This is a genomic window from Nitratidesulfovibrio sp. 1201_IL3209 (genome assembly GCF_036763125.1).
GTDB lineage: Bacteria > Desulfobacterota > Desulfovibrionia > Desulfovibrionales > Desulfovibrionaceae > Cupidesulfovibrio.
The window spans coordinates 1-95,456 of the sequence record NZ_JBAIYT010000013.1; the positions used below are offsets into that span (position 1 = coordinate 1).

Here is a 95,456-nt window from a genome sequence, read left to right on the forward strand (position 1 = left end):
GTGGCATCAATATCGATGCAAAAGCATTCAGCAATTTTTCCGATTTTGTAGCGGCTTAATTTGCTGTTTTTAAACATGATTCTAGCCTATCAGGGCTTGGCCTGATGGTCTAGAGCCATCCTAATTTGGAAAACAGCCCCTGGGAAACGAAACAACGACGCATCCGGCGCACCGCGCCGTTCAGGGACAGCCTTCACGCATGAGCCTTGTCATCGCCACCGCCACCACCCGTGAAATGAAGGCTGTGCTCACCGGCTTCAACGGGCGCGGCCGCGTGGGCTGCGCCCTGCCCGCGCCGGGCGAGGCCTGCCCGTCGCCCGTCAACGGGCGCAACTGTCTGCTGGTGGTCACCGGCGTGGGACCGGTCAACGCGGCCCTGTCCATGGGCCGGGTACTGGGCGCGCACCGTGGCGTGCGCGGCGTGCTGAACCTGGGCGTGGCGGGCACCTTCGACGTGCTGCGCGCCCCCCTGGGCAGCGCCGTGCTTGCCTCGGCGGAAGTCTGGCCCGAATACGGCCTGGCGGGCGACCATGGCGTGGACCCGAGGGGCATCGCCTTTCCCCAGGCCGAAGGCCCGGCGGGGCCGGTGTGGGACCGCATCGACATCGCGCCCGAGGTGCTCTCCGGCCAGTGGCACCTTTCCTTGCCCGCAGGCGCGCGCAGCGGCGTTTCGCTGACCGTGGCCGGGGTTTCCGGCACCCCCGGCCGGGCCGACGCCATGCGCCGCCGCCACGCCCCGCTCATGGAAAACATGGAGGGCTTCGCCCTGGCGCTGGCCTGCCTGCGCCACGGCCTGCCCTTTGCCGAGGCGCGCACCATGTCCAACATCGTGGGTTCGCGCGCGGCGGAGGACTGGGCCCTGGAAGGGGCGCTGGACGCCCTGGGGGTCCTGGCCCGGGAACTTTTCCTTACCGACTGACGAACCCTTTCCGGCGCGCGGACGCCCCAAACTCGCCCGGCCCAGACATTCCATAATCTGGACACGCCCGGCCGCACGCCATACGGACATTCCCATGCTGAAGCTCAAAGCCTACCTGGCCACGGAACTGCCGCGCATCAACAAGACGCTCGACGCCGAGGTGGCCGTGCTGCACCCGCTGGTGCGCCCCGTGGCCGAACACGTGCTGCGCGCGGGCGGCAAGCGGCTGCGCCCCCTGCTGACCCTGCTCACCGCACGCGTGCTGGGGGCGGAGGGCGGCGGCCTTTTCCGCAAGGGCTCCGGCCCCGACCTGTACCCGCTGGCCTGCTCGGTGGAACTGCTGCACTCGGCCACCCTGCTGCACGACGACATCCTGGACGGGGCGGACCTGCGGCGCGGCCTGCCCGCCGCGCACACCCTGTTCGGCCAGACGGAGACCGTGCTGGCCGGGGATGCGCTGCTGGCCCTGGCCAACCGCATCGTGGCCCGCTACGGCGACGCGCGGCTCACCGACACCATCGCCGAGGCCATCGTGCAGACGGCCACCGGCGAAATCGTGGAGATCGCCCACCAGCGCTCCACCGACCACGGGCACGACACCTACATCGAGATCATCACCGGCAAGACCGCGTGGATGCTGCGCGCCTCGTGCGAACTGGGCGCCCTGGCCGCGCAGGCCCCGGACGAGGCCGTGCGGGCCGCCGCGGGCTTCGGCCTGAACCTCGGCATCGCCTTCCAGATCGTGGACGACGCGCTGGACTTCGCCGCCTCGTCCAGAGACACGGGCAAGCCCGTGGGCGGCGACCTGCGCGAGGGCAAGCTGACCCCGCCGCTGATCTACTATCTTGAAACGCTGACGCCGCACGAACGCGACGCGTTCGTGACGCGCTTCCGGCAGGGAACCTTCGACGACGCCACGGTGGCCGCCGTGTCGGCGGACCTGCGGGCGCGCGGCTGCGACGCGAAGACGCGCGAACTGGCCGCCAGCTACTTGGACAAGGCATCGGCCTGCCTTGATGCATTGCCCGATACGCCGGAACGGCGTATCCTGCGGCAAAGCATCGACTACGTCCTCAATCGGGGCACGTAGCCCCGCCACATGGTTCCGGCCGCATCCGCCGACGGGTCCCGACGCAACGCGATGCTCCACGCAACCCCATACCGGAGGGGCGCATGACTGCTCCGCAGGGTCGGCACATGGCCGACGAAGAAGCCATCAACCGCTGCCTGCAACTCACCTTTCCCCCGGTCATGGTGCAACTGGTGCAGGCGCTGGTGGCGCCGTTCCCCGAATTCTCCACCATCGCCCGCATCCTGGCCATGGACCCCATGCTGGCCGCCGCCGTGCTGAACCTGGTCAACTCGCCCTACTACGGGCTGGGCACCAGGGTTTCCGACCTGCAACGCGCCGCCACGGTGCTGGGCACGCGGGAAATCCTCAAGCTGGCCCTGTCGCTGTCGTTCCAGAAGCGGGTGAGCAACGAGCTGAAGCGCCCCCAGCAGGCCATGTACCAGGACTGGCGGCTGGTGGTCTGGTCGTCCATCGCGGCGGAACAGATCGCCCTGCGGGTGCAGCCCGACACGGCCCACCTGGCCTACCTGGCCTCGCTGCTCAAGGACCTGGCCCTGTTCATGCACCTGTGCTCGACCGACGACGATCCGGTGCTGCGCGGCAAGGCCTGCATCACCAGCCTGGAGCGCAACCAGCTGTCGCTGGAAAACACCTGCTGGGGCGTGGACCACGCGGCCCTGGCCCGCAACATCATCCACCGCTGGGGCCTGCCGGAGGTCATCGCAGAGGCCATCGCCAGCCACCACGACCTGGACGGCGTGGCCCACCACCCGCCGCTGACCCAGGCAGTCATCCTGGGCACCCAGTGGGCCGACCTGCTGCACGGCCAGGTCACCCACCCCGCGCTGATCATCCAGTTCGAAATGCTGCTGCGCACCCGCCTTTCGCTGGACGAGCCGGAACTGGAAAACCTGCGCGAGGCCTGCGCCCAGCGCTTCAAGTCCATGCTGGCCCAACTGGCCATCCAAGACCGCCCGGCGGGCACCCGGCTGTACGAACAGTCGCTGGAAACCCTGCAATCCTTCTATTTTCTGGGGGCGGAACTGTCGCACGTGGCGGGCGGCCTGCCCTCGCTGGCGGCCACCCTGGGGCGGCAGTTGCGCTGGTACTGGAACGTGCAGCGCTGGGAAGTGGCCCTGCGCGTGCCCGGCAGCGAGGAATACGTGCTGTTCAGCGCCGACGAGACCACCCCCGTGCCCCGCCAGTCCGGCCCCGGCCCCTTCGCGCGGCTGCCCTGGCAGACCGGGCAGGAACGGGTGCCCCTGTCCGCCTCGGGCACCGACTGGGGCCAGCTGCGCATGGCCAAGGACGCCCTGTCCCCGCCCCGCAAGTCGGCCCTGCTGGTGTACTGCCACTTCATGGCCATGGCGCTGGAAAACTACTACCGCCAGCAGGCCGTGCTGGAGGCCAAGGCCGACACCCTGGACGCCCTGCCCCTGGGCGTGGCCCGGCTGGACCGCGAAGGGCTGCTGGTGGAGGCCAACCGGCGCTTCCTGGACTACGTGGGCCGCGACGGCCTGGCCCCCCGCACGCCGGTGCGCCCCCTGCTGTCCGAATCGCTGGGGCTGGACTTCGGCCCGGAATGGCAGGCCTTCACCGACGAGGGCGGTCCGTCGCTCATCAGCCGCCTGTTCTGCCCCACCGACGCGGCGGGCAAGCGCATGGGCGCGCCGTGCGCCTACATTTCGCTGCACCGGCGGCGCGACGCCTCGCACGACGACGTGCTGCTGCTCATCGAGGACGTGACGGAAATCTCCGACGTGGACGTGCAGAACCTGCGCCAGCGCGACTTTCTGGAGCGGCTGCTGGACTCCATGCAGGAAATCGTGCTCACCGTGGACCGCACGGGCCACGTCTCGTGGGCCTCGCGCCGCTGCGCGGGCCTGCGGGGCAAGAACCTGTTCGCGGCGTCGCGGCCCACGGCCACCTTCACCGACACCTGGGACCCGGCCTACCTGTCCGGCTCGTCCCCGGCGGCCCCGGTGGAGGCGGTGCTGGAACTGGGCGACGGCGGCATGGCCCTGTTCGAACTGGTCTTTTCCGCGCTGGATGCGCGCGAGCACGAAGGGCCGTCCTTCCTGGTGGTGGGGCGCGACCTGACCAGCATCCGCCGCCTGGAGGAAAAGGTGAAGCAGCAGGCCATGTACGATGGCCTGACCGGGCTGTTCAACCATTCGCAGTTCCACATGATCCTGGAGCGCGAGATGGAGCGCAGCCGCCGCACCGGCCGCCAGCTGGGGCTGATCTTCTTCGACCTCGACCGGTTCAAGGCCATCAACGACACCTACGGGCACCAGGCGGGCGATACCGTGCTGCGCCGCGTGGCCGCGGGCATCAGCGCGGTGGTGCGCAAGGGCATGGACTTTCCCTGCCGCTACGGCGGCGACGAGTTCGCCGTGGTGGTCACCGAGGTGTCCACCGAGGTCATGGAAAACCTTGCCCGGCGCATCCGCGAAGGGGTGGTGACCAGTTGCAAGGGGGCCGTGGACCTGAGCATGGGCCTTGCCCTGCTGGCCCCCTCGGACACGGGCGAAAGCCTGGTCCAGCGGGCGGACCGGGCCAGCTACGCCGCCAAGAAGCTGGATGGGGTCAAGGTGCGCTGGGCCGAGTAGGGGCTGTTTCTGAATTGTCTTTTCGTCCGTTGGCTTCGTCAAACTTCGCCTGCCATATCGGTCAAATACGATAAGAGTATATTCCCTCATGGCAGGCTTGTTTTCCTTGCCAACGGACGAAAATCCGAATTCAGAATCCACCCCCTAAGTTACCGACGGCAGCAACGCCTCCAGCGACCGTTTTCAGGCCGTATGCATAGTTTTCATCTATGCATGCGGCCTTCTTTTATTTGAACAGTCCATTTCGCGTAACCTGCCGGGGCTGTTAGCATCCCTTCACACATCACTGCATCCCGTCACCACAAGGAGGGTACATGCGCCGTCTTCACGCAATCCTGTCCATGCTTCTGGTTCTGGGCTTCGCCACCGTCGCCGCCGCCGCGCCGCTGGACGCCTTCGCGCCCCAATCCGGCCTCACCGGCTCCCTGGACATCGCCGGGGGCACCGCGCACATCCCGGTCATGAAGGAAGCCGCCAAGCGCATCATGACCGTGAACCCCGCCCTGCGCATCTCGGTGGCGGGGGGCGGTTCCGGCGTGGGCGTGCAGCAGGTGGGCGAAGGGCTGGTGGCCATCGGCAACACCGGCCGCCCCCTCACCGAGGCGGAAGTGCAGAAGTACGGCCTGGTGTCCTTCCCCTTCGCCATCGACGGCGTGGCCCTGGTGGCCAACCCCGCCAACCCGGTCGCCGGGCTCACCGGCAAGCAGGTGGCCGACATCTTCGCGGGCGTCGTCACCAACTGGAAGGACGTGGGCGGCAAGGACGCCCCCATCACCCTGTACACCCGCGAGGACGGCAGCGGCACCCGCGAGGTGTTCGTGGAAAAGGCCCTGAAGAAGGGTCCGCAGGCCCCCACGGCCAACGTGGTCAACTCCAACGGGGCCATGAAGACCGCCATCGCCCAGGACCCCAACGCCATCGGCTACGTGGGCATCGGCCACCTGGGCGAAACCATCAAGGGGCTGCACTTCGACGGCATGGTGCCCACGCAGGAAAACGCGGCCAGCGGCGCCTACACCGTCACCCGCAAGCTGTACATGAACACCAAGGGCCAGCCGCAGGGCCTGACCAAGGCGTTCATCGACTACGTCTTCAGCCCCGAAGGGCAGGAGATCACCAAGGCCAGCGGCTACATCCCGCTCGCCCGGTAGGACCCGTGGTGCAGGATCCGTCCGGTCCATCCGGCCCATCCGGTCCATTCGGTCCGTCCTACCCATCCGGGCGTGACGCAAACGCGCCCCCGGCGCTGCGTTGCGCCGCCGCCGTCACGGTGCTGGGCATCGCCGCCGTGTTCGGCTTCGTCACCGTGTACGCCCTGCCCGTGCTGCTGAGCGGGCAGGGCCTTGCGGTGCTGTCCTGGCGCTGGCTGCCCGCGGCCGGGCAGTTCGGCATCCTGCCCATGGTCTGCGGCTCGGTGCTGCTCTCGTGCTCGGCCCTGCTGCTGGGCTGGCCGCTGGCCCTCGGCCTGTGCGGCTGGCTGCACGGGCTCGGCCCGGCCCGGCCGGCCCGCGCCCTGCGCCAGCTGGTGCGCGGCATGGCGGCGGTGCCCACGGTGGTCTACGGCTTCGTCTCGGTGTTCCTGCTGGTGCCGCTGGTGCGGCGGGCCGGGCAGGGGTCCGGCCTGTGCTGGCTGTCCGCCGCGCTGGTGCTGGCCCTGCTGGTGCTGCCCACCATGGTGGTGATCATGGACGCCGCCCTGCGGGAGCGAGGCCGGGCGCTGCGGCTCACCGGCGCGGCGCTGGGCCTTTCACCGGCGCAGGTCTTCGCCCACGTCATGCTGCCGGGGGCGCGGCGCTGGCTGGTCACGGCCGGGGTGTTCGGCTTCGGCCGGGCCGTGGGGGACACGCTGATCCCGCTGATGCTGGCGGGCAACGCGCCCGGCGTGCCCGCATCCCCCTTCGACGCGCTGCGCACGCTCACCGCGCACATGGCCCTGGTCATGGCCACCGACGCGGGCAGCACCGCCTATCATTCGCTGTTCGCGGCGGGCGTCCTGCTGCTGGGGGTGAGCGCGGGCGTCAGCCTGGCCGTGCGCCGTCTGCGCCATGCGGACGCCGATTCCGCCCCCGACGCGGAGTGGCAACCATGACCGGGCGCGCCATGCCGCGCGAACGCGCCCTGACCGCACTGGCCTGGCTGGCCGCCCTGCTGGTGGCGGCCGTGGCCGTCATCGGCGGCGGCTACCTGCTGTGGCGCGGCGTGCCCACCCTGGGCCGCGCGCTCTTCTTCGGCGATACGCCGCCCCTGCTGGCCATGGCCGGGATGCGCCCGGTGTGGGACGGCATCTGGCCCGCCTGCGTGGGCAGCCTGTACCTGGTGGGGCTGGCCACCCTGCTGGTGCTGGGGCCGGGCGTGGGCTGCGGCATCTACCTTGCCGAATACGCCGGGCCGCGCACCCGCCGCCACCTGGGGCTGGCCGTGGAACTGCTGGCCGGGGTGCCGTCCATCGTCATGGGGCTGTTCGGGTTCACGCTCATTCTCGTGCTGCGGCGCATGTTCCTGCCGCAGGCCAACACCTGCCTGCTGCTGGCGGCGGGGTGCCTGGCCCTGCTGGTGCTGCCCCCGCTGGTGGTGTCCACCCGCGCCGCGCTGGAATCGCTGCCCCACGGGCTGCGCCTGACCGGGGCGGCCCTTGGCCTCACCCGCAGGCAAACCGTGTTCCGGGTGTTGCTGCCCGAGGCCGGGCGGGGCATCCTGGGCGGGATCATGCTGGCCATGGGCCGCGCGGCCGAGGACACGGCGGTGATCCTGCTCACCGGGGTGGTGGCCAACGCCGGGCTGCCCGCCGGGCTGCTGGCCAAGTTCGAGGCCCTGCCCTTCACCATCTACTACACAGCCGCCCAGTACCAGACCGAGGCCGAACTGGCGCGCGGCTTCGGCGCGGCGCTGGTGCTGCTGGTCCTTTCCGGCTCCATGATGCTGGGGGCCGGGGCGTTGCAGCGGGCGCTGGAAAAGTGCCGCAAGGGAGAGGACGCATGGAGCTGAGCCTGCGCGTGACCGGGTTGCGCGTGTCCTTCCATGGCCGGACGGCGGTGGAAGACGCCTCGCTGGACCTGCCCCGCACCGGGGTCACCGTGCTGCTGGGCCGTTCCGGCTCGGGCAAGACCACCTTCCTGCGCGCCCTGAACCGCCTGAACGAATGCTTTCCCGGCTGCGAGACCTCCGGTTCCATCGTGCTGTACCCGTGCGGCGCGCCCGTCAGCCCCGCCGAACCCGGCACCGGGTGCGACGTGCTGGGTCCCCACGCCCCGCCCCTGACCGAACTGCGCCGCCGGGTGGGCATGGTGTTCCAGACGCCCAACGTGCTGCCCATGAGCATCCGACGCAACCTGTTGCTGCCGCTGGAACTGGTGCGCGGGCGGCTGGACGGCGCCGAGGCGCGCATGCGGGCGGCGCTGGCCGACGTGGGCCTGTGGGACGACGTGCGCCAGCGGCTGGACCGCCCCGCCGCGCAGCTTTCCGGCGGGCAGCAGCAGCGGCTGTGCCTGGCCCGCATGCTGATCCTGGAACCGGACGTGCTGCTGCTGGACGAGCCCACCGCCTCGCTGGACGCGGCCACCACGCAGGATATCGAACGGCTGGTGCGCCGCCTGGCCGCCGCCCGCCCGGTGCTCATGGTGTCGCACAGCCTGGGGCAGGCGGCGCGCATGGCCGACCGGGTGGTGATCTTCGCGGACGGCAGGCCGCAGCGCGAATTCACCCCCGCCGAGCTTGGCGGCGACGCCGGGCGGGAAGCCCTCATGCAGGCGCTGCTGTAGCCTGTTGACCTGCGCCGATAACCCCTGCGGCACGCCCGGCAGGCAGTGCGCCCGGCCAACCCCTGAGCCCGCCGGGTATCCGTGGCGCGCACTCGGCCACGACAGTCTCTCATAAAAACCTCTTCCATTACTGCAAGATATACAACCATACGGCGGCGGCCACAGGTTTCAAGGCCGACGGCGTTGACATTTGCGAAGCGCCTCGGGTAGAGAGTTCTTGTGTTCGTATAAATGTCGACATTTATACTGTTCAAATACTCACAAGGAGATGCAATGACCCTCCTCCGCGCCATCACCACCGCCCAGGCGCCGAAAGCCATCGGGCCGTATTCGCAGGCCATCGCGATTCCGGGGCTGCTCTTCGTTTCGGGGCAACTGCCCCTCGACCCTGCAACCGGCACCATGGTCGAAGGCACGGTGGCCGCTCGCGCACACCGGGTTTTCACCAATCTGCGCGCCGTTGCCGAGGCCGCCGGCTGTACCATGGGCGATGCCATCAAGACCACGGTGTTCCTCACCGACCTTGCGGACTTCCCGGCCGTCAACGCCGTGTACGCCGAATACTTCCCGCAGCCCCATCCGGCCCGCAGCGCCGTTCAGGTCGCGGCGCTCCCTCTCGGCAGCCCGCTGGAAGCCGAAGCCATCTTCGTGCGCAGGGCCTGACCGTACCCACCCTTGCAAACACCCAAAGGAGCAATCATGAACCTCGCAATCCTGCCTCGGCGCGGCTACGTGCAGCACCCTACCCCCATCGAAGCCTGCCCCGCCTTTTCCCATGCCCTCGGCGGCAAGGTGAACATCTTCATCAAACGCGATGACCTGCTGCCTGGGTGCGCGGGCGGCAACAAGACGCGCAAGCTCGACTTTTCCATGGCAGACGCGCTGGAGCAACATGCGGACACCATCATCACCTGCGGCGCTGTGCAATCGAACCACTGCCGCCTGACACTTGCCTGGGCAGTCAAGGAAGGGTTGGACTGCCATCTCGTACTCGAAGAGCGCGTAAGCGGCAGCTACAAGCCCGAAGCTTCGGGAAACAACTTTCTGTTCAACCTGTTGGGCGTCAAAAGCATCACCGTGGTCCCCGGCGGCTCGGACATGTCGGCCGAGATGGAAAAGATAGCCGCAAGGCTGCGCGCCAGCGGACGCACCCCGTACATTATCCCCGGTGGGGCATCCAATCCCATCGGCGCGACGGGCTACGTGGCCTGCGCGCAGGAAATACTGCAACAGCTGTTCGAAACGGGGCTGGCCATCCACCACATGGTGGTGCCAAGCGGCAGCGCGGGCACTCACGCGGGCATCGCCGTCGGCATGGTGGGCAACAACGCGGGCATCCCCGTATCCGGCGTCAACGTCAGCCGCACCAAGACCGACCAGGAACTGCTGGTGCGCAGGCTGGCGCGGGCCACAGCCGCCCATGTCGGCATGAAGGGGGAATTCCCGGACGAGGCCGTGACCTGCTTTGACGGGTACGTCGGGCCGGGCTACTCGCTGCCCACCGATTCCATGGTCGAAGCGGTGAAACTGCTGGCCCGCACCGAAGGGATACTGCTCGACCCCGTGTATTCCGGCAAGGCCATGGCCGGAATGATCGATCTCGTTCGCACGGGCTACTTTGCCGAAGGGTCCAACGTGCTGTTCCTGCACACCGGCGGTTCACCGGCGTTGTACGCCTATCTTGAGACGTTCAGGTGAGTCCGGGGCGTCATGCTGCGGCATGACGCCCAACCCCGGCCGGAATCGCGCAACAGCGCAGCCGGGCAGCCATGACGGCGGGGAACGGCGTACATCGCCTCCGCGACCGTCCTTATCCCCCTGGCGACATGAAAACACGCAGCGGGGCGCATCCCCCGCCGCACGGCATGTCCCTGCGGTTCTCGCAGGGTACTGAACCCGGAATACCAACGAAGGAGCCTGCATCATGGAAAAACGTCTCGAAATGCATGGTGGGATTCTCGGAGGACTGGTTCCGCTCCTTGTTCTCATTGTCGGGCTGGTATGGCTTTCCGTGGCGGAACGCGGAGGCACGAAACCCTTCTGGGCCTGCGCGTGGCTGGCCATAACCGTCGGGCTTTTCTTCGCGCGCAACAAGGAGGAATACTGCAAGTCCATCATGCGCGGCATCGGCGACAAGACCGGCATCGTCATCATCACGGCGTGGCTGTTCGCGGGTGTGTTCGGAACGCTCATGGTCGCCGGCGGGCTTGTCGACGGCCTGTTGTGGCTGGGCATGACCACGGGTGCGCAGGGGGCGGTCTTCACCCTCATGGTCTTCTGCGCGGCCATGCTCTTCTCGCTCGGCACCGGCACAAGCACCGGCACGTGCATCGCGCTCACGCCGGTGCTGTACCCCGCCGGGCACTTCCTGGGCGCGGACCCGAGCATGCTCGGACTCGCCATCCTTTCCGGCGCGGCATTCGGCGACAACCTCGCCCCCATATCGGACACCACCATCGTCTCGGCCTATACTCAGGGGGCAACGATGAAGGATGTCGTCCGCAGCCGCTTCCCGCTGTCTATGTCCGCCGCCATCGTCGCGGGGCTGGTGTTCCTGGTGTTCGGAGGCGGCGGCGAACTGCATCCCCTTCCCGAAATACAGGCCCGCATGGACGCCACCGGCGCGACCATGCTCGTCGCCCTCGTCGTGGTGGTGGCCGCCGCCATGTCCGGCAGGCACATCATCGAATCGCTCATCTACGGCAACGTGGCCGCCGGCGCCATCGGTGTCGCCACGGGGCGCTTCTCCCTCACCGCCCTGTTCAGCATTCCCGCCAAGCGCGGTACATCGACCGGCCTCATCGAGAACGGCATCAACGGCGTGGTGGGCGCCATCATCTTCGCCGTCCTGATACTGGCGGTAACCTCGGTGCTGGTGGAAAGCGGCATCATGAAACGCATCCTGACCGTGGCCGAGACGGCGTTCGTGCGCACCGTCCGGCAGGCGGAGCTTTTCATCATCGGGGTCACGATCCTTGCTTCCATTCCCATTTCCGCCAACGCCCCCGCGGAACTTCTGGTGGGGCCTTCCCTCGTGCGTCCGCTGGGCGAAAAATTCGATCTGGCCCCGGCCCGCCGCGCCAATCTCATGGACTGCGCAGTCTGCACCATCTTCTTCACCCTGCCGTGGCACATTGTGGTGGCGGCATGGTATGCGGCGCTCGTAACCGCCGCCGACGCATACGGCATCAGCGCCCCCCCCATCAGTTCGGCGCTGTACAATCCGTATTCCTGGACGTTGCTCGGCGTGCTGCTGTTCTCTGCGCTGACCGGGTGGAACCGCAAATTCGGCGGCAACGAAGGGCTCGTGGGCGAAACGGTCTAGCCTGCCCCACCTCGCCCCCGAAAAGCATGCCGCGCGCCCCCGAACCGGGCTCGCCATGCACCCTCTCCACTGCGTCCTGTCAGGCATCGCCTCGGGGCCGGGATACTCCCGGCCCCGTTCCGTTCCGCCCACGGCAACCCGTACCCGCCGAACGGGAGAACGCGCCCGATCGAGCACCCACGTCCCCAAAGCCCTGGCTTGACCATCCACTGCGCGGGCTATATCTGCACGGAAAACAACGCGCAGGGGTACACATGCAGGGCTTCACCAAGCAGACATACTGCCATCAGGTAGCCGACTACATTAAGGAACGAATCCTTGCCGGGGAATTCACCCCAGGCGACAAAATCAACGAGGTGCTCCTGGCCGCGCGCCTCTCCATCAGCCGGGCTCCTGTCCGTGAAGCCCTGCAATTACTTGTCCAGGAGGGGCTGGTCATCTCCATCCCGCAGCGCGGCAAGTTCATCACGGCTCTGACGGCAAAAAACATCCGCGACAGCTACTTTACCGGCGGGGTACTGGAAGGGGCCGCCGCAGCCTCCACCATCAGTTCCTTCTCCGACGAAGATTTTTCGGAACTGCGCGCTGTCGTGGACGCCATGGCGGACACCGTCGCCAAGGGCGGCGACATGGACGAACTGTCGAAGCTCGACACCCGGTTCCATGGCGTCATTTTTTCCCGGACCGACAACGATCTGCTGGTGGAACTATCGCGCCGGTCCTGCCAAGGGCTCGGCAAGTTCCTGCTTTTCCGCCATTGGCGCACCACCTTTACCCCGGAGGAAGTGCACCAGCGCCACCGCGTGGTGCTCGACGCCATGCTTTCCCGCGACCCGGCGCGCATCGAACACACCCTGCGCGAGCACTATGCCGAGTCCGGCAGACGCATGGCCCAATGGGGCATCGACCAAGCCGGAAAGGATTAATCCAGGCCGGGCCCACCGTATCTTCACGTATTTGCAAAGCGCGCCGTTTGCCTTTATGGAGAGCCAACCGCCCGCCACCCCCAAACACCCTCAGGAGTCAGTCATGCTTCGGCGCATAGAAGTCGGGCTTCGGCCGCAGGTCACCGATACCGTGGGCCGCAACGTCGCCGCCAAGATCCGGGCCTCGCTGGGCCTGAACGTGGAATCCGTGCGCCTGGTCAGGGTGTTCACCGTGGATGGCCTTTCAGAGGACGCGCTGGCCCGCATGGTGGCCCAGGGCGTGCTGCACGACCCGGTGTTGCAGGACGCCGCGCTGGACCTGCTGCCCGCCCCGCAGGGCGCGGCCCCGGCCCACTGGGTGCTGGAAGTGGGCTTTCGCCCCGGCGTCACCGACAACGAGGGCCGCACCGCGCGCGACACCCTGGCCCTGGTGCTGGGCGCCGACCGCCGGTCCATCGCCGTATACACCTCGGCCCAGTTCCACGTGACCTGCGCGCCGGACGCGCCCCTTTCCCGCGCGGACATGGAACACATCGCCCGCGACCTGCTGGCCAACGAACTCATTCAGCGCTTCATGCTGAAAAGCCGCGACGAATGGGCCGCCGAACCCGGCTTCGCCCCGCAGGCCGCGCAGGTGACCGGGGCATCCAGCGACGAGGTGGCCGTCATCCCGCTGTCCACCATGGACGACGCGGCCATGCTGGCCTTCAGCCGCGAGAATACGCTGGCTTTGAGCCTGGAAGAGCTGCACGCCATCCGCGCCTACTACGCGGACCCGGCCGTGCGCGCGGACCGCGCCGCCATGGGCCTGCCCGCCGACCCCACCGACGCGGAAATCGAAGTGCTGGCCCAGACCTGGTCCGAGCACTGCAAGCACAAGATCTTTTCCGCCCGCATCGACTACGAGAACCGCGAGACCGGCCGCCGCGAGGTGGTGGACAGCCTGTACAAGACGTACATCCAGGGTTCCACCAGGGCCATCCGCCAGCGACTTGGCGAACGCGACTTCTGCCGCTCGGTGTTCAAGGACAACGCCGGGGTCATCGCCTTCAACGACACCCACGACGTGTGCATCAAGGTGGAGACCCATAACAGCCCTTCGGCGCTGGACCCCTACGGCGGCGCGCTGACCGGCATCGTGGGCGTGAACCGCGACCCCATGGGTACCGGCCTTGGCGCGGAACTCTTGTGCAACACCGACGTGTTCTGTTTTGCCTCGCCGTTCCGCGAGGGCGAACTGCCCCCCCGCCTGCTGCACCCGCGCCGGGTCATGGAAGGCGTGCGCGAAGGCGTGGAGCACGGCGGCAACAAGTCGGGCATCCCCACCGTCAACGGCTCCATCGTGTTCGACGAGCGCTACCTCGGCAAGCCGCTGGTGTACTGCGGCACCGTGGGCATGCTGCCCAGGGAAATCCACGGCCGCCCCGGCTGGTACAAGAAGGCCATGCCCGGCGACGTCATCGTCATGGCGGGCGGGCGCATCGGCAAGGACGGCATCCACGGCGCCACCTTCTCGTCCGAAGAACTGCACGAAGGCTCCCCGGCCACCGCCGTGCAGATCGGCGACCCCATCACCCAGCGCAAGATGTACGACTGCATCATGCGCGCCCGCGACATGGGCCTGTACAACGCCATCACCGACAACGGCGCGGGCGGCCTGTCCTCGTCCGTGGGCGAGATGGCCCAGGACACCGGCGGCTGCCGCCTGGACCTTTCGCGCGCCCCGCTGAAGTACGACGGTCTGCGCCCGTGGGAAATCCTGCTGTCCGAGGCCCAGGAACGCATGACCCTGGCCGTGCCGCCGGACAGGCTGGACGCCTTCCTGGCCCTGGCCAGGGAAATGGACGTGGAGATCACCCCGCTGGGCGAATTCACCGAGTCGGGCCGCTTCCACGTGGTCTACGGCGACAGGCAGGTGGCCTGCCTGGACATGGACTTCCTGCATGACGGCGTGCCCCAGATGCGGCTTTCCGCCGTGTGGGAACGCCCGGACTTCGCCCCCGCATGCGAATGCAGGCTGGACCCGGCCCCGGCCGAACAGGGTCCGCTGCTGCACGCCATGCTGGGCCGCCTGAACATTTGCAGCAAGGAATACCTGATCCGCCAGTACGACCACGAGGTGAAGGGCGGCAGCGTGGTGAAGCCCCTCGTCGGCGTGAAACGCGACGGCCCGGCCGACGCCGCCGTGGTGCGGCCCCTGCTGGGCAGCGAGGCGGGCATCGTGCTCTCGCACGGCATCTGCCCCAAGTTCAGCGACTACGACACCTACTGGATGATGGCCAACGCCATCGACGAGGCGGTGCGCAACGCCGTGGCCGTGGGCGGCGACCCCGACCGCATGGCGGGCACCGACAACTTCTGCTGGTGCGACCCGGTGCAGTCGGAAAAGACCCCCGACGGCCACTACAAGCTGGCCCAGCTGGTGCGCGCCAACCAGGCCCTAGCCCACTTCTGCCTTGCCTACGGGGTGCCCTGCGTCTCCGGCAAGGACTCCATGAAGAACGACTACTTCGGCGGCGGGGTGAAGATATCCATCCCGCCCACGGTGTTGTACTCGGTGCTGGGCGTCATGGACGACGTGAACCGGGCCGTCACCTCCGACTTCAAGCAGCCGGGCGACAAGGTGTACCTGCTGGGCGACACCTTCCGCGAACTGGGCGGCAGCGAGATAGCCGACCAGCTGAACACCGTGGGCGCGCAGGCGCCCCAGGTGGACCCCCTGTCGGCCATGGCCCGCTACCGCGCCCTGCACGGGGCCATCAACGCGGGGCTGGTCACCGCCTGCCACGACCTGTCCGACGGCGGCCTGGCCGTGGCCCTGGCCGAAATGGCCGTGGGCGGACGGCTGGGCGCGCGGTGCGACATCGCCGCCGTGCCGACCCCCGCACTGGGGGACCACATGACGGCCGCGGAACTGCTGTACGCCGAATCGGCCAGCCGCCTGCTGGTCACCGTGAAGCCGGAGAACGCCGCCGCATTCGAGGCGCGCTTCGCCGGGTCCGCCTGCGCCTGCATCGGCGAGGTGACGGCGGACGCCGTCCTGACCGTCACCGCGGCGGGCGCGCCGGTGCTGGCCGAGGGCGTGGAAGGCCTGGCCCGCTCGTTCAAGGCCACCTTCGACTGGTAATCTTCCGGAAACACACGCTTCCACCACGGGGCGGGCCGCACGGCCCGCCCCGTTTCCTTTGCCGGGCCGCATCACCGGGCGGCCCCGGCATGATTTGGTGTGGCGCAAGGCGCAAAAGCATGCCAAGATCGCGGCAGGTTCCAACGGCCGCAGCCCGGCCGGAAAGCCGTTCGCGCCCGGAGTCGCCATGCGGCCGCACATGTTCTCCATCCGCGTCACCCTGGTCTGGATCGCCCTGCTGGCGGCCCTGCCCTCGTTCGGCGTCATCCTGTACGATTCCCACCGCCTGGCCACGCAGATGCAGGCCGAGGCGGAAGCCTCGGTCGCCCGCGCGGCCAGCAGCATCGCCGCGTTGCAGGCCCGCGAGGCCGACAACGCCCGCCAGACCCTGACCGTCCTGGCCGCCCTGCCCGACGTGCGGCGGCTGGACCCGGCCGCCTGCGAGGCCGTGTTCCGCGAAATGCTGGCCGAAAACACGGCCCTGCTGAACCTGCTGGCCCTGGACGCCAACGGCGACCTCGTCGCCTCGGGCCGCCGGACCGTGGCCGCCTCCGGCCAGCCGCCGTTCAATCTTGCCGACCGCCTGTATTTCCGCACGGCGGTGCGCGACAAGCGCTTCACCAGCGGCGAATACGTGGTGGCGCGCACCCTGCAGGAGGCCACCTTCCACTTCGCGCTGCCGCTCATGGACGACGGGGGCCGGGTGTACGGCGTGCTGGCCGCGCCCATGCGGCTGGACCACCACGCCGGCCTCTTCGACAAGCTGAGCCTGCCCGCCGGTTCGGTACTCAGCGTGTCCGACCATCGCGGCATCCGCCTGTCCTACCATCCGCGCAACGACGCCAACCCCGTGGGCGGCCCCATCCGGGGGGAAGTCCTGGACTCCCTGCGCTCCATGCCCGACGAAGGGCTGTTCACGCGGAAAGGCGCCGACGGCACGGTCCGGCTGTACGGGTTCACCCGCATGCGCCTGTATCCGGAAGCCGCGCCCTACCTGAACGTGATGGTGGGCATTCCCGAAGAGGCCGTGCTGGCCCCGGTGCGCGCCGCGCGCAACCGCGCCCTGCTGTTGCTGGGCGGGGCCATGACCGTGACCCTGGCCGTGGCCTGGGGGATAGGCGGACGGCTGGTGGCCCGGCCCCTTTCGCGCATCGCCGCCACGGCCGTCCGCATGGGCGAGGGGCAGCTTGGCGCGCGCACCGGCATCGACCACGACAGGGGCGAAATCGGCCAACTGGCCTTCAGCGTGGACACCATGGCCGCCATCCTCACCAGCCGCCTGCGCGAGCGCGAGTCCTTCACCGCCGAACTGCGCGACAACGAGGCCCGCTACCGCGCGGTGTTCGACAACGCCATGGACGCCATCCTGCTGGCCGACGCGGACACCGGCATCATCATGGACGCCAACCGGGCGGCCTTGCAGGTGTTCGGCTATGCCCGCGATGAACTGGTGGGCATGCACCAGCGTCAACTGTATCCGGAGCGGATGCACCGCAGCGGCTTTGGCGGACGCTTCGAAACCCTGAGAAGCCACCCCCTGGAACTGCCCGTGGAAATGCCCATGCGCACCCGTGACGGCCAGGAACGCGACATGCTGGTCAAGGCCCGGGTGCTGCGCGTGGGCGACCGCGACGTGGCCGTGGGCATGTTCCACGACATCACCGAGCGCAGGCAGTCGGAACAGCAACTGCGCGAGGTGGAGGCCCGCTTCCGTTCCATCGTCGAGGGCGCGCCCCTGGGCGTGCTGCTGCTCGCCCTGGACCAGGCCGAACACCTGCGCATCGAGGCGGTGAACCCCACGGCCGACGAGGCGTTGCGCATCACCGCCCGGAGCATGCTGGGGCGGCGGCTGACCGAGGCCCTGCCCGACATCGCCGCCACCAACCTGCCCACCATCTTCGGCTCCATCGCCGTCAAGGGCGGGTCGTTCAGCGTGTCCGCCCATGCCAGCGCCGGGTGGCTGCCCGCCGGATGGTCCTTTGCCGACCTGTGGGTGTTCCGCACCGGCAGCCGCCAGATCGCGGTGATGTTCGCCGACGTCACCCGGCGCACCCGCGCCGAGGACGAACTGCGCCAGGCCAAGGAGGCGGCGGAAAAGGCCAACCGCTCCAAGTCGGAATTCATCGCGGTCATGAGCCACGAGGTGCGCACCCCCATCAACGGGGTCATGGGCATGCTGCAACTCCTGCGCGGCACCCACCTTTCCGGAGAGCAGGAAGACTGCGTGGACACGGCCCTGGGCGCCAGCCGCAACCTGCTGCGCATCCTCGACGACATCCTGGACATCTCGCGCATGGAGGCGGGCGCGCTGCCGCTGGTGGAGGAATCGTTCTCCATGGCCGAGGTGACCGAGCCCATGCGCGCCATGCTGGCCCACCAGGCCAAGGCCAAGGGGCTGGCCTTCGAGACGGAGGCGGACCCGGACCTGCCGCCGGTGCTCACGGGCGATGCCGGGCGCATCCGCCAGGTGCTGGTGAACCTGGTGTCCAATGCCGTCAAATGCACCGAAGCGGGCGGGGTACGGGTGGAGATATACCCGCTGCCGCGCTGCGGACGGGCGGACCGGACGAGCATCCACATGGCGGTCATCGACACGGGCACGGGCCTGCAACCGGAACTGCTGCGCACCCTGTTCGACAGCTACGCCACGGGCGTCGCGGCTGCGGCGCGCCCCACCGGGACGGGCCTAGGCCTGGCCATCGTGCGGCGGCTCACCCTGCTCATGGGCGGCACCATCTGCGTCTCCACCGCCCCCGGCGAGGGTACCGAATTCCACATCACCCTGCCCCTGCGCACCGAAGAGGCGCAGGCCGCGCGTCGGGCCGACGCACGGCAGGCCGCTCCCCCGCCCCCAGCCCGGTCCACCCCCCACGCAGCCCGGACCGGCCAAGGTCCCACGCCATCGGGCGACGGCGCGTCCCGCGCATCCCAAACCGACGGAGCCGCCCCGCGCGTCCTGGTGGTGGACGACGACGAGGTGAACCTGATGACCGCGCAACGGCTGCTGGCACGGCTGGGCTACACGGCCGACCGGGCCATGTCGGGTCGGCAGGCCCTGGAAATGCTGGACCGCACCCGCTACGACGCCGTGCTCATGGACATCCAGATGCCCGACATGGACGGCATGGAGGCCACCCGGCACATCCGCATGCGCGAGGCCGTGACCACCGGCGCCACCCCGCCGTGGGTGCCGGTGGTGGCCCTGACCGCCCACGCCATGCGGGGCGACCGCGAACGGTTTCTGGCGGCGGGCATGAACGACTACCTGGCCAAGCCCATCGAAATCGACCAGTTGGACGCCCGGCTGCGAGCCCAATTGCGAGACCAGCCGCGAGACCAGTCGCGGGTCCGGTTGCGCCCCGCCCCGCCCGACGGCGCCGCCACCGGCTCGGAAACGGGCGGCGGCACGGCCTGATCGGCAAGCCCGGACCGGACGCCCGCCACGTCCGCCCCGCCTGACGTGTCATGTCGCGCCAAGCATGCTCCAACTGTACGCACAACCTGCATTTTTCCCCGCCCCCGCTTGACGCAACCCCTGCCCTTGGGTACAGCGAAAGCAAACAAGAACGGCGTCATACCGGGTCTTGTCGGCACGCTGCGGGGCATGGCCTGAAGTCGGGCACGGCCTGTCCCCATGCCGCGGCGCGGCACCGTCCGCGCGCGGCAACACCGCGCGCCGACCACCCATCGGCACGCCGCCCCGAGGCACCGGGGCGGCTTCCTGCGCGCCTGCGCGCAGGATTGTGGTGACGTTCCACAGAAGCGGGAAGTGGCGCGGGTTCCCTGCGCGCCCGCCCACAGGACAAACCGGGGGGTCGCATGCTGTTCACCCGTTCGCTGGGCGCCAAGGTGCAAATGCTCGTCGTGGGCACCGCGGTCATGGTCTTCGCGGCGTTGTTCCTCGCAAACTCCTACTGGCAACGGGAAACCACCCTCCATCTCATCCACGACTCCTCCGCCCGCACCGCCCAGATCCTGCTCGAGGCCATCAACGACCCCATGTCCAAGGGCAACGACGAAGGCACCGGGGAAAAGTTCAACGCCATCGCCGCGCGCTATCCCACGGTCAGCGTGCACCTTACCGACTTCCGGGGCTCCGTCACCTACTCCACCCGGCACGAGGCCGTGCGCAAGCCCATGAAGGACGTGGTGCGCGACCCGCGCTTCGCCGCGCTGTTCGACGCCGCGCTGCAACAGCAGGTGGACGACGGCCAGTTGCTGGAACTGGGCGGCACCCCCTACTACACCGAGTTCAAGACCATCCCCAACGCGCCGGAATGCCACCACTGCCACGGCGCCAGCCAGCCCATCCTGGGGGCCATGGTCATGCTTCAGGACATCTCGGCCGACGCGGCCCTGCTGCGCACGCGCCAGTGGCAGGGCGGCGCCCTTTCGCTGGCGGGCATGCTGGCGCTTACCGCCGTGCTCTCGCTGTTCATGCGCCGGGCCGTGGTGGGCCGGGTGCGCACCATCGCGCGGGTGAGCAGCGAGATAGAGCGCGGCAACTACGCCGTGTCCTTCACCGACGAATCCCGCGACGAGTTGGGCGTGCTGTCCGCCAACCTGGCGGCCATGGTGTCCACCATCCGCAACCAGCTGGAATACAACAAATCCGTATTGGGCGGCATCATCGTGCCGCTGGCGGTGATGGACAAGGCGGGGCGCATCGAATTCGCCAACCAGCCCATGTGCGCCATCCTGGGTTCCCCGTGCAAGGACCTGATGGGGCTTTCGCTGCGCGAAGTGCTGGAAAAGGGGGGGACCGACTGTTCCCTGCAATGCGACCCGGTGGCCCAGGTGCTGTCCACGGGCACCAGCACCAGCGGCATGCTGCGCTTCGTGCGCCGGGACGGGGTGGCCTTTCCCCTGCATTACGAGGCGTCGCCCCTGCGCGACACCGACGGCAAGGCCGTGGGGGCCATCGCCGTGATGATCGACCTGACCCAGGAGGAGGAGGACAAGGTCCGCATCGAAACCCAGCGCCGCAACCTGCTGGAGGTGGCCGAAGAGGTGACCGGGGTGGCCCGCGCCCTGTCCGACGCGGCCGGCGAGCTTTCCGTGCGCATGGGCGAACTGGCCCGCAACGTGGTGGAATCCACCGACGAGACGGCCCAGGTGGCCACGGCCATGGACGAGATGAACGCCACGGTCATGGAGGTGACCCGCAACGCTTCGGCCACGGCCGAGGCGGCGGACCTGGCCAACCGCGAGGCGCAGCAGGGCGGGGCGGAGATGCAGGCCACCGTGTCCGAGACCCGCCAGGTGGCCGAACGGGCCGCCGGGCTTGCCGCGTCGCTCAACGACCTGGCGGCGCGGGCCGACAACATCGGCCGGGTCATCGACGTGATCAACGAAATCGCCGACCAGACCAACCTGCTGGCGCTGAACGCCGCCATCGAGGCTGCCCGTGCCGGTGACGCCGGGCGCGGCTTCGCCGTCGTCGCCGACGAGGTGCGCAAGCTGGCCGAAAAGACCATGACCGCCACCAAGGAGGTGGAACGCGCCATCGCGGACATCCAGACGGGCACGGCCCAGGCCGTGGGCGAGATGACCCGCACGCGCGGCCAGGTGGAGACCACGGCGGACAAGGCCGAGGGCACCGGCGAGGCGCTGGGGCGCATCGTGCGGCGCGCCGTGAACATCGCCGACATGGTGCGCAACATCGCCACGGCGTCGGAGCAGCAGTCCGCCACCAGCGACGAGATCAACCGCAACGTCACGCGCATCAACGACCTGTCGCGCGACATCGCCGACCGCATCCGCACGGCCGAGGCGTCCATCCACGAGGTGTCCGGCATGGCCCAACGGCTGGGGCAGCTGGTGGAGCGCTTCCGCCAGTAGGACCCTGCCGCCGGGGGGAGGGCGCCCCCGGAATTTCGCGCAATCTTTCCGCCGGTTCGCGGAGAATGATTGAACAGTCCACCGACCTGATGTATAGGTGGCAGTACCGCATGTTCCCTCCGCCCCCGAACGGCCCGGCCCGTCCGGCACGCCCGGAGCGGCACGCCGCGCGGGCGACCGCCGGAACCCTCCGGGACGGCCCGGAACGCCCGGAACCTCCCGGAACGGGGGACGCGCGGAAGCAACGAGACACCCCGGCCCGCCCCCGCCACCGGCGCGGACGCCCGCCGCACGAACATCACACGGCCGCTACAGGCCCAAAAGGTCCTTCAAGGAGGCATCCCGTGCCGAACATGCTCGAAGTCTACAAATGCGTTCACTGTGGCAACATCGTCGAAGTCCTGCACGGCGGCGGCAGCGAACTGGTCTGCTGCGGCGAACCCATGAAGTTCATGAAGGAAGGCACCAGCGACGGGGCCAAGGAAAAGCACGTGCCGGTCATCGAAAAGACCGCCACCGGCTACAAGGTGAAGGTCGGCTCCGTGGCCCACCCCATGGAGGAAACCCACTGGATCGAGTGGATCGAACTCATCGCCGACGGCCGCAGCTACACCAGGTTCCTGAAGCCCGGCGACGCCCCCGAGGCCGAATTCTGTATCCAGGCCACCGAAGTGACCGCCCGCGAATACTGCAACCTGCACGGGCACTGGAAGGCGTAACCCCGCCCCGGACGTCCCGTGCCCGGCGGGCGACCGCCCCTGCCCCAACCGGCGGCGCCAGGCCGCCATGCAACCACCCGACAACGAGGACCGAATCATGAAGAAGTACGTCTGCACCGTCTGCGGCTACGAGTACGATCCCGCCGAAGGCGACCCCGACAACGGCGTGAAGCCCGGCACCGCCTTCGAAGACGTGCCCGCCGACTGGGTGTGCCCCATCTGCGGCGCGCCCAAGTCTGAATTCGAACCCGCCTAGGGGAGTTTCAACTCACGGCCACCGGGGGAGGCCGCGCCGCCACAGGGCGGTGCGCCTCCCCTTTCCGTCCGCGCGGTCCGGGCGATCCGGGCGATCCGCGCCGCACGCCATGCGCCGCCCCCTTGCCCCACCCACGGAATTTACTTACTCCTTTGGACAGCCCTCTTGCGCATGCTCGCCGGCATGCCGCGCCCCCCGCGCACACCCACGCACCCGCATCGCGAGGTAGAACATGCACGCCCTGGAAATAAAGAAGGACATCCACTGGGTCGGCGTCGTCGACCACAACAGCCGCGACTTCCACGGCTATTCGCTGTCGCCGCAGGGTACCACGTACAACGCCTACGTGGTGATGGACGAAAAGGTCACCCTGTTCGACACGGTGAAGCACGAATTCCTGCCCACCATGCTCTGCCGCCTGTCCCAGGTGGTGGAGCCGGAGAAGATCGACTACATCGTCTGCAACCACCTGGAGCCCGACCACGCCGGAGCCCTGGCGGACATGGTGGCCCGCTGCAAGCCCGAGAAGATCTTCTGCTCGCCCATGGGCCTGAAGGCCATGGAAGCCCACTTCGACATCACCGGCTGGCCCGTGCAGGTGGTGAAGACGGGCGACTCCATCAGCCTCGGCAAGCGCACCGTGACCTTCGTGGAAACGCGCATGCTGCACTGGCCCGACAGCATGGTGTCGTACATTCCCCAGGACAAGCTGCTGATCTGCAACGACGCCTTCGGCCAGAACATCGCCAGCACGGAACGCTACGCCGACGAGATAGACCGCTCCGCGCTGCTGCACGCCATGAAGGAGTACTACCACAACATCGTGCTGCCCTTCTCGCCCATCGTGCTGAAGACGCTGGACGCCATCGCCGGGTTGAAGCTGGACATCGACATGCTGGCCCCGGACCACGGGCTGATCTTCCGCGGGTACGACGAGGTGCAGTTCGCCTTCGACACGTACCGCCGCTTTGCCGAGCAGAAGCCGCAGAAGCGCGCCGTCATCGTGTTCGACACCATGTGGCACTCCACCGAAAAGATGGCCCAGGCCATCGCCGACGGGCTGGAGGCGGGCGGCGTGCCCACCCGCATCATGTGGCTGAAGGCCAACCACCACAGCGCGGTGATGACCGAAGTGGCCGACTGCGGCGCGGTGATCGTGGGTTCGCCCACCCACAACAACGGCATCCTGCCCGAAGTGGCCAAGATGCTCACCTACATGAAGGGCCTGCGTCCGCTGAACCGCATCGGCGCGGCGTTCGGCTCGTTCGGCTGGTCCGGCGAATCGGTGAAGGTCATCGGTGAATGGCTGGAATCCATGGGCATGGAACTGCCCGCCGACCCGGTGAAGGTAAAGCACGTGCCCACCCACGACACCTACGAGAAGTGCTTCGAGCTGGGCAAGGCCGTGGCTGCGGCGCTGACCGCCAAGTGCGGCGGGTAGGCGGCGCGCCGGCCGTTTGCCTGCAACGCCCACGGGAATAGAACACACGGGATTCCCGCAGACTGCTGACAAACCCAAATTCTTCCGGGGGAGGGACCCTTTTGGAAAAGGGTCTCCTCCCCCGGACCCCCTCCCCCAAAAACTTTTATTTGTATTCTCCGCGCAGTACGAGAATACAAAACACGGGGTTCCAAGGGGCGACAGCCGCTCTGCGATCGCCATCCGTAATGCTCGAAGACTCGCATAACGGCTGCCGTCCTTGGCCGCCGGAGGCGTCCAAAATCAGACGTTGTCAACACTCTGGGGGAAGGGTCGCGGACCCTTCCCCTTTTCCGTTCGCCCAGCCCGGCGGGTCACGCCCCGTGAAGCCCATCGGGAAGGTGCCGTGTCAGTACCCCGTGCCACGGTCACCAAGACGGAACTTTTCGTGCCTCTGTTGCCCCACCCCGGCCTTTTCGCCACAGTCGGGCCATGGATTTCCTTTCCGCCCTGTTCCCACAGTCCCCCCTGTTCGCGGCGGACACGCTGAGGGTTTCCGTCATCCTGCTCACGCTGAAGGTGGCGGGCATCGCCACGGTGGTGTCCTCGGTGCTCGGAATCCTGACGGCGTGGTGCATCGCCCGCCGCCCCTTTCCCGGCCGCACCTGGGTGGACGCCCTGTGCGCCCTGCCGCTGGTGCTGCCGCCCACGGTCATCGGCTACTACCTCATCCTGCTGGTGGGGCGGCGCGGCCTGCTGGGGCCGTGGCTGGCCGAATTCGGCATCAACCTGATGTTCTCGTGGGAGGGTGCGGTGGTGGCGGCCACGGTGGTGGTCTTTCCGCTCATCTACAAGTCCGCCCGCGCCGCGCTGGAAGCCGTGGACCACAACCTCGAAAACGCGGCCCGCACCCTGGGCGCGTCGGAATGGAAGGTGTTCCTGCGCGTCTCGCTGCCTCTCGCGTGGCGCGGCATCCTGGCCGGGGTCATGCTGGCCTTCGCGCGCGGCATGGGCGAGTTCGGGGCCACGCTGATGATCGCGGGCAACCTGCCCGGCCGCACCCAGACCCTGTCGCTGGCCATCTATTCCGCCTTCCAGGCCGGGGACGACGCGCAGGCGCTGGCGCTGGTCATCGTCACATCGCTGTTGTGCATGGGCGTGCTGATACTGGCGGACAAGCTGGCCACCGGCGGTCTTTCCTTCGGCAGGGGGGCGTGATGATCGACGTCGCCATCACCCATCGCCTGCCCCCGGCCCGTGGGGCCAAGGGCAAGGGCTTCAAGATCGACGTGTCCTTCGCCACCGAAGACCGCACCCTGGTGCTGTTCGGCCATTCCGGCTCGGGCAAGACCCTGACCCTGCAAGCCATCGCCGGGCTGATGCGCCCGCGCGAGGGGCGCATCGTCATCAACGGGGCCACCCTGCTGGACACGGCGGCGGGCATCGACATTCCCGCGCGCGACCGGGGCATCGGCTACGTGTTCCAGGACTACGCCCTGTTCCCGCATCTTTCGGTGCGCAAGAACGTGGAGTTCGGCCTGGGGGCCGGGCGGCGGGCTTCCGTGGCCGGGAATGAAGACAGGGCCATGACCGGCGGCGCGAGCGGCAAACAGCGCGTGGACGAACTGCTGGAACTGTTCGAGATAGACCACGTGGCGCAAAACCTGCCGGGCAACATTTCCGGCGGGCAGCGCCAGCGCACCGCGCTGGCCCGCGCCCTGGCGACGAACCCGCGCGCGTTGCTGCTGGACGAGCCGTTCTCCGCCCTGGACCCGCTGCTGCGGGTGCGCATGCGCAAGGAATTCACCCGGCTGTTCGCTCACTTCGACATTCCGGCCATCATCATCACCCACGACCCGGACGACGTGGACGCCTTTGCCGATACCCTGGTGCTGTACGAGGACGGCCGCATCCGCCACCGCCTGAACTTCCGCGAACTGCGCGCGGAAGGAAAACCGGCGCTAGGGCTGCTGATGACGTTGATGGGATAGCGCAGTGCGTACGAGCGGTTGCCACCAGTCTTTCCCCTCGGGCGCGTTTGCCTCGCGCGCCCGGTTCCCTGCGGGCCTTCGGATCACCGTCCGCCCGTCCGCCCCTCCATGTGAAAGCGCCGCCATCCCCACAAGGACGGCGGCGCTTTCCGCAGGCGGGCGGCGTTGCGCCCCCGGATACGGCATGCGTCGCGCTACTCCACGTTCAGGATCACCGAAAATGCCTTGAACATCACCAGAATGTCGGTGCCCGGCTCCAGGTCCAGCGCCTTCACGCTTTCCACGGTCAGCAGGGCGCACACGGTGGTGCCCTCGGGCAGGTCCACCACCACCTCGGCGGCGATTTCGGAAAGGTTCACCCGCGCCACCTTGCCCGCGTAGCGGTTGCGGGCGCTGGTCTTCAGCCGGTTTTCCTCGCGGGCCAGAATCACCCACGGGGCCTTCACCGTGGCGGTCATCACCTTGCCGGTGTTCACGCCAAGGTTCTGGGCGCTTTCCTCGGTGATCACCGAAACCACCTTCAGGCCGCTGTTGGTGGTCAGTTCCACCTCCACGAGCAGCCCGTCCTTGACGACGGACGTCACCCTGCCGGTGAACGCGTTGCGCGCGCTGGTCTTCATCCTGGTCTCCTTGTTCAGGTAATGATGCACGATACGCCGTACGTCATCATCTGAAAAGCGCAGGTAGTTGGCCGTCTGGTTCATGCTCTGGTGGCCCAGGATGCCCTGCACGATCTTCAGCGGCACGCCGCCGCGCAACAGTTCCACGGCCCGCGAATGCCGGATGACGCGCGGGTTCAGGTATTCCTTGGGGATGGAGCATTCCGCCGCGCGCTCGTAGAACTTGCGGCGCACGTAGCCCTGGTCCATGCGGAAGACGCGCCCGCGCAGGCCGAACATCATGGGATCGTCCAGCACCCGCTGCACCTCGCGCATGACCGGCCCCGGCAGCTGGATTTCGCGCCCGCCGTGGCCGCGCACGATGGCCAGCTGGCGCACCGGGTCGAGGTCGGCGGTGTCGTCCAGGGCCAGCGCCTCGCCAAGGCGCAGTGCGCCGTGGCGCATCATCAGGAAGGCCACCCACAGCCGCCCGCGCGAACGGCGCTGCACCGGCGTGGCGGCCGCGCCGAACCAGGCGTGGAAGGTGGCCGTCAGTTCGTCGAGCTGTTCGGAGGTAAGGTGCTTGACCCCTTCCGGCACCTCGAAGCTCTGGGCCGGGCAGGGAACGTCCTTTGCGCCCTGCGGCGCGGGCGGGGGATACGGCGCTTCGCCCCCGCGCCGGGCGGCCCCGCGCGGGCAGGCGGCGCCGCCACCCGTGCCCGGCGCGCCGGACAATGCGGTGACGATGGAATGCAGCGTTTCCGCGCCAAGGCCATCCGCGCCCGCATGAGAGCCGCCAGACATTCCAGACGGGCCAGACGGGCCAGACGGGCCGCCTTGCAGGCGCGCCTCCAGTTCCCGCTCGATGCAGGCCCGCATCAGTTCCAGTTGTGTCTCGTCCAGTGCGCCGACGATACCGGCCAAAGGAGCATGCATGGTCGATCTGCCTCCGCAGTGTCGTTGCCGCCGCCACCCTGCCGGAAGTTGTGGTCGGTTTTCGCCGGAAAGGAAATACAGTCACGAAAATACCAACCCAGGTGACCGTGTTGCGCACCGTCCGGGCAACGGCTACCCGGAATATGGAAGGAGCTCCGGTCGCACGTGCCTGCCGCGCCGGTGCCCCGACGAGGTCCGGCCCGGAATGCGCACCGGGCCGGCACCCCCGTGCCGCCTTTCTCCCCCCGGAACGCCCAACCGGCAGCCCTCCGGTCCCGTGGTCATTCCGGGCGATTCCGCCCCTTCCGTTCCCCTGCGCCGTGGACATGCTGCCCATGCTCCTCTCTTCCGCCCTTCCCGCCGTGCTCTCCGTCGTGGCGCTGGCCGCTCTGGCGGCCTTGGCCCTGCTGCTGGCCTTCGAAACGGGGCTTGCGCCGCGCGGCAACGTCCACGACGGCGAACTGGGCCTGGCAACGGGACGGGACACGGCCGCGCGCCTGCGCCTGCGCGAACTGTGCGGCGGCCCGCTGGCCCTGATGCTGGCCGGGCTGGGCGTGCCCCTGCTGTGGCCGGAACCGGAGGCCGGGGTGGCCCTGCTGGCCACGGCCGTGGCGCTGCGCCTGCTGCGCGGCCCCGCCGCCGCGCACGCCGCCCCCCGTCCCGCCCCGCATCTGGCAGACAACCCGGAAGCCCCGTGCATTTCCTACGCTCCGGTGGCCCACATGCGCACCCCGTTCACCGACGTGCGCGGCATGCCCATCCAGCCCGTGGGCGCGCGGGGCGTGGCGGGCAGCATCGACGTGCTGCCCGAATACGCCGACGGCCTCGCCGACATCGAAGGCTTCTCGCACCTGCTGGTCATCTACCACCTGCACCAATGCAAGGGCTTCACCCTGCGCGTGAAGCCCTTCCTGGACAACGACGAGCACGGCATCTTCGCCACCCGCTCGCCGCGCAGGCCCAACCCCATCGGCATTTCCGTCCTGCGGCTCACCGGCGTCACCGGCAACCGGCTGCACGTGGAGAACGTGGACATGCTGGACGGCACCCCGGTGCTGGACATCAAGCCGTACGTCCCCGCCTTCGACGTCTGGGACGCCGACAGGACGGGCTGGTTCGCCACCGTGGCGGACAACGCCGTGCAGTGCAGGGCCGATGACCGTTTCGTCCCCGCAGACACCATTCAACCTCAGACAGGAGGCGCCTCATGATTTCCGGTTTCCGTCCGTTCCGCACCGGCCGCAGCGTTCTTGCCGCACTGGCCCTCATGGCGCTGGTGTGCGCCCCCCTCGCCGCCCAGGCCGGCGAAATCACCGTGTCCGCCGCCGCCAGCCTGACCAACGCCTTCACCGACATCAAGGGCATGTTCGAAAAGGCCAACCCCGACAGCAAGGTGCAGACCAACTTCGCCGCCTCCGGCCCGCTGCTGAAACAGATGCAGGAAGGCGCGCCGGTTGACGTGTTCGCCTCCGCCGACCAGGTCACCATGGACAAGGCCGTGGAAAGCAAGCTCATCGACGTGGCCACCCGCGTCGACTTCGTGTCCAACAGCCTGGTGCTCATCGTGCCCTCCGACTCCAAGCTGGCCATCGCGTCCGTGGACGACCTGAAGAAGGCCGACGTGCACCGCATCGCCGTGGGCAACCCCGACTCCGTGCCCGTGGGCCGCTACACCAAGGCCGCGCTGACCGCCGCCGGGTCGTGGGACGCCATTTCCGGCAAGGCCGTGCTGGCCGAAAGCGTGCGCCAGGCCCTGGACTACGTGTCGCGCGGCGAGGCCGAAGCGGGCTTCGTGTACATGACCGACGCCAAGATCGCGGGCGACAAGGTGAAGGTGGTGGCCACCGTCAAGGGCCACGCCCCCATCACCTATCCCATCGCCGTCCTGTCCGGCTCCAAGGACAAGGCCACCGCGGCCGCGTTCATCAAGTTCGTGACCGGTCCCGAAGGCATGGCCGTGCTCGACAAGTACGGCTTCGGCAAGCCGTAGACGTACATCCCGGATGTTCCGGGTTCCCCCAGCCAACGCGAACGGGCGCCGGCCAGATGGCCAGCGCCCGTTGTGCGTTGCCGGTTTCCCGGGCAGTGCGATGCCGCTCGTTGGCGACGCCGCCGCCCGCAAACCGGCCCACGCCGCCAACTTGTCGCCGCCATGCATTTTTTGCTGACAGTTTCTTCGCAACCATGCTAGATTGCGCACAGTCCCTCCGTCAGCGCATGTAAAAATTCTTCCACCATGTTTGCATATTGGCGGAGAAGTGGTAGTAGCAACCATTATCGCTTGATGCACTCACGCTGCCCTGCGTTCGGCGGACGCAGACCGGGCGGCGCGCCAGTTTCACCGTTTAACCTTGCCGGGCTTCCGGGCGGCCACACCGCAGGACCCGCGAAGGGGGAAAGCATGGATGTCGTCATGCTGTCACGGCTGCAGTTCGCGGTGGCCGTCTTCTTCCATTTCATCTTCGTGCCGCTGACACTGGGCCTTTCGGTGCTCATCGCGGTCATGCAGACCATCTACTACCGCACTGGCAACGAAACCTACAAACGCATGGCCAAGTTCTGGGGCAAGCTGTTCCTGATCAACTTCACCCTGGGCGTGGTCACGGGCATCACCCTGGAATTCCAGTTCGGCACCAACTGGTCGCGTTACTCGGAATACGTGGGCGACATCTTCGGTTCGCTGCTGGCCATAGAGGCCACCCTGGCCTTCTTCCTGGAATCCACCTTCCTGGCCGTGTGGGTGTTCGGCTGGGAGCGCGTGTCCAAGAAGATGCACCTGTTCGCCATCTGGGCCGTGGCCTTCGCCTCCAACCTTTCCGGCCTGTGGATCATCCTGGCCAACGGCTGGATGCAGAACCCCGTGGGCTACGTGATCCGCAACAACCGCGCGGAACTGGACAATTTCCTCACCGTGCTCAGCAACCCCTACGCATGGGGCCAGTTCTTCCACAACCTGTTCGCCGCGTGGATGCTGGCGGGCTTCTTCGTGCTGGGCATCTCGGCCTGGCACCTGCTGCGCCGCAACGAAGAGGACTTCTTCAACCGCTCGTTCAAGCTGGCGGCCGGGTTCACCCTGGTGCTGGCCATCCTGGTGGCGGTGCAGGGCCACAACCACGGCAACACCGTGGCGAAGCTGCAACCGGCCAAGCTGGCGGCCATGGAATCGCACTGGGAAACCCAGAAGTCCGCGCCCATGTACCTGCTGGCCGTGCCCGACGAAAGCGCGGAAGGCAACGCCATCCAGGTCTTCGGCATTCCCGGCGTGCTCAGCCTGCTGGCCTTCAACGATCCCTCTGCCGAAGTGAAGGGCCTGAAGGACTTCCCCAAGGAAGACCGCCCGCCCGTGCTGCTGACCTTCCTGAACTTCCGCCTGATGGTGGGCCTTGGCACGCTGTTCCCGCTGCTGGCGGGGGCCGCCTTCCTGTTCCGCAACCGGTTGCAGGACAAGCCGTGGCTGCTGAAAGCGCTGCCGTGGGCCATCCCCCTGCCGTACATCGCCATCATGGCCGGGTGGGCCGTGGCCGAAATCGGCCGCCAGCCGTGGATCGTCTACGGCATGATGCGCACCACCGACGCGGTGTCGCCGGTGCCCGCCTCGTCGGTTGCCGTCTCGCTGCTGGCGTTCGGGGCGGTGTACACGCTGCTGGGCGTGCTCGACATCTACCTGCTTCGCAAGTACGCACGCAAAGGCCCCGCCGCCTAGCCCGCACGACGTGCCGCATGGCCGCATGAACCGCTAACCGAGAGGATCGGAAACATGTTGGAGACAATCTGGTTCGTCCTGTGGGGCCTGTTGTGGGCCATATACTTCGTCCTTGACGGCTTCGACTTCGGCATGGGCACCCTGCTGCCCTTCGCCGCGCGCACCGAGGCCGAGCGCCGCACCATCTACAACGCCGCCGGTCCGTTCTGGGACGGCAACGAGGTGTGGCTGATCACCGCGGGCGGCGTGACCTTCGCCGCGTTCCCCAAGGCGTACGCAGTGATGTTCAGCGCGCTGTACGCGCCGCTGCTGATCCTGCTCTTCGCGCTGATCTTCCGCGCGGTGTCCTTCGAGTTCCGCAACAAGATCGACAGCCCCGGCTGGCGCAAGGTGTGGGACGCGTTCCAGTTCCTGGGCAACTTCCTGCCCGCGCTGCTGTTCGGCGTGGCCTTCGCCAACCTGTTCATGGGCATTCCCGTCGACGGCGACGGCGTGTACCACGGCAACCTGCTGAAGCTGCTGAACCTCTACGGCCTGCTGGGCGGCGTGTTCTTCGTGCTGATGTTCGCCCTGCATGGCGCGCTGTGGATGGGCATCAAGTCCACCGGCGAACTGCACGACCGGGCCGTGGCCCTGGCGCGCGGCATCTGGCCGCTGCTGCTGTGCGCCGCGCTGGCCTTCCTGGCGGCCACCGCCGTGTACACCAACCTGTACGGCAACTACCTGAGGGTGCCGCCGCTGCTGGTGTTCCCCATCCTGGCCGTGGCCTCGCTGCTGACATCCCGGTTCTTCATCGCCTCCAACTCGGTAGGCATGGCCTGGGTGTGCAACGCGGTGTTCATCGTCTGCGTGACCTTCTTCGGGGTGTTCGGCATGTACCCAGCGCTGCTGCCGTCGAGCATGGACCCGGCCTTCAGCGTCACCATCGCCAACGGAGCGTCCAGCCCGCTGACGCTGAAGATCATGCTCACCGTGGTGGTGATCTTCGTGCCCCTCGTGCTGGCGTACCAGGGATGGGTGTACTCCGTGTTCACCCACAAGATCACCGACGAGGATCTGGAAGACGAGCACGCCTACTAGGGGCTGTTTCTAAATTGTCCTTTCGCCCGTTGGCGTCGTCAAACTTCGCCTGCCATGTCGGTCGAATACGATAAGAGTATACTCCCTCATGGCAGGCTTGTTTTCCTTGCCAACGAACGAAAACCCTAAGTTAGAAACAGCCCCTAGGTGGAGTGCGGACGGGTTCCGCGCCGCCGGAAACGGCGACGGAAACGACGACGGAAACGACGACAGAACGACAAACGACAAGGGAGGCCCCATGGGGCCTCCCTTGTGCGTTGCGCGTGCGCGCGGAGCCTAACGGCTGGCAGGATGAAGACGGACGGCCTGCGCCCCGCCCCCGGTGCCCGCCGCGCGCTAGACGCTGATGCTCACCCCGGCGGCGCCGCCAGAGGAACCGGAACCGCCGTTCTCGAGTTCCGCCTTCTGCTTGGTCAGTTCCATCAACTGGCTCTGGAGCATGGTGATTTCCGACATCTTCAGCGCCACCTGCTGCTGCTTCTGTTCGGCGTCCATGCCGCCATCCTGCTGGATATCGGAAAGCTCCTGCTGCTTTGCCCTGATCTGTTCCTGCAACTTCTGGATCTGCTCCTTGAGCGAGGCCAGCTTGTCGTCCGAGTCCGATTTCTCGGTGGACTGCGTGCCGCCCGCGCCGCTGGACTTCATCCCCTCCGCCTTCCGCCGCCCTTCGTCCGAGATGGTCACGGTGTCGCCGCCGCCCTCCCCGTCCCCGGTGGACGCGGTGCGCAGCGTGCCCGTGCGTTCCGTGCCCGCCTGCACTTGCAGGGTGGTGTAGGCGATACCGACCTGGGTTCCGTCCGGTGCTTCGACCATGGGGCCTCCTTCCGCGCGGATGCGCGACCTTCAGTCCACCTATCGGCGCAGCACATGAAGAGTTTACGGCACGGGCCCACATTGCATTGCACCAGAGTGCATATCCATGGGATTTCATTACATATGGACAGGGCGGATTCTCGCGGGCTCCGCGTGCAGGGAGCCCCCGAGGCCTGCCGGTACGCCGGGCTATTCCGTGCGGCACGCACCGGTAAGCGCCCGGTGCACGTTGACCACGAAGTCCTGCACGTTGGTGAGGATGGAGCGCGAGGTCAGCGAGCCCCGGTCGGCCAGCTTGCCCGCCGCGAATTCCGAAATGTCCGCGATGAAGAAATGCACCGGGCGCAGGACGCCCCCCAGCCCGGCCTGATACGAGGGGGTCATGTTGCCGGTGGCGATGGTGTGCAGCGCCGTGGCCAGCGCCACAACGGTGGTGGCGCGGCGCACGTGGGCGCGCATGGCGTCCTGCGCGGCGTACACGTCGGCGATGACTTCCGGCAGGGGGCCGTCGTCGCGGATGGACCCGGCCAGCACGTAGGGCACGGAGCGGGTTTCCAGCGCGTGCATCACCCCGTCGCGCACCAGCCCCGCGTCCACGGCGGCGCGGATGGACCCGCAGCCACGGATGGCGTTGAGGGCGTCGAGATGGTGGTAGTGCCCGCGCGGGGCCTGCCGCTTGTCGTACAGCCCCTGCCCCAGCGCGGTGCCGAACAGGGCCGCCTCCAGGTCGTGCGTGGCAAGGGCGTTGCCCGCCAGCAGGGCGTGCACGTAGCCCGCGTCGATCAGCCCCGCGAAGGCGCGGCGGGCGTCCGCGTCGAACACCACGGCGGGTCCGGCCACCCACACGATGTGGCCGTGGTCCTTGTCGTGGCGCAACACGTCGTACAGGGTGTCGTAATCGAGCGAAAAGGACGTCTCGCGACTGACGCCAGTGCGGAAGGCGAACTTGTCGGAATGGGGGGCGGCGGCGGCTTCGGGAGCAGGACCGACGGAGGCTCGCGGCGTTGCGCCGGATGCGGATGCGCCGGACACGGAAGCCACCTCTGCGGGCACGTTGGCCGGAGTCCATCCGGCCAGAAAGTCCGGCAGCTGGTCCAGCGGCCCGGCGTGCACGTAGATGCCGTCCTCGCCGTTTTCGCCACGGCCCACCGCCACCAGATCGCCCTTTTGCAGCCGCCGGAACTCCACCACCTCCAGCGTCCCGTCCGGGTTCTTGCGGATGACGCAGTCCATGCGCGATTCCGCAAGCAGCACCCAGCGCCCCGGCTCCACCTGCACGAACTCCGGATAGATGGACGTAGCGTGGTAGTTGTCGGGGGCCACGCCGTCGGCGGGGGCCGGGATATACGCACCGCATATGTTCGTCATGCGCTGAACCCCCATGGGTCTCCGGCAGCCTGCCGGTCAGTCTACCTGCACATACAACTCCCCGCCCACGCAGTCGTTGATGACCAGCAGGGGGAAGTCCTTCACGGTAAGTTCACGGATGGCCTCGGGGCCAAGGTCGTCGTAGGCGATGACGGCGGCGGCAGTGATGCACTGCGAGAGCAGCGCGCCCGCGCCGCCGGTGCCGCCAAGGTAGACGGCGGTGTGCTGTTTCAGGGCGTCGCGCACTTCGGTGTTGCGGCATCCTTTGCCGATGGTGGCCTTCAGGCCCAGCGCGTGCAGGCGCGGGGCGTAGCTGTCCATGCGGTAGCTGGTGGTGGGACCGGCGGAGCCGATGGGACGGCCGGGCGGGGCCGGGCTGGGACCCACGTAGTAGATCACCGCGCCGCGCAGGTCGAAGGGCAGGTCTTCGCCCCGGTCCAGCGCCTCGGCCAGGCGGCGGTGGGCCGCGTCGCGCGCGGTGTAGATGGTGCCGGACAGAAAGACCACGTCGCCGCTGCGCAGTTGCGCCACGGCCTCGTCGGTCAGAGGGGTGGTCAGGTGGTGGGTGGCCATGTCTGATTCCTTGTATTTCCGTACATGTCCCGGAGCGGGACCGCAATGGGGCTCTTGAGGGCGGCGGGCATCGGCAGGCCCGCAACAATTGTCGGACAACGGTTCGCGGGCATCCGCACCCGTTGCCGGTGCAACCGCCACGCCGGGGAAATCGGCAACAACGCGTCCGCAACGGTTGCGCAGCTTACCGGCCGCTTGCCGGAAAGCGCCCGCCAACTATCGTACCGTTTGCCCGGCCTACAGTTCGATCTCCCCGTGCCGGGCCGAATGGCACTGCACGTTCACGGCCAGCGGCAGGCTGGCCAGATGGCACGGGGCAAAGGCCAGCTTCACGCCGAGGCAGGTGGTCTTGCCGCCAAGCCCCATGGGACCGATGCCCAGCGCGTTGATGGCGGCCAGCAGTTCCGCTTCCTTGGCGGCCATGTCCGGGTCGGGATGGATGTCCGTCAGCGGGCGCAGCAGCGCCTTCTTGGCAAGGATGGGCGCGTAGTCGAAGGTGCCGCCCACGCCCACGCCGATGATGGTCGGCGGGCAGGGGTTTGGCCCCGCCTCGCGCACGCGCTGCACCACGAAATCCTTGATGCCCTGCCACCCCTGCGCGGGGGCCAGCATGGTCACGCGCGACATGTTCTCGCTGCCGCCGCCCTTGGCCATGAAGGCGATGCGCAGCCTGTCGCCGGGCACCAGGTCCATGTGGATGACCGCCGGGGTGTTGTCGCCCGTGTTCCTACGGGTCATGGGGTCGCAGGCGGACTTGCGCAGGTAGCCTTCGGCGTAGCCGATGCGCACGCCCTCGGTGATGGCCTCGCGCAGGGTCATGCCGTCCACGCGACAGTCCTCGCCCAGTTCCACGAAAAAGACGGCCAGCCCCGTGTCCTGGCACAGCGGCAGGCCGGTGGTGGCCGCAAGGTCGGCGTTTTCCAGCAGTTGCCGGAAAATCTCCCTGGCGACGTCGCTGTCCTCTTCCGCCTGCGCGCGGCTGAAGGCCCACCGCACGTCCTTGGGCAGGTAGCGATTGCACTCCACGCACAGGCGCGCCACTTCCTCCACCACTCGTGTCGCCGGTATGCGGCGCATGTCTGGCTCCTTTGTCCGGGTACGCAAACGCAATCGGGGCGGCCGGTTCCGCAACCGCGACGCCACCCTAGCAAGCGGCGCGGGCCTACGGCAACAGCCGGGAGCCCGTCCGGACCGGCCGTCCGCAACGCAGCACCGCAACCGCACAACAGCGCAAGCCGTTCGCCTCGCAACGCCGTCCGGCGCACAAAGACGGCCGACGCCGCAAGGCAAACCGGGCCGCCCCGCATGCGGAACGGCCCGGCGAAACGGGTGCGGAACTGCCCCCGCCCCTGCCCCGCTACCTCCCGAACGGCAGCAGCCGCTTCAGCACGGTCAGCCCCATCTTGCGGCGCAGGTAGCCCAGCTGGTTCTGCAACGGCAGGTGCTTGGGACAGACATCCTCGCAGGCCAGCAGGCCCATGCAGCCGAAGATGCCCTCGTCCGAGCCGATGATCTCGTAGAAGTCCGCGTCGGTGCGCTGGTCGCGCGGGTCGGCGGCAAAGCGCGCCACGCGGATGAACCCCGCCGGGGCCAGGAAGTCGGGCCGCAGGTTGGCCGTGCCGCAGGCGGCCACGCAGCAGCCGCATTCGATGCACCGGTCCAGTTCGTAGATGGCGTTGGCCACCTCGTTTTCCATGCGCGCTTCCTGCGCGGCAGGGTCGAATTCCGCGCGGGTGTGAATCCACGATTCGGTGCGCTGGTACATGGCCCGGAACCACGTGCCCGTATCCACCGCAAGGTCGCCCACCAGCCTGAACACCGGCAGGGGCAGCAGGGTGATGGCGGCGGGCAGGTCGCGCGTCTTGGTGTGGCAGGCGAGTCCGGGCCGCCCGTTGATGACCATGGCGCACGAGCCGCACACCCCGGCGCGGCAGCAGAAGTCGAACTTCAGCGAGGGGTCCTGTTCCTCGCGCAGGCGGTGCAGGGCGATGAACAGCGTCATGCTGTCCGTCTCGTCCAGGCGGAAGGTGTCCATGCGCGGCACGGACGCCGGGTCCTGCGGGTTGTGGCGGAAGATGTTGAAGGTCAGCGAGCGTTGCATGTGCGTGGTCCCCCTCAGGAAGCTGCCGGAATGATCTTGCCGCCGCCATACCCGCGGTCACCGGGGGGCAGTTCGACATGGGTGGTGGCCGGTTCGTAATCCAGGTGCGGCAGGTCGGCCCCCGGCCGCCACGAGGCCAGCGTGCGGTTCAGCCAGTCGCGGTCGTTGCGCTCCGGGAAGTCCTCGCGGGTGTGCGAGCCCCGGCTTTCGGTGCGCATCAGCGCGCCGTGGCACACGCACAGCGCCAGCCGCACCATGCCCGGCAGGCGGATGGCCAGCGCCAGTTCCGCGTTGGCGCCCACCCCGTCGGAGGCAAGGCCGACGCGTTGCGCCCGCTCGTGCACCTCTTGCAGGGCCTGCACGCCCCAGGCCAGGTCCGCGCCGTTGCGGAACACGTAGGCCGCCCGCTCCAGGATGTCGTACATGGCCTCGCGCACGGCGTAGACGCTCTCCTTGCCGTCGGCCCCGGAGACGATGCGCCCGATGCGCGCCTCGTCCCGCGCCGCCGCCTCGCGCACATGCGCGGTGGAGAAGGAGGTGTCGTACCCTTGCAGGAATTCCGCGATGTTGCGGCCCACGATGCCGCCCGCCACCACGGTTTCCGCCAGCGAGTTGCCGCCCAGCCGGTTGAAGCCGTGCAGGTCCCAGCAGGCCGATTCGCCCGCGCTGAACAGCCCCTTCAGGCCGTAGGCCGCGCCGGTCTTGTCGGTGCGCACCCCGCCCATGGAATAGTGCTGGGTGGGCCGCACGGGGATGAGCTGGTGCAGCGGGTCGATGCCCAGGAAGTTCTGGCAGATCTCGTCCACCTCGCGCAGCTTGGTGCGGATGTGCTTTTCGCCCAGGTGCCGGATGTCCAGCCACAGGTGTTCACCGTAGGGGCTCTGCACGCCCTTGCCGGTGCGCATGTGCTCGATCATGCGGCGCGAGACCACGTCGCGCGAGGCCAGTTCCGCCTTGTCCGGCTCGTAGTCGGGCATGAAGCGGTATTCGTCGCGGTCCAGCAGGGTGCCGCCGTCGCCCCGGCAGCCTTCGGTGACCAGGATGTCGGTGGGCACGGTGCCCGTGGGGTGAAACTGCACGGCCTCCATGTTGCCCAGTTTCGCCACGCCGGTGTCCAGCGCCAGCGACAGGCCCGTTCCCTCGCAGATGATGGCGTTGGTGGAGGCGCGGTAGATGCGCCCGTACCCGCCGGAGGCGATCAGCGTGGCCCGCGCCAGGTAGGCGCGCAGTTCGCCCGTGCGCAGGCAGCGCACGATGGCCCCGTGGCAGGTTTCGCCGTCGTGGATGAGCGAGACGGCCTCGGACCGGTCGTGCACGGTGACGCCCAGTTGCGCGGCGCGGTTGTCCATGGTGTACAGCACCGCGTGGCCCGCCCCGTCGGAGGCGTAGCAGGTGCGCCACTTGGCCGTGCCGCCGAAGGCGCGCGAGTGGATCAGCCCGTGGTTTTCGGCCTTTTCCGTGGCATCGAAGGGCTTGCCGCCCTTCCAGTAGGTGTGCGTGCCCGCGACGACGCGGTTCCACGGCACCCCCCAGTGGGCCAGGCGGCGCATCTCGATGGGGGCCGCCTCCACGAACATGCGGGCCACTTCCTGGTCCGCGCCCCAGTCGGAGCCTTTCACGGTGTCCAGGAAGTGCACGTCGGGGCTGTCCCCGTCGCCCATGACGGCGTTGCCCAGGGCCGCCTGCATGCCGCCCTGCGCGGCCACGGAATGCGAGCGCCGCGCGGGCACCAGCGAAAGACAGACCACGGAAAAGCCCGCGCCCGCCACCTCTATGGCGCAGCGCTCGCCCGCAAGGCCCGCGCCGATGGTCAGAAGATCGGTATGGATGATCTGCATTGGCGTGGGTCTCCTAATCCAGCGGCAGCAGCCGGAAGCGCAGCAGGGTGAGCAGCGACAGGCACAGGAACCCGGCCAGCAGGTACAGGCCGTTGCGGGTGAGGACGGCGCGGTTTTCGCGGGTCACGAGGCCCCACTTGGCCCCGGCGCGCCACGCCCCGATGACCAGGTGCAGCGCCAGCGCGGGCAGCAGCAGCAGGTAGGCCCAGAACCACCCGCCGAACTGCACGCGCACCGCGCTTTTCTGCGCCTGCACCGGCAGGTCGGTGAGGCCGGTCCAGATGTGGATGGTGACCAGGGCGGCCACGATGAACGCGGTGGCCACCTGCGCGATCCAGGCCCAGGTTTCCGGGTGGCGCAGCAGGCGGGCGTGGCGCCAGGCGGTGACGGCCTGCGCGGCCTTGAAGGGAATCTTGCGGGCGGCCACCGTGGCGTGGACGCAGAACACGACGGCGATGAACACGCCGCCCACGGTTTCCAGGTGCAGCGCGTCCATGACGGCCGAAAGCCCGTTCAGGGCCCCCGCGCCGAACAGCACGCTGGACAGGAAGAGCATGTGCATGCAGGCGAACAGCGCCAGCGCCGCCCCCGTGGCCATCTGCACCCAGTCGAGCCAGCCGTCGGCACGGGAGCGCGGCCGGGCCGGGGCGATGCAGTCCGTTTCCATTGAGCCTCCTTGGGAACACGAGACGGTCAGAAGGATGACGGCGGCGGAGCATGGAAAAGATGATGCCGGGCGCGCGGGACAGGCGGACACGCGGCGAAGCGGGCGCGCACCGGCAGGCCGGGAACCCCGTGCAATATCACGGATTGAACACCCAACCATCCAGATTCCATACCTTTTCCTGTCCGACGGACTATGGCCGACACGCCCGTGCATGTCAAATCATGCGCGAGGCATGGAAGCACGGCGCACGGGCACGGGGCGGAAGGGGGCCGGACGGCCTTCTGCGGGATGGATTTCAGGCACGGGATGCATCCATCCTGCGCGCCCCGCCCGGCGGCCCATGCGCTTGCATTTCGCGGCCGCTGCGGATAGGGGGGAAATTTCCCGGCGCCGCCAGGCGGCCATGGCGCATCCGCCGTGGGCCGACCCGGCGGCCAACCCGCCATCCGGCCTGTCGGCGGCTCCACGGCCAGCCGTACGGCCCTGTCCCGGCGGCCATATCGTCCTTGAGGGGGGTCCTCATGCGCGAGATACGCGAAGAACTCATCCGGCTGGCCCGCGAATCGGGCATCCCGGTTCCGCCCGACGCCTCGGTGACCGAGGTGGTGCAGCTGCTGGGCAGCGATGCGCACCTGTCGCCCGACCTGTGCGAAGCCCTGAACCACATCCTCGCCGGGCTCGGCGGGGCTGCTGTTCCGGCCGCCTGCAAATAGCGCGCGCGAAAAGGGCATGCCCGCCTTCGTCATGGCGGGCATGCCCTTTGATTTTCCGCCCGGCTCCGAGCGATCCCGAGCGGTCCCGAGCGGTCCCGAGCGGTGCGTACCGGCATGTGCCGGTGCGGTCCGGCGCGCGCCGTGCCCGGCCCTGCGTCCCGGCCCGCCCGCTACATGTCCACGTCCAGCGCCAGCCCCACCGGGCAATGGTCGGACCCCATGACGTGCATGTCTATCCACGCGTCGCGCACCGCGCCGCGCAGTTCTTCCGACACGAAGAAGTAGTCGATGCGCCAGCCCACGTTCCGCTCGCGGGCGCGGGTCTTGTACGACCACCACGAGTAGGCGTGGGGCGTGTCGCCCTGCACCAGCCGGAAGGTGTCCACGTAGCCCGCCGCCACGAAGCGGTCCATCCATTCCCGCTCGACGGGCAGGAAGCCGGAAACGTCCTCGTTGTCCTTGGGGCGGGCGAGGTCGATGGGCTTGTGCGCGGTGTTGAAGTCGCCGCAGACCACGATGGGCTTGTGGCGGCGCAGGCTTTCGGCATGGTTCAGGAAGGCGTCGTAGAAGCCCAGCTTGTAGTCCAGGCGTTCCTCGCCCTGCCCGCCGTTGGGAAAGTAGATGTTGAAGTAGTGGAAGGCCGGAAATTCCAGGTGGATGCACCGGCCTTCGCCCTGCCATGCGGGGTCGGGCATGTCCAGATGCACGGCCAGCGGTTCGATGCGGCTGAACACGGCGACCCCGGAGTAGCCCTTCTTCATCCGCGAGGCCAGCCACCATGCCTTCCAGCCCTCCGGGTCGCGGTGGGCGGCGGCCACCTGCTCCGGCTCGGCCTTGGTTTCCTGCAAGCCCACGATGTGGCCGTCGCACCCGGCGAACCAGTCCCATTCCGGCTTGCCGCTCAGGGCGCGGATGCCGTTGACGTTCCATGAATACAGCTTGAGCAGCACTGGGCCTCCCTGTGTCCGGATGAACGATGCGGTGCGGGGCTATTCCGGCGCGCCGCCCCGCCCGGACTGTTCGCCCGCGCCGTGGCGCAGGCGCGCGGCGTACTGCATGTCCACGCCCTGGATATGGTCCTCGAACCACGACTTCAGGAAGTGGAACAGCTCCAGCGGCAACATGGGCGGGCGGGCGTCGGCGTCGAGGGCCAGGGTGAATTCGCGCACCCGCGAAAGAAACTTCAGGTGTTCGCCCTGATGGAAGGCCAGCAGTTCCGGCGCCACCTGGCGCACCACCTCTTCCTCCGCCGAAAAGTGGGCGGCGGCGTGGGCCTTCAGGCCGGACAGCACGGCGCGCAGGCGGCTGCCGTCCTCCGGGCAGGCGGCGGCCTCGGCCATGTCGTTCAGCAGTTCGATGATGCGGGCATGCTGGGCGTCCAGTTCAGGCACGCCCACGCTGAACCGGTTCGACCACTCCACGTGACGCATGACGGCTCCTTGGGATGCGGGGCGCGGGGCGCAGGGGCCTTCCCGCGTTCGTCCAGCATACACCCGGCGAGAGCCGCCGCGAAAGGGGGGGCAGTCCCGAAAGCCTATGGGGAAAACACCCCTGCGGGCGGTACAGGCGGGGCCGCGTCCGGGCTAGTGTCCCTTGGGCCGCTCGGCGAACATGCCCGGCACGTCCTCGCCCGGCAGCGGGCGCGAGAACAGGTAGCCCTGGCCGCCCTCGCACGAAAGTTCGGACAGCATGATGCGCTGTTCCTCCTCCTCCACGCCTTCGGCCACCACGTCCAGGCCAAGGCTGTGCGCCAGCGCCACCACGGCCTGCACGATCTTGAAATGCCCCGGCTCGCGGCACATGCGCGCCACGAAGCTCTGGTCCACCTTCAGGGTGTCGATGGGGAACTGTTGCAGGTAGCTGAGCGAGGAATACCCGGTGCCGAAGTCGTCGATGCACAACCGCACGCCGATCTCCTTCAGCCTGCGCAGCACCAGGTTGGCGTAGTCCGGGTTTTCCATCAGCATGGTCTCGGTCACTTCCAGCTTCAGGCATCTGGCGGGCAGGCCGGTCTCGCGCAGCACGGCGCCCACCTGCTCCACCAGGCCCGGCTGCGAGAGCTGCCGCGCCGAAAGGTTCACGTGCATGACCACCCCGCGCATGGACGGCTGCTGCTCGCGCCAGGCGGCCAGGGCGCGGCACGCCTCCGCCAGCACCCAGCGCCCCACCTGGTGGATCTGCCCGGTGGACTCGGAGACGGGGATGAACTCCGACGGCCCCACGATGCCCCGGTCCGGGTGGTTCCAGCGCACCAACGCCTCGAACCCGGTCAGCTTGCGGTCGTGCAGCGACATGATGGGCTGGTAGACCAGGAAGAATTCGTTGTTGTCCAGCGCCCGGTGCAGGTCGATTTCCAGCTGCATCAGGTTCATGGCCTGCTCCAGCATGGAGGGCTGGAACACCGCCATGCCGTCGCCGCCGTGCTCCTTCACGTGGTGCATGGCGATGTTGGCGTTGCGCAACATCTCGTCGGCGTTGCCGCCGCCCCGGTTCACCACCACCCCCACGCTGGCGGAAATGCGGATCTGTCGGCCCGACACCTCCAGCGGCGGTTCCAGCGAGGCGCAGATGCGCCGCACCGTGATCAGGGCTTCGTCTTCGGACCGCACCTCGTCCAGCAGCAGGATGAACTCGTCGCTGCCCAGGCGCGACACGGTGTCGATGGTGCGGGTGTTCTCGGCCAGACGCCGGGCCACCTCGCGCAGCACCTGGTCGCCCGCGGCGTTGCCCATGGAATCGTTGACCACCTTGAAGCGGTCCAGGTCCAGGAAGGCCACGGCGCACACGTTGTCCGCGCCGCGCCGGGCGCGGTGCAGCGAACGGTCGATGCGGTCCAGGCACAGGGCGCGGTTGGGCAGCCCGGTGAGCGGGTCGTGCCAGGCCTGGTGCTTCATCTGGGTGAGCATGATCTTGCGGTCGGTGACGTCGCGCCCGCTGAAGCGCACGCCCATGGGCGCGCCGTCGGCGTCGTGCAGGCGGCGGCTGGAGCAGGCCAGCCAGCGCTCGCGGCCGTCCTGGGTGCGCACGCGCACCTCCACCTCGACCATCTCGGCCCCGGACGCCACCATCTCGCGGTGCTTGCGCCACAGGGGCAGGTCCTCGGGGTGCATGATGCCCTCGATGAACCGGGCGTTGGCGCGGAAGGATTCCATGGAATAGCCGGTGATGCGCTGGCAGGCGGGGGTGACGAACACCACCTTGCCGTCGGCGTCCTCCCAGCCTTCCCAGTCGGCCAGGTGTTCGGCCAGCACGCGGAAGCTCTGCGCGGCGTCGCCCTCCGGCAGGGGGGCCGGGGAATGCGTGAAGGGCACGGCGTGGCGGGCGCGGGAGGGGGAATCGTCGAAGGGCGCGGGGGCCGGGGAAATCCGCGGCGCGGCGTGGGAAGTGGAGTGGCCGTCGGCCACGATGGAAAGGCGCGCCGCGGGCGGGGGAACGTCGGGCAGCGGGCCGTGCTCCGCGCCGGACCCGGTGACCGTCGGGAGACCGGCGCGGGGACCGGCATGGGGCTCGTGCGACGTGGCGCCGGAGCGCCGGGCGTGCGCGTCCTCCGGGCCCGGCTTTTCGCCGTGCCCGGGGGCTGCATCGTGCCACACGCTCTCTGCGGCGTCCTGTCCCTTCTGGTCGCTCACGCGGCATACCCCCTATGCCTTGCCAGCTTGCCGCGCGTGCCACGCGCGTGCGGCCCACCACGCGGGCGGCCGAAGGATGAGTGCTCGTCCGGGCCGCTTCGGCCCGTCACGTGGGCGTAATACAAGCCGCCGGAAATAACAACTCCCGCCGCTGCACGGCGGTGCCTCCACACCCGCCCGTAATATTCAAGTGTTACGGCATGTTCGTGGATTGCCGCAGTTCCCTCGCGGCGGGCCGGGGGATGGCAATCCGGAATTTCCGGACAGTTTTCCGGTATCCGCAACACCATTGCCGCCATGGGCGGGAGAACCAGGCCGGGTTCCCAGGCCGGGGGCGCTGCGCTACACTGCGCGCGGGGCGACCGCGTCCCCATTTCCACCGCCACGAGGACCCGGCATGACGCCAGAACCCGCCCCCGCAACGCCCGGCACGCCGTCCGGAGACATCCCGCCCGGTGACATGTCTTCCGGCGGCATGTCTTCCGGCGACACCATGGCCCGCAACGCCGCCACCGTGGCCGGGGCCACGCTGGCGTCACGGGTGCTGGGCTACGCCCGCGACGCGCTGACCGCGTACATCCTGGGCGCGGGAGCCGGGGCCGATGCCTTCTTCGTGGCCTTCCGCCTGCCCAACCTCATGCGCCGTCTGCTCGGGGAGGGCGCGGTGTCGCTGGCGTTCACCCCCGCCTTCGTCCGCCTGCGCGAGCGCGAGGGCGACGCACGGGCCTTCGCCTTCGGGCGCGGCGTGTTGCTGCGCGCCCTGCCGCCGCTGGTCCTGCTGTGCCTGCTGGGCATGATCCTGGCCCAGCCGCTGGCCCTGCTGCTGGCCCCCGGCTTCGGCGCGCCCGGCAGCAGTCCGCCGGGCGCGCCGCCGGGCGTGGCGGAACGGGCCGCCGGACTGCTGCGCATCTGCCTGCCCTACGGGGTGCTCGCCGCGTGCGCCGCGCTGTGCGCGGGCATGCTGCACGCCCACGGACGCTTCCTGCCGCCCGCGCTGGCCCCGGCGGCGCTCAACCTGGCCGTCATGGCCACCGGCGGGCTGGCCCTGGCCGGGTTCGGCGATGCCGCCACCCTGCTGGCCTGCGGCGTGCTGGCGGGCGGCATGGCCCAGTTGGGCATGCTGCTGCCGCCGCTGCGCCGCCTGGGCCTGCGCTGGCGCGCCCCGCTGCCCGGCCGCGACCCGCAGGCCGGCGACGCGGCCCGCGCCCTGCCCGCCGGGGTGTTCGGGGCATCCGCCCAACAGCTCAACGTGCTGGCCTGCACCCTGCTGGCCTCGTTCCTGTCCGAAGGCAGCGTCACGGCCCTCTACTACGCGGAACGGCTGATGGAATTTCCGCTGGGGGTGTTCGGCGTGGCCGTGGGCGTGGCCGCCCTGCCTGCCCTGTCGAAGGGGCCGGACGGAACCGCAGGAGCCGCACCCCTCCCGCACCCGCACGACGAATTCGGCCGGGTGCTGGGCGACGCGCTGCGCCTTTCCCTGTTCGTCAGCCTGCCCTCGGCCCTGGGCCTTGCCGCCGTGGGCGCGCCGCTGGTGGCCCTGCTGTTCGGCCACGGGGCCTTCGACCGCCAGGCCGTGGACGCCACGGTGGCCGCTCTGCTGGCCTATGCGCCGGGCATTCCCGCCTTTGCCGTGGCCCGGCCGCTGCTGGCCGCCTGCAACGCCCGGCAGGCGGCGGGCGCGCCGGTGGTGGCGGGCCTGGCCTCGGTGCTGGTCACGCTGGGCCTCGGCGCGCTGCTGCTGGGGCCGCTGGGGGTAGCCGGTCCCGCGCTGGCGGCCAGTTGCGGGTCGTGGGTCAACACCGCCTGCCTGGTTCTGGCCCTGCGGCGCGGCGGCACCACGGTGGACCTGCACCCGCGCGCCGCGCTGCTGCACGCGGCACTGGCCTGCGCGGCCTGCCTGCCCGCATGGTGGCTTGCGGGGGCATTCGCGGGCACGGCCTGGGCCGCGCCCGCGCTGCACCCGGCCGCGCGCCTGGCCCTGGGCGTGCCCCTGGCCGCCCTGCTGTACCTGATCCTGTCGCTGTGCTGCCGCAGCCGTGAGGCCATTGCACTGCTGCGCGTTGTGCGGAGAGGGGAAACACGCTAGGCTGGCTAGAACGTGAATTTCGCGTCTTCGCCCCCTGGCGAAGGACGCGCCGGACACGGGAACAGCGCCGCCGCGCCCCGGCGGCCCTCAAGGCACCCGCAAAGGACGCCGCATGCCCGAAAAGGCCCCGCGCCACCTGCTCACCGGCATCCAGACCCGGCTCGGCCTGCTGATCACGCTGGCCACCACCGTCATGCTGCTGGTGTTCATGGCCACGGACTACATCGCCACCAGCCGCAAGATGCACCGCGACATCGAGGAGTTCGCGCGGCGGCAGGCGGTGCGCGTGGCGCGTCAGTTGCAGGTGCCCGCCTGGAACCTGGACGCCGTGTCCATCTCCGCCGTCATCGCGGCGGAAATGGAAGACCAGCGGGTGTACGCGGTGACCCTGTTCGAGCGCGACGGCGCAACCCTGCTCGGCGGCATGCAGCGCGACGGCGACTGGCGCCCCGTGCCGTGGAGCGGCGCCACCAACGGTACCTCTGGGGGCGACTTCATCACCGAGCGCGAAATACTGGCCCACCATGGCGAGGAAATCGGCAGCGTGGTGGTGATGGTCTCGTCGCGCGGCATCGGCGAAGCCCTGTCCGCCATGGTGCGCGAGAACGCCGTGCGCGTCACGGTCGTCGGCCTGACGCTGGTGGTGCTGATCATCCTCATCCTGCGGCGCACGGTGGTGGTGCCCGTGGCCGGGCTGGCCCTGGTGGCCCGCAAGGTGGCCGAAGAACGCAATTACGCCCTGCGCGCCGCCCGGCACGGCCACGACGAGATCGGCCGACTGGTGGACGCCTTCAACTCCATGCTCGAACAGGTGGAACGCCACGAGCGCCAACTGACCGTGCAGCAGGGCGAACTGGAACGCATGGTGCGCGAACGCACCGCCGCGCTGGACACCGCCCAGGCCCGCGTGGAACGGGCCAGCCGCGCCAAGAGCGAATTCCTGGCCGGGGTCACCCACGAACTGCGCACGCCCATGAACGCCGTCATCGGCATGGTGGACATCACCCTCGGCACCGACCTCGCGCCCAAGCAACGGGAATACCTGAACCTGGTCCGTTCCTCGGCCCGTTCGCTGCTGGGCGTGGTCAACGGCGTGCTGGACTTTTCCAAGCTGGAGGCCGGGCGGCTGACCCTGGAATCCATCCCCTTCCGCACCCGCGACCTGCTGGAGGAAGTCACCGACCTGTTCCACGACCGGCTGGCCGTCAAGGACATCGAACTGGTGGTGGACATCGACACCGACGTGCCGCCGGTGCTGGTGGGCGACCCGCTGCGGCTGCGCCAGGTGCTGGTGAACCTGGCCGCCAACGCCTTCAAGTTCACCGAACGGGGCGAGGTGGTCATCCGCGTGGCCCGGAACGACGGGGGGGCCGGGGGCAACGGCGTGGAACTGGCCTTCTCGGTGCGCGACACGGGCATCGGCATCACGGCCGAGGCGCGCGAACGGCTGTTCGAATCCTACAGCCAGGCCGACGCCTCGGTGTCGCGCCGCTTCGGCGGCACGGGCCTGGGGCTGTCCATCGTGCGGGCGCTGGTGCAGCTCATGGGCGGCGACGTGGGCGTGGACAGCGAACCCGGCCGGGGCAGCACCTTCCGCTTCACGGCCCGGTTCGGCCTGCCGCCGGAGCGGGAAGCGCCCGCCCCGCACCATCCGGCGCTGGACGGAAAACTGGCGCTGGTGGCCGAGGCCAACCCCACCTGCGCGCGCGTGCTGGCCCGGCTGCTGGCGCAACTGGGGGTGCGCTGCCAGGTGGCGCCGGACGTGGCCGCCCTGCGCAGGGCGCTGTACCACGGCCCCGACGGCCGGCTTGCCCCTGCCGGGGAAACCGCGCACACGGGGCTGGCAGGACCGGCAGGGCAGCCGGAGCCCGCACCCCACGCCGGGGCCGCCCCGCACGGAGACCAGGACGCCCACCCCGTGCCCGCCGCCTGGGACTTCGTGCTCTGCGGGCTGTACCTGCCGGTGGTCGGCGCCACCAACGAAGGCCTGTCCACCCCGTCCGCATCACCGGAATGCGCCTCCGAGCGCGGCGATATCCCCAGCACCTGCGCGGCCTCCACCATTCTCATGCACCTGCGCGAGGAAGGGGTGTCCGTGCCGCCGCTGCTGGTGGCCGCCGCCATGGGCCGCGAACCGGACGCGGAAACCGCCGCCCGCCTCGGCGTGCTGGCGGTGCTGATCAAGCCGGTGAAACTGGGCGCCCTGCGCGAGGCGGCCCTGCGCGCCGTCTCCCCCGTGGCGGCGAAGCGCGCGGGGGCGGACACGCGGAACGGCGTCCAACCCGCCGCCGGGCAGGCCGCCGCGCCCCGGCCGCCCGACGCGGTTCCCGGCGCCTCCGCCCGCCCCACGGCGCGCGCCGCCGCCACGGTAGCGCACGATCCGGCCCTGCACGGCGCGCGGGTGCTGCTGGTGGACGACAACCCCATCAACCGCGCCGTGGCCGTGGAAATGCTGACCTCGATGGGCATCGCGGTGGAGGCGGCCCCCTCGGGCGAAGCGGCGCTGGCCGCGCTGGCCCGCGACGGCCGGATGCCGGATACGCCGGTCGCCCTCTTCGACGCCGTGCTGCTGGACATCCAGATGCCGGGCATGGACGGCTACCAGACCGCCACGGCCATCCGCGCGCGCAACGCCGGGGACGGCCTGCGGCTGCGGCCCGGCGCGCCGGTCATCGCCTTCACCGCGCGGGTGGAGGGCGAGGACGAAGAGGCCATGCGCCGGGCGGGCATCGTCACCCGGCTGCCCAAGCCCGTGGAACGGGCGGAACTGCTGGCCACCCTGCGCCGGTACCTGCCCCCACGTCTGGTCCCCGCCCCGGCCCCGAACCCGGACGCCGCAGCCCGGACAGTCCCGACGCATGGTCTGCCCCATGGTCCGGCCCACGGCCCAACAGACGAACCCGCCACGGCGGCTCCCCCGCCGCAAGCCGCCAACGGCAAGCCGCAGAGCCACCGCCCCGCGCCGGAAGACCTGCCCGCCGCCCTGCCGGGGCTGGACGTGACCAGCGGGGTGCGCCGCATGAACGGCAAGGCATGGTTGTACCTGCGGGTGCTGGGCAGCTTCGTGGCCGCCTATTCCGGGGCGGGCGAGGAATTGCGCGGGCTGGTGGCGGCCGCCGCGAAACGGGCGGACCCGGCCCGACCGGCTGCGGACGCGGACGCATGGCGCGCCCTGTCGGAACGCGCCCACGCCATGGCGGGCGCGGCGGGCAGCATTTCCGCCGACGAGGTGCACGCGGCGGCCCGCGCCATGGAGCGCTTGGGGCTGCTGCTGGCCGGGGACCTCCCCGACGGGGAGGTCGGACCGGAGGAACGGGAGGTGCTGGCCGCCGCCCCGCACGCGCGGGCAACGGCCGCGACCGGGATGGCGGAACGCTTCGACGCGGCGGTGCGCACCGCCTGCCGCAGCATCCGCACCCTGCTGGAAGCGCACGGCGGGTGACGGACCGGCGCCCTTCCTGGACGATCACCCGGAACCCGCCCCGGCGCGACAAAATTCCTGAAGGAAAACGGCGTATCGCGCCACCAGCCAACGGTTGCCACCCCTGACGGGGTTCCGTTCCGGGGCCGGGAAGGGTATGGTCCGCCCGACATGAGCAGAGGAAATTCCGCCCATCCGCACCGGCAGGTACCGGGCTCTCGTACCCGGACACGCCGCGCCGGGGTCCGGAAAAAGAAAAGCCCCGCTTGCGCGGGGCACGGAATCGATGGGGCGAATGATGGGACTTGAACCCACGGCCACCTGGGCCACAACCAGGTGCTCTGCCAACTGAGCTACATCCGCCGTAAGAGAGAGCGCATATACACCCGGCGCCGGGGCCGGTCAAGAGGCAATCGGCCCATTTCGCCGCCGGAGCCGGTGTTTTCCGGCCCCACGCGGCAGCCGCCGCCCCTTGATTCCGTCTCCGGCCTTGCCCCCGGTCCCCGACCCGTTCCGGACCTCTCCGTGACGGCGCCACGTTTCCCCGGACCCGACCGACGCGCCACCATCGCAATCACCCGCGCGGAACGCATCCGCCGCGACTACCCGCAAAGGATACCCACGACCACATGGACAAACTCGTCATCAACGGCGGCGTGCCCCTGCGCGGCACCATCGCCGTCAGCGGTTCCAAGAACGCCGCCCTGCCCATCCTGATGGCCTCGATCCTGGCCGAGGAACCCGTCACCTACACCAACGTGCCGCGCCTGCGCGACATCTTCACCACCAACAAGCTGCTGGGCATCCTGGGTTGCCCGGCGGAATTCGACGGCCACACCGTCACCGTGACCCCGTGCGACCTGAAGCCGGAAGCCCCCTACGACCTGGTGAAGACCATGCGCGCCTCGGTGCTGTGCCTGGGCCCGCTGCTGGCGCGCCTTGGCGAGGCCCGCGTGGCCCTGCCCGGCGGCTGCGCCATCGGCGCGCGGCCCGTGGACCTGCACCTGACCGCGCTGGAAAAGATGGGCGCCACCTTCGACCTGGATTCCGGGTACATCCAGGGCCGCTGCGCGAAGCTGCGCGGCGCGCACATCCACTTCGACTTTCCCACCGTGGGCGGCACGGAAAACCTGCTCATGGCCGCCACCCTGGCCGAGGGCGAGACGGTGCTGGAAAACGCCGCGCGCGAACCCGAGGTGGTGGACCTGGCCAACTTCCTCATGGCCTGCGGGGCGAAGATCGAGGGGCACGGCTCCAGCATCATCAAGATACAGGGCGTGCCGCGCCTTGGCGGGTGCGAATACCGCATCATGCCCGATCGCATCGAGGCGGGCACCTTCATGGTGGCGGCGGGCATCACCGGCGGCGACCTGCTGCTGACCGACTGCCCCTTCGAGGAGTTGGAGGCGGTCATCGCCAAGCTGCGCGACATGGGGCTGGTCATCGAGCGGCAGGGCGCGCGCGACGTGCGCGTGACCCACAACGGCCACCTGCGCTCCCGCGACGTGACCACCCGGCCCTACCCCGGCTTTCCCACCGACATGCAGGCCCAGGTCATGGCCCTGATGACCATCGCCAGCGGCGCGGGCGTGGTGGAGGAGACCATCTTCGAGAACCGCTTCATGCACGTGCTGGAACTGGTGCGCATGGGCGCGGACATCAAGCTGTCCGGCCACACCGCCGTGGTGCGCGGCGTGCAAAAGCTCACCGGCGCGCCGGTCATGGCGTCGGACCTGCGGGCCAGCGCCTCGCTGGTGCTGGCGGGCCTTGCCGCGCAAGGCGAAACCCACGTCCAGCGCATCTACCATCTGGACCGGGGCTACGAACGCATCGAGGAAAAACTGAACGCCGTGGGCGCGCGCATCACGCGCATGCCCGAATAGCCGGACGCCTTCCGGGCGGGCCCGCCACACGGCGCGGCCCGCCTTTTTTGCACCCGAACTCCCGCGCCACAGGCACCGGCGACCCGCATGCACCAGCCGTCCCCGCAATCCCTGCCCATTCCGCCGCTGCCCCCGCTGCTGTTCCGGCAGGCCTGCCTGCTGGCGGCGCTGGCCGGACTGGCCGCGCTGCCGCCGCACGGCGAACCCGTGTGGGCCGTGACGGCGGCGGTATTGCTGTGGCTGGGCATGGGCGCGCGGGCGCGGGGCCTTGCCCGCGTGGCCGTGTACGCGCTGTGCTTCGGCGCGGGGCTGGGCGCGGCGTGGCTGCGCCAGCCCGGCCCGCCGCCGCAAACGCCCGCCTGGGCCGACACCGGCCGCCCGGTGCGCTTCGGCGGCACGGTGGCCGAGTGCACCCCCACCACCGACGGGCGCATCCGCCTGCTGCTGCGCGACGTGCGGCCGGAAGGCGCACCAGCGGAAGACGGGGGGAACGAGCCCGGACAGGAAGCCGCCGCCCTGCCGGGGCTGCTGGCCCTGTCGTGGCAAAACCCGCCCCTGCGCCCCGCGCCGGGCACCCGCTTGTCCGTCACCGCCGCCGTCTCGCCCATGCGCGGGCTGGCCAACCCCGGCGGCGACGACAGCGCGGCCTTCTGGGCCTCGCGCGACGTGCGCTTCCGGGCCTGGACCACCCACGCCAAGGGCGCGCCCCGCGTGGAAGGCGTACCGTCGGCGGGATGGACGTTCCGCGAAACCCTGCGCACCGCCATGCTGCGGGCCATCGCCCTGCACGGCGGGCCGGGGGACGGTGACGCGGCAGCGCCCGCTCCCGAACCGCCCACCCCGGCGGGGGCCTTCCTGCCCGCGCTGGTGCTGGGCGACCGCTTCCACCTGGACAGCCGCGACCTGGACCTGGTGGCCCGCGCCTCGCTGATCCACGCCATCGCCCTGTCGGGCATGCACCTGTGCGCAGCGGCCGCCCTGGGGGCCGGGGTTGCCCTGCTGGCCGGGCGCATGGCCCCCGGCGTGTACCTGCGCATTCCGCGCCGCAAGCTGGCCCTGGCCTGCTCGCTGCCGCCCGCGCTGGCCTACGTCTGGCTGGGCGGCGCGCCGCCCTCGCTGGTGCGCGCGGCGCTGATGCTGGTGTTCTGGGCGTGGCTGTACTGGCGCGGCAGGCCGCAGGTGCTGCTGGACGGCCTGCTGTGGGCGGTGTGCGCCATCGTGCTGTTCGACCCCGGCGCGGCGGACGACCTGTCGTTGCAGCTTTCCGCCTGCGCGGTGGCGGGCATCGCCCTGGCCCGGCCGCTGGCCGCCCTGCTGCCCCGGCGGCTGCGCGAGATGGGCGGGCTGATCATCCACGAAGAAGACGGGGACGGTTCCGCCGCCACGGCCACGGGGGGCCGCGCTGCCCGGCGCGCCGGGCGCAGGTGGCGTTCCCGTTTCGTCGTGTACGCCACGCGCACCCTGTGGGTGACCCTGTGCATCCAGTTGACCCTGCTGCCCCTTTCCGCACGGGTGTTCGGCACGTCCAGCCCGTGGTTTGCGCTGAACCTGCTGTTCCTGCCGCTCATCGACGGGGTGGCGCTGCCGCTGGGCCTCGCGGGCATGGCCCTGGCCCCGGCCGCGCCGGACCTGGCCGGGTGGCTGCTGTTGGCGGCCCGCTGGCCGTTCGACCTGCTGCTGGTTTCGCTGCGCTGGCTGGATGGCGCGGGCCTGCTGGGCAACCCCCAGTTGCTGCGCCCTCACCCGGCGGCCATGCTGGGCCTGTGGGTGCTGCTGGGCGCGGCGGTTCTGCACGTGTCGGGGCACGCATCAGGCCCCGTATCGGTCGGGACGCGCCGCCGCGCCGCCCTGCTGCTGGCCGCCGGGGCGCTGCTGGTGCTGGGTCCGGCGTGGCCCAGATACGCCGCCGCCACGGATCCGGCCGTGCGGCTGGCCGTGCTGGACGTGGGACAGGGACAGTCCGTGGCGCTGGACTGGGGCGCTGGCCGCATGCTGGTGGACGGCGGGGGCACGGCTTCCCGCTCGTGGGACACGGGCCGCCGCGTGGTGGCCCCGGCGCTTACCGGCAACCGCCCGCCCCGGCTGGACGCGGTGGTCTGGTCCCACCCGGACCGCGACCACCTGCGCGGCCTCCTGTACGTCATCGATACCTTCGCCGTGCGCCAGGTGGCGGGCAACGGCGACGCCGCGCGCGGCGAGGACGGCGCGCGGCTCGCCGCCATCCTGCGCCGCACCGGACACCACGAGGAACGCTGGCATGCCGGGCAGCGCATCCCCCTTGCGGACGGACTGGAACTGGAAGTGCTGCACCCGCCCCTGCCCGAGGCGGCCGGGGCCGCCTTCGACGGCAACGACGCCTCGCTGGTGCTGCGGCTGACGGCACGGGACGGGCACGGCGCGCGGCGCGGCCTGGCTCTGCTCCCCGGCGACGCGGGCGACCCGGCCATCCGCGCGCTGCTGGATTCCGGCGCGGACCTTTCGGCGGAAGTGCTGGTGCTGCCCCACCACGGCGGCAGGCGCAAGCTGCTGCCGCGCCTGCTGGACGCGGTGCGCCCCGCCGTGGCCCTGGCCAGCGCGGGCTACCGCAACCGCTGGGGCTTTCCCGTGGCGGACACCCGCGCCGCGCTGGCGCAGCGGGGCATCCCCTTGCTGGTGACGGCGGAATCGGGCCAGGTGCTGGCCCGGTGGGATTCGATCGTGACGAGCGGCGCGGCGGGGGCGACTGCATGGCCCGGCCCCGCCACCGTCACCACGGCCCGCGACGGGGATGGCGACGACGCGGACGGCGGGCAGTAGCGCCGCGGATCATCCGCCTGTCGCACCCGCCCGCGCCGCACCGGTTACTCCGGCTTCTGGCACCCCTCGCAATACACCGTGGTGCGCCCGGCCACCTTGCCCGTGGCCAGCGCGCGGCCGCAGGCCACACACGGCTGGCCGGCCCGGCCGTACACCCGGAAGCGGTTCTGGAAGGCTCCGGCATCGCCGTGGGCGTCGCGGTAATCGCGGATGGAACTGCCGCACTCGGCGATGGATTCGCGCAGCACGTCCACCAAGTGGCCGTGCAGCACGCGCAGCCGGTCGGGGGACAGGCCGCCCGCCTGCGCGTCGGGCCTGATGCCTGCCCGGAACAGCGATTCGTCGGCGTAGATGTTGCCGATGCCCGCGATGACCGTCTGGTCCAACAGCAACGCCTTGATGCGCCCCCGCCGCCCCCGGAACAAGTCCACGAAGTCGGGCGCGGCGATCTCCAGCGGTTCCGGCCCCAGCGAGCGCCAGAAGTCCCACGTGGCCAGGTCCGCGTCGGACAGGGCGCGCACGTAGCCGAACTTGCGCGCATCGTCGAAGAACAGCCGGTTGCCGTCGTCCAGCCCGAACACCACGCGGGTGTGGGCGTTGGGTGCCACTTCCGGCCCGTGGACGAAGAGCCGCCCGGTCATCTTCAGGTGCACGCCCAGCAGATGCGGCACGCGGTCGCCGCCTGCTCCGCCAGTTCCGGCGGTACCGGCGGTACCGGCCGCCTTTCCCGCCGCGTCGCGGCAGGCCATCAGGCCGACCGCATCGGGCGCCGAACCGGCGCGCTTTCCGCCAGCCGAACCGTCCGGCGGGGCCAAGTCCATCAGCAGCAGCTTGCCGCGCCGCCGCACCCCGGCAATGACGCGCCCCGGAACGCACCGGGCGAACGTTGCCGCGTCGCCCTGCACCGTGCCCTCGTTGCGCACCGAAACCGACACGATGCGCCGCCCCGTCAACTGGGGCCGCAAACCGCAGGCAATGGTCTCCACCTCTGGCAACTCAGGCATGGGCAACTCCACGGAAATGACGTGTGATGAACGAAACATGCCGCATCGGCACACCATAGGCACGCCGACGCGGCATGTCAGCAGGCCCGCGCGGGATGGGGCGGAATTGGCGGAGACGCGGGCGCGAAAACTACCGCTTCAGGCCGGGCACGGTCAGCACCCGTTCGCCATCGGCAGCGCCGGGGCCGCGCACGGTGAAGCGCACGTCCTGCCCGGCGGCCACGGCGGCAGCGCCCGCCTCGTGCAGCACGCGCAGGCTGTCCACCGCGCGGTCGCCCACGCGCAGGATGAGGTCGCCCGGCCGGAACCCGGCGCGCTCGGCCACGGAGCCGGGCTCCACCTGCTCCACGCGCGCGCCGTCCGGCTCCTGCTGCAACAGCAGGCCCAGGCGGGGCCGCGCGGGGCCGCCCGCAGCGGGCATGCCGGGCATGGGACGGGGCGGCTCGGGCTCGGCCCGGCACACCCAGAAGATGTCGGCCTGCGCCGCATCGGGCGGACTGTCCCCCGATCCCGCGGAGGGAGCGACGGGCTTGCCCCCGGCGGCGGCCGCCGGAGACCCGGCATCCGCGTCCGGCGCGATGCGCCACGGCATGGCCAGCAGCACGCGGGCGTCGGGGTCCAGCAGGCGGATGCGCCGGGCGATGCCCCAACCGTATTCCACGTGCCCGCCACCGGCCAGGATGACCACCGGGCCGCCGTGGGCCACGCGCACCCGCACGGCCTCGTGGGCCATGGCCGAATCCCACAGCGACTGCACCAGCAGGAACCGTTCGAGGGCCTCGGCGTCGCTGTCCGAAGCCGGGGTTGGAGCCGGATCAGGGGATTGGGATGGCGCGGCGGGGGATGCGCCAGTGGGGCTGGAGGGTGGGGCCGCCTGCGGCTCTGCGGCGGGCGGGGCCGGACTCGTCTGGCCCGGCTGTCCCTTGTCCTGGGCCGCGCGCCCTACGCGCATGGCCGCGTGTTCGCGAAAGATGGCGGTCAGCGTGGCGCGCTGTTCCGGCGCGGGGGCGATGATGGACAGCGGCAGCCAGACCCGGTCGGCCTCGGGCACGGCGTCCAGCCCGCCCCGGCTCACCTGCCGCACCACGCGCTGCGGCACGTTCAGGCCGTGCACGGGCAGGCGCGCCCAGTCCGCCACGGCGAACACCGGCTTGTACAACTCGAAGTCGTAGCCCCAGGTCTTGCCCCAGTCGAGGGCGGCGGGAAGCTTGGCCAGCGGGGTGGCCCCCCGCGAAAAATCGTCCAGCGCGGGCTGCCCGTCGCGGGACACCATTTCCAGGCCGACGGCCGGGCGCGCGCCCTGTGCCAGCAGGGCGGTGACGAACGCCGCCTGGGCACGGTGGTCGCACGCGCTGGTGTGCGATTCGCCAAGCAGGATGTAGTCGTGGCGCAACGCCTCGCGCGCGGCGTTCGCCGGGTCCATGGCGCGGATTTCCCCGGCCTTGGACACCGTCACCAGCGTGCCGTCGGGCAGGCGGGGCGTTTTCGCCCCCGCCGTGCCGCCCGTGCCGTCCGTGCCACCCGTGCCAGCGGACGGCCGCGCCACGGCGCAGCCGCCCGCGAGCAGCACGGCCAGCAGCACGAGCAGGAGCAGCGGCACGCAGGGCAGGAAGGCTCCCACCCCGCGTCCGCCGGTATTCCGGGTTCCGGCTAGTCCCATACCCGCTTGTCCTCGATGGGACGGATCTGCGGGGGCAGGGTGCCGGGCGCGAGGATCTTCAGTTCCGGGCGCAGCTTGATCTTCTCGCGGAACTGGTGGAGCAGTTCGTCCTCGCGCTTGAAGTTGCTGGCCTCGATGAACAGGGTCATCTCGTCGATGCCGCCGGGGTTGGTGACCTCGATCTGCCAGCGCTTGATTTCCTCGAAGCGCGACATGACCTGCTCCACCTGGTGCGGGTACACGAACATGCCCTTGATGCGCGCGGTGGTGTCCACGCGGCCCACGATGGAGCCCAGGCGCGGGCTGGTGCGGCCGCAGGGGCAGGGCGAACGGTCGATGTACGACAGGTCGCCGGTGGCGAGGCGGATCAGCGGGTAGGTCTTGTTGAAGGCCGTGACCACGATTTCGCCCACCTCGCCGTCCTTCAGCGGAATGCCGGTGTCCGGATGGCAGATTTCCACGTAGCAGCGGTTGGCGATGTGCAGGCCGGTCTTGTGGAAGCATTCGTAGCCGATGCAGCCCACGTCCGCCGTGCCGTAGCCCTGGCGCATGATCAGGTCGAACTTCTTCTCCAGCTGCGCGCGCAGCTTTTCGGAGAATTTTTCGCCGGTGACGAAGCCCACTTCAAGGAACAGGTCCTTGCGCAGGTTCATGCCCTTTTCCTCGGCCTTCTGGGCAAGGTGCAGCAGGTAGCTGGGCGTGCCCACGTAGCCGGACACGCGCAGCTTGGACATGATCTCGAGCTGCGTGGCCGCGTTGCCGGGGCCCGCGGGCACCACGGCGCAGCCAAGGTTGCGCAGGGGTTCCTCGAACATCAGGCCCGCCGGGGCGAGGTGGTAGTTGAAGGTGATCTGGGCCACGTCGCCGGGGCGGAAGCCCACGGAATAGAAGGCCTCGGTGTAGCCCCAGTAGTCGTCGGCGCGGTCTTCGGGGTCGAAGATGGGGCCGGGGGACAGGAACACGCGCTTCAACTCGCCGAGGTCCTTGGTCAGCAGCCCGCCAAGGCGCGGCCCCATGGACTGGAGGAAGATGAGTTCCTTCTTCTTGAGGATGGGAATGTGCTTGAGGTCCGTGAGGGTCTTGAACTTCTCCACGTTGAACTGGGCGCGGTCGAAGCGCTTCTTCACGTCCTCGGAATAGCGGTAGGCGTAGGAAAGCAGGTCTTTCAGCTGGATGAGGTAGTACTGCCTGCGCTCGCTCTCGTCGAGCACCTCGCGGCGGCTGTAGATGCCTTCGGTACGGTCCTTGCGGGTCATGCGGTGGGCTCCTTGGTCTCGTGGCGTGCGGTGCGCGCGGGCCCCCGGAACAGGAGCGCGACGCCCGATGGATTTGCAGAATCGGGCCATAGCCCGCGCACCATGGGTTGGCAAGAGTATTTTTTTATGGTGTTCAATGCCGACATGATACACGATAATTCACATGTTGATGAAAACTGTGAAAAACTCGACGCGCGCGGCGGGAGGAGGAAAAGCCCGCCATTGCCGCAGGTTATCGACGGATGCCCGGCGGGTTGTCGGGGCCCGTCCGCACCATCTGAAAATAATATCTGCAAGTACAGGATAATAACGCTCAATCCGACACCCTTGCAGCGAATGTGACCCCGGTCACGGCGGATGCGGCGGGCCTCGGGTAGCCTGCACTCCTGCCGGTCGCGGCGTTCCGGCCGGTTCCCGTTCCACCCCGGCCCGTCCCGGCCTGCCCTGTTCCGGCCGGTCCCGTTCCCCCATCCCCTTCACCACACCCTTCTGCCCCGCGACGACACCATGGACTACTTCCGCAAGATGTGCGGCTGCGGCCGCGACGGCTGCCGCCCCGGCATGCTGGGCCTGCTGCCGAAACCCGACGTTTCCGAAACCCTGTGGTCGTTCATCGGCGCGCTGTGCGGCATCGGCGTGGTGGCCTGGCTGTGCGACCGGGTGGCCTCGCCGGGCGACGGCTTCGTGCTCATCGGCTCGTTCGGGGCCTCGGCCGTGCTGGCCTACGGCGCGCCGGGCGCGCCCTTTTCACAGCCGCGCAACCTGCTGGGCGGGCACGTGCTGTCCGCGCTGGTGGGGGTGTTCGTGGCGCGCAATCTGGGTGTGGCCGGGCTGCCCGGGGCGGAGGCCATCTCCACCGCCTGGCTGTCCCCGGCCGTGGCCGTGGCCGCCGCCATCGCGCTGATGCACCTCACCGACACCCTGCACCCGCCGGGCGGGGCCACGGCGCTCATCGCCGTCACCGGCAGCCCGCAGATCCAGGCGCTGGGGTACAAGTACGCCGTGGTTCCCGTGGCCGCCGGGGCCGCCGCCCTGCTGGTGGTGGCCCTGCTGGTGAACAACATTCCGCGCGGGCGGCGCTACCCCAGGCACTGGTGGTGACGGCCCGCACGGTTGCCACGGCGGTGCGGACGGACTAGAATCGTCCGGCGCGGTGGCGCGTCGCGGCCTGCCTGTTCCGGCTGACCGAATCCGGTCGTCCGGCCCCATCCCATGGCCCGCGCCTGCCCGCCGCCGCAGGGAACCCCATGGAACACCCCGCCCGTCTCCCGGAAGCCGATTCCCCCGCCCGCGCCCATCCCCTGGCGGGCCGCGTGGCCCTGGTCACCGGCGGCGCGCAGGGCATCGGCCGGGGTATCGTGGAACACCTGCTGGCCTGCGGCATGCGCGTGGCCGCCATGGATGCCGACGCCGAAGCACTGGCCGAACTGGCAGCCGACCACGGCGCACCCTTTCCGGCATACCCGGATGTCCCGGCGTCCTCCCACCCCCTTGTCCTTCCCCTGCTGCCCCTGCACGGCAGCGTGGCCGATCAGGCCGACGCGGACCGCTGCGTGGCCGCCGCCGTCGCCCGCTTCGGCGGGCTGCACCTGCTGGTGAACAACGCGGGCATCGCCAATCCCCATTCCGGACAGGTGGACACCATGGACATGGACCGCTGGCAGCGCGTGCTGGACGTGAACCTGACCGGCCCCATGCGCATGGTGCGCGCCGCCGCGCCCCACCTGCGCGCCGCGCGCGGGGCGGTGGTGAACATCGCCTCCACCCGCGCCGTGCAGTCCGAACCGCACACCGAAGCCTACGCCGCGTCCAAGGGAGGGCTTGTGGCCCTGACGCACGCCCTGGCCGTGAGCCTTGGCCCCGAGGTGCGGGTGAACTGCATCTCGCCGGGCTGGATAGAGGTGCGCCACCTGCGCAAGGCGGCGCAACGCGAAACGCCGGTGCATTCGGATGCCGACCGCGCCCAGCACCCCGTGGGCCGCGTGGGCGTGGCGCGCGACGTGGCCGCGCTGGTGGCCTTTCTGGCCGGGGACGACGCCGGGTTCGTCACCGGGCAGAACTGGCTGGTGGACGGCGGCATGACCCGCCGGATGATCTACGAGGAGTGACGCCGGATGTACGTCGGCCTGCATACCGCAAGCCTGCCGCAGGTACTGGCGGAGGCCCGCCAGCGCATCGTGCTGCACATGGCCCTGTACGCGGAATTCGGGCGCATGCCCGCCCTGGCCGAGGCGCTGCACACCGCCCTGGCCCAGCCCGCCTTCCGGCGGTTGCAGGTGATCACCGTGCCCCTCGCCTCGCGCCGGGGCTGGGTGGACGAATTCCTGCACGCCCTGCGCCCGGACCTGACGGCGGTGCAGATGGAGCACGAGTTCGCCGCCTCGCGCGACTTCATCGTGCGGCTGGCCGCCCGCCACGAAGGGCTGGTGGAGGTGTACGAAACCCACGCCCTGCCCTGCGCGCCGTGCGTCATCGTGGACGACCGCATCCTGTTCGGCCACTACGCGCACAGCCCGGTGCCCATGGAGCAGGGCTTCTGGTTCAGCGTGGCCGCGCCCATGGACGACCTGTTCAAATGGGCCGAGACGGGCGTGCTGCCGCGCGACGCCACACCCAGGCACCGGGCGGCCTTCCGCTTCGCGTGCGACTGCCGCAACGCCATGCGCCAGGCCAAGCGCATGCTGCTGTAGCGGACGGGGCGGAGAAGGCGCGGGCACCGTCCCGCCGGGCAGAAAAATCACCCCCGCGCCAAAAAGTGCTTGCCAAGCCCACCCATTTTGCCTATTCAGGTTCTCCGCGACGCCGAGGTAGCTCAGTTGGTAGAGCAGGGGACTGAAAATCCCCGTGTCGGGAGTTCAATTCTCTCCCTCGGCACCACGTAAAAAACAAAGGGTTGGAACGAAAGTTCCAGCCCTTTTTCGCGTTTTGTCGGCCTAGGTACAACCGATACGCAGCCTTTCCGTACACCACCTGTTGACAGACGGATAAATGAAGGACATTTATCGGACATATGAGGGACAAATGAAGGACATTTCCCCCGAACCCGAAAGCCCCTTCATCCACTACAGCCCGGATATGAAGGCATAACCACGCTCCTCCCAAAAAACCAACCCGGCAGGTGAAGGACATGTCCAGCAAAGGGGAACAGGCACGCAATGAAATACTCCGGTTCCTCAGGGCCACCCGGGGTGAGGTCCGCTTCGCGGACATCGCGGAACGGCTGCGCGGCAGGGTCACGGAAAAGACCGTCCAGCGCCGGCTTGCCGACCTGGTTGCCCAGGGGCTTGTCGCCCGCACAGGTGAACCCAAGCGGTACGCCTACTCGGCCCCCGTGCCGCAAGATCCTCCCGCGTCATCGGACCAGTTCCGGACCGCCACGGTCGACGACGTCGTTCCCCTCTCCGACGCCGCGCACGCCATTCTTGCGCATCTTCGGCTGCCAGGCGAACAGCGGACACCCGTCGGGTACCGGCGGGACTTTCTTGATGCCTACGTTCCCAACGAAACGCCGTACCTGCCGGAAGCAATCCGCAAGCACCTGAACGCCATCGGGACCATACCCGACGAGCCTGGAGAGACGTTCGGCAACACCGTGCTCGCCGACATCCATCAGCGGCTGCTGATCGATCTTTCATGGGCTTCTTCGCGCCTTGAAGGAAACACCTACTCCCTCCTCGACACGCAACGGCTTCTGGACCTCGACGAAATGGCAGAGGGCAAGGATGCGGTCGAGGCCACGATGATCCTCAACCACCGCGACGCAATCCGGTTCCTGATCGAGAACCGGACGCGCCTCGCCGTTGACCGCCACACCCTGCTGAACCTGCACGCCACCCTCTCGCGCGACCTCATGCCCGACCCGGCGGACGAAGGCAGGCTGCGGCGAAAGCTGGTCCGGATCGGGCAGAGCGTGTATGTCCCCCCCTCCTTTCCCCAGGTCATCGAAGAGGTCTTTCGGCAGATCGTGGAAAAGGCCAGGGCCATCGACGACCCCATCGAGCAGTCCTTCTTCCTGCTGGTCCACTTGCCCTATCTGCAACCGTTTACCGACGTGAACAAGCGCACCTCGCGACTGGCCGCGAACATCCCGCTCATGAAGGCGGGCATCGCGCCGCTTTCCTTTCTGGACGTGCCGGAGCGGCTCTACATCCGGGGTGTGCTCGGCGTGTACGAGCTGACCGCCATCGACCTGCTGCGCGACGTCTTCGTCTGGACCTACGAACGATCCTGCGCCCACTATGTGGCCCGCCGCCAGGAACTGCGCATGACGAACAGCAAACGGCTCGCCTACCGCGACGCGTTGACCAGGGCCACGAGGGATGTGGTCCAACGGAAAACCTCCACCGACGATGCAACGATCCTGGTCCTGGCCGGACGCGACATCCCCGAAACCGATGCCGCCGACTTCGTGCGGCTCGTCCGGGAAAATCTGGCCCGGCTGCATGAGGAAACCATCGCGAGATACGGCATCGGCCTTGCCGAGTACCACGCCTGGAAAAGCTCGCAGCCCCCCCGGCAATAAAGAGCCTCACCCCATTGCCCTACGCCGCGCGCCACAGGGGCGCGCCATGGTGACGCTTCCGGCCACGCCTGGATCGCGGCCGTGCCCCCCCCCAGCGCATGCAAAAGCCCCCGTTCCTTCCGGAGCGGGGGCTTCGTCGTCATGCAGCACCGTGGCGGCTGATGCGCCGCTGCGGTGCGGGCCGCGCCGACCGGCGGACAAGGCCGCCGTCCGCGCCGCCGGGTGGATTAATCGATCACGAGCATGACGTTGGAGGCCTTGACCATGGCCTTCACGTCCGAGCCCTTCTTGAGGCCCATGTCTTCCACCGAGCGCTTGGTGATGATGGACACCATCTCGATGCCGGGAGCCACTTCGATGATCACTTCCGAATTGACGGCACCGACGGTGATTTCCTTGACCTTGCCGGGAATCAGGTTGCGGGCGCTGACTTTCATGATGGTTCTCCTTTCATGGCTGTGTTGGATATGCAACTGCCCTGGCGAACGGCTCGCCGCAGGGGAATTCATGCGCACAAGATAACACCTGCCAAGAGTCATGCAAAATAAAATCTTCGTGACTGTTGGTCGTCCTGAAAAACCGTGACTGCTTTCATGTTTCTCGCCGCCCATTCTACATCCGCCGCAGCGTCCTTGAAAGGCTCCCGACATGATTTCGTGGAAATATCATGGATGGCCGTTCAATCCGTAATCCATATGCAACGATTGCCCGCGTTCCGGCGTGAAGGCCGCAGCGGCTATCGTCCCCCCCCTTCCGCGCCCGCTGCCATCAGGGCCCACCGTGTCCCCTCCCGCTCCCCCCGCCCGCCGCACCTCGGCATGCCTCCACAAAATTATTCATTGCACACTGTTGCATGCAAATGTGCTTGGGCCAGCCATTCCTGCGTTGACATGAAATTTCCACTCTGGCATTCGAAGTGGCACATTCCACATTTTTTTATTCGAAACACACATTCAAAATCCGGAGAACGACATGCCGATCCGGCCGCCTTCCGTCGCCGCCCTTTTCCCGCACTGCTGGCTGCGGGCGCTTCTGCTGCCGGTCCTCGCCGTCCTGGTGCTGGCGGGCGGCCTGGCCACCCCCCTCGCCGCATGCGCCGCCGACGCGCCCGCCGACACCCTGCGCTATTCCTGGCCTTCCAACGTGGGCGAACTGAACCCGCACAAGTATTCGCCCAACCAGATGTTCGCGCAGGGCATGGTGTACGAACCGCTGGTCAAGTACGCCAAGGGCGGCGCCATCGAGCCGTGCCTTGCCGAAAGCTGGACCGTGTCGCCCGACGGCAGGGTCTACACCTTCACGCTGCGCAAGGGCGTGACCTTCTCCGACGGCACGCCGTTCGATGCGCAGGCCGTGCGCATGAACTTCGAGACGGTGCTGGCCAACCGCGCCTCGCACGACTGGCTGGAACTGGTGGCCCAGATCGACAGGGTGGAAACGCCCGACGCGCACACCGTGCGCCTGGTGCTCAAGAACGCCTACTACCCCGCGCTGCAGGAACTGGCGCTGATCCGGCCGGTACGCTTCCTGTCGCCCTCGGCGTTCCCCCCGTCGGGCAACACCAACGACAGCATCAGGGCTCCCATCGGCACCGGCCCGTGGAAGCTGGTGGAAACCCGCAAGGGCGAATACGACGTGTTCGAGCGCAACGACGCCTACTGGGGCAAGAAACCCGCCATCAGGCGCATCGTGGTCAGGGTCATTCCGGACCCCAACACCCGGCTGGTGGCGTTGCAGGCGGGCGAACTGGACCTGGTGTTCGGCGGGGGCGGCCACGGCGGCGGCCAGATCAGCCTGGATGCCTTCGACGCCCTGAAGAAGGGCGGCGCGTACGCGGCCTTCCTTTCGCCGCCGCAGGCCAGCCGGGTCATCGCACTGAACAGCAAGAGCGGCCCCACGGCCGACATCGCCGTGCGCAAGGCCATCCTGCACGCCATCGACAAGGACGCCATGGTCAAGGGCATCTTCCTGAGCGCGGAGCAGCGCGCCGACGCCCTGTTCCCGCCCACGGCCCCCTACTGCGACCTGAAGCTGGCCCCCTACGCCCACGACCCAGCCAGGGCGGACGCCCTGCTGGACGAGGCGGGCTGGAAACGCACCGGCCCCAAGGACCCGCGCATGAAGGACGGCAAGCCCCTTTCCGTCGACCTGTGCTTCGTGGGCAACGACGCCCTGCAGAAGGCCATCGCCGAATTCCTGCAATCGGAACTGGCGCGCGTGGGCGTGCGGGCCAACCTGATCGGCGAGGAAGAGGACGCCATCGGCGAGCGCCAGAAGAACGGCGCCTTCGGCATGGTCTTCGGCGACACCTGGGGCGCGCCCTACGACCCGCATTCCTTCGTCAGTTCCATGCGCGTGCCCTCGCACGCCGACTATCAGGCGCAGCTCGGCCTGCCCATGAAGGCCGACATCGACGCCAACATCGGCAAGGTGCTGCTGACCACCGACGAAACCGCGCGCCGGAACCTGTACCGCGACATCCTGACCACCCTGCACGAACAGGCCGTGTACCTGCCGCTGACCTACCAGAGCAGCATGGTGGTGCACACCGCCCGCGTGGACGGGGTGCGCTTCGGGGCCATGGACTCGGAAATCCCCTTCGAGGACATGCGCCTGAAATAAGGGCGAGAAGCGGGAAGGCGGCGCGCGCCGTCTTCCCCTTCCCTGCCTTCCGGTGCAGCACCGGCCTCTTTCCTGTCCCGGCATTTGCCGTTCCGATTCCGCACGCCGGAAGCCCGCACCGGCGTCCCGCGCGCATATCGCTTCACGTCCCAGCCCCGGAAACCACGCATGCCCGCCTACATCCTGAAACGCCTCGCCGCGCTCATTCCCCTGCTGCTCCTGGTGTCGGTGGTGGTCTTCCTGCTGCTGCGCGCCGCCCAGGGCGACCCGGCCATGGCCTACCTGCGCCTGTCGCGCATCCCCCCCACCGACGAGGCCCTGGCCACCGCCCGCCGCATGCTGGAACTGGACCTGCCCCTGTGGGAACAGTACGCCCGCTGGCTGGCCCGCGCCGTCACCGGCGACTTCGGCACCTCCTACGTCACCGGCCGCCCGGTGCTGGGCGAGGTGCTGCACTACCTGCCCGCCACCCTGCAACTGGCCGGGGCCGCCCTGCTGCTCACCCTGGCCGTCAGCATCCCCCTGGGGGTCGGCGCGGCCCTGCACCGCGACCGCCCGCTGGACAACGCGGCTCGCGCCCTGTCCTTCACCGGCGTGTCCCTGCCCAACTTCTGGCTGGGCTTCCTGCTGGTGTGGCTGTTCGCGGTCAGGCTGGGCTGGCTGCCCGCGCTGGGGCGCGGCGGCTTCGAACACCTGGTGCTGCCCGCCGTCACCCTTTCGCTGATGTCCATGGGCATCAACACCCGGCTCATCCGCGCCAGCCTGCTGGAAAACATGCACGCCCGGCACGTCATGTACGCGCGGGCGCGCGGCCTTTCCGAACGCGCCGTGGTCTGGCGGCACATGTTCAAGAACTCGCTGATCCCGGTGCTGACCTCCCTCGGCATGCACGTGGGCGAACTGCTGGGCGGCGCCGTGATCGTGGAGACGGTGTTCGCCTGGCCGGGGGTGGGCCGCTACGCGGTGTCCGCCGTGTACAACCGCGACTACCCCATCCTGCAATGCTTCATGCTGCTGATGACGGCCATCTTCGTGCTGTGCAACCTGGCCGTGGACATCCTGTACGCGTGGGCCGACCCGCGTATCCGCCTGGGGGAGGACCGCGCATGAGCCCCCGCACGAGTCCGGAACTCCTCATGGATGCCGCTCCGGGCGGCACGCTTCTGCGCCAGCTGCTGGCGCGGCCCACGGCCCTGGCCGCGCTGGCCCTGCTGTGCGTCATCCTGTCCATGGCCGTGTTCGCGCCGTTTCTTTCTCCTCGCCATCCTGCCGACGTGGACATCACCCGCAAGTTCGAGGCCCCCAGCCTGGAGGAACCGCTGGGCACCGACCACCTGGGCCGCAGCGTGCTGGCCCGGCTGTGCCACGGCACGCGGGTGTCGCTGGTCGCCGTGGCCGCCATCCTGACCTCCATCGTGGCCGTGGGGCTGACGGCGGGCTGCGTGGCGGGCTACGCGGGCGGCCGGGTGGACGGCCTGCTCATGCGCGCCTGCGACGTGTTCATGACCTTTCCCACGTTCATCCTGGCCCTGTTCCTGGTGGGGCTGCTGGGCTCGGGGCTGACCAACGTGATCATCGCCGTGGCCTGCACCCATTGGGCGTGGTACGCGCGGTTCGCGCGCGGGCTGGTGCTGGGCCTGAAGCAGCGCGAATACGTGCTGGCCGCGCGCGCGGCGGGCACCCGTCCGGCACGGCTGGTGCTGCGCCACATCCTGCCGCCGGTGCTGGCCCAGATGCTGGTCATGGCCGGGCTGGACGTGGGCCACATGCTGCTGCACGTCTCGGGCCTGTCCTTCCTGGGGCTGGGGGTGCGCCCGCCCACGCCGGAATGGGGGGTGATGATCGGCGACGCGCGCGAATACATCGGCACCCACCCGGAACTGCTGCTGTACCCCGGCCTGATGATCTTCGTGACCGTGATGGCCTTCAACCTGCTGGGCGACGCCCTGCGCGACGCGCTGGACCCCGCCGCCGCGCGGGAGACGGACTGCGCGCCGCACGACGCCCATGACGGAGACGGGCTGGACGGCTCCGGGGAATACGCAGACACGGAAGACGGCCCGGCGGACTTCGAGGCAACCGGCGCGGGCGCGCGCCAGGGGGCTGCATGATCGACATGGCATCCCAGGCACCCACCCCTGCGGCCACGCCCGCGCCCACTCCCGCACTGGCCGTGCGCGGGCTGGAACTGCGCCGCGCAGCGGCCCGCCCCGGCGGCCCGGACGGCGCGCAGTCCCCGGCATCTCCTCCCCCGGTTTCCCCCCCTCTGGTCGGTCCGGTGGACCTGACGGTGGAGCGCGGCCAGGTGGTCTGCCTGGTGGGGCCCAGCGGCTGCGGCAAATCGCTGACCTGCATGGCCCTGCTGGACATGCTGCCCGACGGCGTGGTTCGCGCGGCGGGCACCATCCGCGTGGCCGGGCAGGCCGTGGACGGAGCGCCGCCGGACCGGCTACGCCTGCTGCGCGGGCGCGGGGCGGCCTACGTGCTCCAGAACCCGGCCAGTTGCTTCGACCCGGTGTTCACCATCGGCGCGCATTTCCGGGAAACCCTTGCCGCGCATCCACCCGCCGGTTCCAACGGCGGCCCCCGGCCCGACTGGCGCGCGGCCGCGCTGTCCGCCCTGCGCGAGGTGGGCTTTGCCGATGCGCGGGCCATCCTGCGCCACTACCCGTTCCAGATGAGCGGCGGCATGCTCCAGCGGGTGATGATCGCCCTGGCCCTGGTGCTGGACGTGCCCCTGCTCATCGCCGACGAGCCCACCACCGACCTCGACCTGCCCTCGCAGGCCCGCGTGCTGGACCTGCTGGACCAGGTGCGGCGCACCCGCAACATGGCCATCCTGCTGGTGACCCACGACCTCAGCGTGGCGGCCCGCATGGCCGACCGCATGGCCGTCATGCGCCACGGCCGGGTGGTGGAACAGGGGGACGCGCGCGAGGTGTTCGCCGCGCCGCGCCACCCGTACACCCGCGCCCTGCTGGCCGCCCACCACCGACTGTACGGCCCGTGCCCGCAAACCGGACAGGAGGCGGGACCGCCGCGCCTTTCGGCCCCTTCCCCCACCGGAGACCACGCATGAAGGAAAATGCCATGCCCCCCGCCGACAATGCCGCATCCGTGGTTCCCTGCCGCCCCGGCGCAACCGACGGCAACAACGCCCCGCCCCTGCTGGAACTGCGCGGAGTCACCCGCAGCTACCGCACCGGCGGGTGGTTCGCCCCGCGCCGGAAGTTGCAGGTGCTGCGCGGCGTGGACCTGGCCGTGCGGGAAGGCGGCTGCACCGGCGTGGTGGGCCCCAGCGGCGCGGGCAAGAGCACCCTGTGCCGCATCGCCCTGGGGCTGGAGCGTCCCGACGGCGGCGAGGTGCGCTTCATGGGACGGGATGTTCGTGACGGATTCGGCAAGGACCGCCGCCACGTGCAGGTGGTGTTCCAGAACTCGGTGAACGCGGTGAACCCGCGCCTGACCGTGGAGCGCATCATCGCGGAGCCGCTGGAGAACTTCACCACCCTGAACCGCCGCCAGCGCCGCGCCCGCGCCGGAGAACTGCTGGAACAGGTGCACCTTTCCCCGGCCCTGCTGGACCGCCTGCCCCACCGCCTGAGCGGCGGACAGCTGCAACGGGTGTGCATCGCCCGCGCCCTGGCTCCCCGGCCCCGGCTGATCCTGCTGGACGAAGCCCTGAGCAGCCTGGACATGCTGGTGCAGGCCCGCGTGCTGGACCTGCTGGCCGAACTGCGCCGGGCCACGGGCACCGCCTACCTGTTCGTGACCCATGACGTGCGGCTGGTGCCGCTGTTCTGCGACGAGGCCGCCGTGCTTACCGAAGGCCGGGTGGCCCCGGTGGACATGCATGCCGCCGGCCTGGCCTGCGCGCGGCAGGCTCCGCACCAGGCCGCCTTCGATGCCTTGCGAGCGGCCATCCTGCCCGCCATGCCGATGGGCACGCCGGGATAGCCCGCCCCCCGGCCCCTCCGGCGATGCATCGGGCGATGCATCGGGCACGCCTCGCAGGCCGCTTGCTTTTTGGCGCGGCGCGGGGCAAGCCAGTGGCGTGACCACGCCCCCCGCCCACATGCCGCCCGGCGCGGCCCCGCGCTCCCCACGCTCCCCGGATTCGAGCCGTTCCGGCCCGGCCGCACCCGTTCCGGACGGCCCCGACCTGGTCAGCCCCGACTTGGTCATGGGACTGGCCGCCGGGTACCACGCGGGCGACGTGCGGCCGTTCCTCGCGTCCCTGCGGGCCACGGGGTTCACGGGGCGTTGCGTGCTGTTCACCTCGCCCACCACCCGCGACACGGATCGCATGGCCGACATGGGCGCGGACATCCTGCCCTTCGAGCGGCCGCCCGCGCTGGCCCACCTGCCCTGCAACGCCCTGCGCTATTTCCTGTACCTGGACCTGTTGCGGCAGGCCCCCCGGCCGTACGCGCGCGTCCTGATCACCGACGTGCGCGACGTCATCTTCCAGCGCGCCCCGTTCTCCTTCCCGTGGGCCGACGGCCTGAACGTGACCCTGGAGGACGCCCGCATGACCATCGGCGCCTGCCCGTACATGACCCGCTGGGTCACCGGGCATCTGGGCGAGGCGGCGTGGCGGGCGCTGGCCGGACGGCGCATCTCCTGTTCCGGCACCACGGTGGGCGGCCACGCGGCCATGCTGGACTACCTGGAACGGCTGACCGGGTTGCTGCTGCCGTTTTCCCCCGCGCCGCCACCCCCACAGCCCCCACGGTCCCCACAGTCACCCGGCGGTCCGCCCGCGCCCCCCATCGGCATGGCCGGGTACGACCAGGGGGTGCACAACCACCTGCTGCACGGCGGCCACCTGCCCAAGGTCACCGAGCACGACAACGCCGGTCCCATCCTGACCCTGGGCTACAAGGCGACGCCGCCCGCCACCGACGCGCGCGGCGACATCCTGAACGACGCGGGCGTGCCCGCCGTGCTGGTGCACCAGTACGACCGCATGCCCGAGCTGTTTCGGGCCGTGCGCGCCCGCTTTGCCTGAGCGGCCCGGACACCTCTTCCCTACCCCCCGCACGACGCAAGAACGGCGCGCCCCTTCCGGAGCGCGCCGTTCTTGCTTTCCGACAACCGTTACTCGTTTTCCGACACATCATAACTATACGAAATGGGGTTCCAAGGGGCGGCAGCCGCGCTGCGATCGCCATCCGTAAGACTCGCGCTACGCGCTCGTCTAACGGCTGCCGTCCTTGGCCGCCGGAGGCGTCAAAAACAATCAGCCGGTTACAACACGTTCTCTCCGGCCGCCGCCTGCAAGGTGCGCACGCACAACCCCACATACGATCTTGCCGCCGACGGCAGTTGGGCGGCCACCGCCTCGTAGGCCGCCACCAGGTCGGCCACGTCGGCGGCGCGGGTGGCCCGGTCCACGTGGGCCAGTTCCTGCTCGGTGAACTTGCGCTCCATCTTGTAGTGGTTGCCCCAGACGTGCCCCCACGACGCCTCGGACAGCGGCGCGGCGCGCCCGGCGTCCTGGCGGTGCACCACGCGCACCCGGCCGTCGTAGACCACCCGGCCGCCCGCCTTCCAGACCTGGATGTCGTGCTCCAGGTCGTCCACCTGAGAGGGCGAGAAGCGCAGGTCGAAGTCGGGCACGCCCAGCCGTGCGCAGGCCGCCTTGTCCAGCAGGTGGCAGCAGCCCATCACCGAAAGGCACGGACGGCGCTGCCCGTACTGGCCGAAATCCATGACCAGCGGCGCGTTGTTGGTGAACCGGATGAGGTGCTTGCCGGTCTTCTCGAAGTAGCGGGCCACGTACTGCACCGTGGGCAGGCTGCCGGGGTTCACCCCCTGCGGACCCACCACCACGGTGCCGGGCATTTCGTCCATGTCCTGCACGTAGCTGCACAGCCACGTGCGCGGCAGCAGCACGTCGTCGTCCAGGAAGGCGAACAGGTCCTTGTCGCGCATGGAATCGAGGTGCCACAGCCAGTTGCGGGCGGCGGGCGCGCCGATGTTGATGGGCAGCTGGATCAGTTCCACCTGCCGCCCGGCGGCCACCGCGCGCACGCCCGCCTCGAACTCGTCGCGCGGAAAGGCCGTGGAGCCGTTGTTGATGAGCGCCACGTGTGCCCCGCCAATGTCCGAGGCCAGCAGGCTGGCCAGGGTGTCCAGGGTCACCTGCAACTTGTTCCAGGTGTAGAAGCCCACGCCGATGCGCCGCCCCTCCAGCACCGAGGCCGGGGCCTCGGGCCTGCCCATCTGGGCCAGGTGGCGCACCAGGAACAGCAGGGCGGGCTCGGCGTCCAGCGCCTCCATGTACAGGGTGCGGGCCGTGGCAAGATCGTCGGCCGCCTCGGCCATGCGGGCGCGCAGCAGGGTCGTCAGCGGACACGGCAGGGCCTTGGCCAGCAGTTCGTCGCGCAGGGCGGCGTCGCCCGCCGCGTGGGCGGCGTGGGCCAGCACGCCCGCACCCGCCGGGGCCGCCGGAGAGGCGAGGAAATGCGCGATGCCCGCCGCCGTCTGCTCCCACACCCCCATTTCCCACAGACGCATCAGGCAGGCGAACATATCACCCGGCGCGGCGGATTCCCGGCACGCGGCCAGCACCGCGTCCGGGTCGGCGGGCAGGTCCCAGGCCCGGCCGAAGGCCTCGTTGGCGGGCACCTGCGGCAGGCCGTCCAGCACGGCGGCGGACGCCTTCAGCCACGCGGCGTAGGCGGGCGACGGCGCGGCCATGGCGCCCAGTTGCCCCACCAGCCCGCGCAGCCCGCCATCCAGCGGATTCAGCAGCAGGGCCTGACGCAACAACCCGGCGCCGAACAGCACCCGCGCCTTGCGCTGCTGCGCGGGCAGCTTGTCCAACTCGCCCAGCAGTTCGTTGGCCCCGGCCATGGCGTAGCCGGACTGGCTGAGGCCGTGCAGCAGGTGCAGGAACATCCATTTGGCGAGGGGGGCGTCGGTGGCGGGCATGGAACCTCCGGAAGATGTGCGGGCGCGGCCTCGCGCGGCGAGGCGTGCGCTTTCCGTAGCATATCGGCAGGTACGGGCAAAGCATGACATCCCGGCGCGCCCCGGCGTCGGGCGCCGGAAGGTCTGCCCCTTGCGGGCATGCGGAGTATGATGCGGGCCGGACAGAATCAGCCCTAGAAGCCCGGAGGGCACTCATACCCCCGCGCCCTGCGCTGGGCCAGGTCGCCCCCCGGCAGGGACTCGAAGAAATACACGGTCTTGCCCTTGTCCGTGGCCAGGATGCCCTTGCAGTAGGCCCCGCACACGCCGGGGTCGGTGGCGAAGCAGATGTTCTCGTACTCGAACTTCAGGAAATTGGTGGGCCAGGAATTGCAATCGAAGCGGCCCGACATGGGGCAGTCCAGCCGCTTCACCTGCCCGGCCGCCACCACGCCCATGCCCTTGAGGTTGGCGATGTCGTCCAGGGCCATGGCGGAGCGGACGGGCAGGACGAACGTCGCCAGCAGCAGAAGCGCGGCGCAGGCCGCGCGGCACACGGTGCCGGTTTTCCTGCCGTGCGCGGCGTGGCCGCCTCCCTGTCCGGTGCGTCCTTCTCGTGCGTATGGCCCCTGTGCCGCGTGCATCGTTCACCCCGTGCGTTCCGGTTGTTCCTGCGGTACCTGGCCCCACCATATCGTACCGGCAGCCCGCCGCAACCCCCCGCCATCGGTCCGGCATCGTCAGGCATCATCCGATTGACGGCCCGCACCCGCGCGGATAGACGACGACAACGGAGGGCGCGCCATCCTGCCACGGCGGCCACGGAAGCGTCCCGGTGCACGCCCGCGCACCGGGCCTGCCCCCCACTGTCCCGCAGCCAATCACCCGTCCCAACGGAGGATCCGTGCCCGGCATCCGCCCGCCCTGCCTTTCCACCACCGCAGCCATCCGGGGTTCCCTGCCCCTGCTGGCGCTGCTGCTGACCACGGCCCTGCTGCTTTCCGGCTGCGCCAAACCCGCGCCCGTGGCCGATGCCGCGCCCCCCGCGCCTGCGGCCCAGGCTCAGCCTGACACCACAACCCAAGATGCCAAGGATGCCAAGGACGCCAAGGACGCCGAGGACGCCGAAGCGGCCAGAATGCGCGAGACCGCCAGCAAGCCGCACTCGCCCGTAACTCCGGACGACGCCGCGTGCGACCCGCTGACCGGCGTATTGCAAGGCCAGTGCGTGTCCATGAACCAGGAAAAGACGCGCGGCCAGTGCTATTCGCTGCGCCCCGGCGCAACCACCACGAAGAAGGACAAGAAGGGCAAGACCGTGAAGGCCACCGGGCGCTGCCAGCCGCAAAGCCTGATCTACGCCCGCTGCCGCACCGGCATCGACACCTGCCGCCTGGGCGACACCAGCCCGGTGCAGTGGTTCGCCTGCGCCCAGCGCAACGGGGCCACCACCCGCACCCCCACGCCGGGGTCGGTGATGGTGCTGGACGCCAACAAGGGCCGGGGCATGCCCACCGGCCACCCGGTGTACGTGGAGGAAACCTGCCCCAACAAGGACGGCACGTGGACCCTGCGCATCACCCACACCAACTACGACCGCCACTGCCACCTGGACCAGGACGCCAGGGTGCGCTTCAATCCCAGGACCATGCAGGTCGCCTTCCTGACCGGGCCGTGGGGCTGCTGGGCCAAGGATCTGAAGGTCATGGGGTTCATCCTGCGATAACCTCCGCGCATTCCCCGCAACGCGAACGGGCGGGCCTTCCCATGGAAGGACCGCCCATTTTCTTTCAGACGGGGAGCCGGGACGTGCGCCCGGCTATTCCATGGGGGTGTTCTCGACCAAGTTCCAGATGCCGCACGGGCAGGCACCGGCGCAGAAGCCGCAGCCGATGCACTTCTCGGCGTCCACCGCCATCTCGAAGCCGCAGCCGCCCTGCACCTCGCGGCGGCTGATGGCCGCCTGCGGGCAGATGGTCTCGCAGATGCCGCAGTCGCGGCAGGCGCCGCAACTGGCGCAGGCGTCGCCGCACTGGCCGAGGTCCTGGAAGTTGTCGATGCGCGGGTCGAAGTATTCCAGCTTCACGCGGGAATAGTCGATCATGGTGCGGGTGTCGGACACGGGACGCTTGCCCTCGGCCATCTCGACGATGGCCTCGGCGGCCTTGCGGCCCATGCCGATGGCCTGGGTGAGCAGGCCGGGGCGCACCGCGTCGCCGATGGCGAAGACGCGCGCGTCGGTGGTCTGCTGGATGTCGTTGACCACCACGTGGCCGCGCTCCACGGCGATGTCATCGGACAGGTAGTCGAGACCGGGCGCGTCACCGATGGAGAAGATCACCGTTTCGGCGGGCAGCAGTTCGCCGGTGGTCAGCACCAGCCCTTCGGGGGTGATCTCCCTGGTGAAGCAGGGCCAGCGGAAGGTGGCGCCCACGTGTTCCGCCTCTTCCCGTTCCTTGCCGAAGGCCGCCGGGGTCTGGATGTCGATGAGGGTGATGGATTCCGCCCCCAGCCGCGCGGCTTCGGTGGCCACGTCGCAACCCACGTTGCCCGCGCCCACGATGACCACCCGCCTGCCCACGCTGCCGGAGCCGGACTTGGCCGACTTCAGGAATTCCAGGGCGGTGCGGGCCAGTTCCTTGCCGGGCACGGGCAGCATGCGCGGGGTGTTGGCGCCGGTGGCCAGCACTACGAAGTCGTTGTCGGACTTCAACTGGGCGAACTCGTCCTTGCCCAGGCGCTGTTGCAGGTGCACGTGGGGCAGCACTTCGCGGGCGCGCGCCAGTTCCGCGTCCAGCACGTCCTGCGGGATGCGGCTGCCGGGAATGGCCGAGCTGATTTTGCCGCCCAGTTCCTTTTCCATGTCGTACACGGTGGCGGCAACGCCGCGCATGCGCAACTGCCACGCCACGGAGATGCCCGCCGCCCCGCCACCGATGACGGCCACCTTCGTCCCGGTCAGCGGGGGCAGCTTGGGCGCGCGCGACGCCGCGCCCGCCTTGCCGATCTGCGTGATGTCCACGGGCTTCATGCGTTGCAGGCTGCGCGAACAGCCCTGCATGCACAGGTTGGGGCACAGGTAGCCGCACACGGTGGCCGGGAAGGGGGTGTAGGCCAGAGCCACGTCCACGGCCTCGTCGATGAGGCCCTCGCGCACCAGCCGCCAGCGCTCCTGCACCGGCATGCCGGTGGGACAGCTGGACTGGCAGGGGGCCATGTGCTTGGCGTTTTCCCACACCGGCACGAAGCGGCGCAGCTCGCCGGTGGTGATGAGCGGGATGGGGCTGCGGTCAACCGAGGTCAGGTCGCCCACCAGGCCGCCCATGCCCAGTTCCTTCTCCCACACGTTGCGGCGGAAGTCGGAAATGCCCCTTCGCTTCTTGCCCGTCTTCTCGAAGGGGCCGCGCGCGGCGATGCACTGCCAGTCCTCGCGCACCGAAAGCCCGGCCAGCAGGTCCGGCTTGCCGATGGCGGCCAGGAACCCGGCCAGGTTTTCGGTCAGCCACGCCCAGGCGGCGTCGTCGATGGGCGCCTGCCTGGCGTCGGCCTGCGAAAAGCCCTCGTGCGGGCCATGCACGAAGATGCGCCCGCCCACCATGCCCACGCAGGGGCGGTAACCCAGCACGTTGGCGGGGTTCTGCGCGCCCACGCCGCAGACCACGGCGGTGCCGCCCGCCATGAACTCGGCGAAGTAGTCGCCCACGCCCCCGAGCACCCACAGTTCCGGCGCGGAAAAGCGCGGGTTCTGCTTGGTCATGGTCATGCCGCGCGAGCCGATGTTGCCCGCAACAAACACGCGCCCCTGGGCCATGCCGTTGCACGCGCCGTTGCCCGCGTTGCCGTGCACGACGATGTCGGCCCCCGCGTTCAGCCAGCCCACGTCGTCCGACGCGGGGCCGAACACTTCCACCGTGGTGCCGGCGCTGCCCAGCGAACCCAGCCGCTGGCCGGACGACCCGCGCACGGCGACGTGCACGGGTTCCTTCTCCGATATCCACAACCGCCCGCCGATGCCGTGCTGGCCGCAGGCATCCACTTCCACGTGGCGCGCGCCGTCGCGCACCACGCCTTGCAGGCGTTCCTCAAGTATGCGCGATTCGACGCGCTTTCCGTCTTCCATGCCGCTTACGCGGACCACGTCGCTGGGGGACATACCGTCACTCCGCTGCTGTATGGTTGCCTTTCCGGCGTTATCTTCATTCGCCGCGCGCGAAACTCTTGTTCAGTCTCGCCGCGCGGATGTTCACTTCGCCTGGCCCGTGCATCCGACGGGATTGCGTATTCCGGCGGCATCCCCGGACCCGTCGTGCCGTTCCCCGGCATTCGGAGGAATTTTGTTCTCCGGCGAGGAAGGCGGGCCTTTCCCGAGGGGAGCGTACTTCTTTGGTACGTGACCCGAAGGAAAGACCGCCTGACGAAGCCGGAGGGCAAAAGGCCCCGAATGCCCCGCGCTACACGACGTACTGGATGCCGAGGCGATCCGCCGCATCCCTGTTCGCAATGCCCAGCGCGTCGGACATGCCCACGGGCAGCGAGGTGGACCGGCCCAGCGGCGCGAAGATCTTGCGCAGCTCGGTGTCGAAGGCCAGGTAGAAGTCCACCACCCGTTCGGCCACCTGTTCCGGGTCCAGCCTGCGGTACACGCGGGGGTCCTGCGAGGTGATGCCCTTGGGGCAGCGGCCCAGGTTGCAGATGTTGCACCGGTCGATTTCCGAACCCACGCACCCGGCGCCCGCCTGCATCACGTACTTGCCCACCTGCACCATGCTCGCGCCCAGCATGATCAGGGCGGCGGCGTTGTGCGCGAGGTTGCCGTTCTTGCCGATGCCCCCGCCCGCGATGAGCGGCAGCTCGTTCTGGCAGCCCTGCTGCACGAGGTCGTGGTAGCAGTCGCGGATGTTCGAGGCGATGGGATGGCCCATGTGGTTCATGGACACGTTGTAGGCCGCCCCGGTGCCGCCGTCCTCGCCGTCGATGGCCAGGCCCGCCGCGTAGGGGTTGCGCACCAGGTTGTTCAGCACGGCGCGCGCGGTGGTGGTGGCGGATATCTTGGGGTAGACGGGCACGCGGAATCCCCAGGCCATGCTCATGGACTGGATCATCTTGGCCACGGATTCCTCGATGGAATACTGGGTCTGATGGGTGGGAGGGCTGGGCAGGGACACGCCCGGCGGCACCCCGCGGATGGAGGCGATGAGCTTGTTGACCTTGTGCCACATCAGAAGGCCGCCGTCGCCGGGCTTGGCGCCCTGGCCGTACTTGATCTCGATGGCGCAGGGGTCTTCCTTCATCTGGGGGATGGCGTGCAGGATTTCGTCCCACCCGAAGTAGCCCGAGGCGATCTGCAGGATGACGTACTTGAGGAAGCGCGAACGCAGCAGGCGCGGCGGGCAGCCGCCCTCGCCGGTGCACATGCGCACGGGCATGCCCATTTCCTCGTTCAGGTAGGCGACGCCCATCTGCAACCCTTCCCACATGTTGGGGGACAGGGCGCCGAAGGACATGGAGCCGATGACCAGCGGGTAGATTTCGCGCACCGGCGGCACCCAGCCGTTCTCCTGGAAGGCGGCCAGGCCCTGTTCGGGCGGCAGCACGCGGCCCAGCAGGGTGCGCAGCTCGAACTCGTGCCGCCCGGCGTCCAGCGCGGGGTCGGTGAGCATGGAGATGCGGATGAACTTGATCTGGTCCAGCAGGCTGTCCGGGGCGTTGCGGCGGCCGCCGCGCGTGCGGGCGTGGCCCCCCCGGTTGTTGTGGAAGCGCAGCGCGGTGCCCTCGTCCAGCCGCATGGGGCGGATGGCGTTGTTGGGACAGACCATGGTGCACATGGCGCAGCCGATGCAGGCGTAGGCCGCGTCGGTGCGCTGGCGGATGCCGTGGAACACCGCATAGGTGTTCTTCGGCTTCTGCAACAGGCCGGTGGAGGTCTCCACCACGCGCTTCCTGTGCACGGCAAGCTCGATGGCGTTCACCGGGCACACGGAGGTACACCGCCCGCACAGGGTGCAGGTGTCCTTGTTCCACTCCACCTGCCAGGGCAGGTCCTTCACGCTCAGCGTTGACGGGGTAATGCCTGCAGTTGGCTGCATATGGTCACCTCCTGGCATTCCGGACGGACGTAGGCCGTGTCCAGATGCATGGGCTGGAAGTCGAGGGTCTTGTCGCGGTCGGGGATGGCGGCGTCGAGGCCGCACAGCTCGGACGAGAAGGCGTACATGCCGGGCTTGCCGCCCACCACGCCGGGGCGCAGCTTCTTGCGGTCCTGCACCATGAACATGGCGCCGTCCGGCAGGCAGCCGATGACGCAGTTGGGGCCGTCGATGATCATCTTGCGGCACAGCACCTTCAGGCGGGCCAGCATGTCGCGGTCGGGGTGACCGGCCATTTCGGCGTCGGACAGCGGGGTGATGACGTGCTTGTACGCCTCCACCGGCAGGCCCAGCTTGTAGTGCGTGAAGTGCATGATGTGCGTGAACACCTCGGAGTCGGACTGGTAGCCGGTGTAGCCCGGCACCCCGCGCGACTGGAGGTACTCGCGGATGGGGATGAACGCCGTGTTCTCGCCGTTGGTCATGGTGCACACGCCCTCGATGAAGAACGGATGGCACGCGTACAGGTTGATGGCGTAGTTGGTGTTCTGGCGGCCCTGGCAGAGGATGCGGCGGGCGTGCAGGTCGGGCCGGTCAAGGCCCAGGTACTCGCCCACGGTGAGCGGATCGCCCACTTCCTTGAGCATCACCACGCCCGGCCAGAACGAGAAGGCCATCATGTCGCGCTCGGCCTCGCCCTGCTGGCGGATGGCCACGCGGGTCTGCACCAGTTGCGCGGTGCGCTCGGCCCCGGACATGTCCGCCCAGGCTTTCGGCGGCTCGTAGGCGCGGGCCAGGTACACGCCGCGCTTGGGCGTGCCCGTGGGCGGGTTGGACTTGATGATCGACACCGAATGGAACGGACGAAACCCCAGGTCGTCCATGATTCCGTCGAGCCGCTTCAGGCCCTTTTCGGTGAAGATGCCGGAGAGGATGGGATACTCGGGATGTTCCGCGAAGGGTCCCGAAAGACCGGAAAGATAGAGCCCGACCCCGGAACCGTCATGCCCTTCCTTCATCACGTTCAGGGCATTGATGGCCACCATGGGGGAGACGGGCTCCGTCGAGGTCAAGGCGAACAATCGACACATGGACGCGTTCTCCGGATGGCGTGGACTCCGCCCCGGAATGACACGAATGCGCAATCCGCAGCGGGTTCACGTGCGATAGCGGAAAATTCCAAAAACGGCAAGAACGCGCGTTTGCCTGTGGCCATATTGGAATTTTTATTACATATTTGTACTACATATTTTTACAATTTTGAAATAAAATATGATTTAACATACTGTATTCAAACTAATAATTTCCACAATATGCTGTTAAATCCGAGTTTCCCGAACGTGTCCACCAGCCTTGCGCCGAACTCCCGCGCCGCCATGGCGCATGGTGCGCGCCCGTGCGGCATTTTACCTGTAGTTCCCACAAGATAGACCAGCATCGCCCCGCAAACCCCTTGTCCGCCGCGCCTTGCCGACCTTCTGTCCCGCTGTCCGCCGCAGGCGCGGCGCGGCCTCTTCGGCTGTGCGGCGCACCAACATGCCATGTTTTATTCTGATAAAACAGCATGTTACATCATAAATCAGAAAATTGTAAAAGTTCGGACTTCACGACTCCATCTAAAAATCATTGTATCACGGGATGTTGTTTTCCCATATACTGGAACGGGAACCCCTGCCATGCCCGCCGCGAACCACCGGGTGGATGCCGCCGGGCACCGTCGCCAACCGTCCGGATACTCCGCAATCAGGCGGATATCCGTATCCCGGCGGCTCCGTGCGGCGCCCGCGCGGAACGCCATGCCGGTCTTCGCGCCGGGCAGGGGCACGACACACCAACAGGAGGAGGAACCATGCATGCACTGCGGAGCAACTCCACCGGGCGACCATGGCGCATCATGCTCGTGGCCGTGCTGGCGGGCGTTGCCGTCACCGTGGGCGCGGCCCTGGCCATGACTGCCACGGACCAGGCCATGTTCTGCGGCAGTTGCCACTCCATGGCCGAGGCGGCGCTGACCCACAAGCGCTCGCCGCACGCGAAGCTGGCGTGCAACGAATGCCATGCGCCGCACAACCTGCTCGTCAAGCTGCCGTTCAAGGCCAAGGAAGGCACGCGCGACATCTACTCGACAACCCTTGGCACCATCCCCGACCTGATCCACCCCGGCGGCGAGACCAAGGACGTGGTGCAGGCCAACTGTCGGCGCTGCCACGTGGCCACCACCATGACCGTGTCCATGGAAACCAAGAAGTACTGCACCGACTGCCACCGTCACGTGCCCCACACCCCCAAGCTGCCCATCGCCAGAAGGAGTGCCGCCGATGTCTAGCCGTCGCCTTCTCGTCGCGCTGATGGCCATGGCGCTCGCCGTGCTGGCGGGCTGCTCCGAGCCCTCGGAGCCCATGACGCCCACGTACAAGACCAAGCTTTCGGCCGAGGAACTGAAGAATTCCGCCTTCAAGCCGGAATTCCCGCTGCATTACGAGACCTACCTGCGCAACAACGAATCGCAGATCATGACCGAGTACGGCGGCTCCGTGGCCTATAACAAAAATGACAACGTGAATCCCCTGCCCGAAGGGTACAAGCACGCCCAGCCGTACCTGAAGAACCTGTGGCTGGGGTATCCCTTCAGCTACGAATACCGCGCCGCGCGGGGCCACACCTACGCGGTGAAGGACATCCTGCACATCGACCGGCTGAACAACTACAGCGAGAAGGCGGGCCTGCCCTCCACCTGCTGGAACTGCAAGACGCCCAAGATGACGGAGTGGGTGAAGGAAAACGGCGACGCCTTCTGGGCCAAGGACTTCCACGAGTTCCGCCAGAAGCTGGACGTGGACGACCACACCATCGGCTGCGCCAACTGTCACGAGCCGCAGACCATGGAACTGCGCCTGTACAGCGTCCCCCTGCAGGACTACCTGAAGACCCAGAACAAGGAATTCAAGGACCTGCCCCGCAACGAGAAGCGCGCGCTGGTCTGCGGGCAGTGCCACGTGGAATACTACTTCCAGGACAAGGAATTCGGCGCGGCCAAGAAGCCCGTGTTCCCGTGGGCCAACGGCTTCGACCCCGAGGACATGTTCGAGTACTACAAGACCCATGGCAACACGACGACCAAGGGCTTCGAGGGCAACTTCGTGGACTGGGTGCACCCCGTGTCCAAGACCCCCATGCTCAAGGCCCAGCACCCCGAGTACGAGACGTGGATCAACGGCGTGCACGGCGCGGCCGGGGTATCCTGCGCCGACTGCCACATGTCCTACGTCCGGCTTGACGGCAAGAAGAAGATGTCCACCCACCACTGGACGTCGCCGCTGAAGGACCCGGACCTGCGCGCCTGCCGCCAGTGCCACACCGACAAGACCCCCGACTACCTGCGCCAGCGGGTGCTGTTCACCCAGAACAAGGTGTGGGAACAGCTGATGGTGGCCCAGGACATCTCGGTGAAGGCGCACGAGGCCATCCGCATGGCCGACGAATACGCCGGGCCCAAGCCGCCGGACTACGACGAACTGATGATCGAGGCGCGCCAGATGTGCCGCAAGGGCCAGTTCTTCTGGGATCTGATCTCGGCCGAGAACAGCGTGGGCTTCCACAACCCCACCAAGGCCCTGAACACCCTTGCCCAGTCGCAGCAGTACAGCCAGAAGGCCGTGGACGTGGCCATCCGCGCGGCGGCCTTCACCACCGCCAGGGACCTGGACGGCGACATCAAGAAGATCGTGCCGCCCATCCTGAAGCACAGCCGCGAACTGCAGATGGACCCGGCCCACATGGCCACCCACAAGTGGTTCAAGTACATCCCGCTCACCCCCAAGGCCCCGCGCGTGTGGGACGGCCAGAACCGCCTGGTGCCGCCGCCCGCTGCCGCCCCGGCCAGCTAGACCCGCGCGCGGCGTGACGGGCGCCCCGCCGCGCCGCAACCCCGGACCATGACGCAGGGGCCGGACGACATGTCGTCCGGCCCCTGTCCGTTGCGGATGCCTCCCCCGACTGGGGCCGGAAACACATGCCCGCGACTGCGCGGCGGAGGAAGACGGACACCGCCGCACGCGAGAAATGGGCCGGACGATGCACGTCCGGCCCATTTTTCTCGGGCTCTGCCCCTCCGCTCTCCGTTCCGCCGCTGGCGCACGGCTGCCGCAGGGGCGTCACCGGTCGCGGGCGATGAGAATGACCAGCACCGCCAGCGCCACGATCATGAACACCCAGGTCATGGAGAATCCCCCTCGCGGCTCACTTGCGGTGTATCTATACCGCATGATGCCCCCCTGTCACTGCGGGCAAACCCTACCTTCGGCCCCTTGGCGCAAGGTATGCGACCCCTGCGGATTCACGGCCATTGCAGCACCGTCCACTCACCAGCGCCGCACGGCACCTCGCGCACTTCGTGATGGTCCGGCATCCCTTGCGCCACAGATGCAGTCCCGCAGTTGCATCACCCGCACCATCCCCTGATGCGGCATCTCCCGCATACGGCAGTGACTACTCGCATGACGGAAGCCCCCTGCAATGGCCGTGACGCAACATCGGCGCGCGACACGTGCGTGGCGCGCTCTCCGCATGTGCATCTCGTGCCCGGCCCGGAACGGGCCGAAACATGGCGCGGAAGAAGATGGAAGGAAGACGGCAGGCGAAGTTTGACCGCGTTGCGCACGATGTCCGTAGGGCTCGCAAGCTCGCCCAACGGACACGCTTCGCGCCCTTCGGGTCGGACGCCAACGGACGAAAAGACAAGTTAGAAACAGCCCCTAGCGCAGGCGGCGGTACAGGGCCATATAGGCTTCGGCCATGCGCATGTCGGTGTAGTGGGCCACGCTGGCCGTGCCGCCTTTCACCAGCCGGGCGCGCAGGGCGGCGTCGCCGGCGACGCGGTGCATGGCCTCGGCCAGGGCTTCGGCGTCGCCGGGGGGCGCCACCAGCCCGTTCTCGCCGTCGCGCACCAGTTCCAGGTTGGAGGCCAGGCCGGAGCAGATCACCGGCAGCCCGGTGACCCAGCCTTCCTTGATCACGCCGCTGCTGCCTTCGCCGTGCACGGAAGGCACCACCAGGGCGTCGCAGTCGGGCAGCATGCGGCGGCTGTCCTGACGTCCCAGAAAGGCCATGCGCGGCGAGACGCCCAGTTCGTCGGCCCGGTCCAGCAGGGTGCCGAACAGCGGGCCTTCGCCCACCACGCGCACCTCCCACAGGGGCAGAGGCGGTCCGCCCTGCACGCCCCCGGCGTCGCCATCCGCGTGCGCGGCCTCGCGCGCCTGCAACACCGCCAGCGCCTCGATGAGCACCGTGTGCCCCTTCTGCGGGGTGAGCGCGCCCACCATGCCGAACACGAAGCGGCCGTCGCCCCGTTCGCGCCGGGGGTAGTAGCGGGTGGGGTCGATGCCGGAATGGATCACCGTGATGCGCGCCGGGTCCAGCCCGGCCGCCGCCAGCACGCCGCCCGTCTCCGCGCTGACCGCCGCCACCGCGTCGGCCGCCAGATACTTGCGGCGGCTCAGGCCCCGGCCCAGCGGATAGGACACCCGCCGGGTGTGCACCAGTGGCACCCCGGCCCCCCACGTGCCCTTGCACAGCGCGCCCAGGCTGGCCGCGCGGGCGTCGTGGGTGTGCAGCACCACCGCGCCGTGGCCGCGCGCCTCGCGCCGCAGGGCCAGCAGCGCGCGCGGGCTCCACGACCGGCGGCCCGGCAGCCCCAGCACGGGAATATCCGCCGCCGCCGCCTCGCGCGCCAGGGGCGCGCCCGCCGGGCAGGCCACCACCACCGAAAACCCGTCGCTGCGGTGCAGCGCGCGGGCCAGGTAGAACACCTGCAACTGGCCCCCGCGCATCTCGCGCCCAAGGTCCAGCAGAATGATGTGCATGGCGGTGTCGGTGGTCATGGCAACGTGTATTCCAGATATCTCTTGGGTAAAGGCGACCGGGGGAAGGGGTCCCTTTGAAAAGGGTCCCCTTCCCCCGGACCCCCATCCCCCCAAACTTTTCAGTTGGGGGGACAGGAGGCCATACGGGGCCTGTCCGAAATGTTCCGCCCATCACCCGCCCCCGAATAAAACGTTTTGAAGGGAGGATGGGGGGTGTGGGGGGCAGGAGGGAAACTTTTGGAAAAGTTTCCCTCCTGCCCCCCACATGCGTTCATATTCTCAACGAATTCAAAAAGGAATCCCATTCTCCAGCAAATCCGCCTGCAACAACGCCCGCAACCGGCGCGAAACCGGGCCGGGGCGGCCGTCGGCCACGGGGCGGCCTTCGTAGGCCACCACGGCCACGCAGTCGGAGCTGGTTCCCAGCACCAGGATTTCGCGGGCGGCGTGCAGTTCTTCCTCGCGCACCTTGCGGAAGCTGACGGGCAGTTCGCCCCTGGCCAGTTCCACGGCGCGCAGCACGGTGGTGCCCGCAAGGGCGTTGGTGAACTCCGGCACCACCAGGGCGCCCTGCTCGTCCACCAGGGCCACGTTGGCGATGGCGGTTTCCGCCAGGCAGCCTTCCTCGTCGAACGAGAAGGGCACGTCCATGGCGCGCTCGTGCGCCTCGCGGGTCATGAGCACGTTGGGCAGGTAGTTGGCGTTCTTGATGCGCGCCAGGTAGCCCTGCTTGGCGGGGATGGTGCTGCGGAAGGCCGTCAGCCCCTTGTCGAACCATGCCTCGGGCTTGGGGGTGAAATGGTAGGCGGCCACGTACAGGCTGGGTTCCGGGCATTCGGCGGGGTCGATGCCGAAGCCGCCGGGGCCGCGCCCCACCAGCACGCGGATGGAGCCGTCGGCCTCGCCGCCTGCCTGCGCCACCTCGACGATGATCTCGCGCATGCGCTCCCACGGGCACGGCGGGGCCAGGTACAGCCCTGCGGCGGAGCGGCGCATGCGCTCCAGGTGCGCATCCAGCTGGTAGATGCGGCGGTGCAGGTACTTCATGCTCTCGAAGATGCCGTCGCCCCGGTGGGCAAGGTGGTCGTCGAGGGGCATGAGCATCAGGCGCGGGTTGCGGCACACCGCGCCCACGCGGTGCTCGTAGAAGGCGAGGATGCCCGCTTCGCCGGGGCGCTCGCGGGACAGCAGGCGGGCGACGTAGTCGTCGGTGTCAAGCACGGGGATCACGGCGTGATCGCTCCTTTGGCGGTGGGTCGCGATGGATGGCGGTGCGTCCGCGCGCCCGCGGGAATCACCCCCGGCGCCGGGCGGACGTGCGGCCATCCGTCCGGTCTGCAATGCCGGGGACGGATGGCCGTCAGTCTAACATTTCCCTTGGGGACGGGCGAGCCGGTCCAAATCAGGATTTTCGTTCATTGGCGAGGAAAACTTGCCTGCCATGAGGGAGTGCCTCAGCCGTTATGCGAGTCTTCGAGCATTACGGATGAGGACCGCAACGCGACTCTTATTGTATTCGACCGAGCCTCAGCCGTTAGGTGAGCGAAGCGAACCTTACGGCTGAGGACAGCAAAGCCATGGCAGGCAACGTTTGACGACGCCAATGGGCGAAAAGACGATTTGGACTAACGGAGGAACAGTTGCGGGTCGCGGACCTTCAGCAAGTCGCGCTCCACCAGCGCCTCGGCGATCTGCACGGCGTTGAGGGCCGCGCCCTTGCGGATGTTGTCGGAAACGATCCACATGTTCAGGCCGTTGGCGATGGTCTCGTCCTCGCGGATGCGGCCCACGAAGGTCTCGTCCTCGCCCGCCGCGTCGATGGGCATGGGGTACATCTTCTGGGCGGGGTTGTCGTACACCCGCACGCCGGGGGCCTGCGCGAGGACGGCGCGGGCCTCCTTTGCGGAAAGCTTGCGCTCGGTCTCGATGTTCACCGACTCGGAATGGCCGTAAAAGACGGGCACGCGCACGCAGGTGGCGGTGACCTTCACGGAGGGGTCCTCCATGATCTTCACGGTTTCCAGCACCATCTTCATTTCTTCCTTGGTGTAGTCGTTGTCCATGAACACGTCGATCTGCGGCAGGCAGTTGAAGGCGATGCGGTGCGGGTACACGGCAACGTCCGGTTCCTGCATGTTGAACATCTGCCGCACCTGCTTTTCCAGTTCGTCGATGGCCTTCTGCCCGGTGCCGGAAACGGCCTGGTAGGTGGAAACCACCACGCGGGTGATTCTGGCCGCGTCGTGCAGGGGCTTCAGCGCCACCACCATCTGGATGGTCGAGCAGTTGGGGTTGGCGATGATGCCGTTGTGCGCGTCAAGGGCGTGCGCGTTCACCTCGGGCACCACCAGCGGGCAGCGCTCGTCCATGCGCCACGCGCTGGAATTGTCCACCACCACGCACCCGGCCTGCACGGCATGGGGGGCGAACCTCTCGGAGGTCGCGCCGCCGGCAGAGAACAGGGCGATGTCCACGCCCCGGAAGGATTCTTCGGTCAGTTCGCGCACGGTCAGTTCGCCGCCCATGAAGGGCACCTTGTTGCCCGCGGAACGGGCCGAGGCGAAGGGGATGACCTCCGCCGCGGGAAATTCGCGCTGTTCCAGCGTGTTCAGCATTTCACGGCCCACCGCCCCGGTGGCCCCGCACACGGCGACGACAAGTCTTTCCTTGGACATGATTCACTCCTTGCGCTTGGGAACGGACCCGCGTCCGCCTTCCTTCGCCTTCCCTCGACTTCACTAGCCTTCCCTGCCCCGGCGCAGCCCGCGCCGGGGACGCCGCCCATGGCGACCGCCCGCCATGTCGGCAACGGATGCAGCAACCCGCCGCATGGACCCCTTCTCCCACGAAGAAGCCCGGCAACCCCTGCCATCACCCTGCCGGAATGCGTTCACCGTGCCGCGCGCCACCCCTGACGGAATCTGCCCCTGACGGGGCCTGCCGCGCGGCCGGAATTACTTACCATATGCCGACGCGCGGCGGAACGCAATTGACCGCGCGGCGTCGTGCGCGGGGGGCTCCCGGCTAGAAGCGACGGACCAGAAACACCCCCACGGCCACCAACGCCAGCCCGGCAAAACGCACCAGTCCCAGCGGGCGTTCCGGGTAGCCCAGCAGGCCGAAGTGGTCCAGTGCCACCGAGGCCACCATCTGCCCGGCCAGCACCAGCGCGATCATGGCCGTGGCCCCCAGGCGCGGGGCCAGGAAGGTGACCACGGTGACGAAGAACGCGCCCAGCAGGCCGCCCGTCCACTGCCACGCCGACGAGGTGGACACGGAAGGGAAGGGAATGCGCGCGGCCAGCACGTACAGCGCCAGCGCCGCAGTGCCCACCGTGAAGGATATCAGCGAGGCCAGGGCCGGGTGCCGCGCCCAGTCCGCCTGCAACGCCGCGTTGATGCCCGCCTGCGTGGGCAGGGTCGCCCCCGCCAGCAGGGCCAGCATGATCCACACTAGCTGTTCCATACGCCCTCCCTACGGGCAGTCGTTTCCTTGAGATGAGCGCGCCGTTTCGCTTCCCTGGCCCGCCCCGCCGCCCGGAACGGGCCCATCCCGCAGGTCGGCCACCAGCGGCAGGTCCGCCTCCAGAAACGGCAGGCGCATGGCCTCGTCCCAGGTCAGCCACGCGAAGCGGTGCCCTTCCAGCGCGGTGACCGTGCCGGTGAACCCGGTGACGTGGAAGAAATGCAGTTCCACCGACAGGTGCGGATAGTCGTGCCGCACGGTGCGCCAGAAGGCGGCCTGCACCGGGGTCACGCCCAGTTCCTCGCACAGTTCGCGGGCCAGGGCGTCCGCCGGGGCCTCGCCCGGCTCGATCTTGCCGCCGGGAAATTCCCAGAACCCCGCCTGCGGCTTGCCCTGCGGGCGCTCCACGGCCAGGAACCGTTCGCCGTCCCACAGGATGCCCGCCACCACGGCGATGCGCCGGGCGGGGCCCGATGCAGGGGTGGACGCGGGGGTGGACCTTGCGGCGCCCACGTTACGCCCCTTCCACGGTAAGCGCCGCCCGCCGCGTTTCCAGATCGGCGATCACCGCTTCCAGTTCGCTCATCTTCTCGAACAGGTCTTCGCCCTGCCGCTGCAATTCTCCGAAGCGCTTCAGCAGTTCCGTGGCCCGCGCGGAATCGGCGTACACCGCCGGGTCGGCCAGGGTCTGTTCCACTTCGGCCTGCTCGGCCAGGGACGTTTCCAACTGCTTTTCCAGCCTGGCGTAGGCGTCCTGTCTGGGCTTCAGTTCCTTGTACAGGGCGTTGCGCTGCTCGGCCTGTTCGCGCTTGATGCGCTTCATGTCGTCGCGCGAAAGGGACGCCGTCTCGCGCCGGGGTTCGCCCGCGCCGGACGCCAGGCTACCGGTGTCGCCCTGCTGGCGGCGCGCCGCGTCGTATTCCTCGAACCCGCCCTCGTACACCGCCACCCCGGCGGGCGACAGCGCCCAGATCTCGTCGGCCACGCTGGACAGCAGGTGCCGGTCGTGGGCCACCATCAGGATGGTGCCCTCGTAGTTCTGCAACGCCTCCACCAACGCCTCGCGGCTTTCCAGGTCCAGATGGTTGGTGGGTTCGTCCAGCACCAGGAAGTTGCAGCGGGCCAGGAACAGCGCGGCCAGGATCAGGCGGCTCTTCTCGCCGCCGGAAAGCTCGCCCACCACGCGGTCGAAGTAGCTCTGCCCGAGCAGGAACAGCCCGAGCACGCTCATCAGTTCTTCTTCGGTGGTGCGCGGATCGGACAGGCGGCGGATTTCGCCCAGCACCGTGCCCGAGGGGTTCAACGTCTCCAACTGGTGCTGGCTGAAGAAGCCCATGCGCACCAGCGTGCCCATGACCACCGAGCCGCCGCTCTTTTCCAGCCTGCCGCCGATGACCTTGAGCAACGTGGACTTGCCGCACCCGTTGGGTCCGGCCAGCGCGATCTTCTGGCCCCGGTAGATGTTGAAGGTCAGGCTGGGCCACAGGCCCGTGCCGTCCGGAAACGTGTATTCCAGGTCCACCACGCTGAGGATGGTCTTTTCCGCCCGCGCGGGCTCCGGCCACGAAAAATCCAGTTCGCGCCGCTTCTGCTCCGGCCGGTAGTTTTCCAGTTCCTTTTCCAGCTTCTTGGCCATCTTCTGGCGCGAACCCGCCTGCCGCGCCTTGGTGGCCTTGGCCCGGAACCGCCGCACGAAGTCCATCTTGCGGGCGATTTCCTCTTGCAACCGCTGGGCCTCGCGCTCGCGCTGGCCCTCCACCTCTTCCTGCAACGCCACGAACTGGCTGAACGTGCCGCGCCGGTACATGGGCTTGCTGGCCCCCAGGTACAGGACGTGCGTGCCCACCTTGTCCATGAACACCCGGTCGTGCGCCACGAACACCAGCGCGCCCTTGTAGTCCATCAGGAAGGCTTCCAGCCATTCCACGGCTTCCAGGTCCAGGTGGTTGGTGGGCTCGTCCAGCAGCAGCACGTCCGCCCCCGCGGTCAGCACGCGGGCCAGCTTGGCGCGCTCGCGCCAGCCGCCCGACAGCTTGCGGATGGGCAGGCTCCACTTGCGCTCCGCGAAGCCGAGGCCGGACAGCACCGCCCGCGCCCGGTGTTCCGGGTTGTACCCGTACACCTGCTCAAGCTCGGCCTGCTTCGCGCCCAGCCTGCGGATGGCCGCCTCGTCCCCGGCGTGGGTGGCCGCCTCCCATTCCGCCCAGAAGTCATGCCACGCGGGCAGCACGTCCAGCACCCAGTCCAGCAGGGGGCGGTCCAGCACGTCGTCGCCCAGTTCCTGCTGCACGTAGCCCAGCCGGCAGCCCTTGGGCAGCAGCACCTTGCCGCTGTCTGCCGATTCCACGCCCGCGATGATGCGCAGCAAGGTGGACTTGCCGCACCCGTTGGGGCCGCACACGCACAGCCGCACGCCCGACTGCACCTCGAGCGAGAAATCGGACAGGATGTCCTGCCCGTTGTAGGACTTGCCGAGATTCTGGATGGTGAAGTTCATGACGGTTCCGAAGTGAAAATTAAAGGCGGAGAGCGGGGGGGAGGAAGGGGAACTTTCGGGAAAGTTCCCCTTCCTCCCCCCACACCCCCCTCCATCCCTTCAAAGCTTTTCAATTGGGGCGACATGCAGATAGCAACACATGCCACCCTGCGCAAATCACCACTCAACTAAAAAGTTTGGGAGAGGAGCGGCAGCCGTTAGGTGAGCGCTTGCGCGAACCTTACGGATGGCGACAGCAACGCGGGGGTACGGGGGAGGGGCCACCCTTTGCCTCAGCCGTTATGCGAGTCTTCGAGCATTACGGATGAGGACCGCAGCGCGTCAAAGGGTGCCCCTCCCCCGTTATATCCCGATGTTATTCTTCAAACCCGGCGTCGTCACCAGCAGCGGCATCCGCCTCGCCGCGCGCGGCGGCCAGGCGTTCCTGGCGGGCGGCTTCCTGCTTGCGTTCGCGGGTGCCCAGGGTGCGGAACGAGTCCCATTCGGCGGAGCGTTCCTGATGCCGGGCGAAGATGAGGAACCCGGTGTGGGCGATCATGCGGTCTTCGGGGCGCAGGCGATCGGCCACGGGCTTCCAGCGGCGGACCAGGATTTCGCAGACCTCGATGTCGTCGAAGGGGCCGGTTTCCATGCCGTGCAGCAGCTTCGACACCTGGTCCACGGTGGGCACCAGAAAGCCCAGGGCCGCGCCCGGCTTCACGGCGCGGACCACGTGGTGCAGGTAGTCCCACGGGGTGCGCACGTCCAGGAACAGGGCGTCGGCGTCGGTCTGCTCGAAGCCTTCCGCGATGTCGCGGTTGAACTGGGTGACGTTCTGGCCCACGCCCGCCCAGTCGAGGTTGCGGCGGCAGAGCTTGTAGAACTCCTCGCGCGCCTCGTAGGTGCAGACGCGGCCGGTGGGCCCGGAGAACCACGAAAGCGCCACGGTCAGGCTGCCGGAACCGGAGCCCGCCTCGATGATGGTGCGGCCGGGGCCGACGCCAAGGCGCATGCAGATGTAGGCGATATCCTTGGGATAGATGATCTGGGTCTGGCGTTTCACGCCCTTGACCAGGTCGGTGATGGTGGGGCGCTGCACCCGGAAGGGCACGCCCTGCTTCGTGCGGACTTCGGTGCCGAAGTCGACGGCGGCAAGGTCGGCCATGGGCAGCACGCCTTCCTGGCAGTGCAGGTCGTTGCCCTCTTCGACGCGGCGCAGGTAGCGCTTGCCGCGCGGGCTTTGCAGGATGACCAGTTCTCCGTATGCGGGCATGGGGATTCCTCCTGATGGTTCACCGGCAACCGGCCCGCACGCGCGAAGCCGGGCGGCGCGCGCCGTGCGCGCGCCCGGGGCCACGCCCGCCGCCGATGGCAGGCCCGGTCCCGGCCCTATGGAACGAAGGGCCTACCGGGACAGGGGTGCTGTGTCAAGAAGCGGCGACCCGCAAGACCGGGCGAGACAACGGAGAGGCCGTGCAGGTCCGCCCTGCCCAACTCTGCACGGTGCGGCACGGACATCCCCTCGCCGCGTCCGGCATGCGGTACTCCGCGCCGGGCACCATCGGGGCATGCAACATTCCAATGGACGGCCGCTCCGGCGCGTGCTAGTGCGCGTCCCTGCCCCTGCATCATCCGCCGCAGCCCTGCAAAACGGCCAGAGAACCCCACCGGTTTCCCGCCCCCGCTTGCTTTTTTCCTGAAAACCCGTTTTGATGCACCCCACGGTGAAAGGTGCGGCCCGCGCCGCGCCGTGCACGCATCGTTCGCACGCATCTCCTGCACGAGGACGTTCTGGACAGCATGCCCCTTGCCCACGTGTTCGGTCCGGTGGCCTCCGGCCGCCTCGGCCGTTCGCTCGGCCTCGACCTGCTCGGCGGGCGGGTGTGCTCCATGGACTGCCTGTACTGCGAGGTGGGCGCGACGGACGTGCACACCTGCGAGCGGGCCGCGTACGTCCCGGCCCGCGTGCTGCTGGACGAACTGGCCCGCTGGCGCGACGCCGAGGCCGCCAGGCACGGCGTGACGCCGGACGCCATCCGGCTTGACCACGTGACGCTGGGCGGCTCGGGCGAACCCTGCCTGAACAGCGACCTTGCCCGCATCATCGCGGGCTGCCGGGACATCCTGCCCGGCGTGCCCGTGGCGGTGCTGACCAACTCCACCCTGCTCCACCGGGACGACGTGCGCGCCGACCTGGCCGGGGCGGACGTGGTGCTGCCCTCGCTGGATTCGCTGGTCGAGGCGGAATTCCGCGCGCTGAACCGCCCGTGCAAGGGCGTGACCGCGCGCGGCGTGGCCGACGGCCTGCTGGGGTTCGCGCGCGGGTTTGGCGGACGGATCTGCCTGGAGGTGCTGCTTGCGCGCGGCATCAACGACACGGCGGAAAACCTCGCCCTGTTGCGTGACTACGTGCGCGAACTGGCCCCCCACCGGGTGGACGTGACCACCCTGTCGCGGCCGGGCGCAAGCCCGCGCGCCCTGCCCGTGGGCAGGGACGTGCTGGCCCGCTGGAGCGGCGAACTGAACACGGCCGCCGGGTGTGCGCCCACGGCACCGGCGGAACGAGCCCCCACGGCGGCGGAACCGGATGACGGTCCCTGCCGTGCGGCGAATGCAACAGACGCGGATGCCCCCGCGCGCTCTTCCCCTAGGCATCCTTCCGGGGATGCCGCCATGGATACCCCCATGGATATCGGGACGGACGCGGGGAACCTGCAAGAGGCGGTGCTGCGCTCCATAACGCGCAGGCCGCAGACCGCGCCGCAACTGGCGAAGGCCCTGGGGGCCCCGCTGGATGCGGTGCGGCGGACGCTGGCGGAGCTGGCGGCGCGGGGCGCATGCGCACCCGTGGCCGAAACGGCCCTGCCACGCGATACGGACGGCGAAATTTTCCACGCCGGGCGCGCACCCCGCAACGGGTAGCGCCGGGCGGCCGCTGTCGCGGCGACGCAACGGCTTCTCCGCACCCGGAAAGGGACGGACGACGCCACGCTGGGGATGCCCACACGCATCCCGCCGCGCCGGATGCGCACGGGCGAACGCATCGCCCGACGCCGGATGCGCATGACGCATCCGCAACCGCATCCGACGCGTTGCGAACACCGCGCGTAAACCCGCCCGGAAATCCCGCCCGGGAATCCGGTCGGACGCGCCGCAGGCACGGCAACGTGTTGCAAAATTTTTGAATTTTTACACTTTTTTCCGCAGAGGACTGCATGACAACGAAAAAGAGCAAGCTGAGGATGTTCATCAGCGTACTGCCCGGCGAGCAGGTGGAAGTCGCCCTTGCCGAGGAAGGCGCCAAGGAGAACCAGGTCAAGGAATACTACGTGGAGATGGTCCACCAGGCCAAGACCAAGGGCAACATCTACCGCGGCATCATCAACAACGTCGACACCAACCTCCAGGCCGCCTTCGTCAACTACGGGGCCGAAAAGAACGGCTTCCTGCAGATCGACGAGGTGCACCCCGAATATTACAACACCCCGCACGACGCCACCAAGGGCAAGAAGTACCCGCTCATGCAGAAGGTGCTGAAGGCCGGGCAGGAAGTGCTGGTGCAGGTGGTCAAGGAACCCACCGGCAGCAAGGGCGCGTTCCTGACCACCTACCTGTCCATGCCGGGCCGCTTCCTGGTGCTCACCCCCGGGCGCGAGCAGATCGGCGTCTCGCGCAAGGTCGAGGACGACGAGGAACGCGGCCGCCTGCGCGAGATGCTGGAAGGGCTGAACCCCGGCCCCGGCCTTGGCGTCATCGTGCGCACCGTCAGCGCGGGCACCAGCAAGACCACCCTCCAGCGCGACCTGCAATTCCTGAAGCGCCTGTGGAAGGACATCCGCAAGAAGGGCACCGAGGAATCCGCCCCCTGCCTGATCTACAAGGAGCCGGACCTGGCCTCGCGCGCGGTGCGCGACTACCTCAGCGACGACGTGGCCGAGGTGTGGGTGGACGACGAGCACACCGCCACGCTCATCGAGGACTATTCCTCGCTGCTCTTCCCGCGCAAGGGCAGCCTGGTCAAGGTCTACAAGGACCAGCAGTCGCGCACCATGTGGGAACGCTTCGGCATCCAGCGCCAGTTGGAGCAGATCTACTCGCGCGAGGTCACCCTGCCCTCCGGCGGCCGCCTGGTGTTCGACCAGACCGAAGCGCTGATGGCCATCGACATCAACTCGGGCAAGATCTCCGGCAAGACCAACTTCGAATCCATGGCCCTGAAGACCAACATGGAAGCGGCCGAAACCGTGGCCCAGCAACTGAAGCTGCGCGACATCGGCGGCCAGGTGGTCATCGACTTCATCGAAATGCGCGACCGCAACCACTGGCGCGAGGTGGAAAAGACCCTGCGCAACGCCATGAAGAACGACCGCGCCCGCCACGACGTGGGCAAGATGAGCCGCTTCGGCCTGTTGCAGGTGGTGCGCCAGCGCACCGGCTCGTCCGCGCTGTCCATCACCATGGAAACCTGCCCCTGCTGCAAGGGGTCCGGCCTGCGCCGCAACATGGAGTGGCAGTCGTTGCAGGCCCTGCGCGAAATCCACCGCCAGTTGCGCGCCCTGCCGCACGGCACGCCGTCGTTCGTCTTCGAGACCGGGGCCGAGCTTGCCATGCATCTGCTGAACCACAAGCGCGAACGCCTGCTCGACCTGGAACGCCAGTTCGGCGTACATCTCGACATCAGGCCCGCCCGGTAACGCCATGCGCGTCCTGCTGCACGTCTGCTGCGGGCCGTGCTCCATCGCCACGGTGCGGATGCTGCGCGACGAGGGACACGAGGTCACGGCCCTGTTCCTCAACCCCAACATCCACCCCATGCAGGAATACCTGCGCCGCCGCGAGGCCATGCACGAAGTCTCGCGGCGGCTCGACCTGCCCGTCATCTGGCGCGACGCCGAGTACGACCCCGCCGCCTGGCTGCGCCACATGGCCTGGCGCGAACAACCCGGCGTGCGCTGCCGGGTGTGCTACGCCACCCGCCTTGAACGCACCCGCGCCATCGCCCAACGCGGCGGCTACGATGCCTTCACCACCAGCCTGCTCTACTCCCGCCGCCAACGCCACGACATGATCGCGGAGGTGGGCCACGCCATCGCCGCCGACTGCCACGACGGGGCCATCCCCTTCCTGTACCGCGACTTCCGTACCGGATGGCAGGAAGGCATCGATACCTCCAAGGAATGGGGCATCCACCGCCAGAACTACTGCGGCTGCCTGTACAGCGAAGCCGAACGCTTCGCCCGCGACTTCGCAACGGTTACGGGCGGGAAAGAAGAGGGGGGGGGGGGGGCCCCCCCCCCCCCCCCCCCCCCCCCCCCCCCCCCCCCCCCCCCCCCCCCCCCCCCCCCCCCCCCCCCCCCCCCCCCCCCCCCCCCCCCCCCCCCCCCCCCCCCCCCCCCCCCCCCCCCCCCCCCCCC

Annotated in this window: 70 protein-coding genes, 2 tRNA genes and 2 pseudogenes; 45 read left to right on the forward strand and 29 right to left on the reverse strand. The window is 69.0% G+C overall.

The window, feature by feature from the left end; translation table 11 throughout:
- A pseudogene (locus tag V6B97_RS07930) lies at positions 1-77 on the reverse strand (IS1595 family transposase); the annotation flags it as partial.
- Between the two features lie 122 nt (positions 78-199).
- On the opposite strand from V6B97_RS07930, the gene mqnB reads away from it, so the two are divergent.
- From mqnB to V6B97_RS08025, 19 genes are all read left to right on the forward strand, one after another.
- Positions 200-919: a futalosine hydrolase gene (gene mqnB / locus V6B97_RS07935; protein ID WP_333505964.1), complete on the forward strand. Its 720-nt coding sequence runs from the start codon at positions 200-202 to the stop codon at positions 917-919.
- Between the two features lie 94 nt (positions 920-1,013).
- Positions 1,014-2,009, forward strand: coding sequence for a polyprenyl synthetase family protein (locus V6B97_RS07940; protein WP_333505965.1), 996 nt, complete (start codon positions 1,014-1,016; stop codon positions 2,007-2,009).
- Between the two features lie 83 nt (positions 2,010-2,092).
- The gene (locus tag V6B97_RS07945) at positions 2,093-4,603 is read left to right on the forward strand and encodes a sensor domain-containing diguanylate cyclase (RefSeq protein WP_333505966.1); all 2,511 of its coding nucleotides are present in this window, start codon (positions 2,093-2,095) and stop codon (positions 4,601-4,603) included.
- A 314-nt stretch (positions 4,604-4,917) separates the two neighbouring features.
- The gene (locus V6B97_RS07950; RefSeq protein ID WP_333505967.1) at positions 4,918-5,754 is read left to right on the forward strand and encodes a phosphate ABC transporter substrate-binding protein; all 837 of its coding nucleotides are present in this window, start codon (positions 4,918-4,920) and stop codon (positions 5,752-5,754) included.
- A gap of 8 nt (positions 5,755-5,762) precedes the next feature.
- The gene (locus tag V6B97_RS07955) at positions 5,763-6,692 is read left to right on the forward strand and encodes a PstC family ABC transporter permease (RefSeq protein ID WP_333505968.1); all 930 of its coding nucleotides are present in this window, start codon (positions 5,763-5,765) and stop codon (positions 6,690-6,692) included.
- On the forward strand, positions 6,689-7,588 hold the full coding sequence (locus V6B97_RS07960) for a PstA family ABC transporter permease (RefSeq protein ID WP_333505969.1): 900 nt from the start codon (positions 6,689-6,691) through the stop codon (positions 7,586-7,588). The genes V6B97_RS07955 and V6B97_RS07960 overlap by 4 nt, the downstream gene beginning before the upstream one ends.
- The gene (locus tag V6B97_RS07965) at positions 7,579-8,361 is read left to right on the forward strand and encodes a phosphate ABC transporter ATP-binding protein (RefSeq protein WP_333505970.1); all 783 of its coding nucleotides are present in this window, start codon (positions 7,579-7,581) and stop codon (positions 8,359-8,361) included. The genes V6B97_RS07960 and V6B97_RS07965 overlap by 10 nt, the downstream gene beginning before the upstream one ends.
- Before the next feature lie 273 nt (positions 8,362-8,634).
- A complete protein-coding gene (locus V6B97_RS07970; protein ID WP_333505971.1) occupies positions 8,635-9,024 on the forward strand; it encodes a RidA family protein in 390 nt (129 codons plus the stop codon).
- A 36-nt stretch (positions 9,025-9,060) separates the two neighbouring features.
- Positions 9,061-10,059, forward strand: a complete 999-nt coding sequence (locus tag V6B97_RS07975; protein WP_333505972.1) for a D-cysteine desulfhydrase — start codon at positions 9,061-9,063, stop codon at positions 10,057-10,059.
- A gap of 226 nt (positions 10,060-10,285) precedes the next feature.
- Positions 10,286-11,686, forward strand: a complete 1,401-nt coding sequence (locus V6B97_RS07980; RefSeq protein WP_333505973.1) for a Na+/H+ antiporter NhaC family protein — start codon at positions 10,286-10,288, stop codon at positions 11,684-11,686.
- Positions 11,687-11,940: 254 nt separating this feature from the next.
- Positions 11,941-12,612: a GntR family transcriptional regulator gene (locus V6B97_RS07985; protein ID WP_333505974.1), complete on the forward strand. Its 672-nt coding sequence runs from the start codon at positions 11,941-11,943 to the stop codon at positions 12,610-12,612.
- A 103-nt stretch (positions 12,613-12,715) separates the two neighbouring features.
- Positions 12,716-15,739 (forward strand): AIR synthase-related protein, encoded by a 3,024-nt coding sequence (locus V6B97_RS07990; protein ID WP_333505975.1) that lies wholly within the window; start codon positions 12,716-12,718, stop codon positions 15,737-15,739.
- A gap of 187 nt (positions 15,740-15,926) precedes the next feature.
- Complete coding sequence (locus V6B97_RS07995) at positions 15,927-19,154, forward strand: response regulator (RefSeq protein WP_333505976.1); 3,228 nt, start codon at positions 15,927-15,929, stop codon at positions 19,152-19,154.
- Positions 19,155-19,558: 404 nt separating this feature from the next.
- The gene (locus tag V6B97_RS08000) at positions 19,559-21,580 is read left to right on the forward strand and encodes a methyl-accepting chemotaxis protein (RefSeq protein WP_333505977.1); all 2,022 of its coding nucleotides are present in this window, start codon (positions 19,559-19,561) and stop codon (positions 21,578-21,580) included.
- A gap of 344 nt (positions 21,581-21,924) precedes the next feature.
- Positions 21,925-22,299, forward strand: a complete 375-nt coding sequence (locus tag V6B97_RS08005) for a desulfoferrodoxin (RefSeq protein WP_333505978.1) — start codon at positions 21,925-21,927, stop codon at positions 22,297-22,299.
- 97 nt (positions 22,300-22,396) lie between these two features.
- Positions 22,397-22,555: a rubredoxin gene (gene rd / locus V6B97_RS08010; protein ID WP_007526280.1), complete on the forward strand. Its 159-nt coding sequence runs from the start codon at positions 22,397-22,399 to the stop codon at positions 22,553-22,555.
- A 232-nt stretch (positions 22,556-22,787) separates the two neighbouring features.
- The gene (locus V6B97_RS08015) at positions 22,788-23,996 is read left to right on the forward strand and encodes an FprA family A-type flavoprotein (RefSeq protein WP_333505979.1); all 1,209 of its coding nucleotides are present in this window, start codon (positions 22,788-22,790) and stop codon (positions 23,994-23,996) included.
- A gap of 471 nt (positions 23,997-24,467) precedes the next feature.
- Positions 24,468-25,193 (forward strand): molybdate ABC transporter permease subunit, encoded by a 726-nt coding sequence (gene modB / locus V6B97_RS08020; RefSeq protein WP_333505981.1) that lies wholly within the window; start codon positions 24,468-24,470, stop codon positions 25,191-25,193.
- Positions 25,193-25,966, forward strand: a complete 774-nt coding sequence (locus tag V6B97_RS08025; protein WP_333505982.1) for an ATP-binding cassette domain-containing protein — start codon at positions 25,193-25,195, stop codon at positions 25,964-25,966. The genes modB and V6B97_RS08025 overlap by 1 nt, the downstream gene beginning before the upstream one ends.
- Positions 25,967-26,160: 194 nt before the next feature.
- Here V6B97_RS08025 and V6B97_RS08030 read toward each other — a convergent pair whose 3' ends face one another.
- A complete protein-coding gene (locus V6B97_RS08030; protein WP_333505983.1) occupies positions 26,161-27,501 on the reverse strand; it encodes a TOBE domain-containing protein in 1,341 nt (446 codons plus the stop codon).
- Between the two features lie 335 nt (positions 27,502-27,836).
- Here V6B97_RS08030 and tsaA point away from each other — a divergent pair, with 335 nt between their 5' ends.
- The 4 genes from tsaA to cydB all read left to right on the forward strand — a co-directional run bounded on the left by tsaA (position 27,837) and on the right by cydB (position 32,284).
- Entirely contained in the window at positions 27,837-28,712 is an 876-nt protein-coding gene (gene tsaA / locus V6B97_RS08035; protein WP_333505984.1) for a tRNA (N6-threonylcarbamoyladenosine(37)-N6)-methyltransferase TrmO, read from the forward strand.
- Positions 28,709-29,491, forward strand: a complete 783-nt coding sequence (modA, locus tag V6B97_RS08040; RefSeq protein WP_333505985.1) for a molybdate ABC transporter substrate-binding protein — start codon at positions 28,709-28,711, stop codon at positions 29,489-29,491. Before tsaA ends, modA begins: the two co-directional genes overlap by 4 nt.
- A gap of 411 nt (positions 29,492-29,902) precedes the next feature.
- Entirely contained in the window at positions 29,903-31,204 is a 1,302-nt protein-coding gene (locus V6B97_RS08045) for a cytochrome ubiquinol oxidase subunit I (RefSeq protein ID WP_333505986.1), read from the forward strand.
- 54 nt (positions 31,205-31,258) lie between these two features.
- Positions 31,259-32,284 carry a cytochrome d ubiquinol oxidase subunit II gene (gene cydB / locus V6B97_RS08050; protein ID WP_333505987.1) on the forward strand — a complete coding sequence of 342 codons (1,026 nt, stop codon included), beginning with the start codon at positions 31,259-31,261 and terminating at the stop codon, positions 32,282-32,284.
- A gap of 336 nt (positions 32,285-32,620) precedes the next feature.
- Here cydB and V6B97_RS08055 read toward each other — a convergent pair whose 3' ends face one another.
- From V6B97_RS08055 to V6B97_RS08085, 7 genes are all read right to left on the reverse strand, one after another.
- Entirely contained in the window at positions 32,621-33,097 is a 477-nt protein-coding gene (locus tag V6B97_RS08055) for a hypothetical protein (protein ID WP_333505988.1), read from the reverse strand.
- Between the two features lie 189 nt (positions 33,098-33,286).
- Positions 33,287-34,465, reverse strand: coding sequence for an ornithine cyclodeaminase family domain (locus V6B97_RS08060; protein WP_333505989.1), 1,179 nt, complete (start codon positions 34,463-34,465; stop codon positions 33,287-33,289).
- A 36-nt stretch (positions 34,466-34,501) separates the two neighbouring features.
- Positions 34,502-35,038: a Fe-S-containing hydro-lyase gene (locus V6B97_RS08065; RefSeq protein ID WP_333505990.1), complete on the reverse strand. Its 537-nt coding sequence runs from the start codon at positions 35,036-35,038 to the stop codon at positions 34,502-34,504.
- 237 nt (positions 35,039-35,275) lie between these two features.
- A complete protein-coding gene (locus V6B97_RS08070) occupies positions 35,276-36,115 on the reverse strand; it encodes a fumarate hydratase (protein ID WP_333505991.1) in 840 nt (279 codons plus the stop codon).
- Positions 36,116-36,395: 280 nt separating this feature from the next.
- Complete coding sequence (locus V6B97_RS08075) at positions 36,396-37,139, reverse strand: fumarate reductase iron-sulfur subunit (protein WP_333505992.1); 744 nt, start codon at positions 37,137-37,139, stop codon at positions 36,396-36,398.
- 14 nt (positions 37,140-37,153) lie between these two features.
- A complete protein-coding gene (locus V6B97_RS08080; protein ID WP_333505993.1) occupies positions 37,154-38,977 on the reverse strand; it encodes a fumarate reductase flavoprotein subunit in 1,824 nt (607 codons plus the stop codon).
- 13 nt (positions 38,978-38,990) lie between these two features.
- The gene (locus V6B97_RS08085; RefSeq protein WP_333505994.1) at positions 38,991-39,644 is read right to left on the reverse strand and encodes a succinate dehydrogenase/fumarate reductase cytochrome b subunit; all 654 of its coding nucleotides are present in this window, start codon (positions 39,642-39,644) and stop codon (positions 38,991-38,993) included.
- A 521-nt stretch (positions 39,645-40,165) separates the two neighbouring features.
- On the opposite strand from V6B97_RS08085, the gene V6B97_RS08090 reads away from it, so the two are divergent.
- The gene (locus tag V6B97_RS08090; RefSeq protein ID WP_333505995.1) at positions 40,166-40,357 is read left to right on the forward strand and encodes a hypothetical protein; all 192 of its coding nucleotides are present in this window, start codon (positions 40,166-40,168) and stop codon (positions 40,355-40,357) included.
- A gap of 170 nt (positions 40,358-40,527) precedes the next feature.
- On the opposite strand, the gene V6B97_RS08095 is transcribed toward V6B97_RS08090, so the two are convergent.
- From V6B97_RS08095 to V6B97_RS08105, 3 genes are all read right to left on the reverse strand, one after another.
- On the reverse strand, positions 40,528-41,307 hold the full coding sequence (locus V6B97_RS08095; RefSeq protein ID WP_333505996.1) for an exodeoxyribonuclease III: 780 nt from the start codon (positions 41,305-41,307) through the stop codon (positions 40,528-40,530).
- Between the two features lie 39 nt (positions 41,308-41,346).
- The gene (locus V6B97_RS08100; RefSeq protein WP_333505997.1) at positions 41,347-41,787 is read right to left on the reverse strand and encodes a bacteriohemerythrin; all 441 of its coding nucleotides are present in this window, start codon (positions 41,785-41,787) and stop codon (positions 41,347-41,349) included.
- A gap of 153 nt (positions 41,788-41,940) precedes the next feature.
- On the reverse strand, positions 41,941-43,986 hold the full coding sequence (locus tag V6B97_RS08105) for a putative bifunctional diguanylate cyclase/phosphodiesterase (RefSeq protein ID WP_333505998.1): 2,046 nt from the start codon (positions 43,984-43,986) through the stop codon (positions 41,941-41,943).
- Between the two features lie 397 nt (positions 43,987-44,383).
- Between V6B97_RS08105 and murJ the strand changes: the two genes are divergently transcribed.
- Both murJ and V6B97_RS08115 read left to right on the forward strand, forming a co-directional pair.
- Entirely contained in the window at positions 44,384-46,072 is a 1,689-nt protein-coding gene (gene murJ / locus V6B97_RS08110; protein WP_333505999.1) for a murein biosynthesis integral membrane protein MurJ, read from the forward strand.
- Between the two features lie 112 nt (positions 46,073-46,184).
- The gene (locus V6B97_RS08115; RefSeq protein WP_333506000.1) at positions 46,185-49,514 is read left to right on the forward strand and encodes a hybrid sensor histidine kinase/response regulator; all 3,330 of its coding nucleotides are present in this window, start codon (positions 46,185-46,187) and stop codon (positions 49,512-49,514) included.
- Positions 49,515-49,780: 266 nt separating this feature from the next.
- On the opposite strand, the gene V6B97_RS08120 is transcribed toward V6B97_RS08115, so the two are convergent.
- Positions 49,781-49,856, reverse strand: a tRNA-His gene (locus V6B97_RS08120).
- A gap of 266 nt (positions 49,857-50,122) precedes the next feature.
- On the opposite strand from V6B97_RS08120, the gene murA reads away from it, so the two are divergent.
- Both murA and V6B97_RS08130 read left to right on the forward strand, forming a co-directional pair.
- Positions 50,123-51,376: a UDP-N-acetylglucosamine 1-carboxyvinyltransferase gene (gene murA, locus V6B97_RS08125; protein WP_333506001.1), complete on the forward strand. Its 1,254-nt coding sequence runs from the start codon at positions 50,123-50,125 to the stop codon at positions 51,374-51,376.
- An 87-nt stretch (positions 51,377-51,463) separates the two neighbouring features.
- Entirely contained in the window at positions 51,464-54,172 is a 2,709-nt protein-coding gene (locus V6B97_RS08130; protein ID WP_333506002.1) for a ComEC/Rec2 family competence protein, read from the forward strand.
- A 44-nt stretch (positions 54,173-54,216) separates the two neighbouring features.
- Here the strand turns inward: V6B97_RS08130 and mutM are convergent, their stop codons facing one another.
- From mutM to V6B97_RS08145, 3 genes are all read right to left on the reverse strand, one after another.
- A complete protein-coding gene (gene mutM / locus V6B97_RS08135; RefSeq protein ID WP_333506003.1) occupies positions 54,217-55,176 on the reverse strand; it encodes a bifunctional DNA-formamidopyrimidine glycosylase/DNA-(apurinic or apyrimidinic site) lyase in 960 nt (319 codons plus the stop codon).
- Between the two features lie 130 nt (positions 55,177-55,306).
- Complete coding sequence (locus V6B97_RS08140; RefSeq protein WP_333506004.1) at positions 55,307-56,836, reverse strand: ChaN family lipoprotein; 1,530 nt, start codon at positions 56,834-56,836, stop codon at positions 55,307-55,309.
- A complete protein-coding gene (locus V6B97_RS08145) occupies positions 56,827-58,092 on the reverse strand; it encodes a phenylacetate--CoA ligase family protein (protein WP_007526208.1) in 1,266 nt (421 codons plus the stop codon). The genes V6B97_RS08140 and V6B97_RS08145 overlap by 10 nt, the downstream gene beginning before the upstream one ends.
- Before the next feature lie 507 nt (positions 58,093-58,599).
- Between V6B97_RS08145 and V6B97_RS08150 the strand changes: the two genes are divergently transcribed.
- The 5 genes from V6B97_RS08150 to V6B97_RS08170 all read left to right on the forward strand — a co-directional run bounded on the left by V6B97_RS08150 (position 58,600) and on the right by V6B97_RS08170 (position 62,614).
- On the forward strand, positions 58,600-59,193 hold the full coding sequence (locus V6B97_RS08150; protein ID WP_333506005.1) for an HPP family protein: 594 nt from the start codon (positions 58,600-58,602) through the stop codon (positions 59,191-59,193).
- 146 nt (positions 59,194-59,339) lie between these two features.
- Positions 59,340-60,200, forward strand: coding sequence for an SDR family oxidoreductase (locus V6B97_RS08155; protein WP_333506006.1), 861 nt, complete (start codon positions 59,340-59,342; stop codon positions 60,198-60,200).
- A gap of 6 nt (positions 60,201-60,206) precedes the next feature.
- Positions 60,207-60,782 carry a hypothetical protein gene (locus V6B97_RS08160; RefSeq protein ID WP_333506007.1) on the forward strand — a complete coding sequence of 192 codons (576 nt, stop codon included), beginning with the start codon at positions 60,207-60,209 and terminating at the stop codon, positions 60,780-60,782.
- A 111-nt stretch (positions 60,783-60,893) separates the two neighbouring features.
- Positions 60,894-60,969: transfer RNA gene (locus V6B97_RS08165), tRNA-Phe, on the forward strand.
- Positions 60,970-61,219: 250 nt separating this feature from the next.
- The gene (locus tag V6B97_RS08170; RefSeq protein WP_333506008.1) at positions 61,220-62,614 is read left to right on the forward strand and encodes a Fic family protein; all 1,395 of its coding nucleotides are present in this window, start codon (positions 61,220-61,222) and stop codon (positions 62,612-62,614) included.
- 227 nt (positions 62,615-62,841) lie between these two features.
- Here the strand turns inward: V6B97_RS08170 and V6B97_RS08175 are convergent, their stop codons facing one another.
- The gene (locus tag V6B97_RS08175; RefSeq protein ID WP_333506009.1) at positions 62,842-63,051 is read right to left on the reverse strand and encodes a TOBE domain-containing protein; all 210 of its coding nucleotides are present in this window, start codon (positions 63,049-63,051) and stop codon (positions 62,842-62,844) included.
- Between the two features lie 535 nt (positions 63,052-63,586).
- Between V6B97_RS08175 and nikA the strand changes: the two genes are divergently transcribed.
- The 6 genes from nikA to V6B97_RS08205 all read left to right on the forward strand — a co-directional run bounded on the left by nikA (position 63,587) and on the right by V6B97_RS08205 (position 70,247).
- Positions 63,587-65,236, forward strand: a complete 1,650-nt coding sequence (gene nikA / locus V6B97_RS08180) for a nickel ABC transporter substrate-binding protein (RefSeq protein ID WP_333506010.1) — start codon at positions 63,587-63,589, stop codon at positions 65,234-65,236.
- Between the two features lie 168 nt (positions 65,237-65,404).
- Positions 65,405-66,346, forward strand: a complete 942-nt coding sequence (gene nikB / locus V6B97_RS08185) for a nickel ABC transporter permease subunit NikB (protein WP_333506011.1) — start codon at positions 65,405-65,407, stop codon at positions 66,344-66,346.
- On the forward strand, positions 66,343-67,347 hold the full coding sequence (nikC, locus tag V6B97_RS08190; RefSeq protein ID WP_333506012.1) for a nickel ABC transporter permease subunit NikC: 1,005 nt from the start codon (positions 66,343-66,345) through the stop codon (positions 67,345-67,347). The genes nikB and nikC overlap by 4 nt, the downstream gene beginning before the upstream one ends.
- The gene (locus V6B97_RS08195; RefSeq protein WP_333506013.1) at positions 67,344-68,315 is read left to right on the forward strand and encodes an ABC transporter ATP-binding protein; all 972 of its coding nucleotides are present in this window, start codon (positions 67,344-67,346) and stop codon (positions 68,313-68,315) included. The genes nikC and V6B97_RS08195 overlap by 4 nt, the downstream gene beginning before the upstream one ends.
- Positions 68,312-69,193 carry an ABC transporter ATP-binding protein gene (locus tag V6B97_RS08200; protein ID WP_333506014.1) on the forward strand — a complete coding sequence of 294 codons (882 nt, stop codon included), beginning with the start codon at positions 68,312-68,314 and terminating at the stop codon, positions 69,191-69,193. Before V6B97_RS08195 ends, V6B97_RS08200 begins: the two co-directional genes overlap by 4 nt.
- 97 nt (positions 69,194-69,290) lie before the next feature.
- On the forward strand, positions 69,291-70,247 hold the full coding sequence (locus V6B97_RS08205) for a hypothetical protein (RefSeq protein WP_333506015.1): 957 nt from the start codon (positions 69,291-69,293) through the stop codon (positions 70,245-70,247).
- A 239-nt stretch (positions 70,248-70,486) separates the two neighbouring features.
- On the opposite strand, the gene V6B97_RS08210 is transcribed toward V6B97_RS08205, so the two are convergent.
- Positions 70,487-72,175 carry a glycosyltransferase gene (locus V6B97_RS08210; RefSeq protein WP_333506016.1) on the reverse strand — a complete coding sequence of 563 codons (1,689 nt, stop codon included), beginning with the start codon at positions 72,173-72,175 and terminating at the stop codon, positions 70,487-70,489.
- 173 nt (positions 72,176-72,348) lie between these two features.
- Complete coding sequence (locus V6B97_RS08215) at positions 72,349-72,711, reverse strand: hypothetical protein (protein ID WP_333506017.1); 363 nt, start codon at positions 72,709-72,711, stop codon at positions 72,349-72,351.
- Positions 72,712-73,058: 347 nt separating this feature from the next.
- Here V6B97_RS08215 and V6B97_RS08220 point away from each other — a divergent pair, with 347 nt between their 5' ends.
- Positions 73,059-73,880: a hypothetical protein gene (locus tag V6B97_RS08220; protein WP_333506018.1), complete on the forward strand. Its 822-nt coding sequence runs from the start codon at positions 73,059-73,061 to the stop codon at positions 73,878-73,880.
- Positions 73,881-73,973: 93 nt separating this feature from the next.
- On the opposite strand, the gene V6B97_RS08225 is transcribed toward V6B97_RS08220, so the two are convergent.
- The 3 genes from V6B97_RS08225 to V6B97_RS08235 form a co-directional block, all read right to left on the reverse strand.
- Positions 73,974-76,307, reverse strand: coding sequence for an FAD-dependent oxidoreductase (locus V6B97_RS08225; protein WP_333506019.1), 2,334 nt, complete (start codon positions 76,305-76,307; stop codon positions 73,974-73,976).
- 298 nt (positions 76,308-76,605) lie between these two features.
- On the reverse strand, positions 76,606-78,240 hold the full coding sequence (locus V6B97_RS08230) for a glutamate synthase-related protein (RefSeq protein ID WP_333506020.1): 1,635 nt from the start codon (positions 78,238-78,240) through the stop codon (positions 76,606-76,608).
- Positions 78,204-79,331: a glutamate synthase gene (locus tag V6B97_RS08235; protein WP_333506021.1), complete on the reverse strand. Its 1,128-nt coding sequence runs from the start codon at positions 79,329-79,331 to the stop codon at positions 78,204-78,206. Before V6B97_RS08235 ends, V6B97_RS08230 begins: the two co-directional genes overlap by 37 nt.
- A gap of 758 nt (positions 79,332-80,089) precedes the next feature.
- Between V6B97_RS08235 and V6B97_RS08240 the strand changes: the two genes are divergently transcribed.
- Positions 80,090-80,566, forward strand: a complete 477-nt coding sequence (locus tag V6B97_RS08240) for a cytochrome c3 family protein (protein WP_333506022.1) — start codon at positions 80,090-80,092, stop codon at positions 80,564-80,566.
- On the forward strand, positions 80,559-82,127 hold the full coding sequence (locus V6B97_RS08245) for an ammonia-forming cytochrome c nitrite reductase subunit c552 (RefSeq protein WP_333506023.1): 1,569 nt from the start codon (positions 80,559-80,561) through the stop codon (positions 82,125-82,127). Before V6B97_RS08240 ends, V6B97_RS08245 begins: the two co-directional genes overlap by 8 nt.
- Before the next feature lie 867 nt (positions 82,128-82,994).
- Here the strand turns inward: V6B97_RS08245 and V6B97_RS08250 are convergent.
- The 7 genes from V6B97_RS08250 to V6B97_RS08280 form a co-directional block, all read right to left on the reverse strand.
- Positions 82,995-84,119 (reverse strand): glycosyltransferase family 4 protein, encoded by a 1,125-nt coding sequence (locus V6B97_RS08250; protein ID WP_333506024.1) that lies wholly within the window; start codon positions 84,117-84,119, stop codon positions 82,995-82,997.
- 270 nt (positions 84,120-84,389) lie between these two features.
- Entirely contained in the window at positions 84,390-85,331 is a 942-nt protein-coding gene (locus V6B97_RS08255) for an aminotransferase class IV (protein ID WP_333506025.1), read from the reverse strand.
- Between the two features lie 395 nt (positions 85,332-85,726).
- Entirely contained in the window at positions 85,727-86,776 is a 1,050-nt protein-coding gene (locus V6B97_RS08260; RefSeq protein WP_333506026.1) for an aspartate-semialdehyde dehydrogenase, read from the reverse strand.
- 349 nt (positions 86,777-87,125) lie between these two features.
- Positions 87,126-87,566: a DMT family transporter gene (locus tag V6B97_RS08265; RefSeq protein ID WP_333506027.1), complete on the reverse strand. Its 441-nt coding sequence runs from the start codon at positions 87,564-87,566 to the stop codon at positions 87,126-87,128.
- Positions 87,567-87,575: 9 nt separating this feature from the next.
- Complete coding sequence (locus V6B97_RS08270; protein ID WP_333506028.1) at positions 87,576-88,079, reverse strand: (deoxy)nucleoside triphosphate pyrophosphohydrolase; 504 nt, start codon at positions 88,077-88,079, stop codon at positions 87,576-87,578.
- Between the two features lies 1 nt (position 88,080).
- On the reverse strand, positions 88,081-90,063 hold the full coding sequence (gene abc-f, locus V6B97_RS08275) for a ribosomal protection-like ABC-F family protein (RefSeq protein WP_333506029.1): 1,983 nt from the start codon (positions 90,061-90,063) through the stop codon (positions 88,081-88,083).
- A 355-nt stretch (positions 90,064-90,418) separates the two neighbouring features.
- Entirely contained in the window at positions 90,419-91,315 is an 897-nt protein-coding gene (locus V6B97_RS08280; protein WP_333506030.1) for a tRNA (adenine-N1)-methyltransferase, read from the reverse strand.
- Between the two features lie 527 nt (positions 91,316-91,842).
- Here V6B97_RS08280 and V6B97_RS08285 point away from each other — a divergent pair.
- The 3 genes and pseudogenes from V6B97_RS08285 to V6B97_RS08295 form a co-directional block, all read left to right on the forward strand.
- A complete protein-coding gene (locus tag V6B97_RS08285) occupies positions 91,843-92,964 on the forward strand; it encodes a radical SAM protein (RefSeq protein WP_333506031.1) in 1,122 nt (373 codons plus the stop codon).
- Between the two features lie 293 nt (positions 92,965-93,257).
- Positions 93,258-94,736: an Rne/Rng family ribonuclease gene (locus V6B97_RS08290; protein WP_333506032.1), complete on the forward strand. Its 1,479-nt coding sequence runs from the start codon at positions 93,258-93,260 to the stop codon at positions 94,734-94,736.
- A gap of 4 nt (positions 94,737-94,740) precedes the next feature.
- A pseudogene (locus tag V6B97_RS08295) lies at positions 94,741-95,352 on the forward strand (epoxyqueuosine reductase QueH); the annotation flags it as partial.
- Positions 95,353-95,456: the final 104 nt, after the last annotated feature.

Bases quoted from the DNA above. Each gene is read 5' to 3' on its own strand.
- V6B97_RS08235 (WP_333506021.1), bottom strand. From the start codon at position 79,331: ATGTGTCGATTGTTCGCCTTGACCTCGACGGAGCCCGTCTCCCCCATG.
- V6B97_RS08060 (WP_333505989.1), bottom strand. From the start codon at position 34,465: ATGACGAACATATGCGGTGCGTATATCCCGGCCCCCGCCGACGGCGTG.
- V6B97_RS08140 (WP_333506004.1), bottom strand. From the start codon at position 56,836: ATGGGACTAGCCGGAACCCGGAATACCGGCGGACGCGGGGTGGGAGCC.
- V6B97_RS08065 (WP_333505990.1), bottom strand. From the start codon at position 35,038: ATGGCCACCCACCACCTGACCACCCCTCTGACCGACGAGGCCGTGGCG.
- tsaA (WP_333505984.1), top strand. From the start codon at position 27,837: ATGCTCCTCTCTTCCGCCCTTCCCGCCGTGCTCTCCGTCGTGGCGCTG.
- nikB (WP_333506011.1), top strand. From the start codon at position 65,405: ATGCCCGCCTACATCCTGAAACGCCTCGCCGCGCTCATTCCCCTGCTG.
- V6B97_RS08090 (WP_333505995.1), top strand. From the start codon at position 40,166: ATGCGCGAGATACGCGAAGAACTCATCCGGCTGGCCCGCGAATCGGGC.
- V6B97_RS07990 (WP_333505975.1), top strand. From the start codon at position 12,716: ATGCTTCGGCGCATAGAAGTCGGGCTTCGGCCGCAGGTCACCGATACC.
- modA (WP_333505985.1), top strand. From the start codon at position 28,709: ATGATTTCCGGTTTCCGTCCGTTCCGCACCGGCCGCAGCGTTCTTGCC.
- V6B97_RS07970 (WP_333505971.1), top strand. From the start codon at position 8,635: ATGACCCTCCTCCGCGCCATCACCACCGCCCAGGCGCCGAAAGCCATC.
- nikC (WP_333506012.1), top strand. From the start codon at position 66,343: ATGAGCCCCCGCACGAGTCCGGAACTCCTCATGGATGCCGCTCCGGGC.
- murJ (WP_333505999.1), top strand. From the start codon at position 44,384: ATGACGCCAGAACCCGCCCCCGCAACGCCCGGCACGCCGTCCGGAGAC.
- V6B97_RS08230 (WP_333506020.1), bottom strand. From the start codon at position 78,240: ATGCAGCCAACTGCAGGCATTACCCCGTCAACGCTGAGCGTGAAGGAC.
- V6B97_RS08025 (WP_333505982.1), top strand. From the start codon at position 25,193: ATGATCGACGTCGCCATCACCCATCGCCTGCCCCCGGCCCGTGGGGCC.
- nikA (WP_333506010.1), top strand. From the start codon at position 63,587: ATGCCGATCCGGCCGCCTTCCGTCGCCGCCCTTTTCCCGCACTGCTGG.
- V6B97_RS08285 (WP_333506031.1), top strand. From the start codon at position 91,843: ATGCCCCTTGCCCACGTGTTCGGTCCGGTGGCCTCCGGCCGCCTCGGC.
- V6B97_RS07960 (WP_333505969.1), top strand. From the start codon at position 6,689: ATGACCGGGCGCGCCATGCCGCGCGAACGCGCCCTGACCGCACTGGCC.
- V6B97_RS08260 (WP_333506026.1), bottom strand. From the start codon at position 86,776: ATGTCCAAGGAAAGACTTGTCGTCGCCGTGTGCGGGGCCACCGGGGCG.
- V6B97_RS07985 (WP_333505974.1), top strand. From the start codon at position 11,941: ATGCAGGGCTTCACCAAGCAGACATACTGCCATCAGGTAGCCGACTAC.
- cydB (WP_333505987.1), top strand. From the start codon at position 31,259: ATGTTGGAGACAATCTGGTTCGTCCTGTGGGGCCTGTTGTGGGCCATA.
- V6B97_RS08200 (WP_333506014.1), top strand. From the start codon at position 68,312: ATGAAGGAAAATGCCATGCCCCCCGCCGACAATGCCGCATCCGTGGTT.
- V6B97_RS08170 (WP_333506008.1), top strand. From the start codon at position 61,220: ATGTCCAGCAAAGGGGAACAGGCACGCAATGAAATACTCCGGTTCCTC.
- V6B97_RS08280 (WP_333506030.1), bottom strand. From the start codon at position 91,315: ATGCCCGCATACGGAGAACTGGTCATCCTGCAAAGCCCGCGCGGCAAG.
- murA (WP_333506001.1), top strand. From the start codon at position 50,123: ATGGACAAACTCGTCATCAACGGCGGCGTGCCCCTGCGCGGCACCATC.
- modB (WP_333505981.1), top strand. From the start codon at position 24,468: ATGGATTTCCTTTCCGCCCTGTTCCCACAGTCCCCCCTGTTCGCGGCG.
- V6B97_RS07980 (WP_333505973.1), top strand. From the start codon at position 10,286: ATGGAAAAACGTCTCGAAATGCATGGTGGGATTCTCGGAGGACTGGTT.
- V6B97_RS08080 (WP_333505993.1), bottom strand. From the start codon at position 38,977: ATGCAGATCATCCATACCGATCTTCTGACCATCGGCGCGGGCCTTGCG.
- rd (WP_007526280.1), top strand. From the start codon at position 22,397: ATGAAGAAGTACGTCTGCACCGTCTGCGGCTACGAGTACGATCCCGCC.
- V6B97_RS08100 (WP_333505997.1), bottom strand. From the start codon at position 41,787: ATGCGTCACGTGGAGTGGTCGAACCGGTTCAGCGTGGGCGTGCCTGAA.
- V6B97_RS08290 (WP_333506032.1), top strand. From the start codon at position 93,258: ATGACAACGAAAAAGAGCAAGCTGAGGATGTTCATCAGCGTACTGCCC.
- V6B97_RS08195 (WP_333506013.1), top strand. From the start codon at position 67,344: ATGATCGACATGGCATCCCAGGCACCCACCCCTGCGGCCACGCCCGCG.
- V6B97_RS08175 (WP_333506009.1), bottom strand. From the start codon at position 63,051: ATGAAAGTCAGCGCCCGCAACCTGATTCCCGGCAAGGTCAAGGAAATC.
- V6B97_RS07995 (WP_333505976.1), top strand. From the start codon at position 15,927: ATGCGGCCGCACATGTTCTCCATCCGCGTCACCCTGGTCTGGATCGCC.
- abc-f (WP_333506029.1), bottom strand. From the start codon at position 90,063: ATGAACTTCACCATCCAGAATCTCGGCAAGTCCTACAACGGGCAGGAC.
- V6B97_RS08150 (WP_333506005.1), top strand. From the start codon at position 58,600: ATGGACTACTTCCGCAAGATGTGCGGCTGCGGCCGCGACGGCTGCCGC.
- V6B97_RS08225 (WP_333506019.1), bottom strand. From the start codon at position 76,307: ATGTCCCCCAGCGACGTGGTCCGCGTAAGCGGCATGGAAGACGGAAAG.
- V6B97_RS08015 (WP_333505979.1), top strand. From the start codon at position 22,788: ATGCACGCCCTGGAAATAAAGAAGGACATCCACTGGGTCGGCGTCGTC.
- V6B97_RS07965 (WP_333505970.1), top strand. From the start codon at position 7,579: ATGGAGCTGAGCCTGCGCGTGACCGGGTTGCGCGTGTCCTTCCATGGC.
- V6B97_RS08085 (WP_333505994.1), bottom strand. From the start codon at position 39,644: ATGGAAACGGACTGCATCGCCCCGGCCCGGCCGCGCTCCCGTGCCGAC.
- V6B97_RS08075 (WP_333505992.1), bottom strand. From the start codon at position 37,139: ATGCAACGCTCGCTGACCTTCAACATCTTCCGCCACAACCCGCAGGAC.
- V6B97_RS08265 (WP_333506027.1), bottom strand. From the start codon at position 87,566: ATGGAACAGCTAGTGTGGATCATGCTGGCCCTGCTGGCGGGGGCGACC.
- V6B97_RS08115 (WP_333506000.1), top strand. From the start codon at position 46,185: ATGCCCGAAAAGGCCCCGCGCCACCTGCTCACCGGCATCCAGACCCGG.
- V6B97_RS08045 (WP_333505986.1), top strand. From the start codon at position 29,903: ATGGATGTCGTCATGCTGTCACGGCTGCAGTTCGCGGTGGCCGTCTTC.
- V6B97_RS07950 (WP_333505967.1), top strand. From the start codon at position 4,918: ATGCGCCGTCTTCACGCAATCCTGTCCATGCTTCTGGTTCTGGGCTTC.
- V6B97_RS07940 (WP_333505965.1), top strand. From the start codon at position 1,014: ATGCTGAAGCTCAAAGCCTACCTGGCCACGGAACTGCCGCGCATCAAC.
- V6B97_RS08000 (WP_333505977.1), top strand. From the start codon at position 19,559: ATGCTGTTCACCCGTTCGCTGGGCGCCAAGGTGCAAATGCTCGTCGTG.
- V6B97_RS08155 (WP_333506006.1), top strand. From the start codon at position 59,340: ATGGAACACCCCGCCCGTCTCCCGGAAGCCGATTCCCCCGCCCGCGCC.
- V6B97_RS08160 (WP_333506007.1), top strand. From the start codon at position 60,207: ATGTACGTCGGCCTGCATACCGCAAGCCTGCCGCAGGTACTGGCGGAG.
- V6B97_RS08055 (WP_333505988.1), bottom strand. From the start codon at position 33,097: ATGGTCGAAGCACCGGACGGAACCCAGGTCGGTATCGCCTACACCACC.
- V6B97_RS08070 (WP_333505991.1), bottom strand. From the start codon at position 36,115: ATGCGCCGCATACCGGCGACACGAGTGGTGGAGGAAGTGGCGCGCCTG.
- V6B97_RS08245 (WP_333506023.1), top strand. From the start codon at position 80,559: ATGTCTAGCCGTCGCCTTCTCGTCGCGCTGATGGCCATGGCGCTCGCC.
- V6B97_RS08210 (WP_333506016.1), bottom strand. From the start codon at position 72,175: ATGCCCGCCACCGACGCCCCCCTCGCCAAATGGATGTTCCTGCACCTG.
- V6B97_RS08130 (WP_333506002.1), top strand. From the start codon at position 51,464: ATGCACCAGCCGTCCCCGCAATCCCTGCCCATTCCGCCGCTGCCCCCG.
- V6B97_RS08030 (WP_333505983.1), bottom strand. From the start codon at position 27,501: ATGCATGCTCCTTTGGCCGGTATCGTCGGCGCACTGGACGAGACACAA.
- V6B97_RS07945 (WP_333505966.1), top strand. From the start codon at position 2,093: ATGACTGCTCCGCAGGGTCGGCACATGGCCGACGAAGAAGCCATCAAC.
- V6B97_RS08250 (WP_333506024.1), bottom strand. From the start codon at position 84,119: ATGACCACCGACACCGCCATGCACATCATTCTGCTGGACCTTGGGCGC.
- V6B97_RS08240 (WP_333506022.1), top strand. From the start codon at position 80,090: ATGCATGCACTGCGGAGCAACTCCACCGGGCGACCATGGCGCATCATG.
- V6B97_RS08145 (WP_007526208.1), bottom strand. From the start codon at position 58,092: ATGACCCGCAAGGACCGTACCGAAGGCATCTACAGCCGCCGCGAGGTG.
- mutM (WP_333506003.1), bottom strand. From the start codon at position 55,176: ATGCCTGAGTTGCCAGAGGTGGAGACCATTGCCTGCGGTTTGCGGCCC.
- V6B97_RS07975 (WP_333505972.1), top strand. From the start codon at position 9,061: ATGAACCTCGCAATCCTGCCTCGGCGCGGCTACGTGCAGCACCCTACC.
- mqnB (WP_333505964.1), top strand. From the start codon at position 200: ATGAGCCTTGTCATCGCCACCGCCACCACCCGTGAAATGAAGGCTGTG.